We start from the raw sequence: 115343 nt of genomic DNA, 5'->3' as shown, positions 1-115343 counted from the left end.
TAGGCATAAAACGGAATCCCATTTTCTTCTGTCAATAACCCTTGATCTACCCAATCCCAAATAAAGCCACCTTGCATATTTGGGTGCGAATCTATAATATCAAAATACTCCTGAAAGTTCCCATTACTATTCCCCATAGCATGACTAAACTCACACATAATAAACGGACGTTTTTTACTTGCATCCTCTCCATATGATTTCATATATTCCATACTTGGGTACATTGGACAAACCACATCGGTATCTTCTTTTTCGCCTGCTTGTTCAAACTGTACATATCGTGTAGTATCATATTTCTTTAACCACTCATAAGCATCAAAAAACACCTGCCCATTACCGCACTCATTGCCCATAGACCACAAAATAATAGATGGGTGGTTTTTATCTCTTTCCGCCATTCTTTTAATTCTGTCTAAATGTGCAGGAGCCCATTCTGGCAGGTAAGCAGGGTGTTTATCTTTATCAAAAGGAGATTGTAATTCTGCTCCCATTGCATGCGTTTCTATGTTGGCCTCATCCACTACATATAAACCATACTCATCACATAACTCATATAAACGTTGTGCATGTGGGTAATGACTCATACGTATGGCATTTATATTATACTGCTTCATTAACTCTAAATCTTTACGCATGGTAGCCTCATCTGGCGTATGCCCCTTAGTCTCATGATGCTCGTGCAAATCTACCCCATGTACATTTACAGGGTTTCCATTTACCAATAACTGATCATTTTTAATTTCTACAGTTCTAAAACCTGTCTTACCAGTAATAACACCTTCCGAACCCTTATTTCCTTTCCATGCTATACTATAAGTATATAAATAAGGTACCTCATCACTCCATGTATTTACAGCAGAGATTGTTTTTACAAAACTTACAGTGGTAGTACTTTTATCAAATGCTTTGGCTTCTGTATACACTGCTTTACCTTTAGCATCTAAAAGTGTAAAGCTTACTTCTCCCTTAGTATCTTCCCCATTTTCAAATTTTCTTAAATCGATAGCAACATCTAGTAGCCCATCTGAATAGGTTTCATCTAAACCAGTTTTTATAAAATAATCCCATACTGTTACTTTAGGTAACGCTTGCAAGTATACATCTCTCTCGATTCCGCTTAATCTCCAGAAATCTTGATCTTCTAAATAACTACCATCATGCCATCTAAATACCTGAACCGCTAATAAATTTTCTCCATCATTTAAATACTTGGTAATATCAAATTCTGCTGGTGTTTTAGAAGCCTTGGTCATACCAACCTCTTCACCATTTACAAAAACACGTGCATAACCCGAGATAGAACCAAAATGCAAGATTACCTCTTTATCTTTCCAATCAGAAGGTACTGTAAAGGTTCTTCTATAACTCCCTACCGGATTGTAATCACCATCAATAAAAGGAGGATTTTTAGAGAACGGATAAACAATATTGGTATAGATAGGAGTATCAAACCCTTGCAACTCCCAGTTAGAAGGAACCTCTATGGTTTTCCAATTAGTATCGTTTAAATCTGTCTTGTAAAAGTCTTGTGGTCGTTTTTCTGGATTCTTAACAAGATTGAACTTCCAGATACCATTTAACCTTTTATAATACGAGGACTCATTATATCTTTTAGTAGCCTCTTCTGCAGTTCTATATACCACAAATTCGGCATGTCCTTCTTCCTTATTCCTATCTATTATAGTAGGATTCTCCCATTCATTAGTAGTTTGTTGTGCCATAGCAGTTCCTATCATTAATACTAAAAGAGGAATAAAAAATTTATTTTTCATAATCATTAATATGGTTAATCTTTTATTTATAAAGGCGTACTACACACCTCTTATTCTAATTTTTCTACTTCAATAATATGTATCTCCTGTGCTTCTAAAGAAGCTATACCTTCACCATCTACCTGTTCTACCTTTTGAGAAAACACATGTAACACTCCATCCTTTTTCCACAAATTCTCATCATAATTAGGCTCCCATTGACCTACTCCGTAAGAAGTAAGTGGCAATTGCTTCCATTCACTTTTATTCTTTCCACGATAAGCCAACATAATTTTATTATCCTTTTCTTCGTCTCTATACAAAAGGTACACATTTAGGTTGTTTACAAAAACCTTCGGACGCGAAATAGGAATACTTTTAGTACCTCCACCCCCTAAATCAAAAGGTGTTTTACGAAAATTAGTTTCCATTAATTTCCAAATATTATTAGCACGGTATATAATTTTATACTGTGGCACTTTGTTCGTTTTCCAATAGGTTGCTATATATGGTATACCATTAGCATCGACCGTCATAGAAGTTTGATTAATTAAACTTCTATTTTGAGGTATCGTCCACGCTATTTCTGCATTCTCTATTGTTATAGGAAGCTTATACTTTTCTCCTGTAGATTTTCTCCAAGTAATTCCTCCATCATAAGATACAGCATAACACATATCATGATTCGTACTTACATCCCATGTTTCTCTCCATACCCAAGACACATATATAGCTCCATTTTCACCAACGGTCATCTGCCAGTAAGCACTTCGTGTATTCTCTCCATCTAACAAATTACTTTGTAATTGTGTCCACTTTTGGGTTTTAACATCATAGGAATTAATAACCATATTCCCTCTACCCGATTCACCCGATCGGTAACAAAACAATAATTTCCCATTAGGCAAATTATGAAACTCAGGATACGTAACACTAGTTTCTTGCAATCCCGTCATAGGTAGTTCTTTTGTTAGCTGTAAACTCATGGGTTTTAAACTCTTGGCATAACGCAATTTGGTATTATGATGATCCCAGCTCACATGTAGATATCCTTTTGCATCTACGGCAATACTAATATCGTTATGAGCATCTTTAATATTTCCGTAATAAGGAGTTTGCAAAAAAGTCCATTTGGAAGAACCTAATTTCCGTTTTGCAAGTATCATAGCGCCTTTCGGATTATAATAAGCAGTAAACTGTACATCTTTAAAGGTAGTCACTGCGCTATTTCTGAATACAACTGTATTTACAGAATTTCCACTCCACCCTAAGCTAACTCTAGTTTCTTTAATAGTTTGAGCATTTGTTATTAAAAAACAAAAAAGACTTAACATCAAAAGTGCTCGTATTTTATTTCTAAACTTCACTACTCTACGCATGACATTACAATTAATCAGATTTTCTACAATCTGTTTTACCTCTTTTTATAATGGTTCAAACCTGATACAAAACAGTAATGTTATGCAATCAGGTTTGAATAAAAAACAAATTTAAAAGCTAATCCTTTTCAGAAACACGAAATCGTTTTCGTGTTTTTAATTCAATTAAAATTTGATATTAGATCCACAACAAATAATTATACTTATCAAATTTTAACATCCTATAAATTAAGAATTATCCTTTTACAATGAATTATATTATTAATTTCATATCAAATATAACACACAAAAGCATACAAACATACTAGTAGCTACCAGTTTATATTATTTACATACCAGTTTGTATCAAAGTACTGTTATTAAAGGTAAACGCTTTTAAATTATAGAGTTGTTGTTTAAATTACCTACAACACAAACACTACCTTATATCCTACAAAGCACATTTTACTGTTTACATAGACACCCAAGCCAAAAAATCTCTTCTTTTTTTATGTATCTTAGAAAAACAAAATTAAACTTATGAACTACCAGCAGAAAATGCTACCTGAAAATGCATTAGAAAACAAAACCATTATTGTTACTGGTGGAGGAAGCGGATTAGGAAAGGCCATGACTTCTTATTTTCTTGAGCTAGGCGCAAACGTTGTCATTACCTCTAGAAATATTGATAAGCTATCCGCTACTGCAGAAGAACTTTCAGCAAACAGTAAAGGAAACTGTTTTCCTATTGCTTGCGATGTAAGATATTACGACCAAGTTGAAGCTATGATGCAAAAAGCTATGGAAATATTCGGAAATATCCACATACTTATTAACAATGCTGCTGGAAATTTTATATCTCCAACCGAGCGTTTATCTTCAAATGCATTTGATACTATAATAGATATTGTATTAAAAGGAAGTAAAAACTGCACACTAGCTTTAGGTAAACAATGGATACAAGACAAAACACAAGGTGTGGTTTTAAATATTGTTACTACCTACGCATGGACAGGTTCTGCCTATGTAGTACCGAGCGCTACAGCAAAAGCAGGTGTATTGGCTATGACCAGAAGTTTAGCTGTAGAATGGGCTAAATACGGTATACGAACCAATGCTATTGCTCCAGGCCCCTTTCCTACCAAAGGCGCGTGGGATCGTTTACTTCCCGGAGATTTAAAAGAAAAGTTCGATCTTGCAAAAAAAGTACCTTTAAAAAGGGTTGGAGAACATCAAGAACTGGCCAATCTTGCAGCCTATTTAGTTTCAGATTTTTCAGCTTATATTAATGGAGAAGTGATTACTATTGACGGAGGAGAATGGCTTCAAGGAGCAGGTCAATTTAATTTATTAGAAGCGATTCCCGAAGAAATGTGGGACATGCTAGAATCCATGATTAGAGCAAAAAAGAACAATTCTTAACAATATTTTTCAAAAAGTATCAATAAATTAAATCCTTGTTAATAATTTTCGTTTTATTAGAACACAAATAATTGTATTTTTACCTTTTAAAACCTCTTGACCAAAATGGGTAAAATAATTGCAATTGCCAATCAAAAAGGAGGAGTAGGAAAAACTACTACCTCTGTAAATTTAGCTGCCTCTCTGGGAGTACTTGAAAAAAAAGTATTACTTATTGATGCCGATCCACAGGCGAACGCCACTTCAGGGCTTGGTATTGATGTAGAATCTATTGAATTAGGTACGTATCAGCTTTTAGAACATACACACAGAGCTGAAGAGTTGATTATTCAAACAGATTCTCCTAATCTAGACTTAATTCCGGCTCACATTGACTTAGTAGCTATTGAAATTGAATTGGTTGATAAGGACCAAAGAGAATACATGTTAAAGCAGAATCTCGATACAATAGCTGATCGCTACGATTATATTTTAATTGACTGCGCTCCATCTTTAGGGTTATTAACCTTAAATGCTTTAACAGCTTCTAATTCTGTTATCATTCCTATTCAATGTGAATATTTTGCACTAGAAGGTTTAGGAAAGCTTTTAAACACCATTAAAAGTGTTCAAAAAATTCACAACCCTGATTTAGACATCGAAGGTTTACTACTTACCATGTATGATGCTCGTCTGCGTTTATCTAACCAGGTAGTAGAAGAGGTTCAGAAACACTTTAGTGAAATGGTTTTTGATACCATTATTCAACGAAATGTAAGGCTAAGCGAGGCACCAAGTTTTGGTGAAACTATTATTAATTATGATGCTACCAGTAAAGGAGCTACTAATTACTTAAATTTAGCCCACGAAATAATTAAAAAAAATAAAGAAAAGGTATAATACATGGCAAAAGCAGTTAAGAAACAAGCTTTAGGAAGAGGATTATCGGCATTATTAAAAGATCCAGAAAATGATATCTCATCTGCTTCTGACAAAAATGCTGATAAAGTTTTAGGTAATATTATAGAGCTTGAGATTGAATCGATAGAAATTAACCCTTTTCAGCCAAGAACAAATTTTAACGAAGAAACCTTAAACGAATTATCTATCTCTATTAAGGAGCTAGGGGTTATTCAACCTATTACGGTTCGTAAGATGGACTTTAACAAGTACCAACTGATTTCTGGTGAACGTCGTTTAAGAGCTTCTAAATTAGCTGGTTTAACTAGCGTACCTGCCTATATACGAATTGCAAACGATCAGGAGTCGCTAGAAATGGCTTTAGTTGAAAATATTCAACGCCATGACTTAGACCCTATAGAAATAGCGCTTTCTTACCAACGTTTAATTGACGAAATTAATTTAACGCAAGAGCAAATGAGCGAGCGTGTTGGTAAAAAAAGATCTACTATTACCAATTACCTTAGGTTATTAAAACTAGACCCTATTATTCAGACCGGCATGAGAGACGGATTTGTAAGTATGGGACACGGAAGAGCTATTATTAACATTGAAGATAAAAAAGTGCAGTTAGAGATTTATGAAAAAATCATTACAAACGCACTATCTGTAAGAGCTACTGAGTTATTAGTTAAAAACTATCAGTACAACAAATCAAACCCTGCTGCGGCACCTAAAAGTATTTCAGCACCAGTTCCCGACTTTGCAGAAAAAAACATTCCTAAATTCAGTGAATACTTTTCTGCGAAAGTAGACGTTAAAGTTGATAAGAAAGGAAAAGGAAAGCTTATTATTCCTTTTCACTCAGATGAGGATTTTGAACGTATTAAAAAGTTAATTTCTGGTGAATTATAAAATATTAGGTTTTATATTCTTTGTTTTAATTGCATTTAATGGCTACGGCCAGAAGAAAGATAAAGATAAAAAAGAGAAAGCTAAGGATTCTATTGTTACGGATTTAAACACTGGGTCTTTTATTAAAAGTAAGAGACCTTACAATCCTTTAGCACCTTCAAAAGCTGCTTTTTATTCGGCTATTGTACCTGGTTTAGGTCAAATTTATAACCATAGCTACTGGAAACTTCCTATAATTTATGGGGGTATGGGTGCTGCCGGATATTTTTATGTAACCAACAACAAATACTATCACAACTATAGAGATGCTTTTAAAAGAAGACAAGCGGGATATACAGATGACCCCTATTACGACCTAAATGGTGATGGTGAGGGACCAGATGTAACGGATAGCAGTTTAGAAAACGGGCAAGATTATTACCAAAGTAACCGAGATCTTTCGCTTTTAATTTTTATTGGTATCTATGCTCTTAATATTATAGACGCGAATGTTGATGCGCATTTAAAGCAGTTTAATATAAACAAAGACTTAACTTTGCAGCCCTATTTAGAGGAAACTGATTTTTACAGTACTCCTGATATGGGGGTATCGTTAACCTTTCATTTTTAACTATGAGAATAGCTTTACTTGGATATGGTAGAATGGGAAAAGCAATTGAACAAATTGCTATTAACAGAGGCCATGAAATTGTTTTAAAAGTAGACAGAAAAACTAAAGATTATACCTTTTCTAATGTTGATGTAGCCATCGACTTTAGCATTCCTACTACTGCTTACCAAAACATTACAGACTGTATAAATAACAATATTCCTGTAGTTAGCGGAACCACCGGATGGTTAGAAGACTACGACAAAGTAGTTGCCCTTTGTAATGAAAAGAAAGGAGCCTTCATATATGGTTCTAACTTTAGTATTGGTGTAAACATCTTCTTTGAATTGAATGCTTATTTAGCCAAACTTATGAATGGTTTAAGCAGCTACAATGTTTCTATGGAAGAAATTCACCATACTAAAAAATTAGATGCTCCTAGTGGAACGGCTATTTCATTAGCTGACGGAATCATTAAAAATTACGATAGCAAAAAAAGCTGGGTACTAGAATCTCCTGCTGAAGAAGATATTGAAATTACAGCCAAGAGAATAGAAGATGTTCCGGGTACGCATACTATTTTTTATAAATCGGAAGTTGACACCTTAACCATTAGTCATGAAGCACACAACCGCCAAGGTTTTGCTTTGGGAGCCGTATTAGCTTCTGAGTGGCTAGTTGGTAAAACAGGTGTATATACAATGAAAGATGTTTTAAACATTAAATAATAAAGCACTATCTAAAAATAGAAAACAATGACACTTTATCAATGGTTTGTAACGTTTTTAGTAATTCAGGTAATTCATTTCTTAGCTACTTGGAAATTATATATAAAAGCTGGTAGAAAATCTTGGGAAGCAGCTGTTCCTGTTTACAATGCTGTTATTCTTATGAAAATCATCAATAGACCGTGGTGGTGGGTTTTATTGTTATTCATTCCTATTATTCAAATTATTATTATCCCAGTAATATGGGTAGAAACCATACGTAGTTTTGGTAGAAACAATACACAAGACACTACATTGGTGTTGGTTAGCCTTGGATGCTACATTTTCTATATAAACTACACTCAAGACGTCACCTATATTGAAGATAGAAGCTTAAAACCAAGAACCGTTGCAGGTGAATGGGTTAGCTCAATTGTTTTTGCTGTTATTGCAGCTACTTTTGTACATACCTATATTATGCAACCTTTTGTAATACCAACTTCTTCTTTAGAAAAAACATTACTGGTAGGCGATTTTCTTTTTGTGAGTAAGTTCCATTACGGAGCCCGAGTACCTATGACAGCAATTGCGGCACCTATGGTTCACGATACCATTCCTGTAGCAGGTATTAGATCGTACCTAAAAAAACCACAATACCCTTACTATAGATTACCTGGATTACAAGATATTAAACGTAATGAAATTGTTGTTTTCAACTGGCCAGTAGATACAGTCCGTTTTTTTCGTGACCCATCAACTATTCACGTAGATAAGCCATTAGACAAAAAATCTAATTACGTTAAAAGATGTGTCGCCATACCAGGTGATGAGTTAGAAATTAAGGATGGCTTTATTTACATTAACGGAAAACGCACCCAACTTGGAGAACGTGCAAAACCACAATATTCCTATTATGTATACACTAAACCAGGTATTCAACTATCAAATGAACTTTTATATAATAGATATGGTGTAACCGATGGTATTATTGGTGTAAACCCATACAGAATAGCCTCACTTACCGAAGAAGTTGCCAATACCTTACGCCGTAACCAGAGTATTGATAGTGTTGTAAAAGTTATAGAACCTAAAGGGATGTATGATCATGCTATTTTTCCACATACCCCATCAATGCCATGGAATAAAGATAATTTCGGCCCTATTACCATGCCTAAAAAAGGAACTACTATAACACTAACTAAAGATAACTTACCGCTATACCAACGTATTATTGAAGAATATGAAGGTCATACGCTAAAAGTAAAAGAAAATCAAATAGTTATAGATGGCACCCCTACCAATTCATATGAGTTTAAACAAAACTACTACTGGATGATGGGTGACAACCGTCACAACTCTGAAGATAGTAGATTTTGGGGATTTGTACCTTTTGACCATGTTTTGGGAAAACCAGTATTTGTATGGTTTAGCTGGGATAGTTTTGCTAGCGGCATCCAAAATAAAATTCGTTGGGATAGATTATTCACCACTGTTGACGGAGGCGGCAATAGCAAGCCAACTTCCTACTTTAGATATTTCTTAATAGCGTTAGCAGGTTGGTTTATCTTTGATTTTTTCAGAAAAAAAAGAAAAAAAGCATAATATAAATTAATGAAAGTTCTTTTACATCCTTCCTATTTCCCTTCTATTTCTCAATTAGTTGTTATCACTAACGGAGACGAAGTAGTGTTTGAGAAATTTGATAATTACCAAAAACAAACCTACAGAAACAGAATGTATATTTATGGTGCTAACGGCAAACAGCTTTTAAGTATCCCTATTAAACACATTAGCAATAACGGAAGGCTATTATATAAGGATGTACGGTTGGAAAACGATTTTCCATGGCAGAAACAACATTGGAAAAGTATAGAAACAGCCTATAGGACTTCTCCTTTCTTTGAATATTATGAAGATGAGTTTGCTCCTTTATTCGAAAATAAGCATGAGTTTTTACTAGACTTTAATTTAAAAACTATGGAGGTTATTTTTGATAGCTTACAACTAGAAACTAATTTTAGTTTTACTACAAAATATGAAACAGCCCCCATTGAAATTAAAGACCATAGATTTCTTATCAACGCTAAAAAGGAAGAAAATCATCCGTTAGAACGCTATACTCAAGTTTTTGAATCTAAACATGGCTTTATACCCAATTTAAGCACCCTAGATCTTTTATTTAACGAAGGACCTAATAGCTTAAATTATCTTGAAAGTCAAAATATCCTACTGCAATAAAATGCTTCGCGGATTTATCCATTACGGATTTCATTTTCTAATTCCCATATTAGTTGCCTATCTTTTCTATAAAAAGGATTTTAAACGCGCAGTAATTATATTAATAGGTGCTATTATTATTGATGTAGATCATTTACTAGCTAGCCCTATTTTTGATCCTAACCGGTGTAGCATTGGCTTTCACCCACTTCATTCTTATATGGCGATAGGATGTTATGTTGCCTTACTTTTTTTTAGAGAAACTAGAATCTTTGGAGTTGCACTATTATTACATATGACAGCTGATACCCTAGATTGTTTAATGAAATAAACTACCTCTAGACAAATCTCGAAGTATTTACTATCAATTATCGAGCAACCAGTCTTTACCAAACACTACTTTTACCGGAAAATGATCTGAATAGTAATTATTATAATTCCTATGAGATTTAATATGAAAACCTGCATCTGCTAATACAAAATCAATTCGCAACGGATAGTATTTAAATTCATAGGTTTTACCAAAACCACTTCCCGCCTCTTCAAAACTATCTTGTAAATCTGCCGACCTTCTTAGTTCATTATAGATGTACGAATACGCTGTATTATTAAAATCTCCCGCTAAAATATACCTACCCTTATAACTTTGTAACTGTGCTATTAAGGCATCTATTTGCGTTTGCTGCCTAACAAAAGATCTAGATATAGTACTGGCCATTTTTTCTTTATCTGCATCAGCTAGTCCTCTTTCTACATCTACTGTTACGTTATTAGATTCTAAATGAATATTATACACTCTCACGTTTTTACCCTCAATTAACATATCAGCATAAATGATATTATTTCCCGTACCATCAAAATTAAAAGCCCCACTATCTACAATTTCATACTTAGAAAAAATTGTTTGACCATAGCTAAACGACCTATAAAATACAGCCTTATAAGGATACATTTTATTATACTTTGAAAATTCATACTTATGAAACTCCTGAAATAATAAAATATCAGGCGACTCCTTTACTACAAAGACCTGTATACTATCTTTTAATGTAGTATCCTTACTCCATTCATTATAATTAAACCCTCTTACATTATACGTTAACAAAGAAAAATCATTTTTTCCTTCAGGTTCAGGTGTATGTCCGAATTCTACTGTAGATTTTACATAGGTAAATCCTAAAAACAATGTAATAAGTGATAAAAACAATTGCTTTTTAAATCGAAATAACCAATACAGTACAAATAAGAAATTTGTAATTAAAAACACAGGAAGCCCCAGACTCAATACCGATATCAATCTAAAACCTTTAGGCGGCAGATATGGAAGAAAATAGGCTAATAATGTTACCGTAGCCAGTAAACTATTAATTATAAATAGAAACTTATCAAATAAAGAAAGCTTTTTCAAGGGGAATGTTGTGTTTAATTATTTTTACCAGCTCTAAACAAAAAGTCCTTTTCTTCTTTGGTAAGACTTTCGTATCCGCTTTTACTAATTTTATCTAAAATAGCATCTATTTTCTTCTGATGTAAATTTTTATCGTTATCAAACACTTTTGTTCCTTGCGATGCTTTTTTACCTCCTTTATTTCTATACACTTTTTTAAACTTAGCCTTACCTGCTGTTTTACTATCACCTTTAAACAGGTTAACAACACCATCCATTAAACTAGAAAACCAAGCTCCTATATCATTTCCCTTTTGTAATTGTTTTGCATACACAAACCCTAATAACGCCCCACCTAAGTGAGATATATGTCCACCAGGATTACCTGATTGAATAGAAGCCAAATCCATTAACACCAAAAATACTCCTATATACCATAACTTAACAGTAAACAACATAAATAAGCGCACTTCCAAATTAGGTGTATAGGTACACACAAATATTAAGATAGCCATAACGGCTGCAGAAGCGCCTACTATACCAGCATAAACATTACTAAACACCGGAAATATACTGTAACTAAACACATACAACAATCCGCCTGCTATAGCACCTAAAAAGTAAACATTATAAAACTGTTTACCATTAAACAAGTTTAAAAAAATGTTTCCGGTGAAATAAAGTATCAGCATATTAGAAAAAATATGCATGATTCCTCTATGAAAAAAAGCGTATGTAATTAGCGTCCATGGTTTTGTAAGTACCTCCATGGGTACAGAACTTAACCCGAACCAAGTATCAAAAAAATTGGAAGTCCCTTGCAATTGAAATAGAAACAACACTAATGAAGATAGTATAAAAACCGCTACGTTAATAACAATCATTTTCACCGATGGTGAAAGCATACTGTACTGATATCTAAAATTGTTCTGCATAACTTAATTCCACCTATTATTATCAAACTCATTTCGTTTCCAATACCACATCATGATAAAGCCAACTAAAGCACCTCCTACATGAGCAAAATGCGCCGTTGGACCTATAGAATAACTGGTTAACCCAAAGAATAAATCTATTGCTATCATTCCGGGCACAAAAAACTTAGCCTTTATAGGTATAGGCAGCGGAAATATCATTAATTGTGCATTTGGAAAACTCATGGCATAAGCTACTAAAATTCCATAAATTGCGCCCGAAGCACCTAATGCCGGCCCTGCTGTTGATATAAAATTAGAATATATCCATTCGGGCATATAATTGGCCCATGTTTGGTAATATGCCCCTTGAGACAACGTATTCAACACATCTACTTTATCAGCTCCATTAGCGATTAGGGCATTCATACCTTCATTATAAAAATAATAATTAACACCCGTATACACCAACGCAGCACCTAACCCAGCAGATATATAGAAAAACAAAAACTTGTTTTTCCCCCACATAGCTTCTAAGGAAGATCCAAAAGCAAACAACGCATACATATTAAATAAAATATGTGTAAACCCACCATGCATAAACATATGCGTTACCAATTGCCATACTCTAAAATTTGAAGTTTCAGGAAACCATAGCGCTAACCAATTTTCTAGGTGTAGATTTGGCAACATATATGTTGCTGCAAAAAATATAACATTTATTATTATCAGGTGTTTCACCACCTCTGTCATTCTTCCCATGTACCTAAATTTACATAAATTTCTTTTCTATATCGCCTGCACTCATGGTAATAAAAGCAGGCTTGTTAAAAGGAGACATCGTAGGCTCTGTACATGCAAACAAATTATTTACTAAATTCTCTTGCTCTGCAACACTAAGTACTTCTCCTCCTCTAACGGCTAACGTTTTACACAATGTTTTTGCCAACATATCTGTTTGTGTAAAACCGCTATCCGGTATATCATCACCAAAATCTGTGATTAATTGTTCTAATATAATAGCTACTTCGCTTTCGGTAACGTGCATTGGTATGCCATTAATAACCACAGTATCCTCTTCCATTGTTTCAAAAGCAAAACCAGTTCCTTCTAAACGCTCTTTTAAGGTTTGTAATAAAGACATTTCTACCTTACCAAAGTGCAACTCTAGCGGAAACAACAACTGCTGGCTCACTCCTTCATTGATGGTAATATCCTTAAGATACTGCTCATACAATACACGTTGGTGCGCGCGGGTTTGATCTATAATAACCATCCCCGATTTAATAGTGGTAACCACATATTTCTTTTGCAATTGAAACGTAGTAGCTTTTGATAATTGAATATCCTCGTCCTCAAATAACTTTCCCGTGACTTCTTCAGATTCAAACTCAACCGATGAAAAGCCCTCCGTTGTCACTACCTCATCATCATTCGTATTTAACCCCACATATAAACTTTCCCAACTTGGTTGTTTTTCTTTTTTAAAACCATACGAACCACTACCACCTTTAAAGGATTCTTTTTTTGGAGCTTTCTCTTCTGTCTCTTCTTTAAACGGGTTAAAATTGGCATCTACCTCAATAGTAGGCATAGCTACCTTTTTATTTTTATAATCGTACGGAGTATCTAGATTCGTATCACTATCAAAATCTAATACAGGCGCCACATTAAATTGACCTAAGCTATGTTTTACCGCCGATCTCAGAATGGCGTACAACGTATGTTCATCGTCAAACTTAATCTCTGTTTTAGTTGGGTGTATATTAATATCAATGGTAGCCGAATCTACATCCAAAAACAGAAAATACCCTGGTTGCATTCCATCTTTCAACAACCCTTCAAATGCCGCCATAATGGCATGATGCAAATACGGACTCTTAATAAATCTATTATTAACAAAGAAAAACTGTTCTCCTCTGCTCTTTTTAGCAAATTCAGGTTTCCCTACAAATCCCGACACATTTACCACCTCGGTTTCTTCATTTACCGGCACCAGTTTTTCATTGGTTTTACCACCAAAAATACTAACAATACGTTGTCTTATATTTGCCACAGGTAAATTAAACAACTCGGTTCCGTTACTATAAAAATCGAAATGAACATTGGGGTGCGCTAAGGCTACCCTATGAAACTCATCTATGATATGTCTAAGCTCAACGGCATCAGATTTCAAAAAATTACGCCTTGCAGGAATATTAAAAAACAAGTTTTTAACCAATAAACTTGTCCCTTTTGGAGCTACTGAAGGTTCTTGGCATGTAACTTTACCGCCTTCAATTTTAATCTGCACCCCCACCTCTGCTTCCTGTTGTCTGGTATTTAATTCTACATGGGCAATAGCAGCAATAGAAGCAAGCGCCTCTCCTCTAAACCCTTTTGTGTTCAATAGAAAAAGATCCTCTGCCTTCTTAATTTTAGAGGTAGCATGTCGTTCAAAACACAAACGAGCATCAGTGTCGGTCATCCCTACACCGTTATCTACAACTTGTACAAGGGTTTTCCCAGCATCTTTTATAACTAATTTTATTTCTGTTGCACCGGCATCAATAGCATTTTCAATAAGCTCTTTAACAACAGAAGCCGGTCTTTGCACCACTTCTCCCGCTGCAATCTGATTTGCTACATGATCCGGCAATAACTGGATGATATCAGCCATTAAGTAATTTTTCGAAATTAAAAAATCGTAACACAACATAGGCAGCCATTAGAAGAAATACCAGTATTACAATTAATCTAACTCGTGAGTTTTTATCATTTAAGTCTTTCCGTTGCGTTTTCCAATCTTCTCTAAAAGAAGTTCTTCTCTTAGGTACATAATCTACATCAGAAACTTTGTTATACTGTCTCTTAAGGCTATCGAGTCGTTCCTTACGCTCATTATAATAGCGAGGCTTATAGTTGAACGACTTGTTTCTATGTTGTTTAAATAATACTCGAAGTTTCATACCCCATTCTATTCTTTCAAAATTAATTAAAATACATAGTATTGTTTCTATACACTATGCTAAAAAATGTTAACAAATAAGATGCCGAACTAACTTTACCTAGCAACAAAAAAAAACTGATTGACTTTTTTTACAAAACCAATCAGTACTTTTATATGTATCTTATGATTATAACGTACGTAAATGCGCCATTTTAATGGCAGCTATAGCAGCCTCTGTGCCTTTGTTTCCGTGTTTACCACCACTTCTATCAATAGATTGCTGCATGTTATCATCGGTAAGCACACAAAAGATTACAGGTGTATCATATAACACATTTAAATCTTTTACCCCCTGTGTGACACCTTGACATACAAAATCAAAATGCATTGTTTCGCCTTTTATTACGCTACCAATAACAATAACGCAATCTACATCTTTCACTTCTAACATTCTTTTGGCTCCAAACGTAAGCTCAAAGCTTCCCGGAACATTCCATCTAATAATGTTTTCCGTTTCAGTTCCGCAATCTAATAAAGCTGCTTCTGCACCTTTATACAATCCTTCGGTTATGGTATCATTCCACTCAGAAACAACAATCCCAAATCGAAAGTCTTTCGCATTTGGGATTGTTGTTTTATCGTATTCTGATAAATTTTTATTTTCTGTTGCCATTATTTTTCACTTTCTACTATTGCCACATAAGCGTCAATAGTTTTTGCTTGTTCAGAATCTGGAAACTCTTCTTTAATTCTTTTAAAATAAGATAATGCTTTATCGTACTCTTTTTGCTCTTTAGCTAACATACCAGCTTTAAACAAATACAATGGAGTTGTAAATCCGTTTGTGTTATCGTTAATCGCTTTTTCGTAATAATCTAAAGCATTTTTATAATCCTCCATCTGAGAAAAAGCATCACCAATGTTTCCTTTAGCAAAAGGAGATAAAATTACATCGTCAGACTTAAACTCATCTAAGTATTCAACCGCTTTCTTGTAATTTTTAAGTTCTAAATATGCCATACCTGCACTATATGTAGCAATATTGGCAGCTTTAGTACCACTATACTTATCAATAATTTGCAAGAAACCATAGTTCCCTTCAGCGCCTTTAAGAGAAAGATTTAATAATGAATCCTTTGCTTCTGCCCCGTTGAATGCTTCTTTAAAGTATTCTTGAGCAAAGAACATATCGTTAGATGCTTTTGTTTCATTAGGTTCTTGAATAAATTTAGTGTATCCAAAAAATGCAAGACCAGCCACTACTAACACTCCAATAAAACCTAAAATTACTTTCTGGTTTTTCTCAACCCATTCTTCAGTTTTATTAGCTTTCTCATCTAAGGTGTTAAAAACATCTTCTGTAGTACTGTGTTCATCTGCATGTATTACTTCAGGCTCATCGAATGCTTCGTTTTCCTTTTTAGCCTTATTTTTATACCCTCTTTTATTATATGTAGCCATAGCCTAAATTGTATTTGTGGCGCAAAAATATAATTTTTATTAAAATATAAAAGCTGTTTTTCTTGATATTTTCTATTATTTTATATTTGATTTGCAAAAGAATAAAGTTTACTACATTAGCTTGGTATGATATTAAGTAAAATATCCTTAATTAATTATAAAAATATTGTCTCTAAAGATTTCACTTTAGACAGCAACATTAACTGTTTTACCGGTAATAATGGTGTGGGCAAAACCACCATTTTAGATGCCGTACACTACCTTGCTTTTGGCAAAAGCTATTTCAATCCTATTGCTTCTCAAAATATTAAACACGGAGAAGACTTTTTTGTAGTAGATGGTACCTTTGAAAAAAAAGGCAATGAAGAACGCATTGTTTGTAGTTTAAAAAAAGGACAAAAAAAGAGTATTAAAAGAAATGGTAAGGTGTACGATAAGCTATCAAATCATTTAGGACTTATTCCACTTGTTATGATATCACCATCAGATAGAGATTTGATTATTGAAGGTAGTGAAACCAGACGCAAGTTTATGGATAACGTAATTTCGCAATCCAATAAAAAATACCTGCAAAATCTTATTAGCTACAACAAGGTACTTACCCAAAGAAACGCCTTACTAAAATATTTTGCTCTTAATAATACTTTTGATGGTACTACTTTAGAGGTATACAACGAACAATTATGTGCATTTGGAAATGACATTTACCAAGAAAGAGTTGCCTTTTTAGATGCGTTTATTCCTATTTTTAAAAATAGATATGCACTTATATCTGGCAACAGCGAACAAATAGATCTTTCATACGACAGCCAATTAAACGAGCAGACACTCTCCGAATTATTAGTAGCGAATTTAGCAAAAGACAGGGTACTGCAATACACGAGTGTTGGACTTCATAAAGATGATTTAAAATTTGAAATTGATGGCTACCCTATTAAAAAGTTTGGAAGTCAGGGACAGCAAAAATCTTTTTTAATCGCATTAAAATTAGCCCAATTTGATTTTATAAAAAACATATCACATGTAAAGCCTATTTTACTACTTGATGATATTTTTGACAAACTTGATGAGAGCAGAGTTACCCATTTAGTTCAGTTGGTTAACGACGATACCTTCGGACAAATTTTTATAAGTGACACACATTCAGAACGTACCGAAGAAGTTGTTAAAAAAACCAATCAATCCTATAAAATTTTTAAATTATAATTACCTCTTTTTTAAAATCTAACAGGTAACTTTACCCTTTTAAAAAAGGTAAGGTTATGAAATTTGTGAAAATATTATTTTTTATCACACTGTCATTTAGTATATTAGGATGTTCCAAACAAATAACTGAGATAGACCTATCAAATTTAAACGGTTATTGGGAAATAGATAAAGTAGTTACTTCCGACGGAGCAACCAAACAATACCAAGTAAACACAACAGTAGATTATCTGGAGTTGAAAGATAGCCTTTCAGGGTTCAGAAAAAAAATGTATCCTACGCTAAACGGAACTTATAAAACAAATAGCGATGCCGAATTTTTTACTATCATTAAAGAAAATAAGGATTACTATTTTGATTATAAAACCTCTATGGACGAGTGGAAGGAAAAACTATTAAAGGTAGATAAAGATCATTTTAGTATTTCGAACGATTCAGGAAACACCTATTATTATAAACGATTCGAGCCAATTAATATAGAATAATGACCAAAAGATATAACGAACACATAAGCCTTAGCGAAGCATTAAAATCTTTTATTAAAGAAAATCACCTTGAGGGTGGTATAGACAAAATAGACGTTAGAGACGCATGGATTCAACTAATGGGTAATGGAGTAGCCAATTATACTCAAGACATCATATTAAAAAACGAAACATTACATGTATCTCTTACTTCTTCTGTTTTAAGAGAAGAGTTAAGCTATGGGAAACAAAAAATTATTGAAATGATTAATGAGCAACTCGGTAAAGAACTGGTAAAAGAACTCATTTTAAGATAAAAAAAAGGCATTAAAAATGCCTTTTTTATTTTCTAAGATCTACTATAAAACTATCTGGATAATCTTTTCTAACTCGCTCTTTAAAGTTTTCTGCCTTATCTCTGGTTAAAAACTTACCAATGATTAACGCATACACTTTTAAACCATTCCTATTTTTAACCTGTACCACAACCTTTTTCTTATATTTAGACTTAAGGCCATCTACCAACCGTATTAAATTGGTTAACTCCTGAAAGCTACCAATTTGCACCCCCATCCAATCAGGAGAAACTTGTTCAACTCCTAATTCATAGTATTCATTACCTGGAACCGTAGGTGCCGTTGTTGTTGCAACAGTTGTAATCACTACTTCTGAAACAGTATTCGTAGAAACTGGAACCGTTTCCACCTTAGTGGTTGTAGTAGTAGTTTTCACATCATCATTAGAAAGTACCGTTTCTGCAACTTCTACATCTTCTTCACCTATTACTTCTATTTTTACTTTAGTAATGCCGGCATTTATAAAATCTAACTTCTCGGCAACCGAGCGCGATACATCTATAATTCTTCCCTTAACAAAAGGGCCTCTATCATTAATTTTAACTATAGCCCAACGATTATTAGCCAAATTTGTAACCTTTACTTTAGTACCAAAAGGCAACGTACGATGTGCAGCTGTAGGTAATATATGGTGATAGATTTCTCCACTGGCAGTTGTACGTCCGTTAAATTTCTTCGCATAGAAAGAAGCTTCTCCTGTTTCTACTTGAGCACTTACACCTAATGTAATAAACAGAAAAAGTAAAAAATAAATATTTCGCATAGAAAAGTATTTGGGGTTTAAGAATAAGCTTAGCTCTAATATAAAACAATTATTACAATAGGTTTTATGCCGAAATTACATTTTTTTCAACAAACTCAAAGCGTACTATTCCGTCTTCATCTATTTTGGTGAGTTTTACAACCTGTAAGGTATTTACCAACTCAGGATTCCACGGAGCTTTCACCTTTACATAATTCTCTGTAAAACCGTGAATATATCCTTCTTTGTTTTCTCCTTCAAACAATACAGTACGGATACTTCCTATCTGACTTTCATAAAAAGCTCTTCGCTTTTTAACAGACAATCCTCTCAACATTTTACTCCTTTTAGCACGTACCTTTTTAGGTACTACACCATCCATTTCAACTGCTTCGGTGTTATCTCTTTCAGAATACGTAAATACATGTAAATACGAAATCGGAAGGTCGGTAAGAAAATTATACGTTTCTAAAAAGTGTTCATCGGTTTCTCCCGGAAAACCAACAATAACATCCACACCAATACAGGCATGCGGCATTACCTCACGTACCTTCGTAATTCTATCAACATAAAGTTCACGCAGATATCTACGTTTCATTTTCTTTAAAATCTCATTGCTTCCACTTTGCAACGGAATATGGAAATGCGGAACAAAAGCTCTCGAAACCGAAACTAAGTCGATAGTTTCATTCTTTAATAAGTTAGGTTCTATGGAAGAAATTCTAAGACGCTCAATCCCTTCTACCTTATCCAATTCTGTTACCAAATCTAAAAAGGTATGTTCATGGCGTTTGTTACCAAACTCTCCCTTCCCGTAATCTCCAATATTTACTCCTGTAAGTACAATTTCCTTAATTCCCTTAGCTGCAATTTCAGCCGCATTTTTCAAAACATTCTCCATAGTATCACTTCTAGAAATACCACGTGCTAACGGAATAGTACAATACGTACATTTATAATCGCACCCATCTTGCACTTTTAAAAATGCACGAGTACGATCCCCTATAGAATAACTTCCTACATAAAAATCGGCTTCTTCTATCTCACAACTATGAACTTCTCCAAAATCATTTTTAGACAAGTCGTTTATATAATCGGTAATTTTAAATTTCTCGGTAGCTCCTAACACCAAATCAACCCCATCAACCGCTGCTAATTCTTTAGGCTTTAACTGAGCATAACATCCTACGGCCGCCACAAAAGCATTCTCATTCTTCTTCTGGGCTTTCTTTACCACCTGCTTAAATTGCTTATCAGCATTCTCGGTTACCGAACAAGTATTTATCACATAAATATCGGCTATTTCTTCAAATTCAACACGGTCAAACCCTTCCTCCTGAAAATTTCTTGCAATAGTAGAAGTTTCAGAAAAGTTCAACTTACATCCTAAGGTATAAAACGCTACTTTTTTTCTCTGCTCCATCAAATAATCCCGCTTTAATCTCGTTATTTTAGTGTAACTTTATTTTCAATAATTTGCAAAGGTAAGCAATTAACAGAAAGAACCTAAATTTAAAGTTAACTACAAAACACTCATTAACTGACACTTAACAAGATACATTAATTAACTTACAGCATTCTATTTAAAGTTGCGGCAATTTACTAGTTTATACATTAACAAATCTAATCACCAAAAACTCTGATGAATTTAACAAGTTCCAAAAAAAATATAAAAGCATACCTCCTTTTTCCTTTGTTAACACTCGTCTTAGTTGCATGCACCAATAAAAAAGACATCCTATATAATACTTCTCAGGTTTTTAGATACAACGAACATAGTAACATCACTTCTTTAGACCCTGCTTTTAGTAGAGTTCAAGCCAACATATGGGCAGTAAATCAACTTTTTAACGGATTGGTACAATTAGACGACTCCTTAAACATACAGCCTGATATTGCAAAAAGTTGGACCATTTCTGAAAATGCCCTTCAATATACATTCACCTTAAGAAACGACGTGTATTTTCACAAACACCAGTTATTCAACCCCCCTCTACAAACAAGAACCGTTACAGCTTCAGATTTCGAGTACTCCTTTAATCGGTTATTAGATGAAAAGGTAGCCTCCCCAGGAAGATGGGTATTAAACTATGTTGACAACTACCAAGCAGTTAACGACACCATTTTTACAGTTCTACTAAAACAACCTTTTCCGGCATTTTTAGGATTACTTAGCACCAAATATTGCTCAGTAATTCCTAAAGAAGCTATTGCTTTTTTTGGGAACGACTTTAGAGCTCACCCTATTGGTACAGGTCCTTTTCAGTTTAAACGCTGGGAAGAAAATGTAAAACTAGTACTCCGCAGAAATCCTTTGTATTTTGAAAAAGACACACAAGGCAATCAATTACCGTATTTAGAAGCAATAGCCGTTACATTTTTACCTGATAAGCAGAGCGAGTTTTTGCAATTTACACAAGGAAACATCGATTTTTTAAATGCACTTGATGCTTCTTATAAAGATGAATTGTTAACCACCTCTGGCAAGTTACAATCAAAATACCAAGATGCCATTCAAATGATTTCGGCTCCGTATCTAAATACAGAATACTTAGGTATTTATTTAGATAATGACATTCCTGAAAATCAATCTTTAAAGCTACGAAAAGCTATCAACTACGGATTTGATAGACAAAAAATGATTACCTATTTACGTAACAATATAGGCACCCCTGCAGAAAAAGGATTCATCCCTAACGGCTTGCCTGGGTTCGGAACATCTAATGGATACTCCTATCAACCAGAAAAAGCTAAACAACTCATTACTGAATTTAAAAAAGAAACCGGAATTGCAAGTCCAACAATCACCATATCTACCGATGCCAATTACCTAGACCTTTGTGAGTACATACAACGAGAATTACAAAAAATAGGCATTAGCACTACTATTGATTTACTCACCTCACCTACATTAAGACAAAGTAAATCTACCGGAAAGCTTGCTATTTTTAGAGCCAGCTGGATTGCCGATTATCCTGATGCGGAAAATTACCTATCTCTCTTCTACAGTAAAAACTTTACCCCTGAAGGTCCCAATTACACGCATTTCAAAAACAATCTTTTTGACCAATGGTATGAGCAGGCTGTAAAAACCACCAACACAGAAGAACGTATAGCACTCTACCAAAAAATGGATAGCCTTATTATAGAAGAAGCCCCGGTTGTACCCCTATATTATGATCAAAGCATTCGTTTTATTCAAAAAAACATTAAAGGATTAACAGGAAATGGAATTAATTTCTTAACCTTAAAGAAGGTTAAGAAAATTGATTAATTAAACGCTCACTGTCATAAGAGATAGATTTCAAAAAAAAACAACAAGCTATCCGTAAAAGAAAGCTTATTGTTAGCCTTGTAATTTCAGGCACTATATAGCTACCCTTATTTATTTCTTATTCTTTTATGAAGTAGACTGTTTTAAGTGTTACTTGGATTAGTAAGCTCAAATAAATACTGCATAATATCTTTATCAAAATCAGTTAGAGAAATATTTCTTCTACTCATTACGCGTTCTGCCGTTTCCAATGCTTTGTCTAATCTATAGGTCGCATAACCATGCGCTCCACCCCATGAAAAACTAGGTATAAAATTTCTAGGAAACTCACTTCCGTACACATTTACACTTACCCCAACTACAGTACCAGTATTAAACATGGTATTAATACCACTCTTACTATGGTCACCCATCATTAAACCACAAAACTGTAATCCTGTTTTTTCAAAATGCTCAGTTTCGTAACTCCATAAACGTACCTGATCGTAGTTATTTTTTAAATTAGAATTATTGGTATCAGCACCTAAGTTACACCACTCTCCTATAACCGAATTACCTAAGAAACCATCATGTCCCTTATTCGAGTAACCAAAAATAACCGAATTATTTACCTCTCCTCCAACTTTACTATAAGGTCCAACCGTAGTAGGTCCATAAATCTTGGCACCCATTTTAATTTGAGACCCTTCACACAAGGCTAAACCACCTCTAATTATACTGCCTTCCATAACCTCGGCATTGACACCAATATAAATAGGGCCGTTAGTAGCATTCAGTGTACAAAATTCAAGTTTTGCACCCTCTTCTAAAAATATATTCTCCGGACAAATAACATTATTGCTACTTGGTATAGACACACTTTTTCTACCCTCAGTAAGTAACTCAAAGTCTTGCTCCATGGCTTGCCCATTCTTTTTAAAAATATCCCATGTATGCTGTATCTGCAAAACCTCTCCTTCGTACTCTATTGCATCAAAACTATCAAAATCTATATCTTCCTGCGCTTCCAAAGCATAAAAGGCTACCACATCATCTTCATAAAACACCGCTTGGTTTTTCTCTAAACTTTTAATTACAGCCACTAATTCTGCGTTAGGTAAAAAAGAAGCATTGATTAAAATATTAGCTTCTAGCTCTACCATCGGGAATTTATCAGACAAATATTCTTCGGTAATGGTAGTTGTTGTAGAATCAAGATACTTTTCCCATTTTTCTCTAATGGTTAAAATACCTACTCTAATATCTGCTACAGGTCTCGTAAATGTAAACGGCAATAAAGCATTACGGTACGGACCGTCAAAAAGGATGTAGTTCATAGTACAGAAGCATTTTTTAAAAGCCTAAAGATACAATTTAGATTGTGTTTCTGTAACAGGAGGTAGTTAAAAATAAAAAAGCCCTGCAAGTAGCAGAGCTTTAAATATTTTGACTAATTCTAAAAAGTAATTACTTTTTGAATTTAGCATATTTGTTTTTGAATTTATCAATTCTACCAGCAGTATCAATAAGTTTAGATTTACCTGTATAGAAAGGATGCGATGTTCTAGAAATCTCCATTTTAAAAACTGGATACTCAACACCGTCAACTTCAATAGTCTCTTTAGTTTCTACAGTAGACTTAGTGATAAAAACGTCATCGTTAGACATGTCTTTAAAAGCCACTAATCTATAATTTTCTGGATGTATATCTTTTTTCATCGCTTATGCCTGATTTTTAATTCTTTTACCAAATTTTGAGGTGCAAATGTAAGCATTAAAAACAATCTGACAAGATTATTTTTATTTTTTTTCTACTAAAACAAAATCAAACCCTAAAACTGTAACATTTTTAGCTTACTTTGCACTAAAGTAATAAATAAAAAACTAATCATATTATGGAATCTAAACCAATTATGGAATCTAAACCAAATTCAATTGAGATAATGCTTTCCAATGGTATTGTCATTGGATTAATTACGGTTGTTGCATCTGTTGTTCTTTACACAATCGGAGAAATAAAAACTTTAGGATGGGTTGCTAACATCCTATGGTTCATAGCCATGATCACATTCATTATATTAGGAATTCTTAAATTTAAAAAGAAAAACGAAGGATATCTATCTCTTGGTGATGCACTTAAAATTGGCGTAGGTGCGGCAGCTATTGCAGCCGTTATCTCATCAATATATCAAGTCCTATTTATGCTAGTTATAGACCCGGCATTATATCAACAATTGATAGATGATCAAGTGCTAAAAACAATGAATGGTAACCCTAGTATGACCAAAGAGCAAATAAAAACTACTCGATCTGCAATCGAATTTATGTCATCACCTCTTATGATTGCAGCAATGGGTATACTTTGGTATTGTTTTATGGGATTTATTATTTCCCTTATATCAGGTTTAGCTATGAAAAAGACAGAAGACTCATTCTAATTCCCTATTTTTGACTTCTATTTTTTTGAAGTATGAATATATCGGTAGTAATACCATTACTGAACGAACAAGAATCTTTACAAGAATTACACGATTGGATTGTACGCGTAATGCAATCCAATCAATATTCTTACGAAATACTTTTTATTGACGACGGTAGTACTGATGCTAGCTGGGAGCTTATTGAACACTTAAGCAACAGCAACCCAAACGTCAAAGGCATTCGCTTTTTAAGAAACTATGGAAAATCGCAGGCACTTAATGCCGGGTTTTTGGAAGTTGAGGGTGATGTAGTAATTACCATGGATGGCGACCTACAAGATAGCCCAGACGAAATACCTGAACTTTACGACCTGATTATTAACGAAGGTTACGACCTCATTTCGGGGTGGAAAAAAGTTAGATACGACTCCATTATTGCTAAAAACCTTCCTTCTAAATTATTTAACTGGGCTGCCAGAAAAATATCAGGGTTACATCTTCACGATTTTAATTGTGGATTAAAAGCTTATAAAAAGGTAGTAATTAAAAACGTAGATGTTAGTGGCGAAATGCATCGCTACATTCCGGTACTTGCTAAAAACGCAGGTTTCTACAAAATAGATGAGAAACCGGTACAACATCAGGCACGTAAATACGGTAAAACAAAATTTGGAGCAGAACGCTTTATTCATGGTCTTTTAGATTTGCTTACCATTTGGTTTATTTCTAAATTTGGAAAACGACCAATGCACTTATTTGGAGCTATGGGAATTCTAATGTTTTTTATCGGATTTTGTTTTGCGGGATACCTTGGTATTGATAAACTATTTATTAATCCTGAAGGTAGATTGCTTACGGAACGCCCTCAGTTTTATTTAGCAATGGTAACAATGATTATTGGAACACAGTTTTTTTTGGCTGGCTTTATTACTGAAATGATTTTAAGAAGTAAACAGGATCATAAAAATTATAAAATAGCTCACAAACTAAACCTATCTTCAATTCAAAATTCAAATAATATTAATTTAACTTAACTATTTTAAGACTCTATTATGGAAACATCTTTTGAAAAAAGCTTAGAAATAGCAAAGCAATGGCTTACCGATACTTTTGACAAGGAAACGCAGTCAAAAATTGAAGATTTAATTGCTAACAACAAAGAAGAATTAAATGAAAGTTTCTTCAAAAATCTTGAATTTGGTACCGGTGGTATGAGAGGTGTTATGGGTGTTGGTACTAATCGTATTAACAAATATACATTAGGTAAAAACACACAAGGGTTAAGTAATTACTTAAAGGAGGTATACCCAGACGAAGAGTTAAAAGTAGTTATTGCTTATGACTGCCGTCATAACTCTAAGACGTTAGCTAAAGTAGTTGCAGACGTGTTTTCTGCTAACGGAATTAAAGTATTCTTATTCTCTGATTTAAGAACTACTCCTGAGCTTTCGTTCTCTGTAAGACATTTAGAATGCCACTGTGGTATTGTATTAACGGCATCGCACAACCCACCAGAATATAACGGATACAAAGTATACTGGACAGATGGTGGTCAGTTAGTTCCGCCTCAAGATGCCGAACTAATTAAAGAAATTGATTCGCTAGATTTTTCTGCTATTAAATTTGATAGTAACGAAGATTTAATAGAATACATAGACAAAGACGTTGATGAAGCTTTTATTAATGCTTCTATTGAAAACGGAAGTTTTGATATTGCTGGTAAAGAAGATTTCAAAATTGTATTTACTTCATTACACGGCACCTCTATTACTACTTTACCGGAAGTATTAAACAGAGCAGGTTTTAATGTAACTATTGTAGAAGAGCAAGCTGTACCAGATGGGGATTTCCCTACAGTAAAATCTCCTAACCCTGAAGAGCCTGAAGCGTTAACCATGGCGTTGGCTAAAGCGGAAGAAATTGGAGCTGATATGGTTGTTGGTACAGATCCTGATAGTGACCGTTTAGGGATTGCTGTTAGAGACGAAGAAGGTAAAATGATTCTTTTAAACGGTAACCAAACGATGGTTATGATGACCAAGTTTTTATTAGACCGTTGGAAAGAAAAAGGATTTAAAGGAGATGAGTTTATAGCATCTACTATTGTTTCTACCCCTATGATGTCTGCTCTAGGAGATGCCTATGGTGTAGAATGTAAGTTAGGACTTACCGGATTCAAATGGATTGCTAAAATGATTCTAGACTTCCCTGAACAAACATTTGTGGGTGGTGGTGAAGAAAGTTTTGGTTTTATGGTAGGTGACTTTGTACGTGATAAAGATGCTGTTACCTCTACCCTTTTAGCTTGCCAAATTGCTGCTAATGCAAAAGCCAAAGGAAGTTCTTTTTACCAAGATCTTATTGTTACTTATACTGAATTTGGTTTCTACAAAGAGCGTTTAATTTCTTTGGTTAAAAAAGGAATTAGTGGTATGCAGGAAATCAACCAAATGATGATTGACCTTAGAGAGAATCCGTTTGAAACTATCAACGGTACTAAAGTAATACGTATAGAAGATTATAAGGCATCTATAGCAACAAACCCTGTTACTGGTGAAAAAGAAGAAATAGATATTCCTAAATCAAACGTATTGATTTATTATACTGAAGATGGTAGTAAAATTGCTGCAAGACCAAGTGGTACCGAGCCTAAAATTAAATTCTATTTTAGTGTAAATACCACATTAGAAAGTACAGGGGCATTTAAATCTACCGAAAAAGTATTAAATGATAGAATAGATGCTATGATTACAGAACTGAAATTAAGTTAATGAATCCATATTTTAAAAAAATCCTTCGCTTTGCGAAACCTTATAAAAAATACGCTTACTTAAACATATTTTTTAACATCTTATATGCGCTATTCGGGACCATGTCCTTTGTAGCGCTTATTCCTGTTTTAAAGGTTATCTTTAAAGCAGATGAGGCCCCGACTACAATCGTTCAAAAACCAATATTTACTGGTATCTTAGACATTAAAGATTATCTGGAAGATTCTTTGAACTATTATATTGCAGACTATATTGATGAATATGGTAATTTCAAGGTTCTTATGATTACTGTATCTGCAATAATTATATTGTTTTTGTTAAAAAACTTAACCAATTATCTTGCAATGTATTTTATAACTTTTTTGAGAAATGGAATTCTTCAAGATATTAGAAATGCCATGTATGAAAAGCTTATAAAGTTTCCACTTTCTTTCTACTCAGAAAAAACCAAAGGAGATACTATAGCCAGAGTTACCAGTGATGTACAGGAAGTAAGAAATTCAGTACTATCAATCTTAGAAATGATTGTTAGAGAACCTCTAAACATCATCTTCTCATTAGCACTGATGATTGCCTTTAGTGTCAAACTTACCATTTTCGTTTTCTTATTTTTACCAATTTCAGGATATCTTATATCTGTTGTAGGAAAATCTTTAAAGAAAGGTTCTTTAAGAGTTCAAAACGAACAGGGTATTTTTCTTTCTGTTTTAGAAGAAACTATGGGGGGACTTCGCATTATCAAAGCTTTTAATGCTGAAGGAATTTTTAAAACTAAATTTGAAGAATCTACAGAACGTTACACATACTATTCTAACAAGGTTTTAAACCGTCAAAATGTAGCATCTCCACTAAGTGAGTTGTTAGGGATTATTACTATTGGCATTTTACTTCTTTATGGAGGGTATTTAGTGTTTATAGACAACTCTATGGATCCAGCTTTTTTCTTGGGGTACATCTTATTGGCATACAATATTCTTACTCCAGCAAAAGCGATCTCTAAAGCTAGCTATTCATTAAAAAGAGGTGATGGAGCAGCACAACGTATCCTTGAATTTTTAGAAACAGATAATATACTTACTAATGCCCCTAATGCAATTGACAAGCAAGGGTTTGAAAGTAATATTACTATTAACAACATCTCTTTTAAATACAAGGAAGATAGCAACTATGTACTTAAAAACTTTAACCTTACTGTTCCAAAAGGCAAAACTGTTGCCTTAGTGGGCCAATCTGGTAGTGGTAAAAGTACTATAGCAAACTTAGTTACTCGTTTTTATGATGTAAATGAAGGTACCATTACTATTGATGGAGTAGACATTAAAGACATGTCTTTATATTCCTTAAGAAATCTTTTTGGCATGGTTTCTCAAAAATCAATTCTGTTTAATGACAGTATTGAAAACAACCTTAGAATTGGTAAAATTGATGCTACAGAAACTGAGATTGCTAACGCTACTCAGGTGGCTAACGCATATGATTTTATTCAAGAAAAAGGAGGTCTTGATTTTAATATAGGAGACAGTGGAAATAATTTAAGTGGCGGACAACAACAACGTTTGTCTATTGCCAGAGCGGTTCTTAAGAACCCTCCCATTATGATATTAGACGAAGCTACGTCATCGTTAGACACCGAAAGTGAACGACTAGTACAAGATGCTTTGGAAAAAATGATGCAAAACCGTACTTCTATTGTTATTGCTCACCGTTTGTCTACTATTCAAAACGCAGACCTTATTGTAGTAATGCAAAAAGGTGAAATTATTGAGCAAGGATCTCACAAAGAGTTAATGGCTTTAAACGGACATTATAAGAAACTTGTAGAAATGCAGTCTTTCGACTAGAAGAAATTTAAAAAATAAAGACGACTTAATCTTCATCCCAAATAAAGGCGCGTTCGGCTTACCGAAACGCGCCCTTTTGTTTATATAAAAATTAATAGCGATAAAAATTTGGGACTACTCTACGGTTCAAATATAAAAAAGTTTTCATGAAAAATCCATAAAGTGTTCGTTTTTTTCGACGAAATACATGTTTTATATTAAATCCTTCTTAAATCCAACCAGTTGATTAAACTATTGGTTACATTAAAGGTCTATATATACAAACAAATTAAATTTAAGCTTGGTTCAGGAAGATCTATTTATAGCAGCGTTGCAAAACAAGGAAACCCAAAACAGGGCCTTTCAGCAATTGGTGTCTCAATACAAAGAACGATTGTATTGGCATATCAGGAGGATTGTATTAGATCATGATGACGCCGATGATGTGTTGCAAAACACCTTTTTAAAAATCTATAGAAATATAGACTCATTTAAAGGTGAAAGCGCCTTATTCTCCTGGATGTACCGTATTGCAACCAACGAGTCTCTTTCGTTTTTAAAACAAAAAGCTCGTAAAGCCAATATTACAGATAAGGAGATGCAAGAGAGTAAAATACAAAATCTGCAAGCAGATGTGTATTTTGAAGGAAGCGATATTCAGTTAAAACTTCAAGCGGCAATTGCCAAATTACCGGAAAAACAGCGCTTGGTTTTTAATATGAAATATTTCGAAGAATTGAAATACGAAGAAATGTCTCAAATTTTAGATACTTCGGTTGGAGCATTAAAGTCATCCTATCATCATGCAGTTAAGAAACTAGAAGAATATCTTACTAAGGATTAAACCTTTTGGGATTTTAACAATCAAAACAATGTAATGGAAAATAAAAATTCACATATTAAAAAAGAAGGATTTAAAATTCCCGAAAATTATTTCGAGAATTTTGAAGAACGACTTATGCATACCATTGCAAATGAAAAAGTACCCGATTTTCCGAAAGAAACTGGTTTCAAAATTCCTGATACTTATTTTGAAGATGTAGAAATTGACATTTTGGCTAAAATAAGTTCGGAAAATGTAAAACCTATCAGAAAAATAAGTTGGGTTAAAAGGTTCAATTACATAGCAGGTAGCGTGGCCGCCATAATTATAGTGGCTCTTGGTATTAACAGTATATTTAATGGCAACAACGAGATTAACACACTAACAGCTACTGACATTGAAAACTCTATAGAAGCAGGTTACTTACCAATAAGCTCTTACGATGTGGGAGAAGCATTTAGTGATGATATAGCAACTATTACTATGACAAACTCCAACGAACTATCTGAAGATGATATTATTAATTATTTATCTGTATACAACATAACTCAAGAAGAAGAATAACAGGAAAAACTCATGAAATTAAAAACATTCATACTACTAGCACTAGGCGTACTCTCTACTACATGGGCACAAAATCCCAAGTGGAAAGATAAGATAAAGACGATGAAAATAGCCTATATAACGGAACACTTGGAGTTAACACCTCAGCAAGCTGAAAAGTTTTGGCCTATTTACAACAAACACGATGAACGTATTTTTGAGTTACGCCACAAAGAAATGCGTGGTATTAAAATGAAATTCAATAAGCCAATAGACGAAATTTCAGAATCGGAGGCTCAAGCAATGTTAGATGAGTTTATTGACTTAGAAAATGAACTATTAAACGAACACAAGCAAATGAATGCCGATTTAAAGAAAATACTATCGGCCAAAAAAATTCTGTTGCTTAAAAAGGTGGAAGACGATTTTAACAGAGAATTGCTTAGAAAAATAGGTAAACGGCGCGGCGGCCCACATTAATATAACAGCCAGTGCTTAAGAAGTACATTTTTCATAATGACACATACTGATAACAAAAAAGATGAAGTTGCCGCTTCATCTTTTTCTTATTTTATTCAATACTTGCAACTTATTTAAACTCTAACTTAGCTACTTTATTATTCCCTGCTGCATACGCTACACTATCATTTAAAAACCGAAACGTGTAGAAACTCTCATCAGAAAGTTTCTTCCAGGTTTTACCTGCATCATGTGTATAGCTAATTCCGGTTCTACCAAGCGCCACTATCTCATTGGCATTTCTGTTAGGTACATACTGTACACAACTCTTATACCCTACACCTCCATTGTCTGCAACAATGGTCCATGTTTTACCCCCATCAGAAGTAATAGCTTTATTGTTTACATCATCTTCTATCTTAAGAAAATCCCCTCCAACGGCAAAACCGTTGAATCTATCATAAAAGTCAATAGAAAAAATACCGGCACTCTCTCCAGTTATGAAAGGTGTATTAAATAGCTGCCAAGAAACTCCTTTATCTGGCGAATATAAGATTGCACATCTGCTACCCCCACTAGCAATCCATGTTTCGTCTCCTAAAACTACTATATTCGTATTACTAGCCGCAAAAAACGCTTCTCCATCCTTCAATTCAGGTAACTTATCACAAGTAACTTTCGTCCAGTTAGATCCCCCGTCACGGGTTATAATAATACTAGCACATCCGTCTGTAGCATCACCAACAGCAATCCCTTCCTCATTATTCCAAAACTTCATACTATCATAAAACACTTTCTCATTTTCCTCCTTATACACAACATTCATTTCACCTGGATTTCCAGTTTTATACAACAACGCAGGATTTGCTACCGTAATCATAAAAAAGTCATTAATGGTGTGTGCTATCGCTCTAAATTCCGGTGTAATAGAATCGTATGTAATCTGTTTGGTACGCCATGTATCTTTCTTTATATCATACAATCCGTACATCCCTCTATCGCCTGCAAAAGCCACATTATTACCATTGTTCATTATTTCAAGAGTTCGAATACTCACTGTATCAGTAAATATAGGAGTAATAACCACCTCTTTAAATTTATGCACAGGTGATTCTTTTTTATTGCAGCCAGCTAAAACAGTAAAAATAACCGCAATACACAGTAGATTTTTCATAAAATTAATTCCTAATCGCTTTAAAGATAAAAATACTATTTTACTAAATATTATGAATACCCATTATTAGGTATTTTTTAAGGCAAACCTGTTAATGCAGAAATCCTTAATTCCAAATTATACATTTAAAATAAAGAAAATCATTCATAAGTCACTTGTGCAATGCTAAAACAGGTTCAGTGCAACAATAACCTATAACTTTAACAACAAGTATACTACATTGCACGAAAAGCAATACCTTTGCAATTCAATTATTTGAATAGATGAGATTACACAGAAATTTAGTGTTTGCGGTAATAGATGGTTTGAACCTGATTTTTAACGAAGGAGAGTACGCAGACAAAGTAGTAGAAAAATTATTAAAAAGAGATAAGCGCTGGGGTGCTCGTGACCGTGCTTTTGTTGCCGAAACCACTTATGATATTGTAAGGTGGAAGCGTTTATATGCAGAAATTGCAGAAGTAAAAGAACCATTCACTCGCGATAACAATTGGCGTATTTTTGCCGTATGGGCTACCTTAAAAGGGATTACCCTACCAGACTGGAAACAACTGGAAGGAACCCCTACACGCCGTATTAAAGGTAGATTTGATGAACTTTCTAAAATTAGAAAATTCAAAGAATCAATCCCTGATTGGATGGACAAGGTTGGTGAAAAAGAATTGGGTACTGGTGTTTGGACAAAAGAATTACATGCGTTAAACCAGCAAGCTTCAGTTATTCTACGTATAAACTCGTTAAAATCTAATAAAAAAGAAGTACAACGTATTTTAGCTGAAAACGAAATTGAGGCATTACCGGTAAAAGGATACCCTGATGCACTGCAATTAACTGAAAGAGCTAATGTATTTACCAATGACGCTTTTAAAAACGGAATGTTTGAGGTACAAGATGCTTCTTCTCAAAAGGTAGCGGCATTTTTAGATGTAGCTCCAGGTTTAAGAGTTGTAGATACTTGTGCAGGAGCCGGAGGTAAAACATTGCATTTAGCCGCTCTTATGGAAAACAAAGGGCAAATTATTGCTATGGATATTTATGGTAATAAGCTTAAAGAGTTAAAGAGAAGAGCCAAACGTAATGGGGCACATAATGTTGAAACCCGTTGGATTGAGAATAACAAAGTGATTAAAAAACTCCATAATGCGATGGATAGGGTTTTAATTGATGCACCTTGTAGTGGTTTAGGAGTATTAAGGAGAAATCCGGATGCGAAGTGGAAGTTACAACCTGAATTTTTAGACGATATTAAAAAAACACAACAGCAAATTCTGCAAGATTATTCTAAAATGGTAAAAGCTGGAGGTAAAATGGTATACGCTACCTGCTCTATACTTCCGTCTGAAAATCAGGAACAAGTTAAAGTATTTTTAACATCGGAAGCCGGAAAAGAATTTACCTTTGTGAAAGATGAAAAAGTACTGTCACATGAGTCTGGTTTTGACGGATTTTATATGGCATTACTAGAAAGAAAGAAATAATACATTACACTTAGGCTTATGAATAAAAAGCTACTTTTAGTACCTGCATTGTTATTAACGGCAAGCATTGTATTTGCGCAAATTCCAACCGGATATTATGATTCAGCTAATGGTTTAACTGGATATGCGTTAAAAACACAACTTAAAAAAATTATAGATGCTGTAGATGATACAGATATTGCCTCTGAATATTTACACAACGATCAAGGGTATAATGCTATGGATACCTTTATTAGTTCCTATGATGTTGATATTTATTATGAAAATGATAATACCATCTTAGATCCATATTCTGAAAATCCGAGTGGTGCAGACCCCTATAATTTTACTGCTATTACTGATGAATGCGGAAACTACTCTGCAGAAGGTGATTGCTATAATAAAGAACACGTTATTCCACAATCGGTATTTAGTCAGAACGACCCGATGCGAGGAGACGCTCATCATTTATTACCTACCGATGGTAGAGTTAATGGTTTTAGAAGCAACTACCCTTTTGGTATAGTAGATGATAACAATCTGGTTTCTCAAAGTGGAATTAGTAACCCTACCATGAATGGTTCTAAGTTAGGAGCTAACCTTAACAGTGGTACTTCTGCCGGATACTCAGGTACAGTATTTGAACCTATTGATGAATTTAAAGGAGATATTGCACGTATTTATTTCTACTTTGTAACTCGTTATGAAGATCAAATTAGTAATTGGTCATCATATGCTATGTTTAATGATACTACAAATCAGGTAATCGACGAACCTTTCTTAAGCATTTTATTGGAATGGAATACACTAGATCCTGTTTCTCAAAAAGAAATAGATCGTAACAATAATATATTTACCTACCAGAACAATAGAAATCCATTTATAGACCATCCTGAGTATATAACGGAAATCTGGGGAGGTTCTAGCACTACAGATACCCAAGCCCCTACCACCCCGTTGAACGTAACAACAAATCTTGTTTCTAGTTTTATTGCTCAGGTAGATTGGGATGCTTCTACAGATAATGTTGCAGTTACCGAATATGATGTGTACATGAACAACACCTATTATACCTCTACATCTACAACCAGTATTACTACAGGCACGTTAAGTCCTGAGACTACATATTGTTTTTATGTAATTGCTAAGGATGCTGCAAGCAACAATTCTGCTGAAAGTACACAATCTTGTGAAATGACTCCTGCTAGTAGCGGAGATTATGCAACAGATTTATTCTTTTCTGAATATGTAGAAGGTAGCGGCAATAACAAAGCTCTAGAAATTGCCAATTTTACAGGTGCTACTATCAACCTATCAACCTATAGTTTAAAACTAAGTGCTAATGGAAATAGCGGATGGACACAGACCTATAGTTTCCCTACAAGTGCTACCGTTAGTGATTCTGATGTGTATGTAATAGGAAACGGGAGTTTAACCGTTTGTACCTCTGAGGTAGATGATCAGAACAATGCCATTACAGGTTTTAACGGTAATGATGCTATCGGGTTATTTAAAGATGGCGTGCTTATTGATATTATAGGCGAGTTAGGAAATAGTAGTGATTTTGCGCAAAACACTACTTTGGTACGTATCGCATCTGTTCATGGTTCTAACACTACTTTCAATCTTTCAGAATGGGACAACTATAGCTCTAATACATGTTATTTAGGGTTTCATACAATTGCATTTTTAGATACTAATGAGTTTAATTCTAAGGATACTGATATCTCCATTCATCCGAATCCGGTAACTAATGGTGTCGTTAGTTTTGAGATTCCTCAAAACGTAAGTATTGAAGGGATTGAATTATATTCTATGTTAGGCAATAAAGTATTAAGTATTAAAAGCCTTACCAATAATCAGTTAAAAGTATCGCAACTTGCAAAAGGGATTTATTTGTTGAACATTCAAACAAATTCGCAAACAGTTACTAAAAAGCTAGTCATAAAATAGAAGCACTTTTAGTACGTCATTATATAGAAAGGGCTTTCAGATGTTGAAAGCCCTTTCTATATAATGGTATCAATACAACCTACTTCTTTGGCATGCCCCACAATAGTTTACTCATCGCACCCTTGTCTTCTACGGGTATCTATTAAGTAAATTATTTTCCAACCTTCTTTGGTTCGTATAAATTGAAAAGAGTTTACCCCACAATGGCTTCGTTCTCCATTCACATAAAATTCATAGGGCGTCCAGGCATTTGCCATATCTCCATCTACCTTAATATCATATCCTAAAATACGTTCTTCAAAAGCTACGTTCTCAGGTATCGTACTTATTGATTTTACAAAAGCTTCATACGTTTCGTTATGTAATTGCACCTCTCCTGTTTTGTCTTTAGCAATGGATTGTAGCTCTACATAACCATAAGCAAATGAACGTAACGCCGTACTATCCTTAGCATGAAATGCTTTAAAAAAATCTTTTACTGTTTGGTTTACAGCAGCTTCATCTGTATTTTGTGCATTAACAGCAACGCTCAGGAACAAAGAAAAACAAAGAAAAAATAGGTATTTCATAATTTAACTGATTTAAAATTACAATTTAGTACTTTTACGGTAATTTTTAAGAAAAATACAAAATGTCTGTAGCAAAAAAAGAATATAAAAGAATTACCGTAAAATCATTAGGTGAAATGAAAGTACTCGGAGAAAAAATTTCGATGCTTACTGCCTACGATTTTACTATGGCTAAAATATTAGATAATGCTGGTTTAGACGTAATGTTAGTAGGAGACTCTGCAAGTAATGTAATGGCAGGACACGAAACTACTTTACCTATTACATTAGACCAAATGATTTACCATGCGTCTTCTGTGGTACGTGCTGCAACAAGAGCTTTAGTGGTAGTAGACTTACCATTTGGTAGCTACCAGAGTGACCCTAAAGAGGCTTTACGCTCTGCCATTAGAATTATGAAAGAAAGTGGTGCCCATGCCATTAAATTAGAAGGCGGTAAAGAAATTAAAGAATCTATTAAGCGTATCTTAAACGCTGGTATTCCTGTTATGGGACACTTAGGTTTAACACCTCAATCTATTTATAAATTTGGTAGCTATACCGTTAGAGCCAAAGAAGAAGAAGAAGCTGAAAAACTTAAAAGTGATGCCAAATTATTAGACAAAATGGGATGCTTTGCCTTGGTATTAGAAAAAGTACCTGCAAAATTGGCCAAAGAAATAGCCGAAAGTATTTCTATTCCTGTAATTGGTATTGGTGCCGGTAACGGTTGCGATGGTCAGGTATTGGTAGTGCATGACATGTTAGGAATGACGCATGAGTTTAATCCTCGTTTTTTAAGACGTTACTTAAACTTATTTGAGGATATGACTAATGCCGTTGCTCAGTATGTAGATGATGTAAAATCTAAAGATTTCCCAACCGATCAAGAACAATATTAATGAGTTTAATTACTACAATTATTAAACAACTTCAACTGGAAGCACATCCTGAAGGTGGTTACTATAGAGAAACCTATAGAAGTGAAGAAACCATTTTAGAAGGAAACCTGCAGGATGTGTATTCTGGAGACCGTAATGTATCTACATGCATCTACTTCTTACTTCCTTCAAATGAGTTTTCTGCTTTTCATAAAATTAATCAAGATGAAATTTGGCATTTTTATGAAGGTAGTACCATTCGCTTAGTCATGATTTCAGAAGCAGGAGAACTTTCTGAAGTACGCATTGGAAGAAACATTACCCAAGGTGAAGTTCCACAATTTGTAGTTCCTAAAAATTATTGGTTTGCAGCCAAAGTAATCGCAAAAGATTCATTTGCCTTAGCAGGTTGTACCGTTGCTCCGGGTTTTGATTTTAGAGATTTTACAATGCCTACGAGAGAAGAACTTCTAAAATTCTTTCCACAGCACACAGAAACAATTACCGAATTTACCCGATAACATATGGCTAACAATACAGTGTCTACCAAACACAATCTACAAGTTTTATACGAAGACAATCACATTATTGTGATTAACAAACGTTCTGGTGATATTGTACAAGGTGATAAAACCGGAGACAAGCCATTGTCTGAAGTAGTTAAAGAATATATTAAAGACAAATACAACAAACCAGGGAATGTATATTTGGGTGTAGTACACCGTTTAGATCGCCCAACTACAGGGATTGTGCTGTTTGCCAAAACTTCTAAAGCTTTACCTAGATTAAACAAAATGTTTGCCGGTAAAGAGGCAAAAAAAACGTATTGGGCTTTGGTTAAAAACCAACCACCTAAAACTGCCGATAAATTAGTGCATTACCTTAAGCGTAACCCTAAACAAAACAAATCATACGCCCGTAGTAAAGAAGTTCCAGATAGTAAAAAAGCAATACTATCTTATAGTCTACTAAAAAAACTGACTTCTTATTACTTACTCGAAATTGCACTTGAAACCGGGCGTCATCACCAAATACGTTCACAGCTAACCGCTATTGGGTGCCCTATTAAAGGAGATTTAAAATACGGCTTTGACCGTAGTAATCCTGATGGTAGCATAAGCCTACACTCCCGCCGTTTACAGCTCATCCATCCGGTTAGTAAAATAGAACTGGATATTGTTGCTCCTGTACCTGAAGAGAAATTATGGCAGGTGGCTGAGCAAGGGTAACCCAAAATCATTATCTGGAATATTAACGCATATATACTTTAGCCTTTTCTCTAATAATTTCAGCTACAGGTCGGTTTTGAATTTTACTTTGTAACCATGAGATAATATCCAAATATAAGAAAGCGCGCTTTTCATATGGGTGATCTTCATATAACTGTAAGCGATCATGAAGCTTTATAAACTCACGTTTTAATTCATGCGGATAGATATTCCCCAGATTTTTTAAGAACTTGATCATTTCTCGTTGTACCTCATGTAAATCGTTCATCTTAATTAAAAACTTATAAGTACTCCGTAATTGTACTTCTAAGTGATAATCCATTCCGGCCTCGTAATGCGCTACCAAACTTAATACTCTTGCAAAGCACATTAAGTCTTCTCGCATGGTAAGATTTTTATTATCAATAATTAACCTCAAGTATTTAATACAGGTTTTGTTATCACCCATTCCAAAATACAAACACGCTATTTTGTAATAGAAAATCATTACGTGGTGCTCATCTATAGAATTCTCATGTAATTTTAATTGTTCTAAAACCTCAGCTACCAAGTACTCTCCGTCTGCAAATTTTCCTTCTAAAAAATGAAAATTAAAGCGGTTGTTATATAAATAAATAAAACATAACGACTGTACATTTTCGTTTCTAGGAAACTCAGCACGCGTTATAGTTTCCTCTAATCGAGTAAGGGTAGTTTTAAAATTAGAACGATACTTAACCAATTGTAAGCATTCCATTAAATAATTATTCCCTTTTAAAAACCAAACCGGATTCAAATAAATCATCGGAGGATTCTCATAAAACATATCAACCCACTTAGTTGCATATTTATAACAACTTAAAAAATCTTGTATGAGAAATGAATACCAAAGATGTGCCTTATACACCCACAACTTTTCTCTAAAATCTAAGGTTTCAATATCGTACTCAGGTAATCTTGCATTAAAGTATGCGGTGATTTCTGTAATTTCCTCATCACTTTTAGCATAGCCCGTTTTTAACATTAAACCATATAGCTGTAATGATAAATTAGAGAGCTTACTTGTCAATACATTTTTCTGGCTTAGTTCTTTAGCTTGTATTACAAGTTCATCAGCACGCCCACTAATACTTCTAGTGATATACTGCGATTCAATTATTTTTTCAAGTTCAATAACCTCATACGCTAGGTTTTTCTCCTGATTTTCCAACGCCATATTTTTGGCTTTGTCTAAAATCTTAAGACTTTGCTTATAAAGTCCTTTTTGATATAAAATAGTAGCAAAATCTAATTGTTCTCGAAGCTGAATACGTATATCCTGATTTACAGGATTCAATCTTAAACTCACCAATATTTGTTTATATAAATGGGCTTTTAGGTTAGAAAGTTGTTGCTTTTTAACGATATCGCTCTTTAAAATGGTATTCTCGTCATACGTTTTAAGTTTATCTAATAAATTAAACAATGCCAAAAACTTTGCATTAGCATTAACTCCTAGCCTATTTACGTACAACTTAAATTGTCTTTTCTCTGACTTAGAAAGTGATTTAATAAGTATGAACAAATTGTCTTTTGAACCGTTAGTCATCGTATGAATTTAATTATCAAAATACTAAAAACCAGCAATATATAGCTTAAAAATCGTACTTTAGCATTGTAACCCATTTAAGGTACCCTAAACGCTTTTCGGTAACAACATTTATTTTCGTAACTATATTATAAAATTAATGTTAAATAATTGACATGAGCATTGAAAAAGTACAAATCTTCGACACGACCTTACGAGATGGCGAGCAAGTACCTGGTTGTAAATTAAATACTAGACAAAAACTTGTAATCGCCGAACGTCTCGATGAATTAGGAGTAGATGTCATTGAAGCAGGTTTTCCTATCTCAAGTCCAGGCGACTTCAATTCTGTCAACGAGATTGCTAAGATAGTAAAAAATGCAACGGTTTGCGGGTTAACCAGAGCGGTAAAAAAAGACATTGAAGTTGCAGCCGAAGCCCTGAAAAATGCAAGAAAACCAAGAATTCATACCGGTATTGGCACTTCTGATTCACATATAACTCATAAATTCAAAGCATCAAAAGACGAAATCTTAGAACGCGCTGTAAATGCAGTTGCGTATGCTAAAACTTTTGTAGATGATGTGGAATTTTATGCAGAAGATGCAGGACGTACTGACAACGAATTTTTAGCACTTGTTTGTAGCGAAGTTATTAAAGCTGGTGCAACTGTACTTAATATTCCTGATACTACAGGATATTGTCTTCCTGAAGAATACGGAAATAAAATTAAGTACCTAAGAGATCATGTACAAGATATTGATAAGGCTATTTTAAGTTGCCACTGTCATAACGACCTTGGTTTGGCTACGGCAAATTCTATATCTGGTGTAATTAATGGTGCCAGACAAATTGAGTGTACCATTAACGGTATTGGTGAACGTGCCGGAAATACTTCGTTAGAAGAAGTTGTTATGATTTTACAGCAGCACCCATACCTAAACCTTAATACTAACATTAATACAAAATTATTGTATAGTACCAGTAGAATGGTTTCTGAAGGAATGGGTATGCCAGTACAACCAAATAAAGCCATTGTAGGTAGTAATGCATTTGCGCATAGTTCGGGTATCCATCAAGATGGAGTAATTAAAAATCGTGAAACCTATGAGATTATTGATCCCGAAGAAGTTGGAGTAACTGAGTCGGCTATTGTATTAACGGCAAGAAGTGGTAGAGCAGCCTTAGCATACCGTGCTAAGAAAATTGGATATGAGCTTACTAAAAATCAATTAGACAAAGTATATGACGAATTCTTAAACTTTGCCGATAAAAAGAAGGAAATAGTTGATGAAGATATTCATCAGATTATGGAAATGCACAAAATAGAACACAAAGCGATAGCTGAATAAGAAATGAAAAAAACACTTTTTGATAAGGTTTGGGATAGCCATGTGGTTGATAAAGTACCTAATGGTCCTCAGGTTTTGTATATAGATAAACATTTAATACATGAGGTTACTAGTCCTCAAGCATTTAATGAATTAGAACAACGTAATATTCCGTTATTCAGACCAGAACAAATTGTTGCAACAGCAGATCATAATGTTCCTACCGAGAATCAGCACCTTCCGATAAAAGATGCGCTTTCTAAAAATCAGGTAGAACAACTTACTAAGAACTGTGAAAAACACGGAGTAACGTTATATGGATTAGGTCATAAATACCAAGGTATTGTACACGTTATGGCTCCAGAACTTGGTATTACTCAACCGGGTATGACTATGGTTTGTGGAGATAGCCATACCTCTACCCACGGTGCATTTGGTACTATTGCTTTTGGTATTGGTACTAGTCAGGTAGCACAGGTATTTGCTAGTCAGTGTTTGTTATTGCAAAAACCTAAAAGTTTACGTGTTAATGTAAATGGAAAACTGGCCAAAGGTGTATTACCTAAAGATGTTATTCTTTATATTATTTCTAAAATAGGTACCAATGCAGGTACAGGATATTTTTGCGAATATGCTGGTAATGTATTTAAAGAAATGAGCATGGAAGGCCGTATGACGGTTTGTAATATGAGTATTGAAATGGGTGCTCGAGGAGGAATGATTGCTCCTGACGAAACCACTTTTGAATATGTGAAGGGAAAAGAATTTGCACCGCAAGGTGAAGAATTTGACAAGAAAGTAGCCTACTGGAAAACCCTACCTACGGATGAAGGCGCTGTGTTTGACAAAGAGTATAGTTTTGACGCTGAAGACATTGCACCAATGGTAACGTATGGAACCAATCCGGGAATGGGTATTAAGATAAGTGCTAACATCCCTGCTGATATCACAGACGCTTCTTTTGAAAAGTCATTAAAGTATATGGGGTTTGAAAAAGGAGAATCATTACTAGATAAAGCTGTAAACTATGTATTTATAGGAAGTTGTACCAATTCTCGTATAGAAGACTTTAGAATTGTTGCCGATTATATTAAAGGAAAACAAAAAGCAGATAATGTTAATGCCCTTATAGTTCCGGGATCTCAACAGGTTGCGAAACAAATTAAGAAAGAAGGATTAACCGAAGTTTTTGAAGCAGCCGGATTTAAGATTAGGCAACCTGGGTGTTCTGCCTGTTTAGGTATGAATGAAGATAAGGTACCTTCGGGTGAATACTGCGTATCTACCTCTAACAGAAACTTTGAAGGTAGACAAGGACCAGGTGCTCGTACTATTTTAGCAAGTCCGTTAATGGCTGCGGCTACTGCAGTAAACGGAAAAATTACTGATATTACTAAACAATTGAATTAACATGGAAAAGTTTGTAAAATTACATACAACCGCCATTCCATTACCTATAGAAAATATAGATACGGATCAGATTATTCCGGCTCGTTTTTTAAAAGCCACCAACAAAATAGGATTTGGTAACAATTTATTTAGAGACTGGAGATATGACAAAGAAGACAACCCTAAAGAAGATTTTGTACTAAATAGCACTACCTATACAGGTAGCATTTTAGTTGCCGGAGATAACTTTGGTTGTGGTAGTAGTAGAGAACATGCTGCCTGGGCATTAACCGATTATGGCTTTAAAGTAATTGTATCGAGTTATTTTGCCGATATTTTTAAAGGAAATGCCTTAAATAATGGGTTATTACCTGTACAAGTTTCTCCCGATTTCTTACATTTGATATTAGAAGCAATACAAAATAACCCCGCTACACAGGTTACGGTTGACCTTGAAAACCAAACCATTAGCTTTAACGAAACTTCTGAAAGTTTCGAGATTGATGCATACAAAAAAATGTGCATGGTAAACGGGTATGATGATATTGATTTCTTGATAAGTAAAAAAGAACAAATAGAGGCTTTTGAGGCTCAAAAAGCGTAATGTAACTATATGAAGTTTAAAATTGCATTATTGTCCGGAGACGGCATCGGACCAGAAGTAACAGAGCAGGCTGTAAAAGCATTGCATGCCATAGGAGATTTACACGGACACACTTTTGAATTTGAGGAAGCTCCGGTAGGAGCCCTTGCTATTGAACAAACAGGAAATCCATTACCGGATGCTACTTTAGAGGTTTGTAAAAACAGCGATGCGGTACTTTTTGGTGCTATTGGTGATCCTAAATATGATAATAATCCGGATGCGAAAGTAAGACCGGAACAAGGGTTACTTAAGCTACGAAAAGAGTTAGGTTTGTATACCAACATACGCCCGGTAAAGGCATACCCTACTCTTATTGATAAATCGCCACTTAAAAAAGATATTATTGAAGGTACCGATATGGTAATTTATCGTGAGCTTACCGGAGGTATTTATTTTGGTGAAAAGAAATTGAGTGAAGATGGTACGGTAGCCTCTGACCTTTGTGAGTATAGCGAAGCTGAAATTGAGCGTATTGCACATTTAGCCTTTAAGGCTGCCAGAGCCAGAAAGAAGAAAGTAACATTAGTTGATAAAGCTAATGTATTAGAATCTTCTCGTTTATGGAGACGTGTAGTGACCACTATTTCTAAAAGTTATGAAGACATTGATTTAGATTTTCTATTTGTAGACAACGCGGCTATGCAGATGATTTTAAATCCAAGTCAGTTTGATGTAATTCTTACGGAGAATATGTTTGGCGACATTATTTCTGACGAAGGTAGTGTTATTGGTGGTTCTATTGGTTTATTGGCTTCTGCTTCTGTAGGAGACAAGAGCGCTATGTTTGAGCCTATTCACGGATCGTACCCACAAGCTACCGGAAAAGATATAGCCAACCCTATTGCTTCTATTTTAAGTGCTGCTATGCTATTAACCCATTTAGGGTTACACGAAGAAGCTGGTGTAGTAAACAAAGCTGTAGAACGTGCATTGGAAAAACAAATTGTAACGTCTGATTTATACAAAGAAAGTACCTATGGTACCAAAAGCGTTGGAGATTACATTGCCCACGCTATTGTAAACATTGACGAAGAAACGGCACGTATCAATCAGGAAAATATAGATTTTGGAAGATCTACTATTATTTAGTTTTCCAAAAAAATAAATATATCGAAACCGATTCTGAAAAGAGTCGGTTTTTTTGTGATTAAATTAGTGGGTGGTGGAAGTATTGAAATTTACAGATTGAACTTATAGCTCAGCTGGTCTGTCCAGCTGCCTTCTAAGCAGATGGTTACAGGTTTGAATCCTGTCGAGAATATAGGAATAACAAGGCTTCCCTTTCGGGAAGCCTTTCTTGTTTAATCATGACTCCCATCAAGGAGTTGTGTTGCGGTTACTGTTGTTAGCTACTGACTTTTCTATCCACTTTTAGGTGGTGTTGGTGGTTTCGGTGGATTAGGTTTCGGATTCGATGGTGGTGAACCTTTAACTCTTCTTGGCGGTGGCGGTGGCGGTGGTGGCGGTTTTTGTGACATAATGTTTATTTTAAATATCCTATTACTCCAAGTACAATTAGTAAAATCAAATTCACAAATAAAAAAGTTCGAGTCAGATAATATGAGTCAGCTCTTTTATCATTTATTTTTTGATTCACTTCTGTTATTGTTATGTAATATTTTTTTAAGTTTTCAATGAATTTTTCGCAAGTTTTATTTTTAGCATCCTCGCGTTTCTCTTTGTATTTATTCTTTTCACTGTATTTGTAATAATACTTGTATAGTCCTAATTCATGTTTTTTTAAATCTCCAGAGAGTGGAAGGTATTGATAACTTCGAGTAAAACCGTGAAACATAATTCCCAAGAACCAAATTGTAATAATGGTTGTTATTCCAAAAAGTCCAAAGACACAAATAAATAACCAATCCGATTTCCAACAAAATTCATTTATTCCATTTGGAAAATATTTGTTAAAAGAATACAAAGAAGCTCCGATAAAAATAACTAGTAGAGTCGTCGGATATTGAATAAGTCTGTCATAGAATATTCTCCTTTCGTGTTCAAAAAGGTATTGTTCTTTGTAAAGTTCAATATTCTTGAATTCTAATTCAGTCATCGATTTTTTTTTTAGCTTGCAGGTGACTATCTTGTATAACAATCAGTTGCGGATTGATTGAAAACTAAGATAGCTAAAATTACCCACTTTTATGCTTGTTCGGTTGCATCCTCATGAAACAAAGCCGCAATTGTTGTGATGCGCTATTAGTTGTAAGCTATTTTTCCTGATTATTTTGAGCTTAAAATTTTATCAATATCTTTTAAGTAGCTAATTGTTTCTTCTTGATTATCTTTTATATCCAAATTTTTTCGATAATCTTGAATTATTTTATATTCTAATAAATCGATTAACGCGGGTACTGAACCTGTATTGATTCCTCTAATATAATTTAGTTCTTTATCGGTCAGAGTTATTAAAATAATTATCTATTATGGATGAATAAGTGCTTTGTTGTTTTGATAATTCCCCCTTAAGATTCTCTATTTTTTTATTAAGATTATGTTGTTCTCTTTGTCTGAATTTTGTTAAAAAGTAATTTGAAAAGAATGTAAGAATTGCAGTTAAAACAACAGCTACTCCACCAAGAATTTTGACGATAGTCCAATTATCTATTTTGTAAATTATATCTTCCATTATGAAATTTTATAATTACACTTAACGGTCTCCTATAACCGTCAGTTACGGGTTTTAAGTTACTGTTTTACGGTTAAGAACTGACGTTAGCAATTGCGAGTGTATTCGAACGTAGTCGAATCCGCCGTAATTGCGGTTATACATTTTTGGCATTAGTTTTTTAGGCTTTATAAATATGTTCTTCTATTTTAGAAATAATACTCATTGTTTCTTGTATGTTTTCCATTTCAATAACCTCGACAATATTCCCTCTAGTAATTTCATCTGCTGTTTCCAGTCGGTTAATAAGCTTTTGAATCGAATTTGTTAAATCAAAAATGAGTGATTTTAGGGTATATTTTTATCATCAATTCCAATTGATGAAATCTTATTTAAGTCTAAAATAAAACCTTGAAGTGACTTAGAAGTTTGTTTAGTCTTATCTGATAATTTTAGATTCTTATTCTCTAAGAATGATTTTAGTTCAGATTGATTGGCTTTAAGTTCATCAAGGTTTTTCTTTTTTTCTTTTAGAGAAGACGTTAATATTTTTTGCCCTTTTTTAGCAGACTTTAATAGTTCCTTTAATATAATTTTATGTTCTTCCTCATTGTATCCTTCTTTTTCGATGTTTTCTAATATTTCAGTAGTAGTATCCAATTCTTGAGCATAGTCTAATTCAAGTCCTGTTGATTTAGTTTCTTTTTCTTCTAAGTCTATTATTTCGTTGGAATAGTTGATTTTTTTCTCCAATAACAAGGTAGTTTGTGATATAGTTGCGAAAAATTTCCAATACTCATTTTTAATATCATTTATAATTATATCGACTTCTCTAAAGTAAGAACGTTTTTCTTCCCTTTTTAAATCAGATTTAATATAAAACCTCTTTTGATAAAATTGTATGATTCCCCAGATTAGCCCTAATAATCCAAGTAACGGTAAGTATTTTAAAATTTGTTCAATCATTTGTTTAATTAATGCCAACTCGTTATATCCGTATAAAAATACACAATATTGTGTATTTTTATACGGATAAGAGAAATTTTTGTTTCTTGTTTGAAGTTTAGATAGAATCATTCTTTAAATAACAAAAAGAGGTATAAATATTCTATAAGTCAATTGCGTAAATCGTTCCTGCCTCTCTTTTTATAAATCCTTATCAATACGTAAAGGTTAAAAATCTAGGGCAATCAAAAAAGGCCGTCTTTACAGACAGCCTCTTTAATATATACTACGGTTTTTGTTTTCTAGTGCTCAACTTCCTCTAAAAACAGGAAGTATTTAAAATTCAGCATTATTTATGTGTTTTTCTGGAATCGGAGATCAATCTATTCAACTCTTTAAATTCTTTTTCTGTTAGGTTTCTATATTTCCCCACTGGTACATCTAAATGTACATTCATAATCCGAATGCGTTTTAGTTGCTTCACATTATAATTTAAGTACTCACACATACGTCTAATTTGGCGGTTGAGTCCTTGTGTTAGTACAATTCTAAACTGATAATTGCTAATTTTCTCTACGGTACATTTACGGGTTACCCTTCCTAAAATAGGGATACCTCCGCCCATACGTCTAATAAAATCATCGGTAACAGGTTTATCTACCGTTACTAAATATTCCTTTTCGTGATTGTTTCTGGCACGTAAAATCTTATTTACGATATCTCCATCATCCGTTAAAAAAATAAGTCCCTCACTAGGCTTATCCAAACGCCCAATTGGGAATATACGTTTCGGATAATTGATATAATCAATAATATTATCTTTCTCTACGCGGGTATCGGTAGTACAAACAATCCCAACCGGCTTATTAAAAGCTAAGTATACAAACTCCTCTTTGGTATTTTGTACTTTTTTACCATCTACACTCACAATATCGGTAGGTAACACTTTGGTTCCCATCTCGGGTACCTTACCATTGATGGTCACACGCCCCTGCTCTATCAACTTATCGGCAGCTCTTCTCGAACAGTAACCAATCTCACTTAAATATTTATTTATTCTTTTCGGTTCAGACACAACAATACTTTTTTCTAATAATTCTCAATAGCTTCCAACGCCTTCGTAAAATCAATAACCTCTATCTCCTTAAAAAAGTCGATTGGTTTTAAATGCGGTAAAAAGTCAGATACAATCCGGATAATAAAATCCTGCTCCTCTTTTAAATGCATAAAGGTATAATCTTCCATATTTACCATGGTACCAATGGTAATATCGGTAGTTTTAACAAATTTATCAGATGTTAATGAAAGTAAGCAAGGTAAATTGGTTTTAGATCTCTCTACTTTTATACTACCATTCTCAAAAAGTTGACCTTCATAACCATAAAGTAACGAAGCCGTAATTTCCACAGGCATTCCTAACTGTAAGCTTTCTGGTAGCACTTGAGCTTGTCCCACTACAGCGGTAAATCCCATAAGAACCGTTACATCTCTTTCCATAAGATTCATCATTGCTTTGGCCATATGCTCTCTTCCAATACCTGTAACAACAATAGTATATTCATGCTTTGTTGGCTTCAAAACTTCAAGAGCCGTGAGTACCTTTTCCTTTTCTACCTCCATAGGAGTAAGAATTGTAACCTTCATAAAACATATTTTTTGCTAAAATAAAACAAAATTAGCAGTCACCTGCAGCATCGCTTTCTATATTTAATTTACAACATTTTCATCACCTTTACATTCCATTAAAAAACACCTATTTTTACCACCCTAAAAACTCGACATATCGAGTATATAATATACATACAAAACACTTATGAGAAGATTTTTTAGTATTGGTACAGTGTTACTTACCTTTTTTTGTATTGGAACTATTTTCTATCCTCAGGGTAACTTATCTCTAATAATTTCTGTTGTAGCCCTCCTATTTTCTTTTGTTTTATTAAAACTATCTAAGACAACGTTTAAGAAAAACCTGCCTAAGGTATTAATTGTACTAAACATTTTACTTTTAGGATTCTTTATTATAAAACAAGTTGCATTTAAAGAAGAAACTACTAAAAAACCTACGGTAGAAAAAGAACAAACAGATGCACGTGAACTCAAATTGAAAAAAGAGTTAAACCAAATTGAAAAAGAAGAATTGCAACAACAAGAAAAAGCTAAGGTAGATGATGACAGACAACACACTATAGATTCTGGAGAGCGTAAAGAGCGCTTGGTAGACCCTTCTAGTTATAAAAAGAAACCGTTATTCAATTAATTTCGGTTCTGTTAATATCTTACTTATATTTGCAGTCTCAAAAAAATTAAACAAAACAATGGCAAAAAAACCAGGCATAGCAAGAGGAACCAGAGATTTTTCTCCAGTAGAACTAGCAAAAAGGAATTATATTTTTGATACAGTCAAAAAACATTTCCAAACTTTTGGTTTTCAACCTATTGAAACACCTTCTTTTGAGAACTCTGAAACTCTAATGGGAAAATATGGAGATGAAGGAGACCGTTTAATTTTTAAAATTTTAAACTCAGGAGATTTTCTTAACAAAACAAATGAAGAAGATTTACAGGCTAAAAATTCACTAAAAATAGCTACTCAAATCTCTGAGAAAGCGTTACGTTACGATCTTACTGTTCCTTTTGCACGTTATGTGGTAATGAACCAGAACGATATTACCTTTCCGTTTAAACGTTACCAAATACAACCTGTATGGAGAGCAGATAAGCCTCAAAATGGTCGTTATAGAGAGTTTTACCAATGCGATGCCGATGTGGTTGGTTCTACCTCATTATGGCAAGAAGTTGAATTTGTTCAACTATACGATGCTGTGTTTACAGACTTAGATGTAGCGGTGACCATTAAAATGAATAACCGAAAAATACTTTCGGGGATTGCGGAAGTAATTGGTGCTCAAGATAAACTAATTGACTTTACCGTAGCTCTTGACAAACTAGATAAAATTGGTGAGGAAGGAGTTAAAAAAGAAATGCTAAGTAAAGGTATTACCGAGGAAGCCATTACCAAAGTGCAACCTTTATTCAGTTTTACCGGAAGTAATACCGAAAAACTGTCTCAATTAAAAGATATGCTGGCTACTTCCGAAACCGGATTAAAAGGAGTTGAAGAATTGGCTTTTATTATAAATACTATTGAAACCTTAGGCTTACAAAAAGCCACGCTTACTATAGATGTTACCTTAGCCCGTGGACTTAACTACTACACAGGTGCTATTTTTGAAGTGGCTGCTCCTAAAGAAATTGATTTAGGCTCTATTGGTGGTGGTGGCCGTTATGATGACCTTACTGGTATTTTTGGTCTTAAGGATAAAAGTGGTGTTGGTATTTCGTTTGGTTTAGACCGCATTGCTATTGTATTAGAACAATTAAACCTATTCCCTGAAGCTGTTAATGATACTATTGATGTATTATTCATAAACTTTGGAGAAAAAGAGGCGTTAGCTTCGTTTAAACTTGTACAACAATTGCGTACAGCAGGATACAAAGTAGATATGTATCCGGAGGCTGCCAAGCCGGCAAAACAATTTAAGTATGCCAATAAACGAAATGTACCGTTTGTGATTACTATTGGTTCTCAAGAGTTAACAGACGACACATTTATTTGTAAAAATATGCAAACAGGAGAACAAAAAACATACAACACCAAAGACATCTTAACCATTTTTTAAATGAAAAATGCTTTGAATGCTGTAAAATATTTTACGTCATAACCTTTTATAAATTTGTGTAAATAGCTTTTGTCTGTAAAGCTTACCTCCTCTTTAGGTACCCGTCAAAACAAGAGAATTTGGGCTATTTTTGCTACGAGTACTTTAAACAAGTAACCTCAGGAAGTACGAAAGTTATTCTGCACAAAGAATTGCTAAACGCGATAAATAATCGTTTCTTAAAATATGCTGTAGGGAAAGAATTTTAAACAGATGTAGCCCACTGGAGAAGGCTTGGATACAATATTTTATGGCTCTCTTACCTTTATTGTGATCGCAAGAGATAAAAGTAAGGATCCTAGTTGCTTAAACTGCGGTATCATACTGCAAAAATATTTTGCTAAGTTCTCATGCTTTAAGATTAGGCAAATACCCAATTGAACTTGGTTCTGGTTCTTAATTTACCAGAAAATAAAGTTATCTTAGACTTTCTGAACATCTCTGAAGGATATGTAGCTATTAATATCAAACAACTAAAGACAACCTAAGCAGTACCCCAAACACATAAAAATGATTGAATAAAAAAATGGGGAAAATCTTTATCTTGAGTAAAAAATACTGTAAATTAACATAACCCCACTAAAAATTACCCGTAAATTAAACCAAAATTCAAAAGATGGAATTAGGAATTGGAATGTTTGGAGATCTTACCTATAACAATGCTGAAGGAAAATTTCAGTCGGCAAAGGAAAGATTAAGCCAAATGATAGAACAAGTAAAACTAGCCGATGAGTTAGGTATTGATAGCTTTGTATTAGGTGAGCATCACAGACCAGATTATTCGGTTTCTACTCCCGAGATTGTATTATCTGCTTTGTCAACTGTTACTAAAAACATTAAGTTAGCCAGTGGTGTAACCGTGTTAAGCTCTGCAGATCCGGTAAAAGCATTTCAAGATTATACTACGTTAGACTTATTATCAAACGGACGAGCTGAACTTATTGCTGGCCGTGGAAGTTTTACAGAGTCGTTCCCTATATTCGGTCAAAATCTTAATGATTATAATGAGCTTTTTGAAGAAAAGCTTAACTTATTGCTACAATTAAGAGATAAAGAAGTGATAAGTTGGCGCGGTAAATTCCGTACGGCATTAAATGCACAAACCATTTATCCAAGACCCGAGCAACCTCTAAATGTATGGATCGCTGTTGGAGGCACACCAGAGTCTGTATACCGTGCTGCACGTTTAGGTGTACCAATCATTTTTGCTATTATTGGTGGATCACCAAAACAGTTTACTCCACTTATAGAGTTCTACAAAGAACAGTATGAAAAGTATGGGCATGATATAAGTAAAATGCAAATTGGAGTACACTCACATGCTTTTGTAGTAGAAAACAAGGATAATTTAACAGAAAACTATTTCCCTTATTATGCTGCCCAAATGAACCGTATTGGAAGACAACGTGGTTGGTCTCCGTATTCGCAAATGCAGTTTTTAGGAGGCATGAGTCCGGAAGGTGCTTTGTACATGGGTGAGTCTGATATGGTAGCCGATAAAATTATAAATACCATTGAAATGTTCGGACTTACGCGTTGGGTAGCTCATATAGATGTAGGAGGACCTAATCATAAAGACCTTATGAAGGCTATTGAATTATATGGTACTAAAGTAGTACCACAGGTAAAAAAAGCATTGAAAAAAGATTAAATAAAACACTAAAAAAATGGATACAGTTAAAGCGTATGGTGCGCAAAGCTCCACATCTGAATTAGATTTATTAAGTATTGACAGAAGAGATGTTTTAGGTACCGATGTAAAGATTGATATTTTATACTGTGGTGTTTGTCATAGCGACATCCATACCGCTAGAAGTGAATGGGGTCCTGCTAAATACCCTGTAGTTCCCGGACATGAAATTATAGGTAAGGTGCTGGAAACTGGAAAAGAGGTAACTAAATTTAAAGTAGGTGACCTTGTAGGTGTTGGTTGTATGGTTGACTCTTGTAGAGAATGTACCTCTTGTAAGGAAGGACTAGAACAGTATTGTGAGAATGGTGCTACCTATACCTATGGTAGTATAGACAAGCATTTGGGCGGACATACTTTTGGAGGGTATTCTGAAAGCATTATAGTAGACGAGGCCTTTGTATTAACTATTCCTGAAAATTTAGATGCTGCTAAGGTAGCTCCATTACTTTGTGCAGGTATTACTACTTGGTCACCTCTGCGTCACTGGAATATCCAAAGAGGAGATAAAGTAGGAGTTATTGGCTTGGGCGGTTTAGGACATATGGGCATTAAATTTGCTCATGCAATGGGCTGCCACGTGGTCATGATTACCAGATCAGCTAGTAAAGCTGCCGATGCTAAAGCGTTGGGTGCCGATGAAATTTTATTATCGACCGACCCTAAGGCTATGAAAAAACATGCAGATAGTTTTGACTTTTTATTAAACACCGTTCCGGTAAGTCATGATGTGAATCCTTATGTAAATTTATTGAAGCGTGATAAAACCATGGTATTGGTTGGTGCCATAGAACCCCTACCTAATGTACATGGTGGAGGATTGGTAAGAAAACGTAAAAACATTGCAGGTTCGTTAATTGGTGGTATCCCTGAAACACAAGAAATGTTAGATTTCTGTGGAGAACACAATGTGGTTTCCGATGTTGAAATGATTACCATTCAAAACATCAATGAAGCATGGGATCGTGTGGTAAAAGCCGATGTAAAATACCGCTTTGTAATTGATATGAAATCGTTAAAAGAAGTATCTTAAACCCAGCTAAAAATAAAGATTAAAATAAACCGTACCTTAACAGTTACTGAAATTAGTTATTAAAAATAACCAATAGATGTAATGGTAAGATACGGTTTATACTGTTATTAACCCCAACTATTTTTATTTCACCCCTACAAAAATTTCAGCTTCGCCATCGTATGGATTTTGTGCTTTTTCACCGTACACTTCAAAATCTGCTAGATAGCTTCTCTCAAGAGGTGTTTTCCAAATCTGCATCCAGGTATTTATTACAGCATCTTTGGTTAAATCTCCTTTGGCTGTAAATTTGGTAAAATTACCCGCATCAAAAGACCGCCCCACCATTCCTTCAGGAATAGTGTCCAACATTCCTACTCTGCAACCAATAATCATATCATACGGTTTTGTATAATCACTTTCATAATTGGTATATACTGCCACTATTTCGTCATCAATTCTATTAGGTATTCTCTCCGCTATACTTTTCCCCATAAATTTATTCCAAAGAGCAGGAATATCGATATCGGCTTTACCAGAGTCGTTAGACGTTCTTATTTTTAACCCTATAATTTTTACTGGTTGCATGGCTACATTTTCCATAAAATTTTGATTTTAAGTTATTAGTAATGCAAAAGTAAAACAGGGTTATGACAAGGGTATGTCATGGGTTTTCATATATTTTTCTTTACAAATGTTAAAATATTCTTGCATAGTCATTTTATGCGGTTCAAATCTATCATTCAAAACCGATAGTTGCTGAATTAAATCTATTCGAAAAGTTCTGAATTCATTACGTAACCTGCAAAAAGCAATAAGTAGCCAATTCCCCTGAGTGCTATAAATAGCAAAAGGTTCCACTATACGGTGCGTAAAATTGTTTTCTAAAGAGTTATAGGCAATATCTAATAACTGAAAGTTAGTTAATGCCGCTTGTATGGTAATTAGGTACTTTGCTGGGTTATTAGCTGATGCATTATTCCTAACCCAAATTCTATCCGACAGTAAATCTGTTTTCTCTTTTTGTGAATACTGTAATACCGATTTTATTTTTGTAATCGCATTATTATAGTTTTCAATCAACGACACATCACTATTGTGTTCTATCATTTGTGCAACGGTTATAAGCGCATTTGCCTCATCTTCAGTAAACATTACCGGTGGTAATTTATAGCCTTCCATTAAACTATATCCTTTCCCTTCTTCGGTAATTATAGGAATACCCGAATTTTCCAAAGTACGTATATCCCTATATATAGTTCGAACACTAACCCCATATTTAATAGCCAAGCTTTTAGCAGTAGTAATACACTGTGATTGTAAATCGGTAACAATAGCAGTTAACCTTGTAATTCTGGGCTTTTCATCCATAGCAGTATAGTATCATATAAAACGATAAGTATACTAAAATTTCTTTTACATAGACAAATAAAATACACTTTTAAGAAACAGAATAAGTATATTTATGATCAAGTGAATTTATAAAAAGCATACGAAAATAACCTATAATAAAATTGGCGCTAATTACAACGAAACACGAAAAGCCGTCCCATTTTTAGTTCACTTACTAAAACCTAAAAAAGAAGGCACGTATCTTGACATTGGTTGCGGAACAGTGAATTATACTATTGCACTTTATAAAAAAGTCTTCAGTTGATTGGTGTTGATCCCTCTTTCTTGATGATTGAGAAAGCGAAGCAGAAAACACCAATATTATATGGCAGTTAGGAACTGCAGAAAAAACAAACTTACCCGAAAATAGTGTAGACGGAATTATTGCAATACGAATCATTCATCCCTGGAATGATTCACAAAAAGCGTGTACCAAATTATCTCTTATTATAAAGCCAAAAGGAAAGATGGTAATTTTTACCGCTACTCCCGAACTATATTTTGATACATATATCAGGCACAGTATTTCTTCTTTCTCTTCGCTTGCCAATCGTGAAGAAGTTAACAAAGAATTACTCATGCTAGAACTATACATAGAAACAGGAACTATCAATGAGGTACTAAAAAGACACCGAAACAACTTAGGTGATTATATATATCGTTGTAGAAAAACAAATACCACAGTATTAAAACTACCATCATTTAAAACAACTCAAATACTATTTAAACATTTTAGGTATAAATATTTACCATAATTTTTTCATTAAGTTAGTGTAGTCTCAATCAGTTTTCTATTTTTGTAAGTAACGTTTATAAAAAATAATCTTATAATACAATACTTTTAAAATAGCTTCAGATGAATTTACATGAGTATCAAGGTAAAGAAATACTAGCTTCTTACGGGGTACGCGTTCAGCGTGGTATCGTAGCTAATAATGCTACAGAAGCCGTTGCAGCAGCAAAAGAATTAACAGCCGAAACCGGAACGGGATGGCACGTAATTAAAGCTCAGGTACATGCCGGAGGACGTGGAAAAGGTGGAGGAGTTAAGCTTGCTAAAAATCTTCAGGAAGTTGAAGAAATAGCAGGTCAAATTATTGGAATGGACTTAGTTACACCACAGACTCCGCCAGAAGGAAAGCACGTGAGAAAGGTATTGGTAGCAGAAGATGTATATTATCCTGGTGATAGCGAAACTTCTGAGTTCTATATGTCTGTTTTATTAAATAGAGGTGCCGGAAGAAATATGATTATGTATTCTACCGAAGGTGGTATGGATATTGAAGAAGTGGCTGAGAAAACTCCACATTTAATCTTTACAGAAGAAATTGATCCTGCTGTTGGATTACAAGGTTTTCAGGCGCGTAGAATTGCTTTTAACTTAGGTTTAAGCGGTACTTCATTTAAAGAAATGGTGAAATTCGTAAGTGCTTTATATACTGCTTATGTGAAGTCTGACTCTTCTTTATTTGAAATTAACCCGGTATTAAAAACTTCTGACGATAAAATTTTAGCTGTAGATGCTAAAGTGGTTATTGATGATAACGCACTTTACCGTCATAAAGACATTGCTGAAATGCGTGATGTTACTGAGGAAAATCCTATTGAAGTAGAAGCAAAAGCAGTTGGACTTAACTATGTGGATCTTGACGGTAACGTTGGGTGTATGGTAAATGGTGCCGGACTTGCAATGGCGACTATGGATTTAATTAAACAAGCAGGTGGTGAACCAGCTAACTTCTTAGACGTAGGAGGTACAGCAGATGCTAAACGTGTTGAAGAAGCGTTTAGAATTATCTTAAAAGACGAAAACGTTAAGGCTATCCTTATCAATATTTTTGGTGGTATTGTACGTTGTGACCGTGTTGCTCAAGGGGTTGTAGATGCTTACAAAAACATGGGAGACGCTATTAAAGTGCCTATTATTGTACGTTTACAAGGTACCAACGCAGAAATCGCTAAAGAATTGATTGACAATTCTGGTTTAGCAGTACACTCTGCTGTAATGTTCCAGGAAGCTGCTGATAAAGTAAAAGAGGTTTTAGCATAAGCTAAACACTTACATATAAAATAGAAAAGGAAGTCGATTGGCTTCCTTTTTTTGTTTGGTATGTCTCGTATTGAAATAAGATAATGGTCAAAAATTAGAGAATTCAAGCTATTTTTATTAATAAAAGAAAATAACTGTATTTATCACCACTGTGTTCGCAAACTCATTGAGACTAATACTATACAAATCATTTGAAACTTTTTGAGCCCCTTTAGAAGTATATCTTCCTCCAATAATATAGAGCCTATCTTTGTAACAAAACATTCTACTCCCATAAAGCTCTAAGTTTATCCTATACTTTTTTAATTCTTTTACATGAACATCAAAAGAATACATCAATCCATTTTCAAAAAAATAAATAATATCCTCGTTAACCGCTATTGCTGGTAATTCTAAAAAATCTAAAAATTCACCTTCCTTTTTCCACTCCTTTGTTGCTAAATCAAAACTACGGATTTCACTCCGTTGTCTATCTTTTATTTTGCTAATGGTATATACCTTACCATCAATTAGAACACCTCGTATATTCTCAGCTTCAGGCATATCTTCAGACTCGTACCAATATCCATTAATTAAGTCGAAGAGATGAACCGCATTTGTATAATGAATACCTAATTTATCCTTTTTCACTTCTCCTCCCATACAAACAAAGGTTTCCTTGTATGGTACAACAATAAAATTAACAGCCTGATGAGGATTGGTATAATCTAAGTAAACTGTATCTTTTTTACGATTATAGACCTCTATCACATTATCTAAATATTCCTTTTTACCATTATACGACAAACTTTTTCCCCCAAGAATATAAATATTGTCTTTATAGTTAACCATTTCATGATATGCCCTTTCTCTAAAATCAAGATCAATCGTTTGCCAAGTATTTAGGTATATATCATAAACATACATTTTAGAGTTATATCCTTTATAATTAATTTCATCTTTCAAACGATCCGAAATCATTCCCGCAACTGTATTATAAGAAGCACCTCCATCCGATATATCAAGACTGGTCAAATCTACATATTGATCTATAGGTATATCCTCATTGTATACAGACAAATCTCCACCTTCAATATAAATTTTATCTCCCACCAAGACAGCACCAAAACCGTACACCCCCGACTTTAGTGGCTTTAACTTCTCAAATTTTATGCGACTATGACGTTTTTTCTTATCATATAATACTACTTTATCTAATTCTTCAGGTTTCTTTACCATATAAATTTCCTGATGTGCTACTAAATGTTCATAAGATAGTACTCCCATATTATATTCCGAATGTGTAAATCGGATTGCTACAGTATCTGTGACCATAGACCTAGCTAATATAGCTACCCCCCTTTTATTGGTCTGACCGATTATTTTAGAATCACTAGCACTAATAACCACGTGTTGAAGCGGCATTTTTGTTTCTGAATCGTATACAGAAACAGCTAATTCCTGTCCTATCCCAAATTGGAAAAGGGAAAATACAAAAACATATAAAACACTGACTTTCACGTCATGTAAGATACATTTTATTCTAAAGATTAAAACACTTTCACTCTCTATTTAACTTTATAAATTTTGTAGGATCAACATAACCTTCGGTATTCACCGCATAGCCACCTCCTATATCCATCCCCACTTTATCTCTAATTTCAAAATGTAAATGTGCAGGGTACATTCCGTTATTAGAGCCTATGGTTCCAATCTGAGTTCCTTTACCAACATACATTCCTCTTTTCACTAAAATAGTATCGCAATGAGCATACAATGACTCTACCTGATATATTGAATCTATATAATGCGTTACGCGAATTACATTACCCCAACCACCACCAATATTTTCAGCAAAGGTTACATACCCATTAGTTATAACGTATACAGGATCCCCTAAATCAGAGTTACCACCACGCACCCCATTCCAGTCGTCTCCCAAATGATTGTTTTCTCCAAACTTTTGTGCATTGTAATATCCCTTAGCATTGGGCTTGCCTACAGGATAATCAAAACCATTCGTAAACTTTAGGGTATCATAATGGTCTTGTATAGGTGTAAACTTTTCTACCACTTGCTGTTTTGGTTTTTCACTAGTACAAGAGAAACTACCAAAAACTAAAATCAATAATGCAATTACAAACATTGAGTATCTCATACTATAAACTAATGCTTCAATATAAATAAAATTTCTTTTTATTTTATGACAAAATTCTGCCTGCCCTAACCTTTTTATAACCTTGTTAGTTGCAAACAAAATGTATCTTTACAGCCAAATTAAGTTAGCGTAACTTGTATGGAGTGTATTAGTGTTTTCGACATGCTTAAGATAGGAATTGGTCCTTCCAGTTCTCATACTTTAGGTCCATGGCGCGCCGCCGAACGTTGGTTAGAAGAATTGAAACAACAAAATTGTTTTCAAAATGTTACCAGCATACAAGTACATTTATACGGTTCTCTCTCATTAACGGGAAAAGGACACGCAACGGACACTGCTGTACTCTTAGGGTTATCGGGGCAAGATCCGGAAACCATGCCAATCTCCGATATTGAATTAATTGTACAAAGCATACAAACATTCAGAACATTATCATTAGGAAGTACACATGCTATTCCATTTCAGCCAGAATCTGACATTCTATTTCACCGAGAATTTTTACCCTTTCACTCAAATGGTATTAGATTTCAGGCAATACTAAATGATGGTAGTATCAATGAAGAAACATACTATTCTATAGGTGGTGGTTTTGTGGTAAAAGAAGAACGCGTACACGCTAAAGAAAACAAAGCTATTTTTAAAACATTTCCCTATCCTGTTCATAATGGTAATGAACTTTTAAAGGCGTGCGCAGAAAACGGGTTGAATATCTCGTCATTAGTTTGGGAAAATGAATGTTCTTTAAGAACCCCGGAAGAAATAGATGAAGGATTACAACGTATTTGGAATGTAATGTTAGAATGTATGTATACCGGGTGCCATACCGAGGGCAGATTACCAGGCGGACTTAACGTGAGAAGGCGTGCGTATGATACTCATAAAAACCTTATTGGTGATACACCATACAGTACTCCACAAGAATGGTTAGCTGCCATTCGTAAAACCGAAGTTAAATTCAGACAAATTTTAAAATGGGTAAGCTGTTTTGCGTTATCTGTTAATGAAGTAAATGCCTCGTTGGGTAGAGTAGTGACAGCTCCTACCAATGGTAGTGCGGGAGTAATACCAGCAGTACTTATGTATTACCTAACCATTGAAGACCATAAGGCAGACTTTTCTCAGATAAAACGATTTTTAATGGTAGCTGCTGAAATTGGAAGTATCTTTAAAAAAGGGGCTACCATTAGTGCTGCTATGGGCGGTTGCCAGGCAGAGATTGGAGTTTCCTCAGCCATGGCTGCAGGAGCACTTACCGAATTATTAGGCGGTTCTCATGAACAAGTACTCATTGCCGCAGAGATTGCTATGGAACATCATTTAGGCCTAACCTGCGACCCTATTGGTGGATTGGTACAAGTGCCTTGTATAGAACGAAATGCCATGGGAGCTATTAAAGCTATTAATGCAGCAGAAATGGCGGTAGACACCAATCCTGAAAATGTAAAAGTTCCATTAGACAAAGTAGTAAACACCATGTGGGAAACTGCTAAAGACATGAATACCAAATACAAAGAAACCTCTGAAGGTGGCCTCGCGGTTGCGGTACTCCTATCCGATTGTTAATTTGTAAATTTTACATTAAGTAATTATCATATAAGCAAATAAACTAGCACTTTCTTAACATTAGCATAAAACTATGCTAATTTTCAGCATATATCCGAATACTACTTTCGTAAAAATTAATCTAAATTTTTATGAAAAAAATACTACTTTCTATTTTAACATGTTTATCTACGGTAGTTGCCTTTGCGCAATTATCTCCGGGAGACATGTCTTTTGTTGGTTTTAATGCCGACGCTGACGATGATTTTGCGATAGTTACTTTTGTAGACATCCCTGCAAATACACTAATTTTCTTCTGTGATTCTGAATGGAATGGAAGTAATTTTGGTACCGATGAAAATGATTTTTATTGGGATTCAGGAAATGCTGTAATTCCTGCCGGAACTGTAATTACATTTACTGAGTTAACAGGCTCAAATACGGCTTCTAGTTATGGTACCATTAATGGTTCTCCTGGAGGAATTTCTGGTTCTTCTGAGGCTATTTTTGCATACCATGCTACCGTGGCACAACCACGTGTACCAACCGGATTTATTTGTGCGGTTGCAAACTCTTCTGCCGGATATGGAGATTTAAGTAATACTGGTTTAACAGAAGGTACTAACGCCTTAACCTTAACTAGTGGTACTGATATTGCAGAATACAACGGTCCAAGAACTGGTTTAGATGTTAGTGGTTACCAATTAGCTATTAACAACCTTATCAATATGGATATGCAAGATGATAGCGGAGACCAAAGCAACGATGGTACAACGCCAGATCTTCCTTTTAACACTACTGCTTTTGTGATTTCTTCTACAGACACTACAACTCCGCAAGTTGCCAGTGTAATGGTTACTAGCCAAACAACGATTACGGTTTCTTTTTCTGAAGATGTTACAACTGCTACTGCTGAGACTATAGCCAACTACGCTATTAATAATAGTGTTACCGTTACAGGAGTTACCTATGATGCTGGTACTTATACTGCTACTATTACTCATAGTGGATTAACTAGCGGAACTGCTTACACACTTACTGTAAGTAACGTAGAAGATGCTGTTCCTAACGTAATGACCACCTATACTAGTGATGATTTATTTTATAATACCACAACTACAGGTCTTATTATTACCGAGATTATGTACAATGCACCTTCTGACGATTCTGATGCATTAGAGTTTCTTGAAATCTACAACAACTCTGGTAGTACTATTGCTTTAGGAGGTATTATGGTTAAAGACGAGTCTAACTTTGTGTTTACCTTCCCTCAAATGGATTTAGCCGCAGACGCTATTGTTTTATTAGCTACAGACAAAGCTACTGCCGATGCTTTTTACGGTGTTACATTTTTAGACATGCCACAAGGTATTTCTAATGCACTTGGTAATGGTGGTGAAGTATTAGAAATTTTAAACTCTGATAGTACTATAATTTTCACTGTTGAGTATTCTGACGATTCTCCATGGCCTACTACTGCAGATGGTGATGGTCCTTCTTTAGAATTATTAAATCCTGCAGGTACTATAAATGATGGTACTAACTGGTCTCCAGCTACTAATTTAGTTGGGCAATCTTTAGGAGAAGATGTATTCGCTTCTCCTGGATCGTTTACGGCAGTTACAAACGTAGTTCCACAAATTGCATTTGACGAATTAACATACCCGATTAATGAAGATGGTGGAACAGCACAATTAACTATTGCGCTTTCTAGTACTGCTTCTTCAGATGTTACTGTTAACGTAAGCTTTTTAGGGGGTTCTGATTCTGCAGTTCCAGGAACAGATTATGCCTTTACAGATCAAATCGTAACAATTTTAGCTGGTAATACTACTGCTACTGTAGATGTTACTATTACAGATGATACAGATGTAGAAGCAGATGAGGCTATTATGTTTGGTTTAAGCAACCCGGTAAATGCTACTTTAGGAGATGATAAGTATGCTGGTGTTTATATTTTAGATAATGACACTTCTTTATATTACCCTACTACGCCTAGCTTAACTATTAACTATGCTACAAGTTATACGGTAGATGCAAACGGATCTGCTGAAATTTCTTCATACGACCCTACTACTCAACGTTTGTTTGTTATGAACTCTACACAAACTAAAGTAGAGATTTTAGATTTTTCTGACATCAATAACATTTCAACTATTAGCTCTATTGATCTTTCTTCATATGGTACCGATGGCGCTACAAGTTTAGCTGTACACAATGGTATTGTTGCTGCTGCTATTTCTAACGGTGCTACTGCTGACGGAGTGCTAGTATTTATGGATACAAACGGAGCTAACATTTCTACTGTAACCGTTGGTAATTTACCTGATAATGTATCTTTTACACCTGATGGCACAAAGGTACTTACTGCTAACGAAGGACAACCTAATGATGATTACACTATTGATCCAGAAGGTAGTATTTCTGTAATTGATGTAACCGGTGGTTTAGGAAACATTACACAAAGTGATGTTACCAACATCAACTTTAATAACTTCGATTCTATGCAGGCAGCTTTAACAACATCAGGGATTCGTATTTTTGGTCCTAACGCTTCGGTTTCTGAAGATTTAGAACCTGAATACATTGCATATTCTAGCGATAGCCAAACAGCTTATGTTACCTTACAAGAAAACAATGCTGCTGCAGTAGTTGACTTAACTACTAATAGTATTACGTATTTAGTACCCCTAGGATATAAAGATTATACTTTACCTGAAAATACCATGGACGTATCTAACGATACCGATTTTATTTATATGGGGAACTGGAACGTAAAAGGTATGTATATGCCAGACGCTATTGCAAGTTACGAAGTAAACGGAGTTACCTACCTTATTACAGCTAACGAAGGAGATTCGCGTGAATACAATGGTTATGAGGAAGAAACTCGTATTGGGGATAGTGATTATATGCTTGACCCTACTACTTTCCCTGAAGCTGAATTGTTAAAAATGGACACCAACTTAGGTAGATTAAAAACAACCCTTGCTAACGGAGATACCGATGGTGATGGTGATTATGATGAAATCTATGTATTTGGTGGTCGTTCGTTTAGTATTTGGAATGGTGATACAGGTACTATGGAGTTTGACTCTGGTGACGATTTTGAACGTTATACTGCTGATGACCCAACTTACGGTGTTTTATTTAATGCTAGTAATAGCAATAACAACTTCAAAAACCGTTCTGATGATAAAGGGCCAGAACCTGAAGGGGTTACTACTGCAGAGATTAACGGACAAATTTATGCGTTTATTACCTTAGAACGTGTAGGGGGCATTATGACATACAATGTAACCAATCCTGCTGCTCCTGAATTTGTTTCTTATAAAAACCATAGAGATCTTGGACCTGACGAAGGTGGTGATTTAGCCCCAGAAGGAATCGTTTATATTGCTGCACAAGACAGCCCTACTGGTACTGGTTTAATTGTTATTTCTAATGAAGTAAGTGCTACTGTAAGTGTATATACTATTGACAACGATACTTATAGTACAGATAACTTTACAAACAATAATTTCTTTATGTATCCTAACCCTTCTAACGGAAATGAAATACTTCATTTTACTCAAGAAGTTTCAGGAAGCATTTATGATATGACAGGTAGAATGGTACTAAGTTTTGAAAACAGCAAAACTGTAGAATTACCAAACCTTTCTACCGGAACATACATTGTAAAAATGACAAATGGAGAAAGTAAAAAATTAGCCATTAAATAAGGTTATTTACATCCTGTGATAGAGAATAAAACTATATCAGGTATCTAAATAAAAACTCCGGCTTATTTGCCGGAGTTTTTCTTTTTATGCCTTCTCCTAAAACTATTTTGAGATAAATTTCAAAATATCTTACTCTTGATTATCACATAAAAAAGCCGCCATTTACAATGTGTAATAAGTTAAAATTGCCTAACTAAAACCTCTTACAAAATGCATAATGACGGCACTCAACAATCATAAATAATAGTGGTAGCTATTGTTTCTTCTTCTTAGTTATCTCTATAATGACATCTCCCATATCTCCAATCTTTACAAACAACAGTAAAGCACCAACAAATATGAGAATAGAAAAGGTTAACACACCCCAAAAAAAAGTATCATCTTTAGTAACCGGCTTATGATCTCCGGGTACATCTAAATACACAATTTTGTGCCAAGCACTACTTTCTCCTTTATAGGGCTCATAATTTTCTACTATTTTAAGCTCTTTTTTTGCACCAACTTTAGTACTTTCCTCTTTAATAAAAGTCAATACATTTTTTATATCAGTAGCAGTTAAATCAGGATGATCAGGCATTACTACCTGATTGTTTTCTTTAAATAAACGTACAGCTTCTACATCTCCCAATTTAATAACTGTTTGCGAACTGTGTACAAAGTTTATAATCCACTCTTCTGTATGTCGCTCATCTACATTTTTTAATGCTGGTCCCACCATTTTTTTAGCTACACTGTGGCAAGCTGCACATCGAGTATTAAACGTTTTTTTACCTGCCACAGCATCATCCTGAGCGGATATAGAGTGAGTAGCTAAAATGAAAAGCGTAATAAAAATTAATTGTGTAAGGGATTTATATATTTTCATTAGTTTTTAATTTTTAAGCAATCGTTTTATGTCGTCTATTAAAAATGCAATATCCGTTTCACTGGTTCCGTCATAATACCCTCGTATGTGATTGTTCCTGTCAATTAATACTAGTTTTTCGCTATGTATAAAATCTTCAACCCCCCCATTACCGCTAGTCGCTACTATATACAATCCTTTTCTAGCAAAACGATATAACTCTTTTTTACCGCCGGTTACCAACTGCCATTGATGGGTATCTATCCCTCTTACCTCTGCATAATCTTTTAAAACATGTGGTTTGTCATAATCAGGATCAACGGTAAACGACACCAAGTGTACATCATCATTCTCCTCAAAGGCTTTTTGCACATCGTAAATACCCGACATCATTCTAGGACATATACTAGGACAACTTGTATAGAAATAATTAGCAACCCATATTTTTCCATTAGTAAAACTGTTAGAAACAGGCAAGCTATCCTGATTTATAAACGTAAAGTCAGGTACTTTATAATCGGTATCTTCCGAAACAATGGTATAATTCTCTCCAAAATAAGGTAGAGGTGCCATAAAACGTTTGTACCCAAAATAAATAGCAAATAATACTATTGGTAGTCCTATGGACAACCCTATAAACAACCCTGTTTTTTTAGTTAACTTTTTCATCTTCCACATTCATTATAGTTGTAGCTGCATTTTTTGTTGTAGCATCTTTCATTTCATTTACAGGGCTCGTAGCATCAAACTTATTTTCAACTGGCTTACTATACTTAAACACATTTATTAAAGAAGGTACATAAGTTATCATGGTAAGCATAATACTTACAGCAATCCAAGGCCTCATATTATGAAGAATCCCTATGCGTTTTTCTTCATGTAATTCTTCAGATTCTGGTAACACAATTTCAGAAGCTTCCGTTTGTTTGCTTAGTGCAGTGCTAAAGAAGGCTATAAAATAAAGTAATGCGGCCGTACCCATTAATATTCCACCAATCATTGTTACCGTTGTGGTAGGCACCCAATGCTTATTAAACATATCGCTTGACGGGTCTGTATAGGACAACCCTAAATTGGTACGTCTTGGCTCCCCCATCAATCCACCGGCCATTAATCCGTGAGATAATAAAGCTACCCCTACCATCCATACATAAGGTACAATAGTAACCACGCTCAACATTTTAATAGGCTTACCAGCCACTTTGCTGTACATATAAATACTCATTCCTAAAATGACTAATAGTACGGGTCCGGCAACTGTCATATGAAAATGCCCTGGTACCCAACCAGTATTGTGTACCATTTGGTTTAGTGAATACGAAGCATTCACAATACCTGATAACCCTCCAAAAATGAATAATAACAACCCACAGATAAAATATCCGAACAAATAATTTTTAGAAAGAAACCATGGCAACCTTCCCATCCATCCAAGCAAACCTCTAGCACCATTCTTTCGTCCGGCGTATTCTAAAGAAGCCCCTACTGTAAAGGCTGTCATAAAACTGGGTATAGAAACTCCAAAGGTTAACACCGTAACCCATAGTTTAGTGTCTTGCCCTAAAACAGGCTCACTAAACTGGTGGTGAACTCCTACCGGAGTAGATAAAATAAGGAATAATAAGAAAGCTAAACGCGCTGCATTACCCGAATACAATTTACCTCCACTCACTTTTGGTAATACAGTATAAAATGCTATATAAGCAGGTAATAACCAAAAATAAACCAACGGATGCCCAAACATCCAGAACAACATTCTAGTTAATGGCACATTTATATCAGAGATCCATCCGGCAGACCACGGCATTAAGATTACAAGTGACTCATATGCTACGGGTAAACTTGCTACAAACCACATGGTAAAGTTTACAAACGTACCTAAAACGGCAATCGGCATTTTCTTATCCGGGTTTTCTTGTCTCCATTCACGGTAAATGACAATCCAACCAAAAAAAGCCAACCAGCTCCCTACAATTAACAAAGAAGTCCCTAAATAAAAGAAAGGTGAATTTTTTAACGGTGCATAAAAGGTATATAAAGCCTGTGCTCTCCCCATAGCCATTAACACCACATCTAACAAGCTACCAAAGACCATTAAAATAATAGACCCAAGGTACGACCATTTTGGCGGTTGCTTTTTTAAGTAATGCCCCATGGTTACATGTCCAAATATCACGGCAAAAAAAGTAGTTAAAATAATGGCATTAATTACCCCGTGCATGGTTAATCCCTGATAATAATTGATTCCTCCAAAAGAATCTTCATGCAGCACCCCTGCTCTGTAGAGCGTTTGCATTACTCCGTTGTAAGCCCCTAAAATGAATAACACCATAGGCACAAACAACCCTATTAATATTGTATATTTAAATGTTTTATTACTTTCCATTTTATAATTTAATTTTAAAGAGCACTATTAGTTACCAATACCTTACCCATCATATTTTGGTGCCCTACACCACAATACTCATGACATACAATTCGGTATTCTCCGTACTCATCAAACTTCACTGTAGTTTTATTTACCGCACCCGGTACCGCCATAAGATTCACCCCTTTTCTTTCAATATTAAACCCATGCACCACATCGGCAGAGGTTAAATAAAAATCAACGGTACTCCCTGGTGGCACCACAATTTCTCCCGGATCATAATTCCACATACGTGCTGTTACATACACTTCATAATAATCGTCATCAACCTTGCGTACCTCTGCTTTTTGAAAAGAAGCATCATATGGTATACAAGTGGGTACGTCTATTTTTCTGCTAAAAACATTAAACAACAGGGCAAAGAAAAACACCCCAAGTATAGTACTGCTCAGTACTATAACCCGAATCTCATATTTATTCATACCTCCTTATTATAAATGACGTTCTATCTGAAGATTATAGACGCTGAACCATACCATGATGGCAAAAAAAACAAGAATCACAATAAAGGCAATTGTGCCATAGGGTTTAAAACTCGTATCGAGCTCATGTAGTTCATCTTCCTTACTTTTCTCCATATTCTCAGTTATTTGGTTTTATAGTAACACAAATGTACTGTTGATAAATACGGTGATTGTTTACCTTTTTAGGGGTATAATGTACCTTTTTACTTAATAATTGAGATTAAATGCTCCGAAACTTGTCTCGAAATAGAAATGTAATGCTTACTAAATGCTTCCTGAACTTGCCCTGAAGTAGTTTACTTATGAAGAAAGTTTAACTCTTTACGCTTCTGAAATTCGACAGGTGTTAATCCTTCATACTTTTTAAAGAATCTAGAAAAATATGAATTATCTTTAAAATCAAGCTGATAAGCAATCTCTGATATCGATAACTCTGAATTAATTAAGAGTCTTTTACTCTCTAACAACAGCCTGTTTCTAATAAGTGTACCTGCGGAGACACCTTTTATTTTCTGACAAAGTGCATTTAAATAATTAGGCGTTACACATAAAATCTCTGCATACTCTTTAGGTAGTCTCTTTTGAATGTAATGCTCCTCTATAAGACGCTCAAAATTTTTAAGTAGATAAAATTGTGGTTTAGAGTCATAGTGTTCATGTTCTTTTTGCGACATCTCTTTATCACAAATCATAAAAAGCTCTAGCAGATACGTTCGTAGTAAATCCCAACTAATATTAGTAGCAAGATGACTATATTCTTCATAAATTTTATCGAAAATTGCAGTTACCTTCTTAGCAACTGCCTTGGTCTTAAAGAGCGAATAGTTGGCATTTCCTATAAAAAAAAGAAAGTCTTTTATATAATCTCTTTTTGCCAAGAACGAACTAAAGAAGATCTCGTCAAAATTAATAATTATACCTTCGGTAGCTTTATCAAAATCCCACTTATGAATTTGCCCGGGAGACAAAAAGTACAAATCTCCTTTTGCTATAGGAAACGATTGAAAATCGATGACATGTTCTCCGCTCCCTTCTTTAATAAGTAACACTTGAAAAAAGGAATGGCGATGAGGTGAGGCAGATTTCTCTTGACGCTCTAAAAAATCATGCAAATCTAACACTACACAATCCTGCGGTAAATTTTCAGTATTCATTAAATTACAAATACTATAAATAGGTATTTCGCTGCTCATAACCACCTGAAAAATCTTTAGGTTAGCAAATTTACTAACTATCACCATATAATTCTGTAACAATCATTACAACCAATAGTAAACTATGATAAAAAACAGAGAACCTTTGTTACAACCCCAAAAAAGTTGAGTTAGAAGCTATTATTAACAGAATACCGTTAAAAAATAATAGCTTCTATATTCATAAAAAAGAGTATTTTTGCATTTTGGTAAAAACAACAACACAAACTGTTTTTTTATGATAGTTTTCTTCGGGAACCCTGCGCAAAAAATATTTGCTGTTCAAACGAACAAAGAATTTTCACAGATTGAAATTGATAAACTTACATGGTTATTTGGGAATCAACCAATGTTAAAGACAGCGTCTGTTGACGCTTTTTTTGTTGGGCCTCGTGCTGCTATGATTACTCCTTGGAGTACCAATGCAGTAGAGATTACTCAAAACATGGCCATTGAAGGAATTGTTAGAATTGAAGAATTTGAAGCAATTGCTGAAGATTTTAAAGACTACGACCCAATGCTTTCTCAAAAGTATAAGCAACTGGATCAGGATATTTACGATATTCATATCAATCCGGAAGACATTATTAAAATTGAAGATATTGCTGCTTATAATGAAGCCGAAGGACTAGCGCTTAGTGATGAAGAAATTGAATATCTTAATGAGTTAGCTACAAAACTAGGAAGAACTTTAACCGACTCTGAGGTGTATGGTTTTGCACAAATAAACTCCGAGCACTGCCGTCATAAAATATTCAACGGTACGTTTGTGATAGATGGAGAAGAAAAACCTACTTCATTATTCAAACTAATAAAAAAGACATCGGAATTAAATTCGAACAATATAGTATCTGCCTACAAAGACAATGTAGCCTTTGTAAAAGGACCAAAAGCAGTTCAGTTTGCTCCTAAAACAGCAGATAAACCAGACTTTTATGACGAAAAGGAATTTGATTCTGTTCTTTCATTAAAAGCTGAAACACATAACTTCCCTACTACTGTAGAGCCTTTTAACGGTGCTGCTACAGGATCGGGAGGTGAAATACGTGACCGCCTTGCAGGTGGACAAGGATCGTTACCATTAGCAGGTACAGCAGTTTACATGACATCATATTCTCGTTTAAACGAAAATCGTCCATGGGAAAATGCAATGCCAGCTCGTAAATGGTTATACCAAACACCTCTTGACATTTTAATTAAAGCCTCTAACGGGGCGTCTGATTTTGGAAACAAATTTGGACAGCCTTTAATTACCGGATCACTATTAACTTTTGAACACGAAGAAGATACCAGAAAATTAGGGTTTGACAAAGTTATTATGTTAGCCGGAGGTATTGGTTACGGAAAAGAAGATCAGGCCATTAAAAAAACACCTCAAGTAGAAGATGATATTGTAATTCTTGGTGGTGAAAACTATAGAATTGGAATGGGTGGTGCTGCTGTATCTTCTGCCGACACTGGAGAATTTAGCAGTGGTATTGAGTTAAACGCTGTTCAACGTTCGAACCCTGAAATGCAAAAACGTGCTGCTAATGCGGTACGTGGTATGGTAGAAAGCGATCATAACTCTATTGTTTCTATTCATGATCATGGTGCCGGTGGTCACTTAAACTGTTTATCTGAATTAGTTGAAGATACCGGAGGACACATTAACCTTGATAAATTACCTGTTGGAGATCCAACTCTTTCTGCTAAAGAAATCATAGGAAATGAGTCTCAGGAACGTATGGGATTGGTGATTGGTAAAAAAGATACTGAAACACTAAAACGTATTGCCGACAGAGAGCGCTCCCCTATGTATGTAGTAGGAGAAGTTACCGGAGACGATCGCTTTACTTTTGAATCTAAAGAAACCGGTATTAAACCCATGGATCTTGCTTTAGAAGATATGTTTGGCAGCTCTCCTAAAACCATCATGAACGATACCAAAGTAAATCGTACTTATAAAGAACTTAGTTATACTACCAACGAAATACCCACTTACTTAAACCAATTATTACGTATAGAGGCTGTTGCTTGTAAAGATTGGTTAACAAACAAAGTAGACCGTTGCGTAGGTGGACGTGTAGCTAAACAACAATGCGCCGGCCCATTACAATTACCTTTAAACAATGTTGGGGTAATGGCGTTAGACTTTAAAGGAAAAGAAGGTATTGCTACCTCTATAGGACATTCACCTGTATCGGCTATTATTGATCCGATTGCTGGTAGTAGAAATAGTATTGCTGAAGCATTGACCAACTTGGTTTGGGCGCCTGTTAAAGATAAAATGGCAGGAATTTCTTTAAGTGCTAACTGGATGTGGCCATGTAAAAATGAAGGTGAAGATGCTCGTTTATACGACGCTGTTGAAGCATGTTCAAGCTTTGCTATAGAACTAGGAATTAACATTCCTACCGGAAAAGATTCACTTTCCATGAAGCAAAAATATCCAGATCAGGAAGTAATTGCTCCGGGTACTGTGATTATTTCATCGGTTGGGAACTGTATTGATATTACCAAGGTTGTAGAACCTGTTCTTAAAAAAGATGGCGGAAACATTTACTACATTAACTTATCTGGTGATACTTTTAAATTAGGCGGTAGTTCATTTGCACAAGTTGTAAATGCAATTGGTACCGAAACACCAACTATAAAAGACGCTGCTAGTTTTAAAAACATATTTAATACTATTCAAGAATTAATTTTGGAAGGTAAAATAGCAGCCGGGCACGATGTAGCTTCAGGTGGTTTAATTACTACCCTGCTAGAAATGTGTTTTGCCAATGTAAATATGGGTGCTAACCTAGATCTAACTTCTTTAGGTGAAGCTGATACCGTAAAAGCATTCTTTAATGAAAACTCAGGAATTGTATTCCAGGCTTCGGAAGAAATAGAAGCAATTCTTACAACACAAAATATTGAATTCTTCAACATAGGAACTCCGACTGAAGGTACTACTATCTCCATTAAAAACGGAACTGACAATTTTGATTTCAACGTAAATGAATTAAGAGATACTTGGTTTGAGACTTCGTATTTATTTGACATGAAGCAAACAGCTAACAATACAGCTAATGCTCGTTTTAACAACTACAAGCATCAACCATTAACCTATACATTCCCTGAACATTTTACAGGAAAATTAACGGTTATAGACACAGGTGCACCGAAACCAAAAGCAGCTATTATACGTGAAAAAGGTAGTAACTCTGAACGTGAAATGGCTCATGCTATGTATTTAGCCGGTTTTGATGTAAAGGATGTTCATATGACGGATCTTATTACAGGAAGAGAAACCTTAGAAGACATTCAGTTTATTGGAGCTGTTGGTGGTTTTAGTAACTCAGATGTTTTAGGTTCTGCTAAAGGTTGGGCAGGAGCATTTATGTATAACGAAAAAGCAAAAACAGCTTTAGAAAATTTCTTTAAAAGAGAAGATACACTTTCGGTTGGTATCTGTAACGGTTGCCAGTTGTTTATGGAGTTAGAGTTAATTAACCCTGAGCATAAAGAACATGGTAAAATGATTCATAACGATAGCCACAAGCACGAAAGTAACTTTACTTCTGTTGCGGTTCAGGAAAACAACTCGGTTATGCTTTCTACCTTGGCAGGGACTACTTTGGGTGTATGGATTAGTCACGGTGAAGGTAAATTTAACTTACCTGAAGGTGAAAATCAATACAATATTGTTGCTAAATATGGCTATGAAGGCTATCCTGCAAATCCTAACGGATCTGATTACAACACTGCTATGATGTGTGACAAAACAGGCAGACACTTAGTAACTATGCCACACATTGAGCGTTCTATTTTCCAATGGAACTGGGCATACTACCCTGAAAGAAAAAATGAGGTTTCACCATGGTTAGAAGCATTTACAAATGCTAGAAAATGGTTAGAGAACAAATAATAAATACACAACACACTTCAAAAAAGCTGCTTATTTGGAATAAGCAGCTTTTTTTTTCATTTTTATTAAATTTTAAATTATATTTAACACCGTTATTTCCTGTCACTACTAAAATAACAACTTCCCCTAATTGATATATTGTTTTAATGAACCCCAAATTTCTATTATTAAAACCTACTGAAAGCTGCCAGTGCTTTTTACTTTTTAACCCATAATAGCGATGAAAACCACAATGAAACTTTTGTATGTATTGTTACTATTAGTAACACTTACAACCAGTGCCCAATCCACAACCTTCGGGATAAAGGCCGCCATTAATCTTGCTCAATTTGAAGGGATTGAGCTAATAGGTGATTATAAAAATACACCAAGAATATCTTACGGAGGAGGTTTATTTCTAAACCAGAAGCTTACCGGACATTCAAATCTTCAGGTAGAGGTATTGTATAGTGAGCAAGGAACTGACTTAGATAGTTATGATTTTCCGGGAATGACCTATCAGCTAAATTATGTAGCTACTCCTTTATACTATCGTTTTACATTTAAAAACGAAGGTCAATTTCATATTCTGTTAGGAGCAAGACCTGCAATTTTAGTAAACTCCAAACTAAAAATCACAGAAGATGATGATGAAATGAACATAAGTACTGAAAGTTATTTCTCTGATAACGGATTAGATATTAAGGTAAACGAGTTTGATTTTGCCCTTTCAGGTGGTATTGGAATAGGTAAACCAGATGCTGCTATGTTAAACATCACCTATTCACAGGGAATCATTAACGTATTTGAAGGTGCAGATGCTACAGACAATGTTAAAAACATATTATTGCAAGTAGGCTTTTGCTTTGCCTTTAACTAAAATACATAAGGGAGATTTTTTCTCCCTTTTACTAAATAATCGGGATAAACACGCTGAGACTTGTCTCTTAATAAAAACGAAATTCTTGTAAATACTTCGTGAACGTTCTACTGAGTTTACTTTTTTATCATTTCATAACGTTGCATTACATCCTCAATACTTCGTATGGATTTTTGAGCCCAATCTATTTGCTTGTCTAGTAATTCCTCTGGCAACAATTGCCAAGCTACATCAGAAGCTCGTAAACGTTGTGTAATAGATTGAAGAATAATGGCTACACTTACCGATATATTTAAGCTTTCAGTAAACCCTACCATAGGTATTTTTAAATACCCGTCTGCCTGCTCCATTACTGTATCAGACAATCCATGTCGTTCTGTCCCAAAGAAAAAAGCACTTTTCTGAGCAACATCAAACGCTTCTAAAAGACATGAATCATCGTGTGGCGTAGTGGCTATTATTTTATACCCCTTATTCTTAAGTGATTCAATACACGCATTCGAATTTTGGTATCTATAGGAATCAACCCATTTTTGAGCTCCCATAGCTATATTTTCATCCAATGGCTTTCCAAATTTTTCTTCTACCAAATACGCTTCCTGAATACCAAACACATCACAACTACGTATTACCGCACTGGTATTATGCATTTGATAAATATCCTCCACAGCTACAGTAAAATGCTTTGTTCTATTGGCTAGTATCTCCTGAAACTTTTGGTATCTTTCAGTAGTTATAAAATCTATTAAATAATTTAGTAAATGGGCTTTATCCATTCTAACTGTACTTTAAACTAACAAAAATAAGAGTTTATTTAGTAGAAAATAAATTTATCCTATTTGCTCTAAAAAGCAAAGAGACCGGTACAACCGGCCTCTTTCTTACAATACTATTTATTTTATAAACTATAAGTAGCTTCTAAAAATGTTGATAAGCTAATTAGTTCTCTACCTAATAAATCTTTAAGTTCAGTGGTAGAACCATCAAACTCATTAGCTGCAATACCTAAGCTAAAACCTACAATTACATCAATAGCTCCTTGCGGAACACCAAATCCGGCTAATGTTGCTTTGTATTCTTCTACCTCAGGACTTACATAGGCTATTTCTTTACCAGACAACTTAGATAGCCCCTCAGCAACCTCAGCCATTCCCACTGAAACGTCGCCTCCAAACTCATACACTTTCCCCTCATGTCCATCAGTAGTTAATATTATAGCCCCTGCTTCTGCCATATCAGCTCTAGATGCAAAAGACACTTTACCATCTTGAGCCGGTAGATATACCGCTCCGTTATCAATTACATTTTCTCCTAAAAACAATGGTAATACCTCTAAGTATAACGCATGCTTTAAAATGGTATAATTTAAACCAGATGCTTTTAATAATTCTTCTGTTGTAATATGAGACTCTCCCACAAACCCAATAATAGAATCTTTCTTATCTGTAGCTCTTTGAAAACTTGTATAAACTACATGTCCTACTCCTGCTTCTTTAGCAGCATTCACCACATTTTCATGTTGTTTCATACGGCTTGCAATATCAGAACCAGAAACAAAATACAATTTATCTATACCTTTAAAAGCTGCAACTAATGAAGCATAGTCGTCATAATCTCCCTGAACTACAGTCATTCCCTTTTCTTTAAGATCTTCAACTTTGTTCACATCCCTAGATAATACAGCTATTTCAGAAGCTTCAACTCTGTTTAATAATTCGTTTGCTACGGCTTTTCCTAAGTTACCACTAGCCCCTGTTACTAATATCATAATACAATTTTTTAATTAATAAAATATAGTTACTTACTTTTGGTAAGTCAAAGATAAATGGTAAGTTAACGAAAAACAAGAACATACCTATTAGTAAAACACTTACTAAAAAGTTAGTAATATTGATTTTAAAGATATTAGTTATGGAAAAAAGTATAAATTTTTATAATGTAGCAGAATGCCCGGTACGAAATGTATTAGATAAGATAGGAGACAAATGGTCTTTACTAATTCTTTTGGTTCTAAAAGAGAACGAAGTTTTACGTTTTAATGAAATACACAAAAGTATTGGAGACATTTCTCAGAAAATGCTTTCGGTAACCTTGAAATCGTTAGAAGCAGACGGATTTGTACATAGAAAAGTATATGCAGAAATACCTCCAAAAGTTGAATATACTATTACCCCTTTAGGCACTAGTTTACTACCGCATATAGATGCTCTAGCTAAATGGTCTAAAGAACATATAAACACTATTATGCAAAACAGAGCAGCATACAATAACGAGCTGTAATCGATAATTAAGTTAAACGGTTTTAGAAAATTTATAACGAATTACTATTAATAAACTCCATAAACTTCGGTTTGTATTGTTCTGAAACCGTAATTCGTTGGTCATTAATAATAATCTGACTACGTTCTATCACATCTATATTTTTTAGTGATACAATAAAAGACCTGTGTACCCTCATAAAATCAGATTCAGGTAACTCCTCCTCTAACGACTTTAAACTCATAAGCGTTAAAATAGGCTTTGACTCATTTTTAAGCCAAATTTTAATATAGTCTTTAAGCCCCTCAAAATACAACACCTCATTAAGCTTAATCTTTAATTGCTTATACTCAGATTTCACAAATAAGAATTCTTTTCCTGAGCTAACGGGATTTGTATTTTCTGTTTTTCTTAATAAAGCAAACCATTCTTTGGCTTTGCTAGCGGCATTCAGAAACTCGGCATAATCAAACGGTTTTAACAGATAATCTAAGGCATCCACTTTAAATCCTTCTAAAGCATACTGGTCAAATGCTGTAGTAAAAATAACCCGAGTACTTTTGGGTAACATTTTAGAAAAAGCAATCCCCGTTAAATCGGGCATCTGAATATCTAGGAACAATACATCTATAGGCGTATTGTTTACATACTCCATAGCATCTATAGCATTGCTAAACTTTTGCTTTAAAATAAGAAAAGGAGTTTTCTCTACATAACTCTCTACCAAATTTAGTGCCATAGGCTCATCATCTACAACTATACAGGTAATTTGCATCTTATCCATAAACCTTAATACTTTATATTCAACTTAGCCACATATTTATTATCAATCACCTGATGCATATACTCATGACTATTTGGATATAGTAAGTTAAGTCGTTTTTTTAGGTTATCCAATCCTATTCCTGAGCCACTTTTATCGGCCATGTTTTTAGGGTAATTGTAATTACTAGACGTAAAACTTATTTCTTCTGCATTGATTTTCATTTCAAATTCAATAGTACAATCATTATTTGAAGAAACCCCGTGTTTAAATGCATTTTCCATTAAAGATATATAAAGCAATGGCGCTACGGTAACATCTGGCGATGCAATTGGAAAGCCATAGACCACCTTGGTATTTTCTGAAAGTCGTAACTTCATCAATTCAATATACTTCTCCATAAAATCCAATTCTTTTTGTAAAGGCACTTTCTCTGTATTTGTTTCATATAACAAATAGCGCATCAGTTTACTTAAACTATGAATGGTAGATTTTGCCTTATCAGGAGAGATGTCTACCAGCGAATAAATATTATTTAATGAATTGAAAAAGAAATGTGGTTGCAGCTGATATTTTAAATGTTGCAACTCAGACGCCAACTTAATATTAGCAGCCTCTTTACGTTCTGCTTCGGTTTTAATCCATCGTTCGGTAATTTTTAAGGCTACCGCAAAAATTAAAGGAATTAGAAACGATATAATCTGAACATAAATAAACAGTTTTATTGGTGGCCCTCCGTCTCCATCAGGTGATTTTGGAAAGATATTCTGGAAAAAGGTTTCATTTAGTAAATCTCTAAACCAGATACATAACACAATAATACCAGTATTTAAAGTAATAAATACCGCAAGTCTTTTTTTATCGAATACGAAGGCATTTATTAAGTACAAGTAATTCAAATAGAATATCACAGCATACATGGTTAAAGGAACCCATGAATGACCAATTACTCTAATCATCACCTGTTCAGTACCAGACGAAAGAAGGTATGGAAAGCTAAATAATACAATCCATACCAACACATGAAACAATACAGTTATTCTTTTACTTTTATAGGTAAACATATTATTCGTATCTCAAAGCATTTATTGGGTCTAGTGCTGCTGCTTTTCTAGCAGGATACCATCCAAAGAAAATTCCGGTAACAGCACACACTGCAAATGAAATTATAATGGAGTAACTGGTAACACTAGTAGGCCAATTTAGTATATTTTCTATAAATACCGTAGATGCTAACCCTAAAAGTACACCTAACAATCCTCCTGTTATACTAATGAGTATAGCTTCTATCAAAAATTGCAGTAAAATATCGCGTCCCATACCACCAACAGCCATACGTAAACCAATCTCACGCGTTCTTTCTTTTACCGAAACGTACATAATATTCATAATACCAATACCACCAATAAATAACGAAATACTCGCTATAGCTACCAACAATACCGTTAACATTTCATTGGTTGAACTAAACATAGAAATTAACTCTTCCATTGAAAACACATTGAAATCATCGCTCTGATCTCCTGAAATACCGTGTTGTTTTCTTAAAATATTACTTACTTGTTCTACCGCATCATCGGCTTTTTCTTCACTTATTGCTGAAGCCACAATTGATTGTAAGTAATTAATTGCTAAAATACGTTTTTGAACTGCTGTGTAAGGAGCTAAAATAACATCATCCTGATCTTGACCAAAGGTATTTTCTCCTTTCTCTCCTAATACCCCAATAATTTTAAAAGGTGTATTATCAAAACGTATCATTTTACCAACTGGATCCTCATTTGGAAATAAATTCTCGACAATGGTCTGACCAATTACAGCTACTTTAGCATACGACTTTACCTCATCATTGGTAAACATACTTCCATTTACAATACTAAACTTCTTAATATCTACAAATTCAGGAGAAACCCCATAAATAGAAGTAGGCCAGTTATTAGCCCCATAAATTACTTGTCCGCTTCCTGAAACCTGTGGCGATACTCCCGAAATTAAAGAGGCATCATTTTTAATAGCTTCATAATCGGCCAATTTTAATGACTGCATTTCACCCGCATCAAGTCTAACTCCTCCTCTCATATCTGCTCCAGGTCTTATATTAATCATGTTAGACCCCATACTAGAAATTTGCGTTCTGATACTTTGTTTAGATCCCTCTCCAATAGCAAGCATTGCAATTACCGAGGCAACCCCTATTATAATTCCCAACATGGTAAGCAAGGTTCTCACCTTATTCAACAAAATAGCTTTCCATGCGGTTTTTAATAAATTTAAAATTCTCATCTTAGTCTCCTTTTGGTAGTTCTGCTAATGCTTTGGCAGCATCCTGAACATTCTGGTTAGATTCATCCTTAATAATATTACCATCTTTTAATACAATGGTACGAGAACTAAACGCTGCAATATCTGGTTCATGAGTTACAAATACGATAGTTTTACCGTTTCTGTTAAGCTTCTGAAACAAAGACATTATCTCATAAGAGGTACGAGTATCTAGGTTACCAGTAGCCTCATCAGCCAAAATAACCACTGGGTCGTTTACTAAAGAACGTGCAATAGCTACACGCTGTTGTTGCCCTCCTGATAATTGTGCAGGGGTATGATCTAAACGCTCTCCAAGCCCAACTAATTTCAAAGCTTCTACTGCTCTTTTGTGACGTTCCTCTGTACTTACCGTATTATTGTATATTAGCGGTAGCTCTGCATTTTCAATAGATGTGGTTCTTGGTAATAAATTGTAGGACTGAAAAATGAATCCTATTTTTTTATTTCTGATTCTAGCCAAATCATTACGAGATAACTCTTTTACATCAATCTCATCTATTTCATAAGTCCCTGACGAAGGCTGATCTAAACAACCTAAGATATTTAACATAGTACTTTTTCCTGATCCACTAGATCCCATGATGGTTACAAATTCACCTTCATGAATGGTAAATGAAATTCCTTTTAGCGCATGCACTATTTCATCTCCCATTTTAAAGTTTCTTTTGAGATCCTGAATTTTGATAATTTCTTTTTTCATGATCTAAACTTTATTTTTTACTCTTATTTTTTCCCGGTGGTTTAGGCATAAACGGACTTTCTGCACTTCCTCCCGAAACAGTTTCTTTAGAAGCTTCTATACTATACACCAATTTATCTCCTTCATTTAAACCGCTTTTTACCTGAACATTTACACCATCACTTTCTCCTAATATAACTTTTTGAGGTCTCATTTTCTTACCATCTAATTTCCAAACTACTTTTTCATCACCCGATGTTTCAGGTGTTCTAACTGGCTGTGGGTTTTCAATACCTTCTTGCACTTCATAAGCTTGAACTAAATTTACATCTGGTTGAAAATTAACAGCCTTAGCCTGAATCGTTAATTGATCTTGTAATTCAAGAGTGTAAATGTATACGGTGGCTGTTAAACCCGGCTTTAGTTTTAGGTCAGGGTTCTCTGCTTCAATTACCACCGTATACGTAATTACATTAGAATCTTCAGTATACGCTAAACGTACCTGCGTAACTTTTCCTTCAAACACCGTTCCTTGGTACGCATCTACCGTAAAAGTTACTCGCTGCCCTTCTTCCACTTCTCCTATATCTGCTTCATCTACATCGGCCTCTACCTGCATTTGTTTTAAATCCTTAGCAATAGTGAACAACGTGGGTGTTTCGTAACTTGCCGCTACCGTCTGTCCTTCATCAACCTCTCTAGAAAGTACTACTCCGTCAATAGGGGAATAAATTTCTGCGTAACTTAAATTAGTTTGCGCTTCCTGAAGATCCGAATATCTTTGATCTACTGTATTCTTTGCTGTTTTTAAATTATACAAAGCCTCATCGTAATCTGCTTTACTAATTACGCTGTTCTCATATAAAGACTTTTGTCTATCGAAAATAGTTTGCAAATAATCTCTTTCAGTTACTGCACTATTATAACTTGCTTTAGCTTGTGATAAAGACGTTAATAAGTTAGTCTTATCAATCTCTGCTAGTAAATCTCCTTTTTTCACAACGCTATTATAATCTGCATATAGTTTTGAAATTTTACCTGAAACCTGAGTCCCAACTTCAACTTCTGTAAGTGGCTCTACCGTACCTGTTGCAGTAACCATTTTAGTTACTTCTCCTTTTTCAACTGTTAGCGCTTGAACCGAAATTACAGTCTGCTTTGTGCCTCCAAACATAAAATATGCTCCTCCCGCAATAACAAGTATCACTATAATTATGATTCCTATTTTCTTATTATTCTTTTTCATTTGATTAAAGTTTAATTTGGTCTCCTTGATAAAAATTTAGTAACTGTGTATAAAGTATGTTTAAGTATTTTGCCTGAATATAATTTTGTTGTGCATTTGTAAAAGTGTTTTGACTAACCACTAAATCGGTTGTACTCAATGCTCCCAAATCGTATTTCTTTTGCGCCAACTTATACGATTCTTCTGCTGCATTACTGGCAACTTGGGCTGCTACTAATTGTTCTTGAGAAGACAATGCATTTTGATAAGCTGTTTCTATTTTTTGAAATATTTCCTTTTGAACTGTTTTTTCCTGAATCTCTGATTGTTCTATAGCTAACTTTGCTTTTTGTATGGCAGCCTTTGTTTGACCTCTATTAAAGATTGGAACGCTCAACGACAATCCTACTCGTTGGTTTAAGTTTACATCCATTTGATCTTTAAATCCTAAACTCTGTGTACTCGTATATCCAGATCCTACACTTCCTGTTAATGATAAAGTTGGTAAGTAATCTCCTTTAGCTATATCTAAATCTTTCTCAGAAACCTCAACTCCTAATTTAGCCGCCTGGTACTCAGGCAAAATCCCTAAAGCAGTTTTATAAACAGATACTTTATTTGGTAGTATCGGAGCCGCATAATCTTCAGTATCAGGAGTTACAATATCAAAATCATCAAATGGCGTTAACTCTAATAATTGTTTTAGCGTTAAAATATAAGTAGCATAACTATTCTTAGCATCAATTACATTGTATCTATTGGTAGCTGATTGTGACAAGGCATCTGTATAATCTTGCATAGCAATACTTCCTGCCTCTAAACGAGCCTTAGCTGTTTCCGCTTCTTTTTCTGAAGCCTCTAAGTTTTTCTCTGCTACTAATATTCCTTCTTTAGCATACAAAGCTTGCAAATAAGCCTCTGTTACACTTAAAACAATATTATTTTTTGCCTGCTCTACATAAAATGAATTCTGATTTACAAGTAATTTATTCTGCTTAACGGTATTATTTAACTGATTACCTTGAAATAGTGTAACAGAAGTACTTACCCCTATACTTGTAGCGTGTATTTGTTCGTTTACATAATCACTGGTAATGGGGTCAATAGACTGACCATTGGTCATACTCTGTGAGGCACTACCTGTTAAGTTTGGTAGTTTATTAAATTTAGATGCACTATACGTTACACCTGACGTCTCTTTTGTTAGTTCTGCAGTTTTTACCGTAATATTATTATCAACAGCATACGCCAAACATTCTTCCAAGGTCCAAACTTTAGTGGAACTATTTGGAGTACTATTGGTGTCCTGCGCCTTTACCCAAAAGAACGTAAACATTAATAGTATCGAAAAATATTGCTTCATCTTTGAAATGTGTTTTAGTTTCACAAGTCAAAGGTGCACTACCTTTCCTTATAGATAAAAAAGAATAGAAGTTTAGGGCTTTTGTCTCTACGAAAACTACTTTATTCTCGATGGCAATTTTAGAGCAAGTACCTGTTTCATGGTATTTGTTTTATGAACAGTCTCTTGCCATTCAGCCTCAGGATCCGAATCTTTTACAATTCCGCCACCAACAAACAAATGTAATTCATCTTCTACCATCTCCATACTTCTAAGGTTTACAAAAAGGTGACTACTCACCACAGTTGCTTTATATGCAGAATTCTCTACATTTCTCCTATTTGTATTTCTTTCTACTGTAGTTTTGTTATTCAATTCTCCTAAAAAGCCGCTATAGTAAGTTCTTCTATAGTTTTCATTGTTAAAAATAAATGCTTTAGCCTTTTCTTTTGGTAAACCACATACCGCAGGTGTCGGATGAAGTGCCTCTATAACCTCTTTTAAACCATGATTATTAGATAACCTTCCGCTTATATCTGTTTTTAAATGTAATAAGGTACCAGCTTTATGGGTATGCACATTAGAAACCTCTAAATTACTCAATACCGGTGTAAGTGCATTAACAATAGTATCTGTTACTATTTGTTGCTCCATCTTTTCTTTATCACCCCAGTATACATTTTCTGTATCTACATATTTTTGGGTTCCGGCTAATGCCATAGTGGCTAATTTATTTCTATATATTTTTAGTAATGTTTCAGGAGTTGCCCCTAACCACAATCCCACCTTCGGATGATACCAGCAATAACAAAATGCATTAGGGTACGTATGCAAAATACGCTGAAAGAGCAATAAAGGGTCTTTTTTCTCAGTTTTCAAGACTTCCTTACGAGAAAGTACTACCTTTTTAAAACCTGAATTGGCTGTTAAAGCTTCTACCCCTTTAGCTACCAAGTTTACATGCGCTAAATGTTCTTCTTCAGTAAGTACGGTGTAGGCATTAATAACATCTGTTTCATTATAATTAAAAGTTTCTAATTGTAATTTTTCAGATACTTCTGAAGAAAACAAAACAACTCTTTCACTTAAATTAAAAGGTGCAAAAACAAATCCGCCTTCTGTAAAATCTTTAGTATATTGTAATTCATCATTCAATTGTAAGTATGAATAAACTGCAGATTCCCCTGGTTTTCTGTAAACAACAAATGGTAAGTTAGCTGTATAATGCTCTTTAATTTTATCAAAAAATAATTCCTGCTGCATTACTTCTTTTTTGGTAGTGTTATAGTAGACAATTTACATTGAGAAATAAGTTTCCCTTCCTCATCTACTACTTTAATATCCCATAATTGTGTGGTACGCCCTTTATGAATAAATGATGCAGTTGCATACACCATTCCTTCAACTTTACTTTTTAAATGATTCGCAGAAATCTCAATCCCTCTTATCATATAATTTTTTGCATCAAGAAAAACATAGCACGCTGCACTCCCTACACTTTCTGCTAAGGCAGCTGTAGCGCCACCATGTAAAACACCATCGGGTTGGTGTACCTTAGGTGTTACAGGCATAGATGCTGTTAGTGTTTCTTTTTTTAGGTCAACCGAAACAAATTCAATTTCTAAGGTTTCCATGAGTGTGTTTTCACACATTTTTTTACAAATCAATAAAATAGCTTCCTGAGTCATAATATGTAACTATGGTCTACAAATTTACAAAACCCTTTATTCATTTGTAAATTTGTTTGCAGAATGTTGGTATTCCTTACGTTTTCCCATTATCAAGTTTCAAATCATATAAATAATTTTATTCACAATTATTTTCTATTAATTATTTGAGCCTTTACTTTGCAACATATGGTAAAAAACGAGCAATTATACAGTACTTTAAAAACGTACTTTGGATACGATAGGTTTAGACCTCTACAGGAAGAAATAATTACAAATGTACTAGATGGCCATGACTCTTTGGTAATTATGCCTACTGGAGGCGGTAAATCTATTTGTTACCAATTACCTGCACTGATGCTTACAGGTATTACATTAGTTATATCTCCACTTATAGCTCTAATGAAAGATCAGGTAGATGGATTAAACACAAATGGTATTAATGCAGCCTTCATTAATAGTAGTCAAAGTGAAGCAGAACACCATACTATTTTTGACAAAGTAAAGTCGAATGAAATAAAGCTTCTATATGTTGCTCCTGAAAGTTTATCTTATTTAGAACCTGTATTTAGCACTACCAAGGTAGGATTAATAGCCATTGATGAGGCACACTGCATCTCTAGCTGGGGGCACGACTTTAGACCAGCCTATCAACAACTTGGTTTTTTAAAAAATCGATTCCCTGAAATACCCATAATTGCACTTACCGCTACAGCTGACAAAGCGACCAGAGATGACATTGTTAATCAGCTTAGCATACCTAATGCTAAAAAATACATCTCTTCTTTTGACCGAAGCAACTTAAACCTTACGGTTAAACCAGGGGTTGACAGAATGCAGCAGATAACTAGTTTCTTAGCTGGTCATGAATCGGAAAGCGGTATTATATACTGCTTAAGTAGAAAGGGAACCGAAATGGTAGCTAACAAACTTATTAAAGAAGGTTTTAATGCTATAGCCTACCATGCCGGACTGGGTCATGAAGAACGCGCTACAATACAAGATCAGTTTATTAATGACGAAATAGAGATTATTTGCGCTACCATAGCTTTTGGAATGGGTATAGACAAAAGCAATATTAGATGGGTTATACATTACAACCTACCTAAAAACATGGAAGGATATTACCAGGAGATTGGTCGTGCCGGCCGAGATGGACTACCTTCTGAAACGCTCTTATTTCATAGCTATGCCGATGTTGTACAACTTCGTCAATTTGCAGAAAAGAACTCTAATAGCGAAGTACAGTTAGCAAAGCTAGAACGTATGAAACAATATGCAGATGCTTTAAGCTGTCGTAGAAAAATACTCTTAAGCTATTTTGGCGAATATCTTGAAAAGGATTGTGGCAATTGTGATGTTTGCAAAAATCCACCTACGTTTTTTAACGGCACTATTATTGCCCAAAAAGCACTCTCCTGTATTACCCGTTTAAAAGAACAGGAACCAATAGGTACGGTAATAGATGTTTTAAGAGGCTCTAAAAACAATACGATCCTTAGCAAAGGATACGAACATGTTAAAACCTACGGAATAGCACCCGAAATCTCTTGGACACACTGGCAACAATATCTTATTCAATTAATAAATATGGGGTACGTAGAAATTGCCTTTCATGAGAAGAACAATTTAAAAGTAACCAATCTGGCAAAAGAAGTCTTGTTTAAGGGTACTCACGTAAGACTAACACAACCTACAGATGTTAAACCTACAGAAAGCACCAAGCAACCTTCTAAAAAAACAACTACGCAAAACAATTTATTTGAAAGGTTACGTCAACTACGGCTAAAAATTGCACGAGAAGAAGATGTACCCGCTTATCATATTTTTAGTGATGCCGCATTAAAAGAAATGGAAGCGGAACGCCCAATGAGTGATGATGAATTTATAGAAATTGGAGGTGTTGGAAAACGTAAACTAGAAGCCTACGGGTATCAATTTATAAGTGAAATAATTGCCTTTACTAAAGAGAAAAAAACAAAAGGAAAAGGAAAGAAAAACACCTATAACGAAACACTAAAGTGGTATGAAAAAGGGCTATCTATTGAAGAAATTGCAGAAGAAAGACAATTAAATATTGCTACTATTTACTCACACATTGCTAAGTTATATGAAGAAGATAAACCTGTAGATATTTACAGATTTATTACAAAAAAAGAAGTTTTAAAAGTAAAAGAAGCTAAAGAAATACTTGAAGAACCAACACAACTAAAATCCTATTTTGAGCACTTCCAAGAGTCTATGGATTACTTTACCATTCGCTTAGCACTATCCGTTTTAAAAAAAGAGCAGAACACTTAGTATAAATAAAAAAGCCGGTAACTATACCGGCTTTCTATCTATAATAAATTTTACTAATCTTCTTCTACAAAATAATTAGGATCTAAATAATCTGGCAAGTCATCATCATTATAATCCAGAAAATCTATTTCATCTATACTTATTCTACCATTTTCATCTAAGTCAGTGTACTCTATTTCATCAATAGTTAGCGCACTATCACCATCATCATCAACATCATAAATATCGGCTATCCCGTCTCCATCTGTATCTACATTATACATAAAGAAATCACCATCCTGATCTTCATAATAAGATGGTATTTTATCCCCATCATGGTCAGACTCTATATTAGCCAACATATCTATTCTAAACACAAGTGGTGAATATGCAGACACACCAGTAATTGTAGTATTAAAATAGCCTAAACCAGAAGGCATAAATACGGCTCCTACACCATAATTTTCATATACTGCTACTCCTGCATCTAAACCTGTAAACGTTCCGGTTTTAAGCTCTGGAGTAAAGAACTTCCATCCCGTAACAACCCCTGTGCTACTAGTGTAATAAGGGTTTCCTATTTGATCAAACCAAACAGGCACATTCGTAAAATCAAAAACATCTCCACTTAAATTGCTTCCGGTATATTTTACATACACAGAATCTGCTACATGAGGATGCACTCCTTCCCCTTCTCTTGCAATTAAATAATACAAATTATGCGCTACCTCTTCTTCATCTGCATCTAAAATAATCACAGGCTTTGTTTGCACCTGATCTATTAAAGGTATTTTATTTGCATTTGTTCCTTCTATAGTATCAAAAACTATTTTATAATCAAAACTGGCGGGAGGATTAGCAAAATCTTCGTAGTTGTAAAAGTGAGTTGATAAGTACTCTTGTAATGCTTCGTCGTCCTCAAGCATTACCTCCGTTATATCCCTAGGAGGAGTTACGCTAGCCGTATCATCCTTTTTGCACGATATTATTCCCAATATCGTCAAGCAAGATAAAACAGCATACGTTAGTATTCTGTTTAACTTCATTATAATAGAGTTTTTAATAAAACGCGCAAGATACAATTTTATGCACATTTACAAATGTTAAAATTAACTATTAAACCTTGTACACTAATATGTACTTTTGTAATATAGATACAAAAAGTATAAACAAGTTGCGTAAATAACAAGATAATGAGAATTGACAAGTATTTGTGGTGTATACGTTATTGTAAAACTAGAAACATAGGAACAGAAGCCTGCAAAAAAGGACATGTTAAAATAAATGATCAAGTAGTTAAACCTTCACGTGAGGTTTATCCGGGTGATAAAATAATCTATAGGAAAAACCAAGTAGATTATCAGCTAAATGTATTAGATATTCCGCCAAATAGAGTTGGTGCAAAACTAGTAGATATTTACAGGGTAGATACCACACCAAAAGAAGCATTTGAACATGCCAACCTAGTTAAACTATCGCAAGACTATTACAGAAAGAAAGGCGCAGGTAGACCCACCAAAAAAGACAGAAGATCTATTGAGGATTATTTAGATCCAGATGACGAGTCTTTCACCTCAGAATCTAAAGATGAATAAAGAATACTGGTCAGACAGATATATACGTCACAATACAAAATGGGATGTAGGCTATGCCATTCCTGCCCTAACAGATTACATAGACCAATTAGAAAATAAAGAACTAAAAATTTTAATTCCGGGTTGTGGTCATGCATATGAGGCATCGTATTTGTTTTCCAAAGGTTTTACCAACGTATATATTGCCGATATTACAGAAGAACCTTTGAATAACTTTAGAGAACGGGTGCCTGAATTTCCAAAATCACACATACTAATCACTGATTTTTTTAGTATTAATGATACATTTGATCTAATCTTTGAACACACCTTCTTTTGTGCATTAGACATTAAGATGAGAACGTCTTATATTAAGAAAATGCATGAGCTATTAAATCTAAACGGAAAGCTAACCGGAGTTCTATTTTCATTTCCATTAACTGAAAACGGACCTCCCTTTGGCGGAGACATTAATGAATATAAGAAACTGTTTTTAAAACATTTTCAACTCATTAAAATCGAAAACTGTAAAAACTCCATAAAGCCCAGAATGAGTAATGAGTTATTTTTTATAGCGAAACCTATATAAATAACTCTATTATATTTTAATTTAATTTATAGATTATAGTTATTTTTGACATTAAATTTAGAATTATCAATTGAATAATATGCAAAATAAAATTCTTTCGCACGACGAAATACAACATAAAATTAAGCGTATAGCTTATCAAATTTATGAGACCAATATTAATGAGGAGGAGATTGTAATTGCCGGAATAAATGGGAATGGATTTATTTTTGCTCAAAAAATTGGTACTACACTTTCTGAAATTTCAGATTTAGAAGTGAAAGTAGCCGAAGTACATATAAACAAACCTGCCCCTCTAGAAAAAGAGATAACTACCTCTTTTCCTAAAGAGTACTATACTAACAAAGCTTTGGTATTGGTAGACGACGTACTAAATTCTGGCACTACTTTAATGTATGGTGTAAAATATTTTTTAGATGTACCTCTTAAAAAATTTAAAACCGCTGTATTAGTAAACAGAAATCATAAAAAATATCCGGTAAAAGCAGATTTTAAAGGGATCTCATTATCTACATCTTTGCAAGAGCATGTACATGTTGTATTTGAAGACAAAAATGATTTTGTATATTTAGATTAAAGCACCTATTTCATTTACCAACTCCTCAATAGTTTTTTTATTAGCATTAACGTGGTGGTGAGCCTGCTGATAAAATGAATTTCTTTCAAAAAGATGCTTTCCTATAAACTCAGGAAGGTTTTCTTCTGTAAGATGGGCTATTACAGGTCTGTGACTTTTCTCTTTTAGTAAGCGCTCAACAAGTGTTCCTATTCCTACGTTTAAATAAAACACATGGGGTGTTGCCTTAAGTAATAATGCTATGTTATTTGAATAACAGGGAGTACCCCCTCCTAATGAAAGAACCATATTTCTATTCTCATCAAGGAGCTCTTTAAGATAAAGATGTTCTATTTTTCTAAAGTATATCTCCCCTTTTTCTTGAAAAATTGTAGTTACAGAGATTCCTTCTTTCTGCTCTATGTATTCATCAAAATCTAAAAAAGGTTGATTCAATTTAACTGCCAAAGATTTTCCTACAGCCGATTTACCACTCCCCATGTATCCTAATAAAATAATCATATATATGTAATTTACTTTAAAAGAGCATTTTACACTCTCACTTTAAAAAAAAGACAAATTTATATTAAAAATCTCTTGAAAAATAAAATAATGATATTATATTTGCACCCGCATTCAGCGAAAGAATAACAAGACTCGGTAGCTCAGCTGGTAGAGCACAACACTTTTAATGTTGGGGTCCTGGGTTCGAACCCCAGCCGGGTCACTTTTTTTCTTTAACTGATATGCAAATATGGCCAGACTCGGTAGCTCAGCTGGTAGAGCACAACACTTTTAATGTTGGGGTCCTGGGTTCGAACCCCAGCCGGGTCACAAAAAGTTGAGTTTTATAACTCAACTTTTTTTATTTTTACCCAATCTTATGCCTACGTGGAGAAATTGGTAGACTCGCCATCTTGAGGGGGTGGTGTTCGAAAGGACGTGCTGGTTCGAATCCAGTCGTAGGCACTTTTTAAAAAATAATCAACATTTTCTTTTATAATTAGTTTTATTTAATTTTGTTTAACAAAAAGCTATTTTTGATGAACAATATTAAGAGGGTTTTTAGCATAAAGGATCTTGAGAACTTAAGCGGCATTAAAGCGCACACCATTCGTATTTGGGAAAAAAGATACAACCTTCTTTCTCCACACCGTACAGATACCAATATTAGAACCTACTCTATTAAGAGCCTTCAAAAACTACTTAACATCACTTTACTTTATAACAACGGATATAAAATATCTAAGATAGCTGGTTTTACCGATGCTCAAATCATTAAGTTAGTAAAAGATCTCATATCTGAAAATGCAATTAAGAGTCAAGCCATTAATGATCTTAAGCTATCAATGGTTAATTTCAACCCTACGCTTTTTACAAAAACATATAAAAACCTTATTGCACATAAAACATTTTCAGAGATTTTTTACGATGTGTTTGTACCACTATTATATGAACTGGGGCTTTTATGGCAAACAGAAACCATTACCCCCGCTCATGAGCATTTTATTTCTAACCTTATTAAACAAAAGATTTTAATAAATACCGAAACCCTTCAAGAGACAGTATCTACAGATAAGAATACCACCTTTGTACTATTCCTGCCTGAACATGAAATTCATGAGATAGGACTCCTATTTCTAAACCATGAAATTGTTAAGAATGGCTACCACACCATATATTTAGGACCAAGTATGCCGTTAGAAGATCTAGCTGACTTAAACTCTTATTACCCCGAAATAACTTTTATCACATATTTTACAGTAACCCCGTCGTTTGAGAATATTCCTGATTATCTAGTTAGATTCAATAACCTAGTTAATTATAAGAAAAAAAATAAGTTGTGGCTATTAGGAAACAAGATAAGCGAACTTGATTTAGACCAACTTCCTGAAAATATGTGCACATTCACAGGAGTTTCGGATTTAGTTAAAAAGTTGTAAATTTTTTTATCTACCTCATTTTTGTTTAATCTTTCTTTATATTTGTTAAACAATGAAACAAAAAGTATCAATTATAGGTTCAGGGTTTTCTTCTTTAGCAGCAGCTTGCTATCTAGCAAAGGCTAATTATGAAGTTACCGTTTATGAAAAAAACATATGTATTGGCGGTAGAGCCCAACAATTAACCAAGGGAGGTTTTACATTTGACATGGGACCTACATGGTACTGGATGCCCGACGTATTTGAGCGCTTTTTTGCTGACTTTAACACTTCCCCCGACCAATTTTACCAATTAACAAAGTTAAACCCCGCATACAGCGTTTATTTCGGTGAAAACGACTATATCTCTATTGAAGACTCTTTAGAAAAAATATATGAAACTTTTGAATCTGTTGAAAAAGGAAGCAGTAAGAAATTACAAAAGTTCATAAAGAAGGCTGAAGATAATTACAATATTGCTATTAAAGACTTAGTTTACAAACCTGGTGTATCACCATTAGAATTGGTTACACTACCAACTATTAAACGATTAACTCAATTTGTTTCTACCATAAAATCAGATGTTCGCAAAGAATTTAAAAACGAACGCCTAGTTCAAATTCTTGAATTTCCTGTTTTGTTTTTAGGAGCCAAACCGGCTGACACTCCTTCTTTTTATAATTTTATGAATTATGCTGATTTCGGACTGGGTACATGGCATCCCAAAAATGGAATGCACAGCGTAATTAAGGGAATAGAAAAATTAGCCTTAGAATTAGGCGTTACTATTCAGTTAAACGCATCCGCTGAAAAGATTATTGTAGAAAATAATACTGTTAAGGGGTTACAGATTAACGGCACAACCATCGCTACAGATATTATTGTTAGCGGAGCTGACTATCATCATACCGAAACACTTTTAGACAAAAAGTTTAGACAGTACTCCGAAAAGTATTGGGAAAAAAGAACTTTTGCCCCATCGTCTTTACTTTTTTATGTAGGGTTTGACAAAAAAATAGAAAATGTAGATCATCATACTTTGTTTTTTGACGTAGACTTTGATACGCATGCAAAAGATATTTATGATACTCCGAAATGGCCAGACACCCCATTATTCTATGCTAGCTTTCCTTCTAAAACTGATAGCAATATTTCACCTGAAAATAAAGAAGCGGGTATTTTCTTAATTCCCATCGCACCCGGATTGGAAGATACTAAAGAAATGAGAACGCTTTATTTTGAAAAAATCATAACACGTCTTGAATATCTTACCAATCAAAAGTTAAAAAATAGTATTATATTTAAAGAAAGCTTCTGTGTAAACGATTTCAAAGAAGCATACAATTCGTATAAAGGAAATGCATATGGATTAGCCAACACCTTATTACAAACCGCATTTTTAAGACCTAAGCTTAAAAGTAAAAAAGTTTCAAATTTATTCTTTACTGGACAGCTAACAGTACCCGGCCCCGGAGTTCCTCCGGCATTAATATCCGGAAAACTGGTTTCAGAACTCGTTATCCAAAACCCAAAAAGTTAGTATGAAAAGTATTTTTGACTCCGTTTCCTTTCAAAGCAGCAAGCTTGTTACAGAAGCATACAGCACTTCTTTCTCATTAGCTGTAAAAATGCTTTCACCAGCAACAAGACAAGACATCTACAATATTTATGGATTTGTTAGGTTTGCCGATGAAATAGTAGACACATTTCATGAGTATCCTAAAAACGAACTATTTGATGAATTTGAAAAAGAGCTTTACAAATCCATTGAAAATAAAATAAGTTTAAACCCAATTTTAAACTCATTTCAGCATACCGTTCATAAATATACTCTAGACACAACACTTATAGAAGCCTTTATGAATAGTATGCGTCAAGACCTTACCAAAAAAGAATACAATACCATTAATGAGTACAAACAATACATATACGGATCTGCAGATGTGGTAGGTCTTATGTGCTTAACCGTATTTGTAAAAGGTAATAAAGAAAAATATAATGAATTAAAAGATGCTGCGATGTCTCTTGGTTCAGCTTTTCAAAAAGTAAACTTTTTAAGAGACCTTAAAGATGATTTTGAAACATTGCAAAGAACGTATTTTCCGGGCACCAATTTAAACATGCTTGATGAAGCATCTAAAGCTCGTATTATTCAGGAAATTGAGAACGATTTCAGTAAAGGTTTTGAAGGCATTCAGAGATTACCCATCGAAGCTAAATTTGGAGTATATACCGCATATAAGTATTACCATAAACTACTTCAAAAACTTAAAAAAACACCTTCTTTAGAAATTAAAAACACGAGGATTAGAGTTCCAAATTATCAAAAATTTGGAGTGTTAGCCAAATGTTACTTAAATTATAGATTCAACTTATTATAAAAATATTGATATGAATATTTTTGGTTTTATAATTGTTTTCACGGCTACTTTTTTGTTTATGGAATTTATGGCTTGGTTTAGTCATAAATATATTATGCATGGCTTTTTATGGGTACTTCATAAAGATCATCATTTAAAAGATCATGACTCATGGTTTGAAAGAAACGATGCGTTCTTTATCTTTTATGCCGTTATAAGTATGAGTTTTTTGCTAGCAGGTGTTAACACCACCTTTTGGTACGGATACCCAATTGGTATTGGTATTATGGCTTATGGAGCTACCTATTTTATGGTACACGACATCTTTATTCATCAACGATTTAAGCTATTCAGAAACACCAATAATTGGTACGCCAGAGCTTTAAGAAGAGCTCATAAAATGCATCATAAACATATAGGTAAGGAACATGGAGAATGTTTCGGAATGCTTATTGTTCCCTTTAAATACTACCGAAACGAATTAAATAAATAACATACTCCTACATTGTTGCTCAATAATTGAGATTAAAATGCTTCGCGGGCTTGCCCCGAAGTAGTTTACTAGAGCCAATCTCATAATATTTGATATCTTTACAGTATTAGAAAATATACCAATGCGTTCTAAAATTTCATTTTTCGCAACACTATTTTTGTTGCTTGGATTTCTACATACAAATGCGCAACAAGGCAGCATTATTAATGATTCTATACAAAGTACAGTTCTAAATAAAACCAAAAACTATTGTGTTTACCTACCTGCCAAATACGGTATTGATACCACCAAAACTTATCCGGTAATATACTTACTACATGGGTTAGGTGCCAAACCAATAGATTGGGAAACAAACGGACATTTAAACAAAGTAATGTCTGAAGCCATTACTGCCGGAGAAATGCCGGAAACCATTGTAATAATACCCGATGGAGAAGCTACCTATTATATGAATAGCTACAATAATCAATATAATTACGAAGATTTCTTTTTTAAAGAACTATTACCTTATGTAGAAGCTAAATATCACTGTGGCGGAGCTAAAACAAAACGTGGTGTTGCCGGACTTTCTATGGGAGGTTTTGGTACGTTAAATTACAGTTTTCATCATCCGGAATTATTTATTGCAGGAAGTGCTCTAAGTCCTGCTATACGTACAGATGAAGAAATGATGGCACTTAGCAATAAACAATTCGCTATACGCTATAAAACTGCTTACGGATCTCCTAAAACACCTGAAGATCGGATCAACTCGTTTTCTAATTACAATAGTCCAATATATTTAGCACAGCACCTTAAAGAATCTGACAAGGCATCGGTTAAGCTTTATATAGATATAGGAGACGACGATTATTTATATAAAGGAAACGCTACACTTCATATGGTTATGAAAGATTTAAAAATACCACATGAATATCGAGTTAGAAATGGCGGTCATACATGGGATTATTGGAGAACAGGGTTAAAAGACGCATTGCTATTTATTACCAATAATTTTGAGTAAACTACTTTATGGAAAGTCTACAAAGCATTTAGTAAGCATTGCATTTCTATTTTGAAACAAGTCTCGTAGCATTTAATATCAATTATTGAGTAAAGTATCTATAGTTTCATGAACACTATCTGAATTCCAAGCAGCTGCCCCTGTTTTTTCAATCACTACATATCCGTTTTTATTAATTAAGAAAGTAGTAGGAATACTTCCATGGTCAAGTGTTTCTGGCAAAGAAGTAAGATACTGATAAACCGGAAAATCATACTCGTACTTACCCTTAAACGACACTATTGTACTTATCTCTTCTTGAGACACAAATAGAAAAACTACATTTCCCTTATAGCTATTGTACAATTCTTGTAATTCAGGCATTTCTGCAATACACGGAGGACACCATGTAGCCCAAAAATTTATAAGTACAACTTTACCTTTAAAACTACTAAAATCAACTACATTTCCATTTTCATCTTGTAGCTTCCACTGGTAATCTTTAGCAGATAGCATGGCTCTATCTTCCACACTTTCAACAGACGGACTAAAGGCAATCCAGCGATTTAGATAAATCTTTACCTGTTTCCCTAGAGGCGTAAATACAATAAGTACTAAAACCGCTAGAAAAGCAAGATTACTAATTTGCTTTTTTGTTAATCTCTTCAACCTATTCAGCTAATAACTTATCGAGTAATGTTCTGACTTTTTTGCTATTCCAATCAGTTCCTTTTTGTGAAGAAGCCGCTAGGTTACCATTCTTATCTATAATATACCCTGAAGGTATCTTTTCAGAATCAAAAGGCATTTTTTCACCTATAATTAAATAAGTTTCTTTAAAGGTATAACCTCTCGCCTGTTTTAGTGAATCAACCGGTTCTGGTAGCTCATTTGTTATAATATAGAAATCTACTTTATCTTTATAATCATCATATAGTGCCTGTACACTTTTTAATTCTGCCACACTAGTAAGCCTCCAAGAAGACCAAAAATTAACAAAGACTACCTTTCCTTTGGACTTCTTAAAATTAAATTGTGTATTATCCTTTTCCTTTAACTTCCAATCAAAATCAATATTTTGAGTTGACGGATTCATAATATCGGGGGAAGTTGCAAACGTTCTAATTAAAAATATTTTAGATTCTCTACCTAAAGGAGTTACAAAAAAAGAAAGTATAAATAAGATAAGTACTAAATTGAAAAAAGTCTTTTTTTTCATTTTTGGTTAAAGTTTGAATAATATAATGAAGTACGCTACGCTTCTTCGATTAGGTAAAAATACTAACTAAATAAAAAACTCCCGACAAAATCGGGAGTTTTCTATAAAATATTTCACAAATGAAAATCATGCATTTTCAGCAGCAATTAAGTTAAGGGCAGAACCTGCTTCATACCACTTAATCTGATTTTCATTATATGTATGATTTGCTTTAATAACATCTTTAGATCCATCTGCATGAACAACCTCAATAGTTAAAGGTTTCTCTGGTGCAAACTCATTAAGATCTAAGAAGTTGAAAGTATCATCTTCCTGAATTAAATCATAATCGCTTTCGTTCGCAAAAGTTAACGCTAACATACCTTGTTTTTTAAGGTTTGTTTCATGAATACGAGCAAAAGATTTTACTAATACAGCAGCAACTCCTAAATGACGAGGTTCCATTGCAGCATGTTCTCTAGAAGATCCTTCTCCATAGTTATGATCTCCTACTACAATCGTTTTGACTCCAGCTTCTTTATAGGCTCTTTGAGTAGCTGGCACTGCATCATACGCACCTGTAAGCTGAGATTTAACTTTATTTGTTTCTTGGTTATATGCATTAACCGCACCAATTAAACAGTTATCAGAAATGTTATCGAGATGACCACGGAAACGTAACCAAGGACCCGCCATAGAAATGTGGTCTGTAGTACATTTACCAAATGCTTTAATTAATAATTTAGCCCCTGTAATAGTATCTCCAAGTGGAGTAAATGGAGTTAATAATTGTAAACGATTAGAATCTGATTTTACAACCACTTCTATTCCATTACCATCTTCCACAGGCGCTTGATAACCAGGATCCTCAACATCAAATCCTTTTGGCGGTAATTCAAAACCAGTTGGTTCATCTAATTTTACCTCTTCCCCATCTTTATTGATTATTGTATCTGTAAGCGGATTAAAATCTAATTTTCCTGAAATTGCAATAGCAGCAACTAATTCAGGAGATGCAACAAATGCATGTGTATTAGGGTTACCATCTGCACGTTTAGCAAAGTTTCTATTGAACGAGTGCACAATAGTGTTCTTTTTCTGCTCATCGGCTCCCTTTCTATCCCACTGACCAATACACGGTCCACAAGCATTAGTAAAAATCGTAGCGTCTAAATCTTCAAAAATTTGCAATAATCCGTCACGATCAGCGGTATAACGTACTTGCTCAGACCCCGGATTAATACCAAATTCAGCTTTTGTAACCAATCCTTTATCTAAAGCTTGTTTGGCAACAGATGCAGCTCTTGATAAATCTTCATAAGAAGAATTGGTACAAGAACCTATTAATCCCCATTCTACTTCTAAAGGCCAACCATTTTTAGTAGCCTTCTCAGTCATTTCTCCAACAGGCGTACCTAAATCTGGCGTAAACGGACCATTTAAGTGAGGTAATAATTCGTCCAAATTAATTTCAATTAACTCATCAAAGTATTTTTCCGGATCAGCATATACTTCTGCATCAGCAGTTAAATACTCTTTATACTTTTTAGCCTCATCGGCTATATCATCTCTATCAGTAGCTCTTAAATAACGCTCCATAGACTCGTCATAACCAAATGTAGAAGTAGTAGCCCCTATTTCTGCACCCATGTTACAAATAGTACCTTTACCAGTACAAGACATAGAAGTTGCACCTTCGCCAAAGTATTCAACAATAGCACCAGTACCACCTTTTACAGTTAATATATCGGCTACTTTAAGAATAACATCTTTAGGAGCAGTCCAACCAGATAATTTTCCAGTTAGTTTAACCCCAATCAATTTAGGGAATTTTAATTCCCAAGCCGTTCCTGCCATTACGTCAACGGCATCGGCACCACCAACACCAATAGCAACCATACCTAAACCACCAGCATTCACTGTGTGAGAATCGGTACCAATCATCATCCCTCCAGGGAATGCATAATTTTCTAATACTACTTGGTGAATAATCCCAGCTCCTGGTTTCCAGAAACCAATCCCATATTTATTAGAAACAGATTCTAAAAATTTGAATACTTCAGAACTTTGGTTAAGAGCTTCCTGTAAATCTTTGTCAGCTCCAATTTTAGCCTGAATTAGGTGATCGCAGTGTACTGTTGTAGGAACAGCCACTTTATTTTTACCCGCTTGCATAAACTGCAATAATGCCATTTGTGCTGTAGCATCCTGACATGCTATACGATCTGGAGCAAAATCTACATATGATTTCCCTCTTTCGTAAGCCTCAGTGGCTACACCATCCCATAAGTGATTATACAGAATTTTTTCAGCATGCGTTAAAGGTCGACCAACAATCTCTCGTGCCGCATCAATACGGTCTTTCATACGAGCATAGGTGGCCTTTATCATTTCAATATCAAATGCCATACATTTTTTCTTTTTAACTTAGACTCTAAATTATTAAAAAAAACGGACACAACTCGCTAAATTATTATATGTTATCTTAATTTAGATTCAGTTTAATTAAGTGATTATCAAAAGAAAAAAACAAATTAAATAAGGGGTTCCCCTATGTTTAATAGCAAATAATTAACAGCTTTTTATAGCTGTTTTTAACACAAAAAAAAGCGAGTTAGTTTATAGTAAACCAACTCGCTCTTATTTCTTATGAACCTTCGCTATTTATTAAAATGTAATTCTGTGAGCAGGCCCCTGAGAAGTTAACTGTTTTAATGGTGGAGCAAATTTAGTAAGCTTAATACCTTTTACAGCTGCCTTATATTCATCGGCTGTTGGTACTCTACCTAGTATTGCAGAAAGAACCACTACTGGTGTTGATGCCAACAAAGATTCTCCTTTTTTACGATCAGAATCGGCAACTACACGTCCTTGGAATAAACGAGTAGAGGTAGCCATAACCGTATCTCCTTTAGCTGCTTTCTCCTGGTTACCCATACATAAATTACATCCAGGACGCTCTAAATACATCATATTTTCATATTCAGTACGAGCCGCATTCTTAGGAGCTGCATCATCAAACTCAAACCCTGAGTACTTTTGCAACACATCCCAGTCTCCTTCTTCTTTTAATTCGTCAATAATATTATATGTAGGCGCTGCCACAACAAGCGGCGCATTAAATTCTACCTTACCATAAAGATCTTCTAAATTTCTCAACATTTGAGAAACAATTTTTAAATCTCCCTTATGAACCATACACGACCCAACAAATCCTAAATCAACATGTTTATCTCCCTTATAGTACGATAAATCTCTAATCGTATCGTGCGTATATCGTTTAGACACATCATCATTATGTACATCTGGATCTGCAATCATTGGCTCATCAATGATATCTAAGTCTACCACAAACTCAGCATAGTACTTTGCATTATCATCAGGCGTTAAAGCTGGTTTTTCTCCAGATTTAATCTCAGCAATTCTCTTATCTGCTTTATCAATTAAACCTTGAAGCACTTGCTTCTCATTATCCATCCCCTTCTTGATCATAATCTCTATTCTGCTCTTAGCAATTTCTAAAGATTCGATAAGTGTATCATCCTGAGAAATACAAATAGATGCCTTAGCCTTCATCTCTGCAGTCCAATCGGTAAACGTAAATGCCTGATCAGAAGGAAGTGTACCAATATGTACTTCTATCACTCTACCTTGGAAAACATTTTCTCCTCCAAATTCCTGAAGCATTTGAGATTGAGTAGCATGCACCACATCTCTAAAGTCCATGTGGTCTTTCATTTCCCCTCTAAAGGTAACTTTTACAGACTCTGGAATAGGCATAGTAGCTTCTCCTGTAGCCAAAGCAAGTGCTACCGTACCTGAATCTGCTCCAAAGGCAACCCCTTTAGACATTCTTGTATGTGAATCACCACCAATAATAATGGCCCAATCATCTACTGTAATATCGTTTAAAACTTTATGAATAACATCGGTCATTGCATGATATTGTCCCTTTGGATCACGCGCTGTAATTAAACCAAAATCATTCATAAACCTCATTAACCTAGGAATATTTCTCTGAGCCTTCAGATCCCATACAGAAGCCGTGTGACACCCTGACTGATACGCTCCATCAACAATAGGAGATATCACCGTTGCAGCCATCATCTCTAACTCTTGTGAAGTCATTAATCCTGTAGTATCCTGAGAACCTACAATATTTACTTCAACACGTACATCTGAACCTGCATGTAAAACTTTACCCGGTGTAGTACCTACCGCATTTTTATTAAATATCTTTTCTACAGCAGTTAATCCTTGTCCTTCATGAGAAATCTCTTTAGAACTAGCGTATACTTCAGGTGCCTCTATACCAAGTACCTTAGCCGCCAACGTTTGCAATTTCTTACCAAACACTACAGCATACGAACCTCCTGCTTTAATAAACTCTACTTTTTGAGGAGTTAATGAAGCAGAAATATCAATTAATTCCTGATCTCCGTTATATAATTTTTTCTCTTTTGTATTAATAGTAAGAACTGTACCTGTTTCTACTGAATAAGTTTGCTCTAAAATTGGTTCTCCTTCCTCATCTAACACTACGTTTCCATCTGCATCTTTTTTCTTAACCCAGTTCTTTAAGTCGATACCAATACCGCCAGTTACTCCAACGGTTGTTAAGAAAATCGGAGAAATCCCATTAGTTCCTGCAATAATAGGAGCTATGTTAATAAAAGGAACATATTCACTAGCCTGAACCCCTGTCCATAAGGCCACATTGTTTACCCCAGACATTCTAGAAGAACCTACTCCCATAGTTCCTTTTTCTGCAATTAGCATAACTCTTTTATCCGGATGCTGTTTCTGCAATTCTAATAATGCATTTTGCTGCTCTTTCTTATGCTCAAAAATACATTGTCCGTGTAATTCTCTATCCGATCTTGAATGCGCATCACTACCAGGAGATAATAGGTCAGTAGAAATATCACCAACCCCCGCTATAAACGTAACTACTTTAATTTCTTCTTCAACCTCTGGCAATTCAGTAAAAAACTCAGCCTTTGCATAACTTTCAAGTAGCTCTTTTGCTATAGCATTACCATTTTTGTATGCATTTTCTAAACGCTCAGCATCCGCCTCATATAAGAAAACCTGAGTTTTTAAAACTTTTGCTGCCATATTAGCAATCGTACTATCCTCCCCTAAAGCAAGATCAAGTAATACCTCAATAGACGATCCACCTTTCATATGAGACAGTTGCTCAAAAGCAAAATCCATTGAAATTTCCGCCACAACAGATTCCCCTAAAATAATTTCTTTTAAAAATTTAGCCTTCACCGAAGCAGCACTAGTAGTACCCGGCAACGCATTATAAATAAAGAACTTAAGAGAATCTTCACGATATTGATTCTCAGCATCTTTAATCTGATCAATGATCTCGCTTAACAATTCAGCTTCATCAATTGGTTTAGGACTAAGCCCTTGGGCTTTACGTTCCTCTATTTCCTTTAAATAGTCTTGGTAAGTCTGCATAAAAGTCGTTTAAAATAAAAAGACGTTAATTGAATTATGTTCAAATATTTTCTCAATTAACAAAGCAATATTACAAATTTTAATGGCTATTTTAAAATTAGTAACAAAAATCATTTTTTTTACAAAATAACAAACATTCTAATGAAGAGTCAACAAAGTTAAGCTATATTTTTCGCTAAAAAACTATAGCTAACCATACAGTACTTTACTAAACCATAAAGCACTGATATAGCTACTACTACGATTGAGCAACATTAAATAAAGTAAAACATTGCTTACCCAATAGCTATATCACTTAAATCTATAAAGGCATAAGCTTTAAATTTCTTTAAACAGGAAGAATAATTCTATACGAAAACTATAGAATCGAATTAATGATATATTCTTCTGAAATTCCTTCAGCCTCTGCTTTATAATTTTTAAGTACTCTGTGTCTAAGTATTCCTAAAGCTACAGCTTTTACATCCTCAATATCAGGAGAAAATTTACCATTAACAGCAGCATGTGCTTTTGCCGCTAAAATCAGGTTTTGTGAAGCTCTAGGACCTGCCCCCCAATCTACATATTTACTAACCACATCTGCTGTAGCATCTGTATTAGGCCTCGTTTTGCTAACTACTGTAACAGCATATTCAATAACATTATCTGCCACAGGCATTCTTCTTATTAAATGCTGATAATCTATAATTTCCTGAGCCGTAAATAATGGCGTAATTGACACACTTTTATCTGCTGTGGTAGCTTTTACTACATTAACTTCTTCTGCAAACGAAGGATATTTTAACTCTATAGAAAACATAAAACGGTCTAACTGAGCTTCTGGTAACGGATATGTACCTTCCTGTTCAATAGGGTTTTGTGTAGCTAAAACAAAATAAGGCAACGATAACTGATATTGCGTACCAGCAACGGTAACAGCCTTTTCCTGCATTGCTTCTAAAAGAGCAGATTGTGTTTTTGGCGGTGTACGGTTAATCTCATCTGCTAAAACTATATTAGAGAAAACAGGTCCTTTTAAAAATTTAAAGTTTCTGCTTTCATCTAAAATTTCACTCCCAACAATGTCACTTGGCATTAAATCGGGAGTAAACTGAATACGTTTAAAATTTAAGCCTAAAGCCTTTGCTATTGTATTTACCATTAAAGTTTTTGCCAAACCAGGCACCCCAACAAGTAGTGAGTGACCTCCCGAAAAAATAGCAATCAAAACTTGATCTACCACCTCTTCCTGACCTATAATTACTTTCGCAATTTCTTCCTTTAATAGTTTGTGTTTTTGTACTAGCTGTTCAATAGCAGTTACGTCAGACATATATAATTACTTTTTTAACCAGTTACTAGAAAACTCACAATCTCTATTATCTCTACTCACATTAATAAAAGTATCTTTTATCTTATCTTCCGTCCACTTCTTAATCTCTTTTATTCTTTTATCTGTAAGGGCTAGTTCCTTTATTCGTGTAAAATCTTGAGCATAGTCGGCCTTATGGTCTGGCACCTTCTTTGTTACCTTAATAATTTTAAAGTATTCCATACCAGTAGATCTATCTTTTTCCTTAATAGGCTGAGAAATATCTCCTTCTTCTAGGTTATAAATATTACTATAAATATCCTGATCTAATTTAGACATTTCAAAACGCTTATCATAAGTCTGAGGGTTAATTAGCTCTCCACCTGAATTTGCTGTTTCTTTCTCGTTCGAAAATTTCTTAGCTGCGTCTTTAAAAGAAATTTCATTATTTAACAATGCTCCTCTAATAGAATCTATTTTTTCCTGAGCAGCTCTAATTGACGAAGTTGGTACATCTGGTCTTAATAAAATATGACGCACATCTCTCTGCTCTCCTCTAATTTTATCTACTGTAATAATATGCCATCCAAAATCTGTTTTAAAAGGCTCAGACACTTCTCCCTCTTGTAAACTAAAAGAAACATCTACAAATTCTTTAGCAAATTGTGTTTTACGAGTTATCCCAACGTACAATCCACCTCTAGATTTAGATCCAGGGTCTTGAGAATATAAAAGTGCTTTTGAAGAAAAACGAACTCCGTTATCCTCAATATCCTCTTTCATTTTTCTTAACTTATCAACTACTTTTTTGGTTTCCTCCTTTGGTATCTCTGGCTTTATTACAATTTGAGCCAACTCTACAGACTCTCCAAAATTAGGACGCTCCTCTTCAGGTATACTATAAAAGAAGGCACGCACCTCTTCAGGTGTAACATCTATATCTTCAATAATTTTATCTCTCATGCGCTCTGTCAACAATTGCTCTTGAATAATTGTTGTAAGCTCTTCTCTTAATTCTCCTTCAGTTTCCATTTCATACAGATCAAGTAACTTAGTCATATCACCATCTACCTGTTGCAAAAAGTAATCTATCCTACGGTCAACCCCACTTCTAATTTCAGTTGGGCTTACATCTAAACTATCCTGAACAGCCTGATGCATATAAAGCTTATCCTCCATTAATTTACCAAGCAAATTACAATGTGATAATTCTGACTTCGATACACCCTGTGCTTTTAATCCTTGATACGTTTTTTGAATATCAGAATCTAAAATAATGTAATCACCAACAACCGCTGCTACTCCGTCTACTTTAACTCTTTGTCTTTTAACCGTATCTGTTTTCACTTCGCTATTAACAGCTAGATCATCTCCCTGACTGTAACCTGCAAATGTTCCCAAACATAAGATCAGCGCTATTACTTTATTCAGCATCTTCATAAATTTCAAATTGTTTATCTTTAATCGCATCGTTTATGATATCTTTTTTAAGCTCTTTTATAAACTTAATTTTTCTTTGATTTAATATTATCTGACGTATTGTTGGCCTGATAAAACTTAACGGAGCCGCCTCTCCTCTCTTCTTAAAATCTTTAACGGTCATCAAATATACTCCTAAAGAATCTTGTAATTCAAAAAATTGTGATTTTTTTAAATAAGTATCCAGATTCTCATCTGTTAAAGGAGGTATTTCTTTAATAATTTCAGAAGATTTAATCCATAAGCTGTCGTTAAACATATAATTGGTATATAAATACGATAACGAATCAAGGTAATAATGATCTTCCTCTTTATATCTTTTAAACTTATCTCTAAACTTATTAATCTTATTATTCTCCTTAGGAATCCCTAAAAACCTAATTTTAACAACATCTTCATTAAGCTTGAAGTTCTCTTTGTTATCATCGTAATAACTTCTAAGCTCATCATTTTTAACTACCGTATCTAACGATCGAAGTACCAAAGCCTCTAAGTAAGCCTTTGTATATAAATCAGTTTTATAATCAGAAACTAAAACCTCGAACTCCTGAACCTTCTTCTCATCTAAGTTTTGTTCAGCATTCTTAATTAGCAGCTCCTTTGTTGCCCAAGAATTAATATAATTCTGAACAATCAGCATACTATCTTCCTTGCTTACTCCTTTTGGCACTAAAGATGCCACTTCATCTTTATACAAATAATCTTCTCCAACTCTGGCTACAATTTCCTTTTCACTTTCGGTTTTTATTAAATCACACGAAATAAAAAAGAAACATACCAACACACACTTTAAAAATTTCACTTAACTTCTTTTTTTACTTTTTTAAGTACTTTTTTATTTACTATTATCGTATGTCCTTTTCTTAAACCATTTAACCACTGTGCTTCTAACGATTGTTGATAGTCACTAATTACTTTACCTTTAGCCTCATCAAGTTTTTTAGGTTCTGATTTTTTAATTTCACCAGCCACAATAATTGTAAATTCACCAGGACGTGTTTCATAAATATCAGACACCCCTTCTTTTAATTTATATCCAGAAGGAATCGCATCATCGCCTACCTCCAAAGTCTTAGAAGTAATTACCGCATTAATTCTATCTTTAGTATTTATCTTTTCTTTAATATCTTCTAGGCTCGCTCCTTCTTTCAATAATTTCTGAACCTGATTTGCAGCGTCTTTACTTGTACACACCGCTATCACTGCATCGGTTCTTTCCTTCCACATATACTCTCCTTTATGTTTTTCGTAGAACATATCTAAACCTAAAGTATCTTCTTTAGCCTTATTCCAAATTTTCATTTGCATTAAATCGAATAACAAAAGTCCGTCTCTATATTCCTTTAATGTATTTGCATACTCTTTATTTTCAATCGCCAAACGATCTTCTTTATACTGTAGTATTTGTTGTTGAATAAACAGCTCGTAGTTTTGTTTTATAAATTGATCTACATTCTGAACATTTGCTCTACGTTGTCTCATTTCCAACAACTGTAAAAAATCTTTCACAAAAACTTTCTTCTCATCGTTTACAGTAAACAGTATCTTTTCTACATTTGGATTCTCACTATCAAAAGTCCATTTTCTTGTTTTAATACTATCAGCAACTACACTTGTTACATACTCATAAGCCTCTTTGTTCTCCTTAAAATTGTACTGCTTTTTTAGCATATTCACAAATGACTCCGTAATGTATTGTGATCTTGAATCTTGTTTAATTTTCATTTCAAGATCCCCCTTTTCATCTTCATAAGAACCTATAGGATATTTACGAATTAACTTAATAATATGCCATCCGAACTCAGATTTAATTGGTTCAGAAACATCCCCATCTTTTTTTAAACTAAAAGCAGCATCTTCAAAAGCAGCAGAACTTAAACTTCCAGCAGCAAATTTACCTAGTCTACCGCCGGCAGTTGCAGAAGCTTTATCATCAGAATATGTTTTGGCTATATCCTCAAAAGAACCTCCTTTTTTAAGTTCCTCATAAAGTTCAAATACTTTTTGTTTTGCATGCTGTTTCGCATCATCCGTATCAGAATCCTTAGAAGCTACCATAATATGAGCTACTTCTAACTCTCCTTTATTATCTCTAACATCATATACCTTAATAATATGATACCCAAACTTTGTTCTTACAGGATCAGATACTGTACCAACAGGCGTATTATAGGCAGCAGATTCGAAAGGATAAACCATTCTAAAAACTGAAAAATACCCTAAGTCTTCTCCAAAAATGGTTTTCCCATTATGAACCTTCTTCATAACATTTTCAAAACCTTCTTTTGCTACTTGCTCTTTTAATTCTAAAATTTTATTGAAAGCCTCTAAAGTATCTGAAGGTTTTGCTGCTTCATTAGCCAATACTAAAATGTGCTTTGCCTTTACCTCTTTTAGATATCTTTCATAAGCCTCATTTAAAAGAGCATCGGTTGCCTTGGTATCGGTTAAGTAATTTTTAGCTAATTGTTTTTTATAGCCTTCAAACTCTTTAATAAAAGAATTCTTCTCATCTAAACCAAGCTCCTCTGATTGTAAAACCTTCAGCTTATAATCTATATATAATTCTAAATACTCATCTATATCTTTCTGTGATTCATCTTTTACTAAATCTATATTCTTCTTGTATATCCTCAGAAATTCATCTTTATAAACAGGTTCATTATCTACCGTAAAAATAATTTCTTTGTTTTGTGCAGATACAAGGCTAACAAGTAGTACAAACACTAAGAAAATTGTGTTTTTCATTGAATTCATTATTTTTTAGTTGCAACAAAAATAAACATTAGAAGCAATTAATCAATATCAACAACGACAGTAATGTAAAATATTGTTTAATTTTAAAAATTTAACTACTATATTTGGCACAAAAATTGTATTTTTATTTTCAAACATTTAGAAACCTATGAAAAAATTTTACGTATCAATACTTTTATTAGTCTTGTTTACATCTGCTAAGCTTTCAGCGGCATCGGTTTCTATGGCACCATCTCCCTTCAAATTAACATCCCTAATTGAAGAGCAAATAAAAGTTTTTTATAGCAACAACTCATTACATATTAGTGGACTAAATGATAATGCTACAATTGAAATCTACAATATGTTAGGTAAAAGAGTAGCGAGCTATCAAAACATTAGAGTAACCGATAACTTTAGCAAAAACATTACGTTACCTTCTAATAACATTTTTATAGTTTCTGTTCAAACAGAAAACTTTAAGAAAACTTTTAAAATTGTTACCAAATAGAACCATAATCTAATACTTAGTAAGCGTAGGTTATAAGCCTGCACCTAAACTCAATCAGGGAATGAAATACACGCTAGAAATTGCTATTCAAAAACCAATTGAAGCAGTGGCAGAAAGTTTTGATTCTTTAGAGAATTTAAAACACTGGCAAAGAGGCTTTCAAAAACTAGAACCATTATCCGGCACTCCAGGAGAAGAAGGATCCAAAAGTAAACTCATATTTAAAACGGGTAAAAGAGATATTGAGATGATCGAGACTATTGTTAAAAAAAACATGCCTCATGAATTTCATTGTACTTATGAAACTAAAGGTGTATACAACATTCAGGAAAATTATTTTGAAATTTTAGACGCTAATGCCACTAAATGGATTTCTAAAAGTGAATTTAGGTTTACAAATTTCATTTTTAAAGTCTATAGTTTTTTAATGCCCGGAAGTTTTAAAAAACAAAGCTATATTTTTATGAAAGACTTTAAAAACTACCTTGAGAAAGGAACTTCGGTAGCTTAACTAACATGACGTTACTAAAAATTATTTGGGACTTTAAAGGCTCTACCGGCTATAAAACCGCAGAACATCATGCTATTCATTTAAAAGAATATGCTGGTATAAATAGTCTATATTATCATGAAATAAGCGCTACTAAAATTAGTGATTTTCATGCTATTGCCTACATTATAATTAACGATAAAGATAAAATAACGGTAAGAGATAACTTAAAACCACATAGAGCTGAGTTATATACAAAAGAAGAGGCTTAATTAGCCTCTTCTTCTTTTTTAGAAGTATTGTCTTTTTTCTTCTTCTTTTTCTTTTTTTCACCTTCAGGCTTTCCTAAAACAATTTTAATTTTTTGCTTAATTCGCTTCTCGGTATCCTCTATCATAGTATTCCAATCAGAACTAAATGCAAACAAACGCAATTGTTTTGCTAATAATAAAGCGGTTCCAAGATCATTCTTCATCTCACATAATAATACTTCGCGTAGTCTAATCTCAATCTTATTCACTCCTTTTACAGAAAGGGCAAACTCAATTAATCTTTCCGCCTCTTCAAAATCTTCATTATAAAGCAACGCATCTAAATAATACGGATACACTTCTAAAGCATTTATATCTATACTTAATGCTTTTTCAAAATATTTTTTTGCTTCTTCATATTTCTGAAGTTGCTCTGCATATAATCTGCCATAAAGGCATAACGCCATGGTATTATTCGCATCATATGACAAAGCATAATCAAGCGACTCCAATGTTTCTTCTAAACTATATGGATAATTATCCATTGCCTGAAACAAATATTTATCTATCGATGTCATTTTTCAACTTAGTTTTTAAGGCTAACCTTTGTTTCTTAAATCTTTTATCTACATTTTTCTTTTTAAAATCAGAACCGCTAAATACTCTAACCGGATTTCCTCTTTGCACTTGTAGCTGATTATGCCATTGTTGCAAAAACCGTTCCTCATATTGTTTTAATTGCTCTTCTTTTAATTTTTCTAACAAACGTTCTTTAGCAATCACTTTATTTTTATGCTGCGAACGTGTATCCATCACCTGTACATTTAAGCCCGTAGGAACATGAGTAGCTCTTACCGCCGAGCTAACTTTGTTTACATGTTGACCTCCTGCTCCGCTACTTCGAGTTGCCTGATACTTTATATCATTATCAGAAAACGTACCCAGTTTCGCTTTTTCGTGCTCAAATATACCTATAAACCAGTTCTTACGTTTGTGAAATTTTCTAAAATTGCTTTTCCCTATCCATTGTATAGTTCCAAGCCAGGTATTTACAAACTTGCGTACAGATGCCCCTTTCAAATGTATTATAACCGATGCTATGGTTCCATTTTCAATCCCCTTATCTTTTGCCAATACATTCGCATCAATACCATTATCTTTAGCTTCTTGTAAAAACTTTTTTAATACCTGAGCTACTACCCAGGTACACTCTGTAGGTCCTCTGCCTGCTGTAATTTGAATAATAGTCTCCATCATTTTTCCATTCTTACAATTTTTGGGGTAAATGTACCTAATACCGACACGAGCTCTTCCTGCAAGCCCATTACTGTATTAATATCTTTGTACGCCATCGGCGCCTCATCTACACCACCCCCAATTAAGGTTACATCATTATCTTTAAGCGTTTTCCGAATATCACTATGCGTAAATCTGGTTTTACATTTTGTTCTAGAAAACAACCTTCCCGCTCCATGAGAAGCAGATTGAAGGGAATCTAAATTCCCCTTACCCATTACAATATAGCCTGGTGCAGTCATAGACCCCGGAATAATTCCCAATTGGCCTTCTCCTGCAGGCGTTGCTCCTTTTCTATGTACTATACACTCCATACCATTCACCAATTCCTTCCATGCAAAATTGTGGTGGTTCTCTATATTTAGCACCACTTGTTCCCCCAACGCTTTGGCTATTCTAGCATGTATATTATCATGACAAGCTTTGGCATAATCACCCGCTAAATTCATAGCCCGCCAATACTCCTGACCATCATGACCACTCATACCTAACCAAGCTAGGTGTTGTACATTCTTAGGCAGCGGACATTGTTTAGTAGCCAAATAGGTATAGTGTTTTGCAATACTTGAACCTAAACCCCTAGATCCACTATGAGACAATACACCTAGATACGAACCCTTCTCTAGTTTATTTCCAGGAATATCCTCTAGAATATCCACGATACCGAGTTCCACAAAATGATTCCCTCCACCAGAGGTACCCAATTGTTTATAAGCCTTATCAAGTAAACTCTTTACGAACGGGATCTCCCTAAATTCATCTCTTGAAAAAATCGCATGATCTGCCTTAATTTTATGAACTCCATTTTTACCAAATTTAGTATGCTCCAATAAAATTTTCTTTAACATATCGTTTTTCCCATTCATATAAGACGCTGATAAATTAAAAACCGAAAGGCTCATTCTACACCCAATATCAACGCCAACACCATACGGAATAACCGCATCATCAGTTGCCAATACACCTCCTATCGGCAACCCATAACCGCAATGTGCATCAGGCATTAACGCTCCTTGCACGGCAACTGGTAATTTAAGTGCATCATACAACTGTCTTTTTGCTTGTTCATCAATCTCATTTTCTCCGAAAACGCTAAACGGAACTCCACAGTTCAACAATTGATGCATTTTAACCTCTACCTGATTTAGCAATCCTTCGGCTAGTTTCCCCCAAGTTCTATGATTTGTAAATTTTTCAGGAGTCACTAGCACCTCTTTGGCTTCAGCTAAAACAACTTCTTTCTTTTCTCCTTTTCTATATCTATATATTTGCCCTAAGGCTATGTTTATTGAATTATCTTTTGGAAAACCTAACTTTATCAAGTCCCTTCCGTTTAATTTCTTTCCCATTATTATTTCGTTTCATTTTCTCTTGCTGGATGTAAACCAACTACTCCAATTCACCCAATTAAAAAACTACTTTAAGGCAAGCCAAAAGCATTCAGTAAGAATTAAATTTCTATTTCGAGACAAGCTCAAAAAGCATTTAATGCTCTATTATCGAGTAAATAACAATCTAGTTCGGGCTAATTAAAAAAGTACATATAAAATTTCCCGAAAAATTCATCTTCGGGTTTCGCATTTAAGTACTATCAAGAAATTAAACTATGAAAAACGGAAACCGCGAAGAACATTAGCACTAGCTAATGGCAACTGGAAGTATGTAGTATAAATGTGCATTTCTTCGCTTTTTAAAAGGTTAATACTTATTTTCAAAGGTCAAATTTATAAAAAAATAAAATACCTCCAAATTTAGATATAAAAAAACCTTCCACACATGGGAAGGTTTTCATATTTTATGTGCTTAAAAAAAAATTTTATTTTTTTCCTTTTTGCTGAGCCTCAGCCTGTTCCATCATTTTCTTTAAACGCTGCTGAAACTTCCCTTCTTTTTTAGGTTTTTTCTTATTTTCCTGAATTTTAGCATGAATTTTATCTTCATCAATGATAAACTTCTTAATTGCCAACATAATAAAAATAGTAATGGTATTAGATACAAAATAATACAAACTTAAACCACTCGCATATTGATTAAAGAATACCAACATCATTACAGGAGACAAATACAATAGAAATTTCATATTAGGCATTCCAGGTTGCTGTTGTTGAGCCATGCTCTGAGCAGAAGTCATTTGCATATAAATAAATATAGCAATAGACGCTAAGATTGGAAACAAACTCACGTGACTTCCATAGAAAGGCACATCAAAAGGTAATTTAATAACAGAATCGTATGAAGAAAGGTCATCTGCCCATAAGAAGCTCTTCTGTCTTAATATAAAGGCTGTTGGGAAAAATGTAAACAACGCATAGAAAACAGGCATCTGTAATACAGCCGGCAAACAACCACTCATGGGGTTTACACCAGCTTTTTTGTACAATGACATTGTTTCTTGTTGTTTTTTCATTGGCTGATCTTCATACTTTTTATTGATTTCATCCATTTCAGGACGTAATACCTTCATTTTAGCCTGAGATACAAATTGCTTATACTGCACCGGAGACAATACCAATTTCACTAAAATAGTTAACGCAATAATAGCAAATCCTGCTGGTAAAAAGCTAACTAAAAAGTCGAATACTGGCATAATAATCCAACGGTTAATTATACCAAAAATACCCCAACCTGTTGGCATAGACTCATCTATACCATACTCTTTATATTGTTTAAGTACTTTATAATCAGTAGGACCATAGTACATATGCATTTCATAATTAAACTCACCATTAGATAATTCTAAAGGTAAACTTGCAGCATATGCTTTTGTAAATTCAACATCAGCATCATTAACATCTTTACCAATAAGGTTTTTAGATTTTAAATCTGCTGTTTTAAACGCTTTATCAGAAATTAAAATAGAACTAAAGAAATGCTGTCTAAAAGAAAGCCATGTTGTATTTTCAACTACTTCTTCATCATCACCAGACTGACTAAGTTTATCTACTTTCTCGTCTTCGTGATTATACGTTAAACGGGTGTATCTATTTTCGTAAGAAGCACTTTTAGCATGTCTTATCCCATTTAAAGACCAATCTAATGTAATAGGCTTAGAGGTATTAACCGCACCATTTAATCCTTTAGATTGAATCGCAAAATCTATTAGATAATCATCTTTCTTAAGAGTATATCTATACTCAAGGTATGTATCTGCAGAGGTCTTTAAACGCATAGTAACTATTTCCTGATCTCCAGAAACAGTTTCTGTAGGTTCAAAATATAAATCCTTTGTATTAAAAGTTCTATTATCGTTTGTGGTAAGCTCTATACCAAAAGAAGCATTTTTGTCCTTAACCAAATAAACAGGAACAGAATCGTAAGTAGTAAATTCTTTTAATCTAGCCTCAATAATCTGTCCTCCCTTATTACTTATCTTAAGATACAATTTTTCGTTTTCTACTTCTGTAAATTCACTCTTTGCATTTGACTCTAAAGTTGCTGAATAAGCAAAAGGACCTAAGCTATTTTTATATTTAGCTAATTCTGTAGAATCTGCTAAATTAAGTGTAAACTCCTTTTCTGGTTCTGGCGCTATTACTTCTGCTGCTGTAGTTTTTGCGCTGTCTACTTGCTCAGTTTTAGTCGCTTCTGCTGTCTGATTTTCGGCATTTTTTTGATTATCATAAAGCATCCAAATCAAAATTGCTGTAATCAAAACAAAACCGATAATTGTTGTAGTGTCTAACTTTTTTTCTTCCATTAGATTATTCAATTATACCACTTCATGTGGTTACTGTATTTATATATTTAAAAAAAGCACTTATTTAAAGTGCTTTTTCTTTAACAAAAACGTATCCAATAAGTTAAATTATGCCAAACTGGCATCTTTTTTATGTTCTTTATTATCCAGAGCCGCTTTTACAAAAGCCACAAACAAAGGATGAGGATTTGCTACGGTACTCTTATACTCAGGGTGATATTGAACCCCAACAAACCATGGATGGGCAGGATTTTCAATAATCTCTACCAAACCAGTATCAGGGTTTACTCCTGTTGCCAATAGACCTGAATTCTCTAATTCCTCTTTATAATCTCCATTAAACTCATAACGGTGTCTGTGACGTTCAGAAATAACATCTTGCTTATACACTTCTTTAACAATACTACCCTCTTTAAGCTCACAGTTCCATGCTCCTAATCTCATAGTTCCTCCCATATGCTCTATATCTTTTTGCTCCTCCATAATACTAATCACAGGAAACTCTGAGTTAGGATTCATTTCAGTTGAACTTGCCTCTTTTAATCCAAGTACATTTCTAGAATACTCAATAACCGCCATTTGCATCCCTAAACAAATTCCGAAAAACGGAATATTATTTTCTCTTGCATATTGTACAGCAGCTATCTTACCCTCAATACCTCTTTCCCCAAAACCTGGTGCTACTAATACACCATCTAACGAAGACATTTTTTCGGCAATCGTATCTACTGTTAAAAACTCTGAATGAATTGATTTCACCTCAACCTTTACTTCATTTGCAGCACCCGAATGTATAAAAGCTTCAAGTATAGACTTATAAGAATCTTGTAATTCTACATACTTTCCTATTAAACCTATAGTAACTTTATTTTTAGGGTTTTTGTGTCTGTCTAAAAATTGATTCCACTGAGTAAGATCAGGCTCAACATCATTTGTTAAGTCTAATTTTTGAAGTACTACCGTATCTAAGCCTTCCTCTAACATTAAATTAGGAACATCATAAATAGTAGAAGCATCTATAGACTGTATAACCGCTTCTCTTTTTACGTTACAGAACAATGCTAATTTATCTCTTAAATCACTAGATAAATCATGTTCGGTTCTACATACTAAAACATCTGCCTTAATACCACTCTCCATTAATGTTTTTACACTATGTTGTGTTGGTTTTGTTTTTAACTCACCCGCAGCGGCTAAGAAAGGAACTAATGTTAAATGAATTACAATAGCATTATACTCTCCTAATTCCCATAATAATTGACGAACAGATTCTATATACGGTAACGATTCTATATCACCTACAGTACCACCTATCTCAGTAATTACAATATCGTACTCACCACTTTTACCAAGTATTTGAATGCGCTCTTTAATTTCATTTGTAATATGAGGTACAACCTGTACCGTTTTACCCAGAAACTCTCCTCTACGCTCTTTCTCAATAACACTTTGATAAATACGACCAGTAGTTACATTATTGGCCTGAGAAGTGCGCTCGTTTAAAAAACGCTCGTAATGACCTAAATCCAAATCGGTTTCTGCACCATCATCGGTCACATAACATTCACCATGTTCGTATGGGTTTAAAGTTCCAGGATCCACATTAATATATGGATCTAATTTCTGAATAGTAGTTTTATAACCTCTCGCTTGCAGTAATTTAGCCAACGAAGCTGCAATAATTCCTTTACCTAATGAAGAACTCACACCTCCTGTGACAAATATATATTTGGTTGCTGCCATATACCAATAATGATTTTGTTGTATTGTTGAAAAAGACGCGCCAAAAGTACAATTCTATATATCAAAAAACAATAATAGATTTTGAATTTGTACCCGTTCTAAAATTATTTTCAACTT

The 115343-nt window shown here is 34.3% G+C and carries 107 protein-coding genes, 3 tRNA genes and 1 pseudogene (1 of these 111 only partly in view); 55 read left to right on the top strand and 56 right to left on the bottom strand.

The window, feature by feature from the left end:
• On the bottom strand, positions 1-1772 hold the 5' portion of the coding sequence (gene lacZ, locus NBRC110019_RS06925) for a beta-galactosidase, LacZ type (protein ID WP_281753541.1). The gene continues 1351 nt to the left of window position 1, outside the view; only the first 1772 of its 3123 coding nucleotides appear in the window; it begins with the start codon at positions 1770-1772; its stop codon lies beyond the left edge, outside the window.
• A 50-nt stretch (positions 1773-1822) separates the two neighbouring features.
• A complete protein-coding gene (locus NBRC110019_RS06920; RefSeq protein ID WP_281753540.1) occupies positions 1823-3130 on the bottom strand; it encodes a BNR repeat-containing protein in 1308 nt (435 codons plus the stop codon).
• Positions 3131-3649: 519 nt separating this feature from the next.
• Between NBRC110019_RS06920 and NBRC110019_RS06915 the strand changes: the two genes are divergently transcribed.
• The 8 genes from NBRC110019_RS06915 (at position 3650) to NBRC110019_RS06880 (ending at position 10169) form a co-directional block, all read left to right on the top strand.
• Positions 3650-4531 (top strand): SDR family oxidoreductase, encoded by an 882-nt coding sequence (locus NBRC110019_RS06915; protein WP_281753539.1) that lies wholly within the window; start codon positions 3650-3652, stop codon positions 4529-4531.
• A gap of 105 nt (positions 4532-4636) precedes the next feature.
• The gene (locus NBRC110019_RS06910) at positions 4637-5410 is read left to right on the top strand and encodes a ParA family protein (RefSeq protein ID WP_281753538.1); all 774 of its coding nucleotides are present in this window, start codon (positions 4637-4639) and stop codon (positions 5408-5410) included.
• 3 nt (positions 5411-5413) lie between these two features.
• Entirely contained in the window at positions 5414-6325 is a 912-nt protein-coding gene (locus NBRC110019_RS06905; RefSeq protein WP_281753537.1) for a ParB/RepB/Spo0J family partition protein, read from the top strand.
• Positions 6315-6935 carry a DUF5683 domain-containing protein gene (locus tag NBRC110019_RS06900; RefSeq protein WP_281753536.1) on the top strand — a complete coding sequence of 207 codons (621 nt, stop codon included), beginning with the start codon at positions 6315-6317 and terminating at the stop codon, positions 6933-6935. Before NBRC110019_RS06905 ends, NBRC110019_RS06900 begins: the two co-directional genes overlap by 11 nt.
• A gap of 2 nt (positions 6936-6937) precedes the next feature.
• Positions 6938-7642 carry a 4-hydroxy-tetrahydrodipicolinate reductase gene (dapB, locus tag NBRC110019_RS06895; protein WP_281753534.1) on the top strand — a complete coding sequence of 235 codons (705 nt, stop codon included), beginning with the start codon at positions 6938-6940 and terminating at the stop codon, positions 7640-7642.
• A 27-nt stretch (positions 7643-7669) separates the two neighbouring features.
• Complete coding sequence (lepB, locus tag NBRC110019_RS06890; RefSeq protein ID WP_281753533.1) at positions 7670-9223, top strand: signal peptidase I; 1554 nt, start codon at positions 7670-7672, stop codon at positions 9221-9223.
• 9 nt (positions 9224-9232) lie between these two features.
• A complete protein-coding gene (locus tag NBRC110019_RS06885; protein WP_281753532.1) occupies positions 9233-9859 on the top strand; it encodes a WbqC family protein in 627 nt (208 codons plus the stop codon).
• Position 9860: 1 nt separating this feature from the next.
• Entirely contained in the window at positions 9861-10169 is a 309-nt protein-coding gene (locus NBRC110019_RS06880; protein WP_281753531.1) for a DUF6122 family protein, read from the top strand.
• A gap of 33 nt (positions 10170-10202) precedes the next feature.
• On the opposite strand, the gene NBRC110019_RS06875 is transcribed toward NBRC110019_RS06880, so the two are convergent.
• The 7 genes from NBRC110019_RS06875 to NBRC110019_RS06845 all read right to left on the bottom strand — a co-directional run bounded on the left by NBRC110019_RS06875 (position 10203) and on the right by NBRC110019_RS06845 (position 16529).
• Complete coding sequence (locus tag NBRC110019_RS06875; RefSeq protein ID WP_281753530.1) at positions 10203-11246, bottom strand: endonuclease/exonuclease/phosphatase family protein; 1044 nt, start codon at positions 11244-11246, stop codon at positions 10203-10205.
• Positions 11247-11260: 14 nt separating this feature from the next.
• Positions 11261-12160 carry a rhomboid family intramembrane serine protease gene (locus tag NBRC110019_RS06870; protein WP_281753529.1) on the bottom strand — a complete coding sequence of 300 codons (900 nt, stop codon included), beginning with the start codon at positions 12158-12160 and terminating at the stop codon, positions 11261-11263.
• Positions 12161-12163: 3 nt separating this feature from the next.
• A complete protein-coding gene (locus NBRC110019_RS06865) occupies positions 12164-12901 on the bottom strand; it encodes a rhomboid family intramembrane serine protease (protein ID WP_281753528.1) in 738 nt (245 codons plus the stop codon).
• Between the two features lie 10 nt (positions 12902-12911).
• Entirely contained in the window at positions 12912-14798 is a 1887-nt protein-coding gene (gene mutL, locus NBRC110019_RS06860; protein ID WP_281753527.1) for a DNA mismatch repair endonuclease MutL, read from the bottom strand.
• Positions 14791-15087 carry a hypothetical protein gene (locus NBRC110019_RS06855; protein ID WP_281753526.1) on the bottom strand — a complete coding sequence of 99 codons (297 nt, stop codon included), beginning with the start codon at positions 15085-15087 and terminating at the stop codon, positions 14791-14793. The genes mutL and NBRC110019_RS06855 overlap by 8 nt, the downstream gene beginning before the upstream one ends.
• A gap of 168 nt (positions 15088-15255) precedes the next feature.
• Complete coding sequence (ribH, locus tag NBRC110019_RS06850; RefSeq protein WP_281753525.1) at positions 15256-15741, bottom strand: 6,7-dimethyl-8-ribityllumazine synthase; 486 nt, start codon at positions 15739-15741, stop codon at positions 15256-15258.
• The gene (locus NBRC110019_RS06845) at positions 15741-16529 is read right to left on the bottom strand and encodes a tetratricopeptide repeat protein (protein ID WP_281753523.1); all 789 of its coding nucleotides are present in this window, start codon (positions 16527-16529) and stop codon (positions 15741-15743) included. The genes ribH and NBRC110019_RS06845 overlap by 1 nt, the downstream gene beginning before the upstream one ends.
• A 126-nt stretch (positions 16530-16655) precedes the next feature.
• Between NBRC110019_RS06845 and recF the strand changes: the two genes are divergently transcribed.
• From recF to NBRC110019_RS06830, 3 genes are read left to right on the top strand one after another with little or no spacing between them, the layout of a single operon-like run.
• On the top strand, positions 16656-17735 hold the full coding sequence (recF, locus tag NBRC110019_RS06840) for a DNA replication/repair protein RecF (protein WP_281753522.1): 1080 nt from the start codon (positions 16656-16658) through the stop codon (positions 17733-17735).
• Positions 17736-17791: 56 nt separating this feature from the next.
• Complete coding sequence (locus NBRC110019_RS06835) at positions 17792-18220, top strand: hypothetical protein (protein WP_281753521.1); 429 nt, start codon at positions 17792-17794, stop codon at positions 18218-18220.
• The gene (locus NBRC110019_RS06830) at positions 18220-18516 is read left to right on the top strand and encodes a DciA family protein (RefSeq protein WP_281753520.1); all 297 of its coding nucleotides are present in this window, start codon (positions 18220-18222) and stop codon (positions 18514-18516) included. Before NBRC110019_RS06835 ends, NBRC110019_RS06830 begins: the two co-directional genes overlap by 1 nt.
• 25 nt (positions 18517-18541) lie before the next feature.
• On the opposite strand, the gene NBRC110019_RS06825 is transcribed toward NBRC110019_RS06830, so the two are convergent.
• Entirely contained in the window at positions 18542-19318 is a 777-nt protein-coding gene (locus NBRC110019_RS06825; protein ID WP_281753519.1) for a septal ring lytic transglycosylase RlpA family protein, read from the bottom strand.
• A gap of 64 nt (positions 19319-19382) precedes the next feature.
• Positions 19383-20720 carry a tRNA (N(6)-L-threonylcarbamoyladenosine(37)-C(2))-methylthiotransferase MtaB gene (gene mtaB / locus NBRC110019_RS06820; RefSeq protein ID WP_281753518.1) on the bottom strand — a complete coding sequence of 446 codons (1338 nt, stop codon included), beginning with the start codon at positions 20718-20720 and terminating at the stop codon, positions 19383-19385.
• Between the two features lie 219 nt (positions 20721-20939).
• On the opposite strand from mtaB, the gene NBRC110019_RS06815 reads away from it, so the two are divergent.
• A complete protein-coding gene (locus tag NBRC110019_RS06815; protein ID WP_281753517.1) occupies positions 20940-22571 on the top strand; it encodes an ABC transporter substrate-binding protein in 1632 nt (543 codons plus the stop codon).
• Between the two features lie 143 nt (positions 22572-22714).
• Here NBRC110019_RS06815 and NBRC110019_RS06810 read toward each other — a convergent pair whose 3' ends face one another.
• Both NBRC110019_RS06810 and NBRC110019_RS06805 read right to left on the bottom strand, forming a co-directional pair.
• The gene (locus tag NBRC110019_RS06810; protein WP_281753516.1) at positions 22715-23887 is read right to left on the bottom strand and encodes a GlmU family protein; all 1173 of its coding nucleotides are present in this window, start codon (positions 23885-23887) and stop codon (positions 22715-22717) included.
• 130 nt (positions 23888-24017) lie between these two features.
• Positions 24018-24269 carry a type B 50S ribosomal protein L31 gene (locus NBRC110019_RS06805; RefSeq protein ID WP_281753515.1) on the bottom strand — a complete coding sequence of 84 codons (252 nt, stop codon included), beginning with the start codon at positions 24267-24269 and terminating at the stop codon, positions 24018-24020.
• Between the two features lie 176 nt (positions 24270-24445).
• Between NBRC110019_RS06805 and NBRC110019_RS06800 the strand changes: the two genes are divergently transcribed.
• From NBRC110019_RS06800 to NBRC110019_RS06770, 7 genes are all read left to right on the top strand, one after another.
• Positions 24446-24988 carry a DUF4199 domain-containing protein gene (locus NBRC110019_RS06800; RefSeq protein ID WP_281753514.1) on the top strand — a complete coding sequence of 181 codons (543 nt, stop codon included), beginning with the start codon at positions 24446-24448 and terminating at the stop codon, positions 24986-24988.
• Between the two features lie 32 nt (positions 24989-25020).
• Positions 25021-26004 carry a glycosyltransferase family 2 protein gene (locus tag NBRC110019_RS06795; protein ID WP_281753513.1) on the top strand — a complete coding sequence of 328 codons (984 nt, stop codon included), beginning with the start codon at positions 25021-25023 and terminating at the stop codon, positions 26002-26004.
• An 18-nt stretch (positions 26005-26022) separates the two neighbouring features.
• Positions 26023-27741 carry a phospho-sugar mutase gene (locus NBRC110019_RS06790; protein WP_281753512.1) on the top strand — a complete coding sequence of 573 codons (1719 nt, stop codon included), beginning with the start codon at positions 26023-26025 and terminating at the stop codon, positions 27739-27741.
• Positions 27741-29582 carry an ABC transporter ATP-binding protein gene (locus tag NBRC110019_RS06785; RefSeq protein WP_281753511.1) on the top strand — a complete coding sequence of 614 codons (1842 nt, stop codon included), beginning with the start codon at positions 27741-27743 and terminating at the stop codon, positions 29580-29582. Before NBRC110019_RS06790 ends, NBRC110019_RS06785 begins: the two co-directional genes overlap by 1 nt.
• A gap of 280 nt (positions 29583-29862) precedes the next feature.
• Positions 29863-30405: an RNA polymerase sigma factor gene (locus NBRC110019_RS06780; RefSeq protein WP_281753509.1), complete on the top strand. Its 543-nt coding sequence runs from the start codon at positions 29863-29865 to the stop codon at positions 30403-30405.
• Between the two features lie 33 nt (positions 30406-30438).
• Positions 30439-30948, top strand: a complete 510-nt coding sequence (locus NBRC110019_RS06775) for a hypothetical protein (RefSeq protein ID WP_281753508.1) — start codon at positions 30439-30441, stop codon at positions 30946-30948.
• A gap of 12 nt (positions 30949-30960) precedes the next feature.
• The gene (locus NBRC110019_RS06770) at positions 30961-31407 is read left to right on the top strand and encodes a Spy/CpxP family protein refolding chaperone (RefSeq protein ID WP_281753507.1); all 447 of its coding nucleotides are present in this window, start codon (positions 30961-30963) and stop codon (positions 31405-31407) included.
• Positions 31408-31516: 109 nt separating this feature from the next.
• Here the strand turns inward: NBRC110019_RS06770 and NBRC110019_RS06765 are convergent, their stop codons facing one another.
• Positions 31517-32560 (bottom strand): WD40/YVTN/BNR-like repeat-containing protein, encoded by a 1044-nt coding sequence (locus NBRC110019_RS06765; RefSeq protein ID WP_281753506.1) that lies wholly within the window; start codon positions 32558-32560, stop codon positions 31517-31519.
• Positions 32561-32823: 263 nt separating this feature from the next.
• On the opposite strand from NBRC110019_RS06765, the gene NBRC110019_RS06760 reads away from it, so the two are divergent.
• Together NBRC110019_RS06760 and NBRC110019_RS06755 are read left to right on the top strand one after the other, a co-directional pair.
• Complete coding sequence (locus NBRC110019_RS06760) at positions 32824-34038, top strand: RsmB/NOP family class I SAM-dependent RNA methyltransferase (protein WP_281753505.1); 1215 nt, start codon at positions 32824-32826, stop codon at positions 34036-34038.
• A gap of 18 nt (positions 34039-34056) precedes the next feature.
• Complete coding sequence (locus tag NBRC110019_RS06755) at positions 34057-35970, top strand: endonuclease (protein WP_281753504.1); 1914 nt, start codon at positions 34057-34059, stop codon at positions 35968-35970.
• Positions 35971-36077: 107 nt separating this feature from the next.
• Here NBRC110019_RS06755 and NBRC110019_RS06750 read toward each other — a convergent pair whose 3' ends face one another.
• Positions 36078-36539, bottom strand: a complete 462-nt coding sequence (locus NBRC110019_RS06750; RefSeq protein ID WP_281753502.1) for a nuclear transport factor 2 family protein — start codon at positions 36537-36539, stop codon at positions 36078-36080.
• A gap of 62 nt (positions 36540-36601) precedes the next feature.
• On the opposite strand from NBRC110019_RS06750, the gene panB reads away from it, so the two are divergent.
• From panB to NBRC110019_RS06735, 3 genes are read left to right on the top strand one after another with little or no spacing between them, the layout of a single operon-like run.
• Positions 36602-37420 (top strand): 3-methyl-2-oxobutanoate hydroxymethyltransferase, encoded by an 819-nt coding sequence (gene panB / locus NBRC110019_RS06745; RefSeq protein WP_281753500.1) that lies wholly within the window; start codon positions 36602-36604, stop codon positions 37418-37420.
• Positions 37420-37920 (top strand): cupin domain-containing protein, encoded by a 501-nt coding sequence (locus NBRC110019_RS06740; protein WP_281753499.1) that lies wholly within the window; start codon positions 37420-37422, stop codon positions 37918-37920. Before panB ends, NBRC110019_RS06740 begins: the two co-directional genes overlap by 1 nt.
• A gap of 3 nt (positions 37921-37923) precedes the next feature.
• Positions 37924-38628, top strand: coding sequence for an RluA family pseudouridine synthase (locus NBRC110019_RS06735; protein WP_281753498.1), 705 nt, complete (start codon positions 37924-37926; stop codon positions 38626-38628).
• A gap of 22 nt (positions 38629-38650) precedes the next feature.
• Here NBRC110019_RS06735 and NBRC110019_RS06730 read toward each other — a convergent pair whose 3' ends face one another.
• Positions 38651-40195, bottom strand: coding sequence for a hypothetical protein (locus tag NBRC110019_RS06730; protein ID WP_281753497.1), 1545 nt, complete (start codon positions 40193-40195; stop codon positions 38651-38653).
• 155 nt (positions 40196-40350) lie between these two features.
• Between NBRC110019_RS06730 and NBRC110019_RS06725 the strand changes: the two genes are divergently transcribed.
• From NBRC110019_RS06725 to leuB, 4 genes are read left to right on the top strand one after another with little or no spacing between them, the layout of a single operon-like run.
• The gene (locus tag NBRC110019_RS06725) at positions 40351-41526 is read left to right on the top strand and encodes a 2-isopropylmalate synthase (protein ID WP_281753496.1); all 1176 of its coding nucleotides are present in this window, start codon (positions 40351-40353) and stop codon (positions 41524-41526) included.
• Between the two features lie 3 nt (positions 41527-41529).
• Complete coding sequence (gene leuC / locus NBRC110019_RS06720; protein ID WP_281753494.1) at positions 41530-42915, top strand: 3-isopropylmalate dehydratase large subunit; 1386 nt, start codon at positions 41530-41532, stop codon at positions 42913-42915.
• Between the two features lies 1 nt (position 42916).
• Positions 42917-43498, top strand: a complete 582-nt coding sequence (gene leuD / locus NBRC110019_RS06715; RefSeq protein WP_281753493.1) for a 3-isopropylmalate dehydratase small subunit — start codon at positions 42917-42919, stop codon at positions 43496-43498.
• Positions 43499-43507: 9 nt separating this feature from the next.
• A complete protein-coding gene (leuB, locus tag NBRC110019_RS06710) occupies positions 43508-44629 on the top strand; it encodes a 3-isopropylmalate dehydrogenase (protein ID WP_281753491.1) in 1122 nt (373 codons plus the stop codon).
• A gap of 394 nt (positions 44630-45023) precedes the next feature.
• Here the strand turns inward: leuB and NBRC110019_RS06705 are convergent, their stop codons facing one another.
• The 5 genes from NBRC110019_RS06705 to NBRC110019_RS06685 form a co-directional block, all read right to left on the bottom strand.
• Entirely contained in the window at positions 45024-45596 is a 573-nt protein-coding gene (locus tag NBRC110019_RS06705; protein WP_281753489.1) for a hypothetical protein, read from the bottom strand.
• A gap of 339 nt (positions 45597-45935) precedes the next feature.
• The gene (locus NBRC110019_RS06700; RefSeq protein WP_281753487.1) at positions 45936-46172 is read right to left on the bottom strand and encodes a hypothetical protein; all 237 of its coding nucleotides are present in this window, start codon (positions 46170-46172) and stop codon (positions 45936-45938) included.
• A gap of 327 nt (positions 46173-46499) precedes the next feature.
• Entirely contained in the window at positions 46500-47117 is a 618-nt protein-coding gene (locus NBRC110019_RS06695; RefSeq protein ID WP_281753485.1) for a hypothetical protein, read from the bottom strand.
• 328 nt (positions 47118-47445) lie between these two features.
• Complete coding sequence (rluF, locus tag NBRC110019_RS06690; RefSeq protein WP_281753483.1) at positions 47446-48171, bottom strand: 23S rRNA pseudouridine(2604) synthase RluF; 726 nt, start codon at positions 48169-48171, stop codon at positions 47446-47448.
• 14 nt (positions 48172-48185) lie between these two features.
• The gene (locus tag NBRC110019_RS06685) at positions 48186-48740 is read right to left on the bottom strand and encodes a hypothetical protein (protein WP_281753482.1); all 555 of its coding nucleotides are present in this window, start codon (positions 48738-48740) and stop codon (positions 48186-48188) included.
• Between the two features lie 169 nt (positions 48741-48909).
• Here NBRC110019_RS06685 and NBRC110019_RS06680 point away from each other — a divergent pair, with 169 nt between their 5' ends.
• From NBRC110019_RS06680 to NBRC110019_RS06665, 4 genes are all read left to right on the top strand, one after another.
• The gene (locus tag NBRC110019_RS06680) at positions 48910-49356 is read left to right on the top strand and encodes a hypothetical protein (RefSeq protein WP_281753480.1); all 447 of its coding nucleotides are present in this window, start codon (positions 48910-48912) and stop codon (positions 49354-49356) included.
• A gap of 58 nt (positions 49357-49414) precedes the next feature.
• Positions 49415-50779 (top strand): histidine--tRNA ligase, encoded by a 1365-nt coding sequence (gene hisS, locus NBRC110019_RS06675; RefSeq protein WP_281753478.1) that lies wholly within the window; start codon positions 49415-49417, stop codon positions 50777-50779.
• A gap of 655 nt (positions 50780-51434) precedes the next feature.
• On the top strand, positions 51435-52469 hold the full coding sequence (locus NBRC110019_RS06670; RefSeq protein WP_281753477.1) for an LLM class flavin-dependent oxidoreductase: 1035 nt from the start codon (positions 51435-51437) through the stop codon (positions 52467-52469).
• A gap of 16 nt (positions 52470-52485) precedes the next feature.
• Positions 52486-53541: an NAD(P)-dependent alcohol dehydrogenase gene (locus NBRC110019_RS06665; RefSeq protein ID WP_281753476.1), complete on the top strand. Its 1056-nt coding sequence runs from the start codon at positions 52486-52488 to the stop codon at positions 53539-53541.
• Between the two features lie 123 nt (positions 53542-53664).
• Here the strand turns inward: NBRC110019_RS06665 and NBRC110019_RS06660 are convergent, their stop codons facing one another.
• Positions 53665-54123 (bottom strand): GyrI-like domain-containing protein, encoded by a 459-nt coding sequence (locus NBRC110019_RS06660; protein WP_281753474.1) that lies wholly within the window; start codon positions 54121-54123, stop codon positions 53665-53667.
• 45 nt (positions 54124-54168) lie between these two features.
• The gene (locus NBRC110019_RS06655; protein WP_281753473.1) at positions 54169-54891 is read right to left on the bottom strand and encodes a helix-turn-helix transcriptional regulator; all 723 of its coding nucleotides are present in this window, start codon (positions 54889-54891) and stop codon (positions 54169-54171) included.
• Positions 54892-55232: 341 nt separating this feature from the next.
• Here NBRC110019_RS06655 and NBRC110019_RS16890 point away from each other — a divergent pair.
• The 3 genes and pseudogenes from NBRC110019_RS16890 to sucC form a co-directional block, all read left to right on the top strand.
• Positions 55233-55328, top strand: a pseudogene (locus NBRC110019_RS16890) (class I SAM-dependent methyltransferase); the annotation flags it as partial.
• 51 nt (positions 55329-55379) lie between these two features.
• Positions 55380-55667 carry a hypothetical protein gene (locus NBRC110019_RS06650; RefSeq protein WP_281753472.1) on the top strand — a complete coding sequence of 96 codons (288 nt, stop codon included), beginning with the start codon at positions 55380-55382 and terminating at the stop codon, positions 55665-55667.
• A 101-nt stretch (positions 55668-55768) separates the two neighbouring features.
• Entirely contained in the window at positions 55769-56962 is a 1194-nt protein-coding gene (sucC, locus tag NBRC110019_RS06645; protein WP_281753471.1) for an ADP-forming succinate--CoA ligase subunit beta, read from the top strand.
• A gap of 117 nt (positions 56963-57079) precedes the next feature.
• Here the strand turns inward: sucC and NBRC110019_RS06640 are convergent, their stop codons facing one another.
• Positions 57080-58462: a Kelch repeat-containing protein gene (locus NBRC110019_RS06640; protein ID WP_281753470.1), complete on the bottom strand. Its 1383-nt coding sequence runs from the start codon at positions 58460-58462 to the stop codon at positions 57080-57082.
• Between the two features lie 40 nt (positions 58463-58502).
• A complete protein-coding gene (locus NBRC110019_RS06635) occupies positions 58503-59099 on the bottom strand; it encodes a M23 family metallopeptidase (RefSeq protein WP_281753469.1) in 597 nt (198 codons plus the stop codon).
• Between the two features lie 138 nt (positions 59100-59237).
• Between NBRC110019_RS06635 and NBRC110019_RS06630 the strand changes: the two genes are divergently transcribed.
• Together NBRC110019_RS06630 and NBRC110019_RS06625 are read left to right on the top strand one after the other, a co-directional pair.
• Entirely contained in the window at positions 59238-60662 is a 1425-nt protein-coding gene (locus NBRC110019_RS06630; protein WP_281753467.1) for an L-serine ammonia-lyase, read from the top strand.
• 131 nt (positions 60663-60793) lie between these two features.
• On the top strand, positions 60794-64363 hold the full coding sequence (locus NBRC110019_RS06625; protein ID WP_281753466.1) for a choice-of-anchor I family protein: 3570 nt from the start codon (positions 60794-60796) through the stop codon (positions 64361-64363).
• Between the two features lie 253 nt (positions 64364-64616).
• Here NBRC110019_RS06625 and NBRC110019_RS06620 read toward each other — a convergent pair whose 3' ends face one another.
• The 6 genes from NBRC110019_RS06620 to NBRC110019_RS06600 form a co-directional block, all read right to left on the bottom strand.
• On the bottom strand, positions 64617-65228 hold the full coding sequence (locus tag NBRC110019_RS06620) for a c-type cytochrome (protein WP_281753464.1): 612 nt from the start codon (positions 65226-65228) through the stop codon (positions 64617-64619).
• Between the two features lie 6 nt (positions 65229-65234).
• Positions 65235-65876: an SCO family protein gene (locus NBRC110019_RS06615; RefSeq protein ID WP_281753463.1), complete on the bottom strand. Its 642-nt coding sequence runs from the start codon at positions 65874-65876 to the stop codon at positions 65235-65237.
• Entirely contained in the window at positions 65860-67593 is a 1734-nt protein-coding gene (locus NBRC110019_RS06610; RefSeq protein ID WP_281753462.1) for a cbb3-type cytochrome c oxidase subunit I, read from the bottom strand. The genes NBRC110019_RS06615 and NBRC110019_RS06610 overlap by 17 nt, the downstream gene beginning before the upstream one ends.
• A gap of 14 nt (positions 67594-67607) precedes the next feature.
• The gene (locus NBRC110019_RS06605) at positions 67608-68057 is read right to left on the bottom strand and encodes a cytochrome c oxidase subunit II (protein WP_281753461.1); all 450 of its coding nucleotides are present in this window, start codon (positions 68055-68057) and stop codon (positions 67608-67610) included.
• Between the two features lie 9 nt (positions 68058-68066).
• Entirely contained in the window at positions 68067-68213 is a 147-nt protein-coding gene (locus NBRC110019_RS16885; RefSeq protein WP_373876994.1) for a cytochrome c oxidase subunit 2A, read from the bottom strand.
• Positions 68214-68395: 182 nt separating this feature from the next.
• Positions 68396-69292 (bottom strand): helix-turn-helix domain-containing protein, encoded by an 897-nt coding sequence (locus tag NBRC110019_RS06600; RefSeq protein WP_281753460.1) that lies wholly within the window; start codon positions 69290-69292, stop codon positions 68396-68398.
• 238 nt (positions 69293-69530) lie between these two features.
• On the opposite strand from NBRC110019_RS06600, the gene purL reads away from it, so the two are divergent.
• Both purL and NBRC110019_RS06590 read left to right on the top strand, forming a co-directional pair.
• Entirely contained in the window at positions 69531-73187 is a 3657-nt protein-coding gene (purL, locus tag NBRC110019_RS06595) for a phosphoribosylformylglycinamidine synthase (protein ID WP_281753459.1), read from the top strand.
• Positions 73188-73419: 232 nt separating this feature from the next.
• Positions 73420-74046, top strand: a complete 627-nt coding sequence (locus tag NBRC110019_RS06590) for a porin family protein (protein WP_281753458.1) — start codon at positions 73420-73422, stop codon at positions 74044-74046.
• Positions 74047-74162: 116 nt separating this feature from the next.
• On the opposite strand, the gene NBRC110019_RS06585 is transcribed toward NBRC110019_RS06590, so the two are convergent.
• Positions 74163-74822: a TrmH family RNA methyltransferase gene (locus NBRC110019_RS06585; RefSeq protein ID WP_281753457.1), complete on the bottom strand. Its 660-nt coding sequence runs from the start codon at positions 74820-74822 to the stop codon at positions 74163-74165.
• Between the two features lie 122 nt (positions 74823-74944).
• The gene (locus NBRC110019_RS06580; protein ID WP_281753456.1) at positions 74945-75814 is read right to left on the bottom strand and encodes an SDR family oxidoreductase; all 870 of its coding nucleotides are present in this window, start codon (positions 75812-75814) and stop codon (positions 74945-74947) included.
• Between the two features lie 143 nt (positions 75815-75957).
• Here NBRC110019_RS06580 and NBRC110019_RS06575 point away from each other — a divergent pair, with 143 nt between their 5' ends.
• The gene (locus NBRC110019_RS06575) at positions 75958-76326 is read left to right on the top strand and encodes a winged helix-turn-helix transcriptional regulator (RefSeq protein ID WP_281753455.1); all 369 of its coding nucleotides are present in this window, start codon (positions 75958-75960) and stop codon (positions 76324-76326) included.
• 31 nt (positions 76327-76357) lie between these two features.
• Here the strand turns inward: NBRC110019_RS06575 and NBRC110019_RS06570 are convergent, their stop codons facing one another.
• The 8 genes from NBRC110019_RS06570 to NBRC110019_RS06535 all read right to left on the bottom strand — a co-directional run bounded on the left by NBRC110019_RS06570 (position 76358) and on the right by NBRC110019_RS06535 (position 84327).
• Positions 76358-77080 (bottom strand): LytR/AlgR family response regulator transcription factor, encoded by a 723-nt coding sequence (locus NBRC110019_RS06570; RefSeq protein WP_281753561.1) that lies wholly within the window; start codon positions 77078-77080, stop codon positions 76358-76360.
• 14 nt (positions 77081-77094) lie between these two features.
• A complete protein-coding gene (locus tag NBRC110019_RS06565) occupies positions 77095-78132 on the bottom strand; it encodes a sensor histidine kinase (protein WP_281753454.1) in 1038 nt (345 codons plus the stop codon).
• A gap of 1 nt (position 78133) precedes the next feature.
• Positions 78134-79351: an ABC transporter permease gene (locus NBRC110019_RS06560; RefSeq protein WP_281753453.1), complete on the bottom strand. Its 1218-nt coding sequence runs from the start codon at positions 79349-79351 to the stop codon at positions 78134-78136.
• Between the two features lies 1 nt (position 79352).
• Positions 79353-80093: an ABC transporter ATP-binding protein gene (locus NBRC110019_RS06555; RefSeq protein WP_281753452.1), complete on the bottom strand. Its 741-nt coding sequence runs from the start codon at positions 80091-80093 to the stop codon at positions 79353-79355.
• A 10-nt stretch (positions 80094-80103) separates the two neighbouring features.
• Positions 80104-81318, bottom strand: a complete 1215-nt coding sequence (locus tag NBRC110019_RS06550; RefSeq protein ID WP_281753451.1) for an efflux RND transporter periplasmic adaptor subunit — start codon at positions 81316-81318, stop codon at positions 80104-80106.
• A gap of 4 nt (positions 81319-81322) precedes the next feature.
• Positions 81323-82660 (bottom strand): TolC family protein, encoded by a 1338-nt coding sequence (locus tag NBRC110019_RS06545; RefSeq protein ID WP_281753448.1) that lies wholly within the window; start codon positions 82658-82660, stop codon positions 81323-81325.
• Positions 82661-82756: 96 nt separating this feature from the next.
• Positions 82757-83902 (bottom strand): chorismate-binding protein, encoded by a 1146-nt coding sequence (locus NBRC110019_RS06540; protein ID WP_281753446.1) that lies wholly within the window; start codon positions 83900-83902, stop codon positions 82757-82759.
• A complete protein-coding gene (locus tag NBRC110019_RS06535) occupies positions 83902-84327 on the bottom strand; it encodes a PaaI family thioesterase (RefSeq protein ID WP_281753444.1) in 426 nt (141 codons plus the stop codon). The genes NBRC110019_RS06540 and NBRC110019_RS06535 overlap by 1 nt, the downstream gene beginning before the upstream one ends.
• A gap of 168 nt (positions 84328-84495) precedes the next feature.
• Here NBRC110019_RS06535 and recQ point away from each other — a divergent pair, with 168 nt between their 5' ends.
• A complete protein-coding gene (gene recQ, locus NBRC110019_RS06530) occupies positions 84496-86607 on the top strand; it encodes a DNA helicase RecQ (protein WP_281753442.1) in 2112 nt (703 codons plus the stop codon).
• Between the two features lie 53 nt (positions 86608-86660).
• On the opposite strand, the gene NBRC110019_RS06525 is transcribed toward recQ, so the two are convergent.
• Positions 86661-87632, bottom strand: a complete 972-nt coding sequence (locus tag NBRC110019_RS06525; RefSeq protein ID WP_281753440.1) for an FKBP-type peptidyl-prolyl cis-trans isomerase — start codon at positions 87630-87632, stop codon at positions 86661-86663.
• Positions 87633-87779: 147 nt separating this feature from the next.
• On the opposite strand from NBRC110019_RS06525, the gene NBRC110019_RS06520 reads away from it, so the two are divergent.
• From NBRC110019_RS06520 to NBRC110019_RS06510, 3 genes are all read left to right on the top strand, one after another.
• Entirely contained in the window at positions 87780-88181 is a 402-nt protein-coding gene (locus NBRC110019_RS06520) for an RNA-binding S4 domain-containing protein (RefSeq protein WP_281753438.1), read from the top strand.
• Positions 88174-88749: a methyltransferase gene (locus NBRC110019_RS06515; RefSeq protein WP_281753436.1), complete on the top strand. Its 576-nt coding sequence runs from the start codon at positions 88174-88176 to the stop codon at positions 88747-88749. Before NBRC110019_RS06520 ends, NBRC110019_RS06515 begins: the two co-directional genes overlap by 8 nt.
• A gap of 79 nt (positions 88750-88828) precedes the next feature.
• Positions 88829-89326: a phosphoribosyltransferase family protein gene (locus tag NBRC110019_RS06510; protein WP_281753435.1), complete on the top strand. Its 498-nt coding sequence runs from the start codon at positions 88829-88831 to the stop codon at positions 89324-89326.
• Here NBRC110019_RS06510 and NBRC110019_RS06505 read toward each other — a convergent pair.
• Positions 89318-89827, bottom strand: coding sequence for a shikimate kinase (locus tag NBRC110019_RS06505; RefSeq protein ID WP_281753433.1), 510 nt, complete (start codon positions 89825-89827; stop codon positions 89318-89320). The genes NBRC110019_RS06510 and NBRC110019_RS06505 overlap by 9 nt on opposite strands.
• 132 nt (positions 89828-89959) lie before the next feature.
• Between NBRC110019_RS06505 and NBRC110019_RS06500 the strand changes: the two genes are divergently transcribed.
• The 8 genes from NBRC110019_RS06500 (at position 89960) to NBRC110019_RS06465 (ending at position 95083) form a co-directional block, all read left to right on the top strand.
• Positions 89960-90032 (top strand) — tRNA-Lys (locus NBRC110019_RS06500).
• A gap of 34 nt (positions 90033-90066) precedes the next feature.
• Positions 90067-90139, top strand: a tRNA-Lys gene (locus NBRC110019_RS06495).
• Positions 90140-90190: 51 nt separating this feature from the next.
• A tRNA-Leu gene (locus tag NBRC110019_RS06490) sits at positions 90191-90274 on the top strand.
• Between the two features lie 74 nt (positions 90275-90348).
• Positions 90349-91248, top strand: a complete 900-nt coding sequence (locus tag NBRC110019_RS06485) for a MerR family transcriptional regulator (protein WP_281753432.1) — start codon at positions 90349-90351, stop codon at positions 91246-91248.
• A 52-nt stretch (positions 91249-91300) separates the two neighbouring features.
• Complete coding sequence (crtID, locus tag NBRC110019_RS06480) at positions 91301-92767, top strand: bifunctional phytoene desaturase/3,4-desaturase (protein WP_281753430.1); 1467 nt, start codon at positions 91301-91303, stop codon at positions 92765-92767.
• Position 92768: 1 nt separating this feature from the next.
• Positions 92769-93608: a phytoene/squalene synthase family protein gene (locus NBRC110019_RS06475; RefSeq protein WP_281753428.1), complete on the top strand. Its 840-nt coding sequence runs from the start codon at positions 92769-92771 to the stop codon at positions 93606-93608.
• A gap of 10 nt (positions 93609-93618) precedes the next feature.
• Positions 93619-94080 carry a sterol desaturase family protein gene (locus NBRC110019_RS06470; RefSeq protein WP_281753427.1) on the top strand — a complete coding sequence of 154 codons (462 nt, stop codon included), beginning with the start codon at positions 93619-93621 and terminating at the stop codon, positions 94078-94080.
• A 121-nt stretch (positions 94081-94201) separates the two neighbouring features.
• On the top strand, positions 94202-95083 hold the full coding sequence (locus NBRC110019_RS06465) for an alpha/beta hydrolase (protein ID WP_281753426.1): 882 nt from the start codon (positions 94202-94204) through the stop codon (positions 95081-95083).
• Between the two features lie 78 nt (positions 95084-95161).
• On the opposite strand, the gene NBRC110019_RS06460 is transcribed toward NBRC110019_RS06465, so the two are convergent.
• From NBRC110019_RS06460 to NBRC110019_RS06425, 8 genes are all read right to left on the bottom strand, one after another.
• Positions 95162-95731, bottom strand: coding sequence for a TlpA family protein disulfide reductase (locus NBRC110019_RS06460; RefSeq protein WP_281753425.1), 570 nt, complete (start codon positions 95729-95731; stop codon positions 95162-95164).
• 1 nt (position 95732) lies between these two features.
• Positions 95733-96281 carry a TlpA family protein disulfide reductase gene (locus NBRC110019_RS06455; RefSeq protein ID WP_281753424.1) on the bottom strand — a complete coding sequence of 183 codons (549 nt, stop codon included), beginning with the start codon at positions 96279-96281 and terminating at the stop codon, positions 95733-95735.
• Between the two features lie 126 nt (positions 96282-96407).
• Positions 96408-98669 (bottom strand): aconitate hydratase, encoded by a 2262-nt coding sequence (locus tag NBRC110019_RS06450; protein WP_281753422.1) that lies wholly within the window; start codon positions 98667-98669, stop codon positions 96408-96410.
• 258 nt (positions 98670-98927) lie between these two features.
• Positions 98928-101732 (bottom strand): bifunctional aconitate hydratase 2/2-methylisocitrate dehydratase, encoded by a 2805-nt coding sequence (locus NBRC110019_RS06445; RefSeq protein ID WP_281753420.1) that lies wholly within the window; start codon positions 101730-101732, stop codon positions 98928-98930.
• A gap of 358 nt (positions 101733-102090) precedes the next feature.
• A complete protein-coding gene (locus tag NBRC110019_RS06440; protein WP_281753418.1) occupies positions 102091-103044 on the bottom strand; it encodes an AAA family ATPase in 954 nt (317 codons plus the stop codon).
• 6 nt (positions 103045-103050) lie between these two features.
• Positions 103051-104457 carry a peptidylprolyl isomerase gene (locus tag NBRC110019_RS06435; RefSeq protein WP_281753416.1) on the bottom strand — a complete coding sequence of 469 codons (1407 nt, stop codon included), beginning with the start codon at positions 104455-104457 and terminating at the stop codon, positions 103051-103053.
• Entirely contained in the window at positions 104447-105304 is an 858-nt protein-coding gene (locus NBRC110019_RS06430) for a peptidyl-prolyl cis-trans isomerase (protein ID WP_281753414.1), read from the bottom strand. Before NBRC110019_RS06430 ends, NBRC110019_RS06435 begins: the two co-directional genes overlap by 11 nt.
• A complete protein-coding gene (locus tag NBRC110019_RS06425) occupies positions 105301-107250 on the bottom strand; it encodes a peptidylprolyl isomerase (RefSeq protein WP_281753412.1) in 1950 nt (649 codons plus the stop codon). Before NBRC110019_RS06425 ends, NBRC110019_RS06430 begins: the two co-directional genes overlap by 4 nt.
• 157 nt (positions 107251-107407) lie before the next feature.
• On the opposite strand from NBRC110019_RS06425, the gene NBRC110019_RS06420 reads away from it, so the two are divergent.
• The 3 genes from NBRC110019_RS06420 (at position 107408) to NBRC110019_RS06410 (ending at position 108511) form a co-directional block, all read left to right on the top strand.
• On the top strand, positions 107408-107749 hold the full coding sequence (locus NBRC110019_RS06420; protein ID WP_281753410.1) for a T9SS type A sorting domain-containing protein: 342 nt from the start codon (positions 107408-107410) through the stop codon (positions 107747-107749).
• 61 nt (positions 107750-107810) lie between these two features.
• Positions 107811-108260 (top strand): SRPBCC family protein, encoded by a 450-nt coding sequence (locus tag NBRC110019_RS06415; protein ID WP_281753408.1) that lies wholly within the window; start codon positions 107811-107813, stop codon positions 108258-108260.
• A 5-nt stretch (positions 108261-108265) separates the two neighbouring features.
• On the top strand, positions 108266-108511 hold the full coding sequence (locus NBRC110019_RS06410; protein ID WP_281753407.1) for a hypothetical protein: 246 nt from the start codon (positions 108266-108268) through the stop codon (positions 108509-108511).
• Here NBRC110019_RS06410 and NBRC110019_RS06405 read toward each other — a convergent pair.
• The 5 genes from NBRC110019_RS06405 to pyrG all read right to left on the bottom strand — a co-directional run bounded on the left by NBRC110019_RS06405 (position 108508) and on the right by pyrG (position 115226).
• Positions 108508-109068, bottom strand: a complete 561-nt coding sequence (locus NBRC110019_RS06405; protein ID WP_281753405.1) for a tetratricopeptide repeat protein — start codon at positions 109066-109068, stop codon at positions 108508-108510. The two genes, NBRC110019_RS06410 and NBRC110019_RS06405, sit on opposite strands and share 4 nt — an antisense overlap.
• A complete protein-coding gene (gene prfH, locus NBRC110019_RS06400; protein ID WP_281753559.1) occupies positions 109052-109744 on the bottom strand; it encodes a peptide chain release factor H in 693 nt (230 codons plus the stop codon). Before prfH ends, NBRC110019_RS06405 begins: the two co-directional genes overlap by 17 nt.
• Complete coding sequence (locus tag NBRC110019_RS06395) at positions 109744-111135, bottom strand: RtcB family protein (protein WP_281753403.1); 1392 nt, start codon at positions 111133-111135, stop codon at positions 109744-109746. The genes prfH and NBRC110019_RS06395 overlap by 1 nt, the downstream gene beginning before the upstream one ends.
• Before the next feature lie 467 nt (positions 111136-111602).
• On the bottom strand, positions 111603-113483 hold the full coding sequence (gene yidC / locus NBRC110019_RS06390; protein ID WP_281753401.1) for a membrane protein insertase YidC: 1881 nt from the start codon (positions 113481-113483) through the stop codon (positions 111603-111605).
• A 108-nt stretch (positions 113484-113591) separates the two neighbouring features.
• Positions 113592-115226 (bottom strand): CTP synthase, encoded by a 1635-nt coding sequence (gene pyrG / locus NBRC110019_RS06385; RefSeq protein WP_281753399.1) that lies wholly within the window; start codon positions 115224-115226, stop codon positions 113592-113594.
• Positions 115227-115343 lie beyond the last annotated feature (117 nt).

It is taken from the genome of Neptunitalea chrysea, assembly GCF_027924145.1.
GTDB classification, from domain to species: Bacteria; Bacteroidota; Bacteroidia; order Flavobacteriales; family Flavobacteriaceae; genus Neptunitalea; species Neptunitalea chrysea.
Note: the sequence above shows the minus strand (reverse complement) of the source record. Positions and strands in the feature narration are given on the sequence as shown.

Coding starts and splice junctions, on each gene's coding strand:
- NBRC110019_RS06810 (WP_281753516.1), bottom strand. CDS start 23,887: ATGAACTACATCCTTTTTGACGGTCCGTACCGTAATGCTTTATTGCCG.
- NBRC110019_RS06465 (WP_281753426.1), top strand. CDS start 94,202: ATGCGTTCTAAAATTTCATTTTTCGCAACACTATTTTTGTTGCTTGGA.
- purL (WP_281753459.1), top strand. CDS start 69,531: ATGATAGTTTTCTTCGGGAACCCTGCGCAAAAAATATTTGCTGTTCAA.
- NBRC110019_RS06880 (WP_281753531.1), top strand. CDS start 9,861: ATGCTTCGCGGATTTATCCATTACGGATTTCATTTTCTAATTCCCATA.
- NBRC110019_RS06775 (WP_281753508.1), top strand. CDS start 30,439: ATGGAAAATAAAAATTCACATATTAAAAAAGAAGGATTTAAAATTCCC.
- NBRC110019_RS06515 (WP_281753436.1), top strand. CDS start 88,174: ATGAATAAAGAATACTGGTCAGACAGATATATACGTCACAATACAAAA.
- crtID (WP_281753430.1), top strand. CDS start 91,301: ATGAAACAAAAAGTATCAATTATAGGTTCAGGGTTTTCTTCTTTAGCA.
- NBRC110019_RS06725 (WP_281753496.1), top strand. CDS start 40,351: ATGAGCATTGAAAAAGTACAAATCTTCGACACGACCTTACGAGATGGC.
- NBRC110019_RS06590 (WP_281753458.1), top strand. CDS start 73,420: ATGAAACTTTTGTATGTATTGTTACTATTAGTAACACTTACAACCAGT.
- NBRC110019_RS06915 (WP_281753539.1), top strand. CDS start 3,650: ATGAACTACCAGCAGAAAATGCTACCTGAAAATGCATTAGAAAACAAA.
- yidC (WP_281753401.1), bottom strand. CDS start 113,483: ATGGAAGAAAAAAAGTTAGACACTACAACAATTATCGGTTTTGTTTTG.
- NBRC110019_RS06785 (WP_281753511.1), top strand. CDS start 27,741: ATGAATCCATATTTTAAAAAAATCCTTCGCTTTGCGAAACCTTATAAA.
- NBRC110019_RS06665 (WP_281753476.1), top strand. CDS start 52,486: ATGGATACAGTTAAAGCGTATGGTGCGCAAAGCTCCACATCTGAATTA.
- NBRC110019_RS06845 (WP_281753523.1), bottom strand. CDS start 16,529: ATGGCTACATATAATAAAAGAGGGTATAAAAATAAGGCTAAAAAGGAA.
- NBRC110019_RS06615 (WP_281753463.1), bottom strand. CDS start 65,876: ATGAAAAAGTTAACTAAAAAAACAGGGTTGTTTATAGGGTTGTCCATA.
- ribH (WP_281753525.1), bottom strand. CDS start 15,741: ATGGCAACAGAAAATAAAAATTTATCAGAATACGATAAAACAACAATC.
- NBRC110019_RS06920 (WP_281753540.1), bottom strand. CDS start 3,130: ATGCGTAGAGTAGTGAAGTTTAGAAATAAAATACGAGCACTTTTGATG.
- NBRC110019_RS06700 (WP_281753487.1), bottom strand. CDS start 46,172: ATGGAAGATATAATTTACAAAATAGATAATTGGACTATCGTCAAAATT.
- NBRC110019_RS06565 (WP_281753454.1), bottom strand. CDS start 78,132: ATGTTTACCTATAAAAGTAAAAGAATAACTGTATTGTTTCATGTGTTG.
- NBRC110019_RS06635 (WP_281753469.1), bottom strand. CDS start 59,099: ATGAGATACTCAATGTTTGTAATTGCATTATTGATTTTAGTTTTTGGT.
- NBRC110019_RS06695 (WP_281753485.1), bottom strand. CDS start 47,117: ATGATTGAACAAATTTTAAAATACTTACCGTTACTTGGATTATTAGGG.
- NBRC110019_RS06855 (WP_281753526.1), bottom strand. CDS start 15,087: ATGAAACTTCGAGTATTATTTAAACAACATAGAAACAAGTCGTTCAAC.
- NBRC110019_RS06415 (WP_281753408.1), top strand. CDS start 107,811: ATGAAATACACGCTAGAAATTGCTATTCAAAAACCAATTGAAGCAGTG.
- mutL (WP_281753527.1), bottom strand. CDS start 14,798: ATGGCTGATATCATCCAGTTATTGCCGGATCATGTAGCAAATCAGATT.
- NBRC110019_RS06445 (WP_281753420.1), bottom strand. CDS start 101,732: ATGCAGACTTACCAAGACTATTTAAAGGAAATAGAGGAACGTAAAGCC.
- NBRC110019_RS06735 (WP_281753498.1), top strand. CDS start 37,924: ATGGCTAACAATACAGTGTCTACCAAACACAATCTACAAGTTTTATAC.
- lepB (WP_281753533.1), top strand. CDS start 7,670: ATGACACTTTATCAATGGTTTGTAACGTTTTTAGTAATTCAGGTAATT.
- NBRC110019_RS06605 (WP_281753461.1), bottom strand. CDS start 68,057: ATGAATAAATATGAGATTCGGGTTATAGTACTGAGCAGTACTATACTT.
- NBRC110019_RS06585 (WP_281753457.1), bottom strand. CDS start 74,822: ATGGATAAAGCCCATTTACTAAATTATTTAATAGATTTTATAACTACT.
- NBRC110019_RS06550 (WP_281753451.1), bottom strand. CDS start 81,318: ATGAAAAAGAATAATAAGAAAATAGGAATCATAATTATAGTGATACTT.
- NBRC110019_RS06525 (WP_281753440.1), bottom strand. CDS start 87,632: ATGAAGTTAAACAGAATACTAACGTATGCTGTTTTATCTTGCTTGACG.
- NBRC110019_RS06520 (WP_281753438.1), top strand. CDS start 87,780: ATGAGAATTGACAAGTATTTGTGGTGTATACGTTATTGTAAAACTAGA.
- NBRC110019_RS06790 (WP_281753512.1), top strand. CDS start 26,023: ATGGAAACATCTTTTGAAAAAAGCTTAGAAATAGCAAAGCAATGGCTT.
- leuD (WP_281753493.1), top strand. CDS start 42,917: ATGGAAAAGTTTGTAAAATTACATACAACCGCCATTCCATTACCTATA.
- NBRC110019_RS06750 (WP_281753502.1), bottom strand. CDS start 36,539: ATGAAATACCTATTTTTTCTTTGTTTTTCTTTGTTCCTGAGCGTTGCT.
- NBRC110019_RS06485 (WP_281753432.1), top strand. CDS start 90,349: ATGAACAATATTAAGAGGGTTTTTAGCATAAAGGATCTTGAGAACTTA.
- NBRC110019_RS06910 (WP_281753538.1), top strand. CDS start 4,637: ATGGGTAAAATAATTGCAATTGCCAATCAAAAAGGAGGAGTAGGAAAA.
- NBRC110019_RS06475 (WP_281753428.1), top strand. CDS start 92,769: ATGAAAAGTATTTTTGACTCCGTTTCCTTTCAAAGCAGCAAGCTTGTT.
- NBRC110019_RS06865 (WP_281753528.1), bottom strand. CDS start 12,901: ATGGGAAGAATGACAGAGGTGGTGAAACACCTGATAATAATAAATGTT.
- NBRC110019_RS06740 (WP_281753499.1), top strand. CDS start 37,420: ATGAGTTTAATTACTACAATTATTAAACAACTTCAACTGGAAGCACAT.
- NBRC110019_RS06660 (WP_281753474.1), bottom strand. CDS start 54,123: ATGGAAAATGTAGCCATGCAACCAGTAAAAATTATAGGGTTAAAAATA.
- sucC (WP_281753471.1), top strand. CDS start 55,769: ATGAATTTACATGAGTATCAAGGTAAAGAAATACTAGCTTCTTACGGG.
- dapB (WP_281753534.1), top strand. CDS start 6,938: ATGAGAATAGCTTTACTTGGATATGGTAGAATGGGAAAAGCAATTGAA.
- NBRC110019_RS06610 (WP_281753462.1), bottom strand. CDS start 67,593: ATGGAAAGTAATAAAACATTTAAATATACAATATTAATAGGGTTGTTT.
- NBRC110019_RS06830 (WP_281753520.1), top strand. CDS start 18,220: ATGACCAAAAGATATAACGAACACATAAGCCTTAGCGAAGCATTAAAA.
- hisS (WP_281753478.1), top strand. CDS start 49,415: ATGGCAAAAAAACCAGGCATAGCAAGAGGAACCAGAGATTTTTCTCCA.
- NBRC110019_RS06765 (WP_281753506.1), bottom strand. CDS start 32,560: ATGAAAAATCTACTGTGTATTGCGGTTATTTTTACTGTTTTAGCTGGC.
- recQ (WP_281753442.1), top strand. CDS start 84,496: ATGGTAAAAAACGAGCAATTATACAGTACTTTAAAAACGTACTTTGGA.
- NBRC110019_RS06455 (WP_281753424.1), bottom strand. CDS start 96,281: ATGAAAAAAAAGACTTTTTTCAATTTAGTACTTATCTTATTTATACTT.
- NBRC110019_RS06800 (WP_281753514.1), top strand. CDS start 24,446: ATGGAATCTAAACCAATTATGGAATCTAAACCAAATTCAATTGAGATA.
- NBRC110019_RS06435 (WP_281753416.1), bottom strand. CDS start 104,457: ATGCTGAATAAAGTAATAGCGCTGATCTTATGTTTGGGAACATTTGCA.
- NBRC110019_RS06575 (WP_281753455.1), top strand. CDS start 75,958: ATGGAAAAAAGTATAAATTTTTATAATGTAGCAGAATGCCCGGTACGA.
- NBRC110019_RS06885 (WP_281753532.1), top strand. CDS start 9,233: ATGAAAGTTCTTTTACATCCTTCCTATTTCCCTTCTATTTCTCAATTA.
- NBRC110019_RS06395 (WP_281753403.1), bottom strand. CDS start 111,135: ATGGGAAAGAAATTAAACGGAAGGGACTTGATAAAGTTAGGTTTTCCA.
- NBRC110019_RS06535 (WP_281753444.1), bottom strand. CDS start 84,327: ATGACTCAGGAAGCTATTTTATTGATTTGTAAAAAAATGTGTGAAAAC.
- recF (WP_281753522.1), top strand. CDS start 16,656: ATGATATTAAGTAAAATATCCTTAATTAATTATAAAAATATTGTCTCT.
- NBRC110019_RS16885 (WP_373876994.1), bottom strand. CDS start 68,213: ATGGAGAAAAGTAAGGAAGATGAACTACATGAGCTCGATACGAGTTTT.
- NBRC110019_RS06760 (WP_281753505.1), top strand. CDS start 32,824: ATGAGATTACACAGAAATTTAGTGTTTGCGGTAATAGATGGTTTGAAC.
- NBRC110019_RS06545 (WP_281753448.1), bottom strand. CDS start 82,660: ATGAAGCAATATTTTTCGATACTATTAATGTTTACGTTCTTTTGGGTA.
- leuC (WP_281753494.1), top strand. CDS start 41,530: ATGAAAAAAACACTTTTTGATAAGGTTTGGGATAGCCATGTGGTTGAT.
- NBRC110019_RS06600 (WP_281753460.1), bottom strand. CDS start 69,292: ATGAGCAGCGAAATACCTATTTATAGTATTTGTAATTTAATGAATACT.
- panB (WP_281753500.1), top strand. CDS start 36,602: ATGTCTGTAGCAAAAAAAGAATATAAAAGAATTACCGTAAAATCATTA.
- NBRC110019_RS06905 (WP_281753537.1), top strand. CDS start 5,414: ATGGCAAAAGCAGTTAAGAAACAAGCTTTAGGAAGAGGATTATCGGCA.
- NBRC110019_RS06450 (WP_281753422.1), bottom strand. CDS start 98,669: ATGGCATTTGATATTGAAATGATAAAGGCCACCTATGCTCGTATGAAA.
- NBRC110019_RS06505 (WP_281753433.1), bottom strand. CDS start 89,827: ATGATTATTTTATTAGGATACATGGGGAGTGGTAAATCGGCTGTAGGA.
- NBRC110019_RS06795 (WP_281753513.1), top strand. CDS start 25,021: ATGAATATATCGGTAGTAATACCATTACTGAACGAACAAGAATCTTTA.
- NBRC110019_RS06805 (WP_281753515.1), bottom strand. CDS start 24,269: ATGAAAAAAGATATACATCCAGAAAATTATAGATTAGTGGCTTTTAAA.
- NBRC110019_RS06540 (WP_281753446.1), bottom strand. CDS start 83,902: ATGCAGCAGGAATTATTTTTTGATAAAATTAAAGAGCATTATACAGCT.
- mtaB (WP_281753518.1), bottom strand. CDS start 20,720: ATGGAGCAGAGAAAAAAAGTAGCGTTTTATACCTTAGGATGTAAGTTG.
- NBRC110019_RS06650 (WP_281753472.1), top strand. CDS start 55,380: ATGGTAATTTTTACCGCTACTCCCGAACTATATTTTGATACATATATC.
- NBRC110019_RS06670 (WP_281753477.1), top strand. CDS start 51,435: ATGGAATTAGGAATTGGAATGTTTGGAGATCTTACCTATAACAATGCT.
- leuB (WP_281753491.1), top strand. CDS start 43,508: ATGAAGTTTAAAATTGCATTATTGTCCGGAGACGGCATCGGACCAGAA.
- NBRC110019_RS06625 (WP_281753466.1), top strand. CDS start 60,794: ATGAAAAAAATACTACTTTCTATTTTAACATGTTTATCTACGGTAGTT.
- NBRC110019_RS06770 (WP_281753507.1), top strand. CDS start 30,961: ATGAAATTAAAAACATTCATACTACTAGCACTAGGCGTACTCTCTACT.
- NBRC110019_RS06835 (WP_281753521.1), top strand. CDS start 17,792: ATGAAATTTGTGAAAATATTATTTTTTATCACACTGTCATTTAGTATA.
- NBRC110019_RS06825 (WP_281753519.1), bottom strand. CDS start 19,318: ATGCGAAATATTTATTTTTTACTTTTTCTGTTTATTACATTAGGTGTA.
- NBRC110019_RS06680 (WP_281753480.1), top strand. CDS start 48,910: ATGAGAAGATTTTTTAGTATTGGTACAGTGTTACTTACCTTTTTTTGT.
- NBRC110019_RS06425 (WP_281753412.1), bottom strand. CDS start 107,250: ATGAAAAACACAATTTTCTTAGTGTTTGTACTACTTGTTAGCCTTGTA.
- NBRC110019_RS06560 (WP_281753453.1), bottom strand. CDS start 79,351: ATGAGAATTTTAAATTTATTAAAAACCGCATGGAAAGCTATTTTGTTG.
- NBRC110019_RS06470 (WP_281753427.1), top strand. CDS start 93,619: ATGAATATTTTTGGTTTTATAATTGTTTTCACGGCTACTTTTTTGTTT.
- NBRC110019_RS06580 (WP_281753456.1), bottom strand. CDS start 75,814: ATGATATTAGTAACAGGGGCTAGTGGTAACTTAGGAAAAGCCGTAGCA.
- pyrG (WP_281753399.1), bottom strand. CDS start 115,226: ATGGCAGCAACCAAATATATATTTGTCACAGGAGGTGTGAGTTCTTCA.
- NBRC110019_RS06655 (WP_281753473.1), bottom strand. CDS start 54,891: ATGGATGAAAAGCCCAGAATTACAAGGTTAACTGCTATTGTTACCGAT.
- NBRC110019_RS06440 (WP_281753418.1), bottom strand. CDS start 103,044: ATGTCTGACGTAACTGCTATTGAACAGCTAGTACAAAAACACAAACTA.
- NBRC110019_RS06405 (WP_281753405.1), bottom strand. CDS start 109,068: ATGACATCGATAGATAAATATTTGTTTCAGGCAATGGATAATTATCCA.
- NBRC110019_RS06570 (WP_281753561.1), bottom strand. CDS start 77,080: ATGCAAATTACCTGTATAGTTGTAGATGATGAGCCTATGGCACTAAAT.
- NBRC110019_RS06730 (WP_281753497.1), bottom strand. CDS start 40,195: ATGACTAACGGTTCAAAAGACAATTTGTTCATACTTATTAAATCACTT.
- NBRC110019_RS06705 (WP_281753489.1), bottom strand. CDS start 45,596: ATGACTGAATTAGAATTCAAGAATATTGAACTTTACAAAGAACAATAC.
- NBRC110019_RS06510 (WP_281753435.1), top strand. CDS start 88,829: ATGCAAAATAAAATTCTTTCGCACGACGAAATACAACATAAAATTAAG.
- NBRC110019_RS06630 (WP_281753467.1), top strand. CDS start 59,238: ATGGAGTGTATTAGTGTTTTCGACATGCTTAAGATAGGAATTGGTCCT.
- NBRC110019_RS06620 (WP_281753464.1), bottom strand. CDS start 65,228: ATGAAAATATATAAATCCCTTACACAATTAATTTTTATTACGCTTTTC.
- NBRC110019_RS06420 (WP_281753410.1), top strand. CDS start 107,408: ATGAAAAAATTTTACGTATCAATACTTTTATTAGTCTTGTTTACATCT.
- NBRC110019_RS06815 (WP_281753517.1), top strand. CDS start 20,940: ATGAATTTAACAAGTTCCAAAAAAAATATAAAAGCATACCTCCTTTTT.
- NBRC110019_RS06410 (WP_281753407.1), top strand. CDS start 108,266: ATGACGTTACTAAAAATTATTTGGGACTTTAAAGGCTCTACCGGCTAT.
- NBRC110019_RS06685 (WP_281753482.1), bottom strand. CDS start 48,740: ATGAAGGTTACAATTCTTACTCCTATGGAGGTAGAAAAGGAAAAGGTA.
- NBRC110019_RS06755 (WP_281753504.1), top strand. CDS start 34,057: ATGAATAAAAAGCTACTTTTAGTACCTGCATTGTTATTAACGGCAAGC.
- NBRC110019_RS06870 (WP_281753529.1), bottom strand. CDS start 12,160: ATGCAGAACAATTTTAGATATCAGTACAGTATGCTTTCACCATCGGTG.
- prfH (WP_281753559.1), bottom strand. CDS start 109,744: ATGGAGACTATTATTCAAATTACAGCAGGCAGAGGACCTACAGAGTGT.
- NBRC110019_RS06555 (WP_281753452.1), bottom strand. CDS start 80,093: ATGAAAAAAGAAATTATCAAAATTCAGGATCTCAAAAGAAACTTTAAA.